The organism is Mesorhizobium sp. B264B1B, assembly GCF_020165765.1.
Lineage (GTDB): Bacteria > Pseudomonadota > Alphaproteobacteria > Rhizobiales > Rhizobiaceae > Mesorhizobium.
The window spans coordinates 1-112,634 of sequence record NZ_JAIUIS010000020.1 but is presented as its reverse complement, the minus strand read 5'-3'; the positions used below and the strand labels follow the sequence as shown (position 1 = coordinate 112,634).

General features: G+C 63.0%; 113 protein-coding genes, 1 tRNA gene and 3 pseudogenes (1 of these 117 running past the window's edge). 54 read left to right on the top strand and 63 right to left on the bottom strand.

The window, feature by feature from the left end; genetic code table 11:
- The 4 genes from LB547_RS29455 to LB547_RS29440 all read left to right on the top strand — a co-directional run.
- On the top strand, positions 1–1,167 hold the 3' portion of the coding sequence (locus LB547_RS29455) for an FAD-dependent monooxygenase (protein WP_140762129.1). The gene continues 390 nt to the left of window position 1, outside the view; the window shows 1,167 of its 1,557 coding nt (coding positions 391–1,557); its start codon lies beyond the left edge, outside the window; the stop codon is at positions 1,165–1,167.
- A gap of 47 nt (positions 1,168–1,214) precedes the next feature.
- Positions 1,215–1,913 carry a DUF2161 domain-containing phosphodiesterase gene (locus tag LB547_RS29450; protein WP_140525192.1) on the top strand — a complete coding sequence of 233 codons (699 nt, stop codon included), beginning with the start codon at positions 1,215–1,217 and terminating at the stop codon, positions 1,911–1,913.
- A gap of 45 nt (positions 1,914–1,958) precedes the next feature.
- A complete protein-coding gene (locus tag LB547_RS29445; RefSeq protein ID WP_140498595.1) occupies positions 1,959–2,366 on the top strand; it encodes a DUF930 domain-containing protein in 408 nt (135 codons plus the stop codon).
- A gap of 197 nt (positions 2,367–2,563) precedes the next feature.
- Positions 2,564–3,250: a TerC family protein gene (locus tag LB547_RS29440; protein ID WP_140498596.1), complete on the top strand. Its 687-nt coding sequence runs from the start codon at positions 2,564–2,566 to the stop codon at positions 3,248–3,250.
- Between the two features lie 29 nt (positions 3,251–3,279).
- Here the strand turns inward: LB547_RS29440 and LB547_RS29435 are convergent, their stop codons facing one another.
- Positions 3,280–3,705: a hypothetical protein gene (locus tag LB547_RS29435; RefSeq protein ID WP_140561200.1), complete on the bottom strand. Its 426-nt coding sequence runs from the start codon at positions 3,703–3,705 to the stop codon at positions 3,280–3,282.
- Between the two features lie 311 nt (positions 3,706–4,016).
- On the opposite strand from LB547_RS29435, the gene rimO reads away from it, so the two are divergent.
- Positions 4,017–5,330 (top strand): 30S ribosomal protein S12 methylthiotransferase RimO, encoded by a 1,314-nt coding sequence (gene rimO / locus LB547_RS29430; RefSeq protein WP_140498598.1) that lies wholly within the window; start codon positions 4,017–4,019, stop codon positions 5,328–5,330.
- 99 nt (positions 5,331–5,429) lie between these two features.
- A complete protein-coding gene (locus tag LB547_RS29425; protein WP_140674687.1) occupies positions 5,430–6,536 on the top strand; it encodes an acyltransferase family protein in 1,107 nt (368 codons plus the stop codon).
- A gap of 46 nt (positions 6,537–6,582) precedes the next feature.
- Here LB547_RS29425 and LB547_RS29420 read toward each other — a convergent pair whose 3' ends face one another.
- From LB547_RS29420 to LB547_RS29385, 8 genes are all read right to left on the bottom strand, one after another.
- Positions 6,583–7,650 (bottom strand): BMP family ABC transporter substrate-binding protein, encoded by a 1,068-nt coding sequence (locus LB547_RS29420; RefSeq protein ID WP_140498600.1) that lies wholly within the window; start codon positions 7,648–7,650, stop codon positions 6,583–6,585.
- A gap of 51 nt (positions 7,651–7,701) precedes the next feature.
- On the bottom strand, positions 7,702–8,622 hold the full coding sequence (locus LB547_RS29415; RefSeq protein WP_140561203.1) for an ABC transporter permease: 921 nt from the start codon (positions 8,620–8,622) through the stop codon (positions 7,702–7,704).
- The gene (locus LB547_RS29410; RefSeq protein ID WP_140498602.1) at positions 8,622–9,752 is read right to left on the bottom strand and encodes an ABC transporter permease; all 1,131 of its coding nucleotides are present in this window, start codon (positions 9,750–9,752) and stop codon (positions 8,622–8,624) included. The genes LB547_RS29415 and LB547_RS29410 overlap by 1 nt, the downstream gene beginning before the upstream one ends.
- Positions 9,749–11,326: an ABC transporter ATP-binding protein gene (locus LB547_RS29405; protein WP_181165345.1), complete on the bottom strand. Its 1,578-nt coding sequence runs from the start codon at positions 11,324–11,326 to the stop codon at positions 9,749–9,751. Before LB547_RS29405 ends, LB547_RS29410 begins: the two co-directional genes overlap by 4 nt.
- Before the next feature lie 215 nt (positions 11,327–11,541).
- Positions 11,542–12,519 (bottom strand): quinone oxidoreductase family protein, encoded by a 978-nt coding sequence (locus tag LB547_RS29400; protein WP_140498604.1) that lies wholly within the window; start codon positions 12,517–12,519, stop codon positions 11,542–11,544.
- A gap of 27 nt (positions 12,520–12,546) precedes the next feature.
- Positions 12,547–13,365, bottom strand: a complete 819-nt coding sequence (gene pcsA / locus LB547_RS29395) for a phosphatidylcholine synthase (protein ID WP_140498605.1) — start codon at positions 13,363–13,365, stop codon at positions 12,547–12,549.
- Positions 13,362–13,976, bottom strand: coding sequence for a DUF1326 domain-containing protein (locus tag LB547_RS29390; protein ID WP_140515399.1), 615 nt, complete (start codon positions 13,974–13,976; stop codon positions 13,362–13,364). The genes pcsA and LB547_RS29390 overlap by 4 nt, the downstream gene beginning before the upstream one ends.
- 14 nt (positions 13,977–13,990) lie before the next feature.
- The gene (locus LB547_RS29385; RefSeq protein ID WP_181178000.1) at positions 13,991–14,887 is read right to left on the bottom strand and encodes a DUF2182 domain-containing protein; all 897 of its coding nucleotides are present in this window, start codon (positions 14,885–14,887) and stop codon (positions 13,991–13,993) included.
- A gap of 112 nt (positions 14,888–14,999) precedes the next feature.
- Here LB547_RS29385 and LB547_RS29380 point away from each other — a divergent pair, with 112 nt between their 5' ends.
- Both LB547_RS29380 and hspQ read left to right on the top strand, forming a co-directional pair.
- Positions 15,000–16,214 (top strand): UbiH/UbiF family hydroxylase, encoded by a 1,215-nt coding sequence (locus tag LB547_RS29380; protein WP_140762006.1) that lies wholly within the window; start codon positions 15,000–15,002, stop codon positions 16,212–16,214.
- Positions 16,215–16,373: 159 nt separating this feature from the next.
- Positions 16,374–16,697 carry a heat shock protein HspQ gene (gene hspQ / locus LB547_RS29375; RefSeq protein WP_181165343.1) on the top strand — a complete coding sequence of 108 codons (324 nt, stop codon included), beginning with the start codon at positions 16,374–16,376 and terminating at the stop codon, positions 16,695–16,697.
- 92 nt (positions 16,698–16,789) lie between these two features.
- Here the strand turns inward: hspQ and LB547_RS29370 are convergent, their stop codons facing one another.
- Positions 16,790–17,419 carry an invasion associated locus B family protein gene (locus LB547_RS29370; protein ID WP_140498608.1) on the bottom strand — a complete coding sequence of 210 codons (630 nt, stop codon included), beginning with the start codon at positions 17,417–17,419 and terminating at the stop codon, positions 16,790–16,792.
- Between the two features lie 225 nt (positions 17,420–17,644).
- On the opposite strand from LB547_RS29370, the gene LB547_RS29365 reads away from it, so the two are divergent.
- From LB547_RS29365 to mgtE, 4 genes are all read left to right on the top strand, one after another.
- Entirely contained in the window at positions 17,645–19,465 is a 1,821-nt protein-coding gene (locus tag LB547_RS29365) for an extracellular solute-binding protein (protein ID WP_140762009.1), read from the top strand.
- A gap of 61 nt (positions 19,466–19,526) precedes the next feature.
- Positions 19,527–20,207 (top strand): DsbA family oxidoreductase, encoded by a 681-nt coding sequence (locus LB547_RS29360; RefSeq protein WP_140498610.1) that lies wholly within the window; start codon positions 19,527–19,529, stop codon positions 20,205–20,207.
- 616 nt (positions 20,208–20,823) lie between these two features.
- Positions 20,824–22,728, top strand: a complete 1,905-nt coding sequence (locus LB547_RS29355; RefSeq protein WP_181178001.1) for an ABC transporter ATP-binding protein/permease — start codon at positions 20,824–20,826, stop codon at positions 22,726–22,728.
- Positions 22,729–23,018: 290 nt separating this feature from the next.
- A complete protein-coding gene (gene mgtE / locus LB547_RS29350) occupies positions 23,019–24,383 on the top strand; it encodes a magnesium transporter (protein ID WP_140762015.1) in 1,365 nt (454 codons plus the stop codon).
- A 53-nt stretch (positions 24,384–24,436) separates the two neighbouring features.
- Here mgtE and gor read toward each other — a convergent pair whose 3' ends face one another.
- From gor to rpiA, 3 genes are all read right to left on the bottom strand, one after another.
- Positions 24,437–25,828 (bottom strand): glutathione-disulfide reductase, encoded by a 1,392-nt coding sequence (gor, locus tag LB547_RS29345; RefSeq protein ID WP_140762018.1) that lies wholly within the window; start codon positions 25,826–25,828, stop codon positions 24,437–24,439.
- A gap of 118 nt (positions 25,829–25,946) precedes the next feature.
- Complete coding sequence (locus LB547_RS29340) at positions 25,947–26,543, bottom strand: DUF2059 domain-containing protein (RefSeq protein ID WP_140498615.1); 597 nt, start codon at positions 26,541–26,543, stop codon at positions 25,947–25,949.
- 21 nt (positions 26,544–26,564) lie between these two features.
- Complete coding sequence (gene rpiA, locus LB547_RS29335) at positions 26,565–27,260, bottom strand: ribose-5-phosphate isomerase RpiA (RefSeq protein WP_140515391.1); 696 nt, start codon at positions 27,258–27,260, stop codon at positions 26,565–26,567.
- Positions 27,261–27,647: 387 nt separating this feature from the next.
- Between rpiA and LB547_RS29330 the strand changes: the two genes are divergently transcribed.
- The 4 genes from LB547_RS29330 to LB547_RS29315 all read left to right on the top strand — a co-directional run bounded on the left by LB547_RS29330 (position 27,648) and on the right by LB547_RS29315 (position 29,605).
- Positions 27,648–28,331: a phosphoglycolate phosphatase gene (locus tag LB547_RS29330; RefSeq protein WP_140648954.1), complete on the top strand. Its 684-nt coding sequence runs from the start codon at positions 27,648–27,650 to the stop codon at positions 28,329–28,331.
- Between the two features lie 125 nt (positions 28,332–28,456).
- A tRNA-Val gene (locus LB547_RS29325) sits at positions 28,457–28,531 on the top strand.
- Between the two features lie 186 nt (positions 28,532–28,717).
- Positions 28,718–28,975: a PepSY domain-containing protein gene (locus LB547_RS29320; RefSeq protein WP_140762021.1), complete on the top strand. Its 258-nt coding sequence runs from the start codon at positions 28,718–28,720 to the stop codon at positions 28,973–28,975.
- A gap of 153 nt (positions 28,976–29,128) precedes the next feature.
- Positions 29,129–29,605: a hypothetical protein gene (locus LB547_RS29315; protein WP_140762024.1), complete on the top strand. Its 477-nt coding sequence runs from the start codon at positions 29,129–29,131 to the stop codon at positions 29,603–29,605.
- A gap of 4 nt (positions 29,606–29,609) precedes the next feature.
- Here the strand turns inward: LB547_RS29315 and LB547_RS29310 are convergent, their stop codons facing one another.
- Entirely contained in the window at positions 29,610–31,505 is a 1,896-nt protein-coding gene (locus LB547_RS29310) for a L,D-transpeptidase family protein (RefSeq protein ID WP_140762027.1), read from the bottom strand.
- A 224-nt stretch (positions 31,506–31,729) separates the two neighbouring features.
- Between LB547_RS29310 and LB547_RS29305 the strand changes: the two are divergent.
- Together LB547_RS29305 and LB547_RS29300 are read left to right on the top strand one after the other, a co-directional pair.
- Positions 31,730–31,909: pseudogene (locus tag LB547_RS29305) on the top strand (TetR/AcrR family transcriptional regulator); the annotation flags it as partial.
- A gap of 72 nt (positions 31,910–31,981) precedes the next feature.
- Positions 31,982–32,383 (top strand): rhodanese-like domain-containing protein, encoded by a 402-nt coding sequence (locus tag LB547_RS29300; RefSeq protein ID WP_140498621.1) that lies wholly within the window; start codon positions 31,982–31,984, stop codon positions 32,381–32,383.
- 7 nt (positions 32,384–32,390) lie between these two features.
- On the opposite strand, the gene LB547_RS29295 is transcribed toward LB547_RS29300, so the two are convergent.
- The gene (locus tag LB547_RS29295; protein WP_140525205.1) at positions 32,391–33,302 is read right to left on the bottom strand and encodes an alpha/beta hydrolase; all 912 of its coding nucleotides are present in this window, start codon (positions 33,300–33,302) and stop codon (positions 32,391–32,393) included.
- A gap of 47 nt (positions 33,303–33,349) precedes the next feature.
- Between LB547_RS29295 and LB547_RS29290 the strand changes: the two genes are divergently transcribed.
- Positions 33,350–33,802, top strand: a complete 453-nt coding sequence (locus LB547_RS29290) for a MarR family winged helix-turn-helix transcriptional regulator (RefSeq protein ID WP_140762030.1) — start codon at positions 33,350–33,352, stop codon at positions 33,800–33,802.
- Positions 33,803–33,823: 21 nt separating this feature from the next.
- Here LB547_RS29290 and LB547_RS29285 read toward each other — a convergent pair whose 3' ends face one another.
- Entirely contained in the window at positions 33,824–34,435 is a 612-nt protein-coding gene (locus LB547_RS29285; protein ID WP_140762034.1) for a pyridoxamine 5'-phosphate oxidase family protein, read from the bottom strand.
- 63 nt (positions 34,436–34,498) lie between these two features.
- The gene (locus LB547_RS29280; protein ID WP_140498625.1) at positions 34,499–34,852 is read right to left on the bottom strand and encodes a gamma-butyrobetaine hydroxylase-like domain-containing protein; all 354 of its coding nucleotides are present in this window, start codon (positions 34,850–34,852) and stop codon (positions 34,499–34,501) included.
- A gap of 197 nt (positions 34,853–35,049) precedes the next feature.
- Here LB547_RS29280 and moaA point away from each other — a divergent pair, with 197 nt between their 5' ends.
- The 13 genes and pseudogenes from moaA (at position 35,050) to LB547_RS29215 (ending at position 44,219) form a co-directional block, all read left to right on the top strand.
- Positions 35,050–36,045: a GTP 3',8-cyclase MoaA gene (moaA, locus tag LB547_RS29275; protein WP_140762039.1), complete on the top strand. Its 996-nt coding sequence runs from the start codon at positions 35,050–35,052 to the stop codon at positions 36,043–36,045.
- A gap of 54 nt (positions 36,046–36,099) precedes the next feature.
- A complete protein-coding gene (locus tag LB547_RS29270; protein ID WP_140762043.1) occupies positions 36,100–36,573 on the top strand; it encodes a hypothetical protein in 474 nt (157 codons plus the stop codon).
- Between the two features lie 118 nt (positions 36,574–36,691).
- Complete coding sequence (locus LB547_RS29265; RefSeq protein WP_140762046.1) at positions 36,692–37,051, top strand: hypothetical protein; 360 nt, start codon at positions 36,692–36,694, stop codon at positions 37,049–37,051.
- 119 nt (positions 37,052–37,170) lie between these two features.
- Positions 37,171–38,091, top strand: a complete 921-nt coding sequence (locus tag LB547_RS29260; protein WP_140762050.1) for a DMT family transporter — start codon at positions 37,171–37,173, stop codon at positions 38,089–38,091.
- Positions 38,092–38,133: 42 nt separating this feature from the next.
- A pseudogene (locus LB547_RS32580) lies at positions 38,134–38,223 on the top strand (molybdenum cofactor guanylyltransferase MobA); the annotation flags it as partial.
- Positions 38,224–38,273: 50 nt separating this feature from the next.
- Positions 38,274–38,783 carry a molybdopterin-guanine dinucleotide biosynthesis protein B gene (gene mobB, locus LB547_RS29250; RefSeq protein ID WP_140498630.1) on the top strand — a complete coding sequence of 170 codons (510 nt, stop codon included), beginning with the start codon at positions 38,274–38,276 and terminating at the stop codon, positions 38,781–38,783.
- Positions 38,784–38,942: 159 nt separating this feature from the next.
- Positions 38,943–39,728: an ABC transporter substrate-binding protein gene (locus tag LB547_RS29245; RefSeq protein ID WP_140498631.1), complete on the top strand. Its 786-nt coding sequence runs from the start codon at positions 38,943–38,945 to the stop codon at positions 39,726–39,728.
- 74 nt (positions 39,729–39,802) lie between these two features.
- A complete protein-coding gene (locus LB547_RS29240; protein ID WP_140498632.1) occupies positions 39,803–40,519 on the top strand; it encodes an ABC transporter permease in 717 nt (238 codons plus the stop codon).
- Positions 40,516–41,340: an ABC transporter permease gene (locus LB547_RS29235; protein ID WP_140498633.1), complete on the top strand. Its 825-nt coding sequence runs from the start codon at positions 40,516–40,518 to the stop codon at positions 41,338–41,340. The genes LB547_RS29240 and LB547_RS29235 overlap by 4 nt, the downstream gene beginning before the upstream one ends.
- 110 nt (positions 41,341–41,450) lie before the next feature.
- Entirely contained in the window at positions 41,451–42,320 is an 870-nt protein-coding gene (locus LB547_RS29230; RefSeq protein ID WP_140498634.1) for an NAD(P)-dependent oxidoreductase, read from the top strand.
- 7 nt (positions 42,321–42,327) lie between these two features.
- Entirely contained in the window at positions 42,328–43,011 is a 684-nt protein-coding gene (locus LB547_RS29225) for a DNA alkylation repair protein (RefSeq protein WP_140557183.1), read from the top strand.
- 12 nt (positions 43,012–43,023) lie between these two features.
- Positions 43,024–43,602, top strand: a complete 579-nt coding sequence (locus LB547_RS29220) for a GNAT family N-acetyltransferase (protein ID WP_140498636.1) — start codon at positions 43,024–43,026, stop codon at positions 43,600–43,602.
- Between the two features lie 47 nt (positions 43,603–43,649).
- Positions 43,650–44,219 (top strand): DUF3299 domain-containing protein, encoded by a 570-nt coding sequence (locus tag LB547_RS29215; protein ID WP_140498637.1) that lies wholly within the window; start codon positions 43,650–43,652, stop codon positions 44,217–44,219.
- Between the two features lie 46 nt (positions 44,220–44,265).
- Here LB547_RS29215 and LB547_RS29210 read toward each other — a convergent pair whose 3' ends face one another.
- The 4 genes from LB547_RS29210 to LB547_RS29195 all read right to left on the bottom strand — a co-directional run bounded on the left by LB547_RS29210 (position 44,266) and on the right by LB547_RS29195 (position 46,770).
- Complete coding sequence (locus tag LB547_RS29210) at positions 44,266–44,757, bottom strand: Lrp/AsnC family transcriptional regulator (RefSeq protein ID WP_006205209.1); 492 nt, start codon at positions 44,755–44,757, stop codon at positions 44,266–44,268.
- Between the two features lie 108 nt (positions 44,758–44,865).
- The gene (locus LB547_RS29205) at positions 44,866–45,546 is read right to left on the bottom strand and encodes a uracil-DNA glycosylase family protein (RefSeq protein ID WP_140498638.1); all 681 of its coding nucleotides are present in this window, start codon (positions 45,544–45,546) and stop codon (positions 44,866–44,868) included.
- Complete coding sequence (locus tag LB547_RS29200; RefSeq protein WP_140498639.1) at positions 45,486–46,097, bottom strand: glutathione S-transferase; 612 nt, start codon at positions 46,095–46,097, stop codon at positions 45,486–45,488. The genes LB547_RS29205 and LB547_RS29200 overlap by 61 nt, the downstream gene beginning before the upstream one ends.
- A 49-nt stretch (positions 46,098–46,146) precedes the next feature.
- Complete coding sequence (locus tag LB547_RS29195) at positions 46,147–46,770, bottom strand: thermonuclease family protein (protein ID WP_140762054.1); 624 nt, start codon at positions 46,768–46,770, stop codon at positions 46,147–46,149.
- Positions 46,771–46,843: 73 nt separating this feature from the next.
- Between LB547_RS29195 and LB547_RS29190 the strand changes: the two genes are divergently transcribed.
- Entirely contained in the window at positions 46,844–48,364 is a 1,521-nt protein-coding gene (locus tag LB547_RS29190) for a sensor histidine kinase (RefSeq protein ID WP_140762059.1), read from the top strand.
- Positions 48,365–48,401: 37 nt separating this feature from the next.
- On the opposite strand, the gene LB547_RS29185 is transcribed toward LB547_RS29190, so the two are convergent.
- On the bottom strand, positions 48,402–49,400 hold the full coding sequence (locus LB547_RS29185) for a nicotinate-nucleotide--dimethylbenzimidazole phosphoribosyltransferase (RefSeq protein WP_140686442.1): 999 nt from the start codon (positions 49,398–49,400) through the stop codon (positions 48,402–48,404).
- Positions 49,401–49,560: 160 nt separating this feature from the next.
- On the opposite strand from LB547_RS29185, the gene LB547_RS29180 reads away from it, so the two are divergent.
- Both LB547_RS29180 and LB547_RS29175 read left to right on the top strand, forming a co-directional pair.
- Entirely contained in the window at positions 49,561–49,794 is a 234-nt protein-coding gene (locus LB547_RS29180; protein ID WP_140515375.1) for a DUF1289 domain-containing protein, read from the top strand.
- A 13-nt stretch (positions 49,795–49,807) separates the two neighbouring features.
- A complete protein-coding gene (locus LB547_RS29175) occupies positions 49,808–50,512 on the top strand; it encodes a TIGR02281 family clan AA aspartic protease (RefSeq protein ID WP_140584433.1) in 705 nt (234 codons plus the stop codon).
- Between the two features lie 17 nt (positions 50,513–50,529).
- On the opposite strand, the gene dusA is transcribed toward LB547_RS29175, so the two are convergent.
- Positions 50,530–51,528 (bottom strand): tRNA dihydrouridine(20/20a) synthase DusA, encoded by a 999-nt coding sequence (gene dusA, locus LB547_RS29170; RefSeq protein ID WP_140557178.1) that lies wholly within the window; start codon positions 51,526–51,528, stop codon positions 50,530–50,532.
- Positions 51,529–51,982: 454 nt separating this feature from the next.
- A complete protein-coding gene (locus LB547_RS29165) occupies positions 51,983–52,285 on the bottom strand; it encodes a DUF982 domain-containing protein (RefSeq protein ID WP_140762062.1) in 303 nt (100 codons plus the stop codon).
- Positions 52,286–52,614: 329 nt separating this feature from the next.
- Between LB547_RS29165 and LB547_RS29160 the strand changes: the two genes are divergently transcribed.
- Entirely contained in the window at positions 52,615–54,072 is a 1,458-nt protein-coding gene (locus LB547_RS29160) for an NCS1 family nucleobase:cation symporter-1 (protein ID WP_140498646.1), read from the top strand.
- Between the two features lie 66 nt (positions 54,073–54,138).
- Here the strand turns inward: LB547_RS29160 and LB547_RS29155 are convergent, their stop codons facing one another.
- The 5 genes from LB547_RS29155 to tpiA all read right to left on the bottom strand — a co-directional run bounded on the left by LB547_RS29155 (position 54,139) and on the right by tpiA (position 59,408).
- Positions 54,139–54,690 (bottom strand): DUF1697 domain-containing protein, encoded by a 552-nt coding sequence (locus LB547_RS29155; protein WP_140729153.1) that lies wholly within the window; start codon positions 54,688–54,690, stop codon positions 54,139–54,141.
- 26 nt (positions 54,691–54,716) lie between these two features.
- On the bottom strand, positions 54,717–56,354 hold the full coding sequence (locus LB547_RS29150; protein WP_140686404.1) for a CTP synthase: 1,638 nt from the start codon (positions 56,352–56,354) through the stop codon (positions 54,717–54,719).
- Positions 56,355–56,564: 210 nt separating this feature from the next.
- Positions 56,565–57,689: a L,D-transpeptidase gene (locus LB547_RS29145; RefSeq protein ID WP_140498649.1), complete on the bottom strand. Its 1,125-nt coding sequence runs from the start codon at positions 57,687–57,689 to the stop codon at positions 56,565–56,567.
- 330 nt (positions 57,690–58,019) lie between these two features.
- Positions 58,020–58,469: a preprotein translocase subunit SecG gene (secG, locus tag LB547_RS29140; RefSeq protein WP_140762065.1), complete on the bottom strand. Its 450-nt coding sequence runs from the start codon at positions 58,467–58,469 to the stop codon at positions 58,020–58,022.
- 171 nt (positions 58,470–58,640) lie between these two features.
- A complete protein-coding gene (gene tpiA / locus LB547_RS29135) occupies positions 58,641–59,408 on the bottom strand; it encodes a triose-phosphate isomerase (RefSeq protein WP_140498652.1) in 768 nt (255 codons plus the stop codon).
- A 143-nt stretch (positions 59,409–59,551) separates the two neighbouring features.
- On the opposite strand from tpiA, the gene LB547_RS29130 reads away from it, so the two are divergent.
- The 5 genes from LB547_RS29130 to glp are packed head-to-tail and all read left to right on the top strand — an operon-like array spanning position 59,552 to position 64,976.
- The gene (locus LB547_RS29130) at positions 59,552–61,444 is read left to right on the top strand and encodes a SurA N-terminal domain-containing protein (protein WP_140498654.1); all 1,893 of its coding nucleotides are present in this window, start codon (positions 59,552–59,554) and stop codon (positions 61,442–61,444) included.
- On the top strand, positions 61,441–62,451 hold the full coding sequence (gene trpD / locus LB547_RS29125) for an anthranilate phosphoribosyltransferase (protein WP_140762068.1): 1,011 nt from the start codon (positions 61,441–61,443) through the stop codon (positions 62,449–62,451). Before LB547_RS29130 ends, trpD begins: the two co-directional genes overlap by 4 nt.
- Positions 62,452–62,455: 4 nt before the next feature.
- Complete coding sequence (gene trpC / locus LB547_RS29120) at positions 62,456–63,268, top strand: indole-3-glycerol phosphate synthase TrpC (RefSeq protein ID WP_140669935.1); 813 nt, start codon at positions 62,456–62,458, stop codon at positions 63,266–63,268.
- Positions 63,269–63,270: 2 nt separating this feature from the next.
- Positions 63,271–63,771, top strand: a complete 501-nt coding sequence (gene moaC / locus LB547_RS29115; protein ID WP_140762071.1) for a cyclic pyranopterin monophosphate synthase MoaC — start codon at positions 63,271–63,273, stop codon at positions 63,769–63,771.
- On the top strand, positions 63,771–64,976 hold the full coding sequence (glp, locus tag LB547_RS29110) for a gephyrin-like molybdotransferase Glp (protein WP_140762074.1): 1,206 nt from the start codon (positions 63,771–63,773) through the stop codon (positions 64,974–64,976). The genes moaC and glp overlap by 1 nt, the downstream gene beginning before the upstream one ends.
- 36 nt (positions 64,977–65,012) lie before the next feature.
- On the opposite strand, the gene LB547_RS29105 is transcribed toward glp, so the two are convergent.
- The gene (locus LB547_RS29105; RefSeq protein WP_140762078.1) at positions 65,013–65,852 is read right to left on the bottom strand and encodes an alpha/beta hydrolase; all 840 of its coding nucleotides are present in this window, start codon (positions 65,850–65,852) and stop codon (positions 65,013–65,015) included.
- Between the two features lie 166 nt (positions 65,853–66,018).
- On the opposite strand from LB547_RS29105, the gene LB547_RS29100 reads away from it, so the two are divergent.
- Complete coding sequence (locus tag LB547_RS29100) at positions 66,019–67,644, top strand: AMP-binding protein (protein WP_140762082.1); 1,626 nt, start codon at positions 66,019–66,021, stop codon at positions 67,642–67,644.
- Positions 67,641–68,477 carry a tryptophan 2,3-dioxygenase gene (gene kynA, locus LB547_RS29095; RefSeq protein ID WP_140498668.1) on the top strand — a complete coding sequence of 279 codons (837 nt, stop codon included), beginning with the start codon at positions 67,641–67,643 and terminating at the stop codon, positions 68,475–68,477. Before LB547_RS29100 ends, kynA begins: the two co-directional genes overlap by 4 nt.
- A gap of 63 nt (positions 68,478–68,540) precedes the next feature.
- Here the strand turns inward: kynA and kynU are convergent, their stop codons facing one another.
- Both kynU and LB547_RS29085 read right to left on the bottom strand, forming a co-directional pair.
- Positions 68,541–69,788 (bottom strand): kynureninase, encoded by a 1,248-nt coding sequence (gene kynU / locus LB547_RS29090; protein ID WP_140762085.1) that lies wholly within the window; start codon positions 69,786–69,788, stop codon positions 68,541–68,543.
- Positions 69,785–70,462, bottom strand: a complete 678-nt coding sequence (locus LB547_RS29085; protein ID WP_140762088.1) for a TetR/AcrR family transcriptional regulator — start codon at positions 70,460–70,462, stop codon at positions 69,785–69,787. The genes kynU and LB547_RS29085 overlap by 4 nt, the downstream gene beginning before the upstream one ends.
- A 467-nt stretch (positions 70,463–70,929) precedes the next feature.
- Here LB547_RS29085 and lexA point away from each other — a divergent pair, with 467 nt between their 5' ends.
- Complete coding sequence (gene lexA / locus LB547_RS29080) at positions 70,930–71,673, top strand: transcriptional repressor LexA (RefSeq protein WP_140498674.1); 744 nt, start codon at positions 70,930–70,932, stop codon at positions 71,671–71,673.
- Here the strand turns inward: lexA and LB547_RS29075 are convergent.
- Positions 71,667–74,117 (bottom strand): ComEC/Rec2 family competence protein, encoded by a 2,451-nt coding sequence (locus LB547_RS29075; protein ID WP_140762091.1) that lies wholly within the window; start codon positions 74,115–74,117, stop codon positions 71,667–71,669. The genes lexA and LB547_RS29075 overlap by 7 nt on opposite strands.
- 103 nt (positions 74,118–74,220) lie before the next feature.
- Here LB547_RS29075 and gltX point away from each other — a divergent pair, with 103 nt between their 5' ends.
- Both gltX and gltA read left to right on the top strand, forming a co-directional pair.
- On the top strand, positions 74,221–75,645 hold the full coding sequence (gene gltX, locus LB547_RS29070) for a glutamate--tRNA ligase (RefSeq protein WP_140762094.1): 1,425 nt from the start codon (positions 74,221–74,223) through the stop codon (positions 75,643–75,645).
- Between the two features lie 182 nt (positions 75,646–75,827).
- Positions 75,828–77,156: a citrate synthase gene (gltA, locus tag LB547_RS29065; protein ID WP_140498678.1), complete on the top strand. Its 1,329-nt coding sequence runs from the start codon at positions 75,828–75,830 to the stop codon at positions 77,154–77,156.
- Between the two features lie 79 nt (positions 77,157–77,235).
- Here the strand turns inward: gltA and lpxB are convergent, their stop codons facing one another.
- The 13 genes from lpxB to LB547_RS29000 all read right to left on the bottom strand — a co-directional run bounded on the left by lpxB (position 77,236) and on the right by LB547_RS29000 (position 90,343).
- Positions 77,236–78,414, bottom strand: a complete 1,179-nt coding sequence (gene lpxB / locus LB547_RS29060; RefSeq protein ID WP_140498680.1) for a lipid-A-disaccharide synthase — start codon at positions 78,412–78,414, stop codon at positions 77,236–77,238.
- On the bottom strand, positions 78,407–79,306 hold the full coding sequence (locus LB547_RS29055) for an LpxI family protein (RefSeq protein WP_181178002.1): 900 nt from the start codon (positions 79,304–79,306) through the stop codon (positions 78,407–78,409). Before LB547_RS29055 ends, lpxB begins: the two co-directional genes overlap by 8 nt.
- Positions 79,293–80,126: an acyl-ACP--UDP-N-acetylglucosamine O-acyltransferase gene (gene lpxA / locus LB547_RS29050; protein WP_140498684.1), complete on the bottom strand. Its 834-nt coding sequence runs from the start codon at positions 80,124–80,126 to the stop codon at positions 79,293–79,295. Before lpxA ends, LB547_RS29055 begins: the two co-directional genes overlap by 14 nt.
- Before the next feature lie 13 nt (positions 80,127–80,139).
- The gene (gene fabZ / locus LB547_RS29045; RefSeq protein ID WP_140498686.1) at positions 80,140–80,604 is read right to left on the bottom strand and encodes a 3-hydroxyacyl-ACP dehydratase FabZ; all 465 of its coding nucleotides are present in this window, start codon (positions 80,602–80,604) and stop codon (positions 80,140–80,142) included.
- Entirely contained in the window at positions 80,597–81,655 is a 1,059-nt protein-coding gene (gene lpxD / locus LB547_RS29040) for a UDP-3-O-(3-hydroxymyristoyl)glucosamine N-acyltransferase (protein ID WP_140525234.1), read from the bottom strand. Before lpxD ends, fabZ begins: the two co-directional genes overlap by 8 nt.
- 76 nt (positions 81,656–81,731) lie before the next feature.
- Positions 81,732–84,101 (bottom strand): outer membrane protein assembly factor BamA, encoded by a 2,370-nt coding sequence (bamA, locus tag LB547_RS29035; protein ID WP_140525235.1) that lies wholly within the window; start codon positions 84,099–84,101, stop codon positions 81,732–81,734.
- A gap of 217 nt (positions 84,102–84,318) precedes the next feature.
- The gene (rseP, locus tag LB547_RS29030; protein ID WP_140525236.1) at positions 84,319–85,461 is read right to left on the bottom strand and encodes an RIP metalloprotease RseP; all 1,143 of its coding nucleotides are present in this window, start codon (positions 85,459–85,461) and stop codon (positions 84,319–84,321) included.
- 100 nt (positions 85,462–85,561) lie between these two features.
- A complete protein-coding gene (locus LB547_RS29025) occupies positions 85,562–86,377 on the bottom strand; it encodes a phosphatidate cytidylyltransferase (protein ID WP_140762101.1) in 816 nt (271 codons plus the stop codon).
- Positions 86,374–87,108, bottom strand: coding sequence for an isoprenyl transferase (locus tag LB547_RS29020; protein WP_140498696.1), 735 nt, complete (start codon positions 87,106–87,108; stop codon positions 86,374–86,376). Before LB547_RS29020 ends, LB547_RS29025 begins: the two co-directional genes overlap by 4 nt.
- Positions 87,109–87,141: 33 nt before the next feature.
- Positions 87,142–87,696, bottom strand: coding sequence for a ribosome recycling factor (gene frr / locus LB547_RS29015; protein WP_140498698.1), 555 nt, complete (start codon positions 87,694–87,696; stop codon positions 87,142–87,144).
- Positions 87,697–87,806: 110 nt separating this feature from the next.
- Positions 87,807–88,529, bottom strand: a complete 723-nt coding sequence (pyrH, locus tag LB547_RS29010; protein ID WP_140498986.1) for a UMP kinase — start codon at positions 88,527–88,529, stop codon at positions 87,807–87,809.
- 147 nt (positions 88,530–88,676) lie between these two features.
- Positions 88,677–89,786, bottom strand: coding sequence for an aldo/keto reductase (locus tag LB547_RS29005; RefSeq protein ID WP_140498700.1), 1,110 nt, complete (start codon positions 89,784–89,786; stop codon positions 88,677–88,679).
- 29 nt (positions 89,787–89,815) lie between these two features.
- On the bottom strand, positions 89,816–90,343 hold the full coding sequence (locus tag LB547_RS29000) for a nuclear transport factor 2 family protein (protein ID WP_140762104.1): 528 nt from the start codon (positions 90,341–90,343) through the stop codon (positions 89,816–89,818).
- Between the two features lie 111 nt (positions 90,344–90,454).
- Here LB547_RS29000 and LB547_RS28995 point away from each other — a divergent pair, with 111 nt between their 5' ends.
- Positions 90,455–91,381, top strand: coding sequence for a LysR family transcriptional regulator (locus LB547_RS28995; RefSeq protein ID WP_140762107.1), 927 nt, complete (start codon positions 90,455–90,457; stop codon positions 91,379–91,381).
- Between the two features lie 27 nt (positions 91,382–91,408).
- On the opposite strand, the gene tsf is transcribed toward LB547_RS28995, so the two are convergent.
- From tsf to LB547_RS28975, 4 genes are all read right to left on the bottom strand, one after another.
- Positions 91,409–92,329: a translation elongation factor Ts gene (gene tsf, locus LB547_RS28990; protein WP_140498706.1), complete on the bottom strand. Its 921-nt coding sequence runs from the start codon at positions 92,327–92,329 to the stop codon at positions 91,409–91,411.
- A gap of 107 nt (positions 92,330–92,436) precedes the next feature.
- The gene (gene rpsB, locus LB547_RS28985; protein WP_140762110.1) at positions 92,437–93,219 is read right to left on the bottom strand and encodes a 30S ribosomal protein S2; all 783 of its coding nucleotides are present in this window, start codon (positions 93,217–93,219) and stop codon (positions 92,437–92,439) included.
- Positions 93,220–93,421: 202 nt separating this feature from the next.
- Positions 93,422–93,700: a DUF4031 domain-containing protein gene (locus LB547_RS28980; protein ID WP_140557707.1), complete on the bottom strand. Its 279-nt coding sequence runs from the start codon at positions 93,698–93,700 to the stop codon at positions 93,422–93,424.
- A 166-nt stretch (positions 93,701–93,866) separates the two neighbouring features.
- Positions 93,867–94,694 (bottom strand): cell envelope integrity EipB family protein, encoded by an 828-nt coding sequence (locus LB547_RS28975; RefSeq protein ID WP_140669947.1) that lies wholly within the window; start codon positions 94,692–94,694, stop codon positions 93,867–93,869.
- 138 nt (positions 94,695–94,832) lie between these two features.
- On the opposite strand from LB547_RS28975, the gene LB547_RS28970 reads away from it, so the two are divergent.
- From LB547_RS28970 to LB547_RS28955, 4 genes are all read left to right on the top strand, one after another.
- Complete coding sequence (locus LB547_RS28970; RefSeq protein WP_140498713.1) at positions 94,833–95,297, top strand: RidA family protein; 465 nt, start codon at positions 94,833–94,835, stop codon at positions 95,295–95,297.
- An 11-nt stretch (positions 95,298–95,308) separates the two neighbouring features.
- Complete coding sequence (locus tag LB547_RS28965; RefSeq protein ID WP_140515351.1) at positions 95,309–96,037, top strand: glycerophosphodiester phosphodiesterase; 729 nt, start codon at positions 95,309–95,311, stop codon at positions 96,035–96,037.
- A gap of 55 nt (positions 96,038–96,092) precedes the next feature.
- Positions 96,093–97,307 (top strand): GNAT family N-acetyltransferase, encoded by a 1,215-nt coding sequence (locus LB547_RS28960; protein ID WP_140762113.1) that lies wholly within the window; start codon positions 96,093–96,095, stop codon positions 97,305–97,307.
- Between the two features lie 158 nt (positions 97,308–97,465).
- Positions 97,466–97,900: an HIT family protein gene (locus LB547_RS28955; protein ID WP_140560942.1), complete on the top strand. Its 435-nt coding sequence runs from the start codon at positions 97,466–97,468 to the stop codon at positions 97,898–97,900.
- Between the two features lie 187 nt (positions 97,901–98,087).
- On the opposite strand, the gene LB547_RS28950 is transcribed toward LB547_RS28955, so the two are convergent.
- On the bottom strand, positions 98,088–98,729 hold the full coding sequence (locus LB547_RS28950; RefSeq protein ID WP_140564518.1) for a chloramphenicol phosphotransferase CPT family protein: 642 nt from the start codon (positions 98,727–98,729) through the stop codon (positions 98,088–98,090).
- A gap of 18 nt (positions 98,730–98,747) precedes the next feature.
- On the opposite strand from LB547_RS28950, the pseudogene LB547_RS28945 reads away from it, so the two are divergent.
- Positions 98,748–99,128 (top strand): annotated as a pseudogene (locus LB547_RS28945) (hypothetical protein); the annotation flags it as partial.
- Between the two features lie 59 nt (positions 99,129–99,187).
- Here LB547_RS28945 and clpA read toward each other — a convergent pair.
- From clpA to LB547_RS28930, 3 genes are all read right to left on the bottom strand, one after another.
- Positions 99,188–101,656 (bottom strand): ATP-dependent Clp protease ATP-binding subunit ClpA, encoded by a 2,469-nt coding sequence (gene clpA / locus LB547_RS28940; RefSeq protein ID WP_140515345.1) that lies wholly within the window; start codon positions 101,654–101,656, stop codon positions 99,188–99,190.
- A gap of 6 nt (positions 101,657–101,662) precedes the next feature.
- Complete coding sequence (gene clpS / locus LB547_RS28935) at positions 101,663–101,992, bottom strand: ATP-dependent Clp protease adapter ClpS (protein ID WP_027051901.1); 330 nt, start codon at positions 101,990–101,992, stop codon at positions 101,663–101,665.
- A gap of 270 nt (positions 101,993–102,262) precedes the next feature.
- Entirely contained in the window at positions 102,263–102,592 is a 330-nt protein-coding gene (locus LB547_RS28930; protein WP_140498728.1) for a phasin family protein, read from the bottom strand.
- Between the two features lie 283 nt (positions 102,593–102,875).
- Here LB547_RS28930 and LB547_RS28925 point away from each other — a divergent pair, with 283 nt between their 5' ends.
- Positions 102,876–104,309 (top strand): D-alanyl-D-alanine carboxypeptidase, encoded by a 1,434-nt coding sequence (locus tag LB547_RS28925; protein ID WP_140762116.1) that lies wholly within the window; start codon positions 102,876–102,878, stop codon positions 104,307–104,309.
- A 47-nt stretch (positions 104,310–104,356) separates the two neighbouring features.
- Here LB547_RS28925 and LB547_RS28920 read toward each other — a convergent pair whose 3' ends face one another.
- From LB547_RS28920 to LB547_RS28900, 5 genes are all read right to left on the bottom strand, one after another.
- Positions 104,357–105,055 carry a DnaJ domain-containing protein gene (locus LB547_RS28920; RefSeq protein WP_140498732.1) on the bottom strand — a complete coding sequence of 233 codons (699 nt, stop codon included), beginning with the start codon at positions 105,053–105,055 and terminating at the stop codon, positions 104,357–104,359.
- Positions 105,056–105,430: 375 nt separating this feature from the next.
- Positions 105,431–105,868, bottom strand: coding sequence for a DUF1489 family protein (locus LB547_RS28915; RefSeq protein ID WP_140498734.1), 438 nt, complete (start codon positions 105,866–105,868; stop codon positions 105,431–105,433).
- A gap of 133 nt (positions 105,869–106,001) precedes the next feature.
- A complete protein-coding gene (locus LB547_RS28910) occupies positions 106,002–106,532 on the bottom strand; it encodes an ImmA/IrrE family metallo-endopeptidase (RefSeq protein WP_140560940.1) in 531 nt (176 codons plus the stop codon).
- On the bottom strand, positions 106,529–106,888 hold the full coding sequence (locus LB547_RS28905) for a hypothetical protein (RefSeq protein WP_140560939.1): 360 nt from the start codon (positions 106,886–106,888) through the stop codon (positions 106,529–106,531). The genes LB547_RS28910 and LB547_RS28905 overlap by 4 nt, the downstream gene beginning before the upstream one ends.
- Before the next feature lie 182 nt (positions 106,889–107,070).
- Positions 107,071–108,474, bottom strand: coding sequence for an L-serine ammonia-lyase (locus LB547_RS28900; RefSeq protein WP_140525249.1), 1,404 nt, complete (start codon positions 108,472–108,474; stop codon positions 107,071–107,073).
- Between the two features lie 174 nt (positions 108,475–108,648).
- Here LB547_RS28900 and LB547_RS28895 point away from each other — a divergent pair, with 174 nt between their 5' ends.
- Positions 108,649–109,392: a DUF599 domain-containing protein gene (locus tag LB547_RS28895; protein ID WP_140525250.1), complete on the top strand. Its 744-nt coding sequence runs from the start codon at positions 108,649–108,651 to the stop codon at positions 109,390–109,392.
- Here the strand turns inward: LB547_RS28895 and LB547_RS28890 are convergent.
- Genes LB547_RS28890 through gatC form a run of 4 tightly spaced genes read right to left on the bottom strand, consistent with a single transcriptional unit; the run spans position 109,341 to position 112,484 of the window.
- Positions 109,341–110,138, bottom strand: coding sequence for a YdcF family protein (locus LB547_RS28890; RefSeq protein ID WP_140525251.1), 798 nt, complete (start codon positions 110,136–110,138; stop codon positions 109,341–109,343). The genes LB547_RS28895 and LB547_RS28890 overlap by 52 nt on opposite strands.
- A gap of 27 nt (positions 110,139–110,165) precedes the next feature.
- Entirely contained in the window at positions 110,166–111,731 is a 1,566-nt protein-coding gene (locus LB547_RS28885) for an amidase (protein ID WP_140525252.1), read from the bottom strand.
- Entirely contained in the window at positions 111,731–112,189 is a 459-nt protein-coding gene (locus LB547_RS28880) for a GNAT family N-acetyltransferase (RefSeq protein ID WP_140525253.1), read from the bottom strand. The genes LB547_RS28885 and LB547_RS28880 overlap by 1 nt, the downstream gene beginning before the upstream one ends.
- Positions 112,190–112,196: 7 nt before the next feature.
- Positions 112,197–112,484: an Asp-tRNA(Asn)/Glu-tRNA(Gln) amidotransferase subunit GatC gene (gene gatC / locus LB547_RS28875; protein WP_140498745.1), complete on the bottom strand. Its 288-nt coding sequence runs from the start codon at positions 112,482–112,484 to the stop codon at positions 112,197–112,199.
- Positions 112,485–112,634 lie beyond the last annotated feature (150 nt).

Genomic DNA, 112,634 nt, shown 5'->3' with positions numbered 1-112,634 from the left:
GCCGCAATCGCGGTCGAAATGGCGCATCTCGAATCAGTCTTGGCCGCGCGCGCAATCGCAATGGGAGTCGAGATCAGGCGCGGCTTCGGTGTCGAGGATTTCGATCAGACGGATGAAGGCGTGACCGTTCGCGCCGGCGGTGAGATTTTTCGGGGATTTTGGCTTGTCGGCTGTGACGGCGGGCGCAGCACGGTGCGCAAGGCCGGCGACTTCGCGTTCGTCGGTACCGATCCGGAATTCACAGGCTATTCCGTTCAGATCGAAATGGCCGAGCCGGACAGGCTCACGCCGGGCCGCCACTACACGCCGACCGGCATGTACACTTATCAAAGACCCGGTACCGTCGCGATGGTCGAGTTCGATGGCGGGGCTTTCCACCGAATCCGGCCAATCACCTGCGACCACGTGCAGGCGGTTTTGCGCCGAGTATCCGGCGCGGACATCACGCTGACGGCCCTCAAACTCGCCGCCACCTGGACGGATCGCGCCTATCAGGCAACGACCTACCGCAAGGGACGAGTGCTGCTTGCCGGCGACGCCGCGCATATCCATTCCCCCTTGGGCGGCCAGGGTCTCAACCTCGGGCTCGGCGACGCGATGAACCTTGGCTGGAAGCTGGCCGCCACCATCCGCGGCGACGCGCCGGACGGTCTGCTCGACAGTTATTTCAGCGAACGCCATCCGGTCGGGGCGCAAATCCTCGACTGGTCGCGCGCCCAGGTCGCGCTCATGCGGCCAAGCCCGGCAACGCGCGCGCTCGAAACCATCATCCGCGACCTGATCGACACGCGCGACGGCGCGACATACTTCGCCGAACGGATATGGGGTATTTCTCTTCGCTACGATCCTGGCGGCGGCCACGGGCTGGTCGGGCGCAGTGTTCCCGATTTCGAGCTGATCGGAGGAAGAAAAATCGGCGAGTTCCTCCGCACGGGCAAGGGCCTGTTCCTTGACTTTGACGCTTGCCCATCGCTTGAAGCGCTTGCAGGCCGCTGGGGCGACCGGATCACCTACGTCGCCGGAAAGGCCAGGGATCAGCTTGGCTTGAGCGCCGTGCTCGTGCGCCCCGACGGCTTCGTGGCCTGGGCTGGCGAGGATGACCCCAACCCGGAGGAAGCCGCTCAAGCCGCATCACGATGGTTCGGCGAACCCCGGAAAGGCATGTAGACCTGCTCCCGAGGCTTTTCGTGCCGAATCGGCTAAGCCTTGGGCCTATGAACGAAACCTCACTCTACGCGCCGGTGAAGCGGTTTCTCGAAAGCCTGGATTTTGCCGTGAAGGGCGAGATCGGCGGCTGCGACATTGTCGCGCTGCGTGAGGGGGAGCCGCCCGTCGTCGTCATTTGCGAGTTGAAGCTGGCGTTCAATCTCGAACTGGTGCTGCAAGGCGTCGACCGCGCGACCGCCTGCGACGAGGTGTGGCTGGCCGCGCGCATGTCGGCCAGGGGCAAGGGACGCGAGAGCGACGCCCGGTTCCGCAATCTTTGCCGCCGGCTTGGCTTCGGCCTGCTCGGCGTGACGGCGAGCGACCGGGTCGAGGTGCTCCTGAGTCCGGTCACCGTCGCGCCGCGCAAGAACCCACGGCGCCGCTCGCGGCTGGTCGACGAGCACCGCCGGCGCCGCGGCGATCCTGTCGCGGGCGGGGGATCGCGCAATCCCATCATGACAGCGTACCGCCAAAGCGCCCTCGCCTGCGCCGCGGCATTGGCCGACGGGCCCAAGCGCCCGCGCGATCTCAAGGCGCTGACGCCGCTTGCGCCGAAAATCCTGCTGCACAATGTCTATGGCTGGTTCGCGCGCGTCGACCGCGGCGTATACGATCTGACCGACGCCGGCCGTGCCTCGCTGATGCGTTGGCCGCAGCCATCGCACGATGAATCCCGACACGGGATTTTGAACGCGCCGAGTGCCTGAGCGCGGGACAACGCCCGGCCCTTTGGTTGATTTTTCAGACAAAATATGCTGCTTGTCCCGCCCATGAAGACACTCTGCACGACGGTCATGGCGTTCTTGACCCTGGCTTTTCCGGCCAACGCCATGGACAGCGCCTTGCGCGCAGGCCTCCTGAAACTCGACCCGCAAACCCGCCTCGAACAGCGCTGTGATGCTGAAGTCCTCGACCGGATCACCCATGACGACCGCAAGTACAAGGCGGATCGGGTGGTCGCTTACGCCTTTGCCACGCCGGTCATGAGCGACGACGCCATTAAGAGCCCAGGAGCCGCCTTCCGCAGCAAGGGGCAATGGTACCGGCTGAAATTCAAGTGCGAGACGGCGCCGGACCATATGGAGGTTTTACAGCTCCGCTACCGCATCGGCGACGAGATTCCAGAGACCGACTGGGCAAAATACAATCTCTACGATTAGGCGCTACGACTAGGTTTTCATTGCCGTTTCGGCTCGCCTGCCCGTGATTGTCGAATCCCCTCAATGGCGCCGCTGCAACGAAAGCGGTTTTGCGGCGTTGCCCGAAGCGATGTCTTGACGGCAAGGAACCATGTCTTTAGGGCGGGCTGGGCGATCGACAACGAACACTCGGCGAACAGGCAAGGGCTTCCAGGTCGATGGAAATATTTACTGCCGCAGGCTTATCGGCTCTTTTTCAGGTTATCGCGATCGATCTTGCGCTGGCTGGGGACAACGCCATCGTCATCGGCCTTGCGGCGGCCGGCTTGCCGGCCAGTCAGCGCAAACGGGCCATTCTGGTCGGCATCATCGCGGCCACCGTCCTTCGCATTTTCTTCGCCCTGATCACGCAATGGCTGCTGACAATTGGCCCCATGCTCCTCATCGCCGGCGGCCTGCTGCTGCTTTGGGTATGCTGGAAGATGTGGCGGGAGCTGGGTGTCAGCCACGAGCAGGAGCGCGACGCGACCGAAGCGCTGTCGAATGGCGATTTCGACAAGGATGGGACCATCGCCGGCAAGTCGCCGCGCAAGACCTTCTCGCAGGCCGCGTGGCAGATCGTCATTGCCGACGTCTCGATGTCGCTCGACAATGTCCTGGCCGTCGCGGGTGCGGCCATGAACCATCCGACGGTGCTGATCATCGGCCTCGCTCTGTCGATTGCGCTGATGGGCTTCGCCGCGTCCTTCGTCGCGCGCCTGCTGCACAAATACCGCTGGATCGCCTATATCGGCCTGCTGATCATCCTTTACGTCGCCGTGAAGATGCTTCTCGACGGCGCCGTGCAGCAGTTTCCCGACCAATTCGCTTTCCTGGCGCCGTGGTTCGGGTCGAGCGGCCACTGAGCTGGAGCCCTTGCGCCCGCCGATGTTGGTCAGTTTGAAATTGCAGCATAGTGGTTCATTCTAATTGGAATTGAACCGGTGCCCATCGGCGCGAAGAAGCATGTCCACCTATATCGCTGGTAAGGATCAAACTTCATATGGGGAATGATCGTTCGATAAAACGTCATTAGACGCTCGCAGATGTGGTATCGATCATCGGGCGCAGCCTGGACACGTTCTCTCGGGATAAACCACTCTGCTTCTTGTGGCTCATTCAAGTAGGTAGGGTGCAGCCTGACAAAATAGCCGTCTTTGGTCATCCTGACATCGTTGGAATCGATGGGGCGGCAATCCTTGTTTCCGCAGCAGTCATAGTGAAGAACGGGATCGGTCTTGCCAGTATACCAACCGTGTGCGTCCGCATCGCCGGGCAGCACAAGCCACGCCAATGCAATGTGTCCTAGCAACTGTCTCATGGGACTAGCCCCTCACCATTCTGCCTATAGCATATTAGTGAGTCCTAATCATAGCGCTGAAAGTCGCGTTGACTGGCTGCCATTACCCGACAATTCGCTTTAAGAGCCGCGAACCAACGGCTTTCGGCTTCTTCGCTTCGATCCGCACAACGAGATCGCCGATGTCGGAGAGCTTGCCTGTTTGCCTGATGGGGCAAGCCGTGCTATTGCGCCGCCCGACTTGAGCTCCTGCCAGAGCCGTGCAAACCGTTATATGTCGAGACTTCGAGCCGGATCAGCGTTTCCGGTTCATGTCCATTGGAACCTTGCCCATGTCCGCCCCGCGCGTCAGCTTCGTCAGTCTCGGATGCCCCAAAGCCCTGGTGGATTCCGAACGCATCATCACGCGCCTGCGCGCCGAGGGTTATGAGATCGCCCGCAAGCATGACGGTGCCGATCTCGTCGTGGTCAACACCTGCGGCTTCCTCGATTCCGCCCGTGATGAATCGCTCAACGCCATTGGTTCGGCGCTTTCGGAGAACGGCAGGGTCATCGTCACCGGCTGCCTGGGCGCCGAGCCCGATGTCATTCGCGAGAAGCATCCCAACGTTCTCGCCATCACCGGTCCGCAGGCCTATGAGAGCGTCATGGCGGCCGTGCACGAGGCTGCGCCGCCGAGCCATGATCCCTATATCGATCTGCTGCCGCCTCAAGGCGTCAAGCTCACGCCGCGCCACTATGCCTATCTCAAGATTTCGGAAGGCTGCAACAATCGCTGCACCTTCTGCATCATCCCGGCGCTGCGCGGCGACCTTGTCTCGCGGCCGGCGGCCGATGTGCTGCGTGAAGCCGAGAAACTGGCCAAGGCCGGCGTTAAGGAACTCCTCGTCATCTCGCAGGACACCAGTGCCTACGGCATCGACATCAAATACCAGGCCAGCATGTTCGGTGATCGTGAAGTGCGGGCGAAGTTCCTCGACCTGTCCGAGGAATTGGGCAAGCTCGGCATCTGGGTGCGCATGCACTATGTCTACCCCTACCCGCACGTGGCCGACGTCATCCCGCTGATGGCCGAGGGAAAAATCCTTCCCTACCTCGACATCCCCTTCCAGCATGCGTCGCCGCAGGTGTTGAAGAACATGCGCCGGCCGGCACATGGCGAAAAGACGCTTGAGCGCATTCGCGGCTGGCGCGATGTGTGTCCCGACCTCGCCATCCGCTCGACCTTCATCGTCGGCTTTCCCGGCGAGACCGACGAGGATTTCGAGATGCTGCTCGACTGGCTGGATGAAGCGAAGATCGATCGCGCCGGATGCTTCAAATATGAACCTGTACGGGGCGCGCGCTCCAACGAACTCGGCCTTGAGCAGGTGCCGCAGGAAATCAAGGAGGCGCGCTGGCACCGCTTCATGCAGCGCCAGCAGAAGATCTCGGCGACGCAATTGGCCAAGAAGGTCGGCAAGCGCCTGCCGGTGCTGATCGACGAAGCACATGGCACGTCGGCCAAGGGCCGCACCAAATACGATGCGCCGGAGATCGATGGTTCCGTCCACATCCAGTCGCGACGCCCGCTGCGCGCCGGCGACATCGTCACCGTCAAGGTCGATCGCGCCGACGCCTATGATCTCTACGGTTCGGCCGTCTGAGGGCTGCGATTTACCACATTTCGCGATAGTTCCGGCCATTTACCCTGTGCGGCCGCCGTCTGCCTTATGGTTTCCGGACCGTAAACGCAGGGACTCAGGATGGACCCCAGACCTGTCCGCCAGGATTATATCGCGACGCTCGACCTGTTGAGGCTGGCGGCGGCGCTGGCCGTTGTGCTGTTTCACTATTTCTTCCGCGGCGCGGCTGCCGACGGCTTTCTCACGACGGGCTATCCTCATGCCGCTCCACTCGCTCTGTACGGCTATCTCGGCGTCAATCTTTTCTTTCTGATCAGCGGTTTCGTCATCGCATGGTCGGCGGAAGGCGGCGGCTGGGAAGAATTCGCCGTCGCGCGTTTCGCGCGTCTATATCCGGGCTTTCTGCTCTGCATGACGATAAGCTTCGCGGTTATCGCCTTTTCCGGCACGCCGCTGCTCCCAGCCTCCTTCAGCCAGTATCTCGCCAATCTCACAATGTTCGCGCCGGCCGTCGGCCAACCTTTCATGGACGGCGTCTACTGGTCGGTCGTGCTTGAAGTGGTTTTCTACGGCTGGGTGACGCTGGCCCTGATTGCCGGCGTTTTCCAGCGATGGAAATTGGGGCTGATCCTCGGCTGGCTGGCGATCTCGGCGGTCAATGAACTCTTGCTCGGCAGCGGCGCGGCGCGGCTTCTGTTTCTCACCGAGTTCGGGCCGTTCTTCGCCGCCGGCATGCTGGTCCATCATCTCCACGCGCATGGTCGCTCAGTGCCGGCCTTGCTGCTGCTGGCCGCCGCCTTCGTGCTCTCCAGCTATACGCTGTCTGTCACGCAACAGTGGATGATCGGGCACTACGGCATTGCGGTCTCGTCCGCCCATCTCGTGGCCGCCAACGTGGTGATGCACGCGGCGCTGATCGGCGCTGTCCTGCTGCGCGACCGGATCAGACCGTCGCCGCTCACGCTGGCTCTCGGCGGGCTGACTTACCCGCTTTACCTCCTTCACCAGAATGCCGGCTATCTCTTCATCAACGCCTTGACGCCGCTGGCCGGAAAATGGATTGCAGCGTGGACCTGCGCGGCGCTCATGGTTTTGGTGTCGTGGACGATCTGGCGCTATTTCGAGCGGCCGGTGCAGCGTTGGCTCAGGATCCGGCTCAGCCTCGTGGTGGACGCCGGCCTGGTGCGGTTTCGCCATGTCCCGGCGGTAGCGCAAGCCGCCGAATGAAAAGGGCGCCTCGCGGCGCCCTTCCCCCTCGGACCTTGCCTAACACCTATTGCGGCAGCTTGTCGTCGACGCCCTTGACGTAGAAATTCATGCCGAGCAGCGTGCCGTCATCGGCGACCTCGCCGTCCTTCAGCCATGGCGAGCCGTCCTGCTTGGCGATCGGTCCGGTGAAGGGATTCCAGCCGCCGGCAATTTTCTTTTCGGTCGCCTCGGCCATTGCCTTCACGTCGTCGGGCATATTGGTGTAAGGCGCGAGCTTCACCGCGCCGTCCTTGATGCCGAGCCAGACATTGTCGGGCTTCCAGGTGCCGTCGATCGCTGCCTGAACCCGGCTGATGTAATAAGGTCCCCATTCGTCGGTCAGCGAGGTCAACTGCGCGTTCGGCGCGAACTTGATCATGTCGGAGGACTGGCCGAAGCCGTGCAGCTTGCGCTCCTCGGCCACTTGCAGTGCCGCGGTCGAATCCGTGTGCTGGACGATGATGTCGGCTCCCTGGTCGAACAGGGCCTTGGCCGCATCGGCTTCCTTGCCCGGATCGAACCAGGAATTCACCCAGACGATCTTGGCCTTGAAATTCGGATTGATCGACTGCGCGCCGAGCATGAAGGAGTTGATGCCCATCACAACTTCCGGGATCGGGAAGGAGACGATGTAGCCGGCGACGCCGGACTTCGATTCCTTGGCCGCGATCTGACCGAGCACATAGCGGCCTTCATAGAAGCGCGCATTGTAGATGCCGAGATTGTCCGCCGTCTTGTAGCCGGTGGCGTGCTCGAACATCACCTTGGGGAACTTCTTGGCGACCTTCACTTCGGCGTCCATGAAGCCGAAGGACGTGCCGAAGATGATCTTGCAGCCTTCGCGCGCCAGCCGCTCGAAAGCACGGTCGGCATCGGGGCCTTCGGAGACGTTTTCAAGATAGGCGGTCTCGACCTTGTCGCCGAGCGCCTTTTCGACTTCGAGGCGGCCCTGGTCGTGCTGGTAGGAATAGCCGAAGTCGCCGATAGGGCCGGTATAGACCCAGCATGCCTTCAGCTTGTCGGCGGCCTCCGCGGACGCGACCAGCGAAAATGCCGCTGTCGTCGTCATCAGGGCAATAAGCAGTTTTTTCATCGTGTTACCTCTCTGAGTTAAGCCTTGGAGCTTCCCGTCTTGTTATTGTTGTCAACGATCCGGAACGAATGGCTGCCCCAAGGAAGCCGGTGTGTTCATCATCGTCAGACGCTTGTTGCGCGAGATTAGAACGAGAACCACGACCGTCGCCAGATAGGGCAACGAAGAAAGCAGTTGCGAAGGCACCGGAATGCCAAAAGCCTGTGCATGAAGCTGGCCGATCCACACCGCGCCGAAGATATAGGCGCCCGCCAGCACCCGCCACGGCCGCCAGGACGCGAACACCACCAACGCAAGCGCGATCCAGCCGCGGCCCGCGCTCATGTTCTCGACCCACTGCGGCGTGTAGACCAGCGACAGATGGCCGCCGGCAAGACCGGCGCAGGCGCCGCCGAAGATTACCGAGAGATAACGGTAGCGGATGACCTTGATGCCGAGCGCATGCGCCGAGGCGTGGCTGTCGCCGATCGAGCGCAGCGTCAGCCCGGTGCGCGTCCGGAACAGGAACCACATCACCGCCGCCGTCAGCGCTATCGAGATGTAGAACAGCGGATCCTGGCCGAACAGCAGTCTGCCCACCACCGGGATGGAGCTGAGCCCGGGAATATCGAGATTGGGCAACCTGACGCCGGGCTGGCCGACGAAACTGGTTCCCATCATGCCGGAGAGGCCGAGGCCGAGCAGTGTCAGCGACAGGCCGGTCGCCACCTGGTTGGTGGCCAGCGACAGCGTCATGACGGCAAACAGCAGCGAGAACAGCGCGCCCATGGCGATGGCCGCCAAGAGCCCGATCCAGGGCGAGCCGGTCAGATAGCCTGCGCCGAAACCGCCGACGGCGCCCATGATCATCATGCCTTCGACGCCAAGGTTGAGCACGCCGGAGCGTTCGACCACCAGTTCCCCGATCGCCGCAATGAGCAGCGGCGTCGCCGCCGTGGCGATGGTCAGGAGGATGTTGACGGTGATGTCCATCAGCGGGCTTCCTTCAACTTTGGCGCGGCCTCGAGCTTCGCGGCACTCTCCGATTTGGTCAGCGCCAGACCGATCAACCGGATGCGGTAATGGATGAGCGTGTCGCAGCCGAGCACGAAGAACAGCAGCATGCCCTGGAACACGCGCGCCACCTTGTCGGAGATGCCGAGCGCGCTTTGCACCGCCTCGCCGCCGAGATAGGTCAGGGCCAGCACCAGGCCCGCCGCGACGATGCCGAGCGGATTGAGCCGGCCAAGGAACGCCACGATGATGGCGGTGAAGCCGTAGCCGGGCGAAATGACGGGCTGAAGCTGCCCGATGGCGCCGGAAACTTCCGATATCCCGGCAAGCCCGGCCAGGGCGCCCGACAACAGGAAGGCGAAGAAGACCATGCGGTTGAGGCCGAAGCCGGCGAAGCGCCCTGCCCTCGGGCTGGAGCCGAGCACGCGAACCTCGAAACCCTTGAGCATGCGGCTCATCATCAGCCACACCAGCACCGCCGCGACCAGCGCGAACACGAAGCCCCAATTGGCGCGGCCGGCATCCGGCATCAGTTCCGGCAGGATGGCGGAATCGCCGAATTGGATGGTCTGCGGGAAGCCATGGCCCTGCGGGTCGCGCCAGGGTCCGCGCACCAGCCAGTCGAGGAAGAGCTGTGCGACGTAAACCAGCATCAGGCTGGTCAGGATCTCGTTGGTGCTGAAGCGGGTTTTCAGAAATGCGGGGATAGCCGCGTAGGCGGCACCGCCGACCATGCCCAGCAGAAGCATCAGCGGCAGCACCAATGGGCCCTCGAACCCAGGAAACAGCACCGGAACGGCCGAGCCGAAGATGGCGCCGAAGATGAACTGGCCTTCGGCGCCGATGTTCCAGATGTTGGCCTTGTAGCAGACCGACAGGCCGACCGCGATCAGGATCAGCGGCGCCGCCTTGATCGCCAGCTCGTGCAACTGCCAGACCTGGCTGACCGGCTCGATGAAATAGATGTTGAACGCGCTGAACGGATTGACCCCGAGCAGCGCGAACATGATGCCGCCCGCGATGATCGTCAGCGCGAAGGCGATGAATGGCGACAGCATGGAAAACAGCGCCGAGCGCTGCGGCCGTTTGACGAGTTCGAGGCGCATCATGCCGTCTCCAGCGTGTGTTCGGCGTGGCCTGGTTCGGCGCCGCCCATCAGCAGGCCGATTTTTTCGAAGGTCGCCTCGGCGATCGCCAGCGGCCTGGACAGTTCGCCATTGTGCATCACCGCGATCGCATCCGATATCTCGAACAGCTCGTCGAGATCCTGGCTGATGACCAACACCGCCGATCCGCTGCGGGACAGTTCGATGAGTGCCTGGCGGATATGGGCGGCTGCGCCTGCATCGACACCCCAGGTCGGCTGGTTGACCACCATGACGTCAGGCCTGCGGTCGAGTTCGCGGCCGACGATGAATTTCTGCAGATTGCCGCCGGACAGCGCTGCCGCCTCCGGATCGGGCGCGCTCTTGCGCACGTCCATCGCCTCGATGATGCGCTGGGCTGCGGCATAGACGGTGCCGCTCTTGACCATTCCGCCCGTCCCGACGAAGGTCTTGCCATCGGTGGCATGGCGCGACAGGAGCAGGTTTTCCGAAAGCCGCATGCGCGGGGCGGCACCATGGCCGAGGCGCTCCTCCGGCACGAAGGCTGCACCCAGCAGCCGGCGCCCGGTGATGCTGAGGCTGCCCGCATCCTTGCCGCGAATGCGCACCGAGGCGGCATCCGGCTGCAGGACTTCACCGGAAACGGATTCGAAGAACTCGCCCTGGCCGTTGCCCGCGACACCGGCGATGCCGATCACCTCGCCGGCGCGGACGGTGAGATTGATATTCTTGAGCGGGATCGAAAACGGCGTCGCCGGCTTGCGGCTGAGGCCGCGGATTTCAAGCAGGGACTGTGCCGTTTCGATGCCCGCGACCGGCGCGCGCACCACGGCCTGCACTTCGTTGCCGACCATCATGCGGGCCAAGGACGCGGCGGTCTCCTCGCGCGGATTGCAGTGGCCGACCACCTTGCCGTGCCGCAGCACGGTGGCGCGGTCGCAGATGCGTTTGACCTCCTCCAGCCGGTGCGAGATGTACAGGATCGATTTGCCTTCCGAGCGCAGACGTTCGAGCGTCTCGAACAGCTTGTCGGCCTCCTGCGGCGTCAGCACCGAAGTCGGCTCGTCGAGGATGATGAGCTGCGGCGTCTGCAGCAGGCAGCGGATGATCTCGATGCGCTGGCGCTCGCCCACCGACAGGTCGCCGACCAGCGATTCCGGATCGAGCGGCAGGCCATAGCTGTAGGAAAGCGCCCTCGCCTTGGCCGCGATGCTGCTGATCGGCGAACCGTCATCCAGGGAAAGCGCGATGTTCTCGGCCGCCGTCAGTGCCTCGAACAGCGAGAAGTGCTGGAATACCATGCCGATGCCGAGCTTTTTCGCGACGCCCGGGCTGGTAATTCGGACGGCCTGGCCATTCCAGAAGATCTCGCCGGAATTGGGTTCCAGCGAGCCGAACAGCATCTTGACCAGCGTCGACTTGCCGGCGCCGTTCTCGCCGAGCAGCGCGTGGATCTCACCCTTGGCGATGTCGAGGTCGACATGATCGCACGCCGTCAGCGTGCCGAAAATCTTGGTAAGGCCGCGAACCTCAAGCAGATTCGCTCCGTTATGATTTGCACTCACAGTGCCTCCCATCCGGGTTCCCGGATATGTTCTGTGTTCCCGCAAGCATCGTATGCGCGGCCAGCTCCCATGCGAAAGCAGCACTCGACTTGAAAGAGCTTCAAGAATTTCAGCGGAAACTCAAGGGCAAAGATCAGTCTTCTTCGCGCAACCACGCGGCGGGCCGGCTTTTCGTGCAAACCTTGCCCGCACCTGTGTGAGAGAGCTGAAAACCAGGGCAGTATCCGTCAGGGAACCAGTATGGTCGTGCCTGTCGTGCGGCGCCCTTCAAGATCCGCGTGCGCCTTGCCCGCATCCTTGAGTGCATAACGCTGGTTGATCTTGATCTCGACGGCGCCGCTGAGCACGACCTCGAACAAGGCCGCGGCCGAGGCGTCCAGATCCTCGCGTTTTGCATTGTAGACGAACAACGTCGGCCTTGTGGCGAACAAGGATCCTTTCTGCGCCAGCAGCGACATCGAGAATGGCGGGATCGGTCCCGACGACTGGCCGAAGCTGACGAACATGCCGAGCGGCTTCAGGCAGTCGAGCGAGGCCGGGAATGTGTCATTGCCGACGGAATCGTAGACGACATCGCATTTTTTGCCGCCGGTGATGGCCGCGACGCCGGCAACGAAATCCTGCTCCTTGTAGTTGATGACATGGTCGAAGCCGTGTGCCTTGGCGAGTTCGATCTTGTCGTTCGAACTTGCCGTGCCGATAACGGTCGCGCCCAGATGCTTCGCCCATTGGCCGAGAATGAGCCCCACGCCGCCGGCTGCCGCATGGAACAGGATGGTGTCGCCTGCCTTGACCTTGAAGGTCCGGCGCAAGAGATATTCGGCGGTCATGCCTTTCAGCATCATTGCTGCCGCCTGCTCGTCGCTGATGCCGTCCGGCACCTTGACGACCTTGCTGGCATCGATGACGCGCTCCTGCGCATAGGCGCCTGTGGTGACGGCATAGGCGATCCGGTCGCCGGGCTTCAGCCAGTCAACGCCCTCGCCCACAGTCAGGACCAAACCGGCGGCCTCGCTGCCGGGAATAAGCGGAAACCCGCCGGGCGGCGGATAGAGACCGGAGCGATGATAGACGTCGATGAAATTGAGGCCGATTGCCGTGTGCCTGACCAGGATCTGCCCTGATCCCGGTTGGCCGGGATCGGTGTCCTCATAGGTCAGGACTTCCGGACCGCCATGGGCGTGGATGCGGACTGCTTTGGGCATGGTGGGCTTCCTTGAGAAATTTGCCGATCAGGCTTTTTTGGCACCGAGATTTGGAAAGAACTGCATGATGCCGCCGATACAGGCGAGATAGAGCCCGGTAACGGTAATGCCAATCTTTATGAAGGTGCTGACCTGCGCGCCCAGCACGCCGATCTGGTCATAGAAGGCGGCGAGTGCCGCTTGCGCAAGCGCAAGCGCGCCGAAAGCGCACCACAAAAGAGTCATTGCGAGATTGATGCGCCGCAGCCGCACCACCCGAACCGGATGGATGAAGTTGATCGGAACGAATGTCAGGATGCCTGCCACCACGACCACCGCGAACGAGACCCATTGTCCCGGCTCGATGACGAACAGCGTGAACACCACCATGTTCCAGACAACGGGGAATCCCTTGAAGAAATTCTCCTTCGTCTTCATGCCGGTGTCTGCATAGTAGATCGCGCTGGACACCACGATGATGGCCGCCGACAGGAACGACAGACCCTCGCCCATGAAGCCGCGCTGATAGAGCGCGAAGGCCGGGATCAGCACATAGGTGACATAGTCGATGATGTTGTCGAGGAGCTCTCCCGACCATGTTGGCAGGATCTCCTTGACCTCGAGCTTGCGCGCGATCGGCCCGTCTATGCCGTCGACGAACAGCGCCAGCCCCAGCCACCAGAACATGGCCGTCCAGCGCTCCTCGCTCGCCGCCACCAGCGACAGGAAGGCCAGGAACGAACCGGAGGCGGTCAGGAGATGCACCGAAAAGGCGCGCGCCTGCGGCCAGGTGACTTTCTTCTTCGGCCGCGGAATCCGGTCGGCGATTTTCTTGGCGGCTTTCCTGGCCGTTGTGTTCTTGCTCACGGGCCCTGCCAGTCCAGCTTGCAGATTTCGGCTGAACGGCCGCCGAAATTCCAGTTGCGACCAAAGGCTCGCATCTTGCTCTTGTCGGACTTGGCCACGATGATCTCCGGCGCGATCCAATATTCGGAATTGCTGATCACCGTGTCCTTGTCGCGGTCCTTGCCGGCAATTGGCGTGACCGCCCCATCGATGATCTTCGGTATCTGGAAGATACGCGTCTTGTCGCGTGTCTCATAGGTAATCGGCACTTGTTCGACACCGAGGAATTTGCCGACGAGGATCGAAAGCAGCGACGTCGTCCCGCCCGCCTTGCCGGTGAAAATCTTCGTCAACGCCTTGACCGCGTAGATCGAGGCTCTGACGTCGATGAACAGGCCGGCGGTCCAGTTGCCGCGGCTCATATAGCCGGGGATTTCCATGATCAGCCCGAGATTAAGCCCTGACAGGTCGACCTCTCCGAAATGACCGGCATCGATACGGAAACCCGCCCAGGTCTGGCAATAGCCTTCGGTCGGAGGATGGCTGCCCAGCGACAGCACGCAAGGGCAAAAAACCGTGCAATTGCAGGAGAGTACGAGCTCCCCTTTCATTGCCCAGCTCGGATCCGTCATCGAGTTTCCCCCACTCATAGCGAGACTACTAGCAGCGCGGCTGCCCAGACAAGCAGTATCGCACCGGCCAGCCGGGTTGGAAGCCTGCTTGCGGCTTGTTTTTCGATCAGGGTGAACAGGCCGATCAGCGCCATCCAGAAGACGTTCATCACGCCCACGGCGAACATCACCAGCATCAGTGCCCAGCAGCAGCCAAGGCACCAGACGCCATGCGCGACGCCGAGCCGAAAAATGGCGGCGGGCCGGACGCTCCAGTTGGAAAACAGGATCGCGAACGGGTTCCTGCATTTCTTCAGACAGGCCTCCTTCAGGCCGCTGAACTGGTAGAGGCCGGCGACCAGCAAGGCGACGGTACCGGCAATGCCCAGGACCGGATCGAGCATCTGGCCGGACGAGGCGAACGCATCGAGGGCGAGCGTCAGCACCGCAAACCCCGCCGACGCGGCCAGCCATGTCGAGAGATAGCCGGCGACCAGCACCAGCGGATGGACGACCGGCTCATGCCTGATCCTGGCCGTATCGGCGATCTCGCAATAGGTTCGGATCATCGGCGCCGCCGAGGGCAGCATCGTCGCGATCGCCATCAGGAACCACATTGCCGTCAACGCACCGGCGCGCGGGCCGATATCTCCGTCCAGGGGCGCGGCCGAGAGGCACAGCGCGAAGAACCGGGCCAGCGAATCGGGCAACGGCAGCTGCGGCAGGGTTTTCAACAAGGCGTCGCCGGGCGCGCCGATACCCGCGGCGCGTCCCTCCGCGGCGCGGACCGCCATTGCGGCCAGGGACAGCCAGGCAAGCAGGATGCCGGCGCCGACAACGAGGTTCACCGTCAAACGCGGGTTGCGTGCGATATCGGCCGTCGCACGGCCTGCGCTGTCGAGATGGCTGAAGTCGTCCTGGCGGCCGGTCATGACCTTCGAATGGGCCGAATCGCCCCGTTGATCAAGCCGTATGACCTGACCTATATGCTCATCGAGTGGCGGGGCGCGTGCGCTGCCCCGCATCGCAAGCCGGAAACCGATCTTGGAGCATCAGAAAACAGCACGGATACTTATCGCCGGCACGGGGCCGGCAGGGCTGATCGCCGCGCTCGGTTTCGCCGATGCCGGCTTTCCGGTGACGCTCGTCGGGCCGGAGGCATCCGCTCCCGATGGCCGCACGACGGCACTGATGAACCCTGCCTTGAAGGTGCTTGAGCGGCTGGGCGTCCTCGCCGACATCAAGCCGCAGGCCGCGCCCCTCAAGGTGATGCGCATCGTCGACGCGACCAACCGATTGATCCGCAGTCCGGTCGTCACCTTCCGCGCCAGCGAGATCGACGAGGATCAGTTCGGGCTCAACCTGCCCAACAGCGTCCTCATTCCCGCGCTCGCCGGCAGGGTTGCCGCGCATTCTGGGATCGCGTGGCTGACATCCATGGTCGATGCCTGGCATCTCGGCGCCGATAAGGCTCGCGCGGCCCTTGCCGACGGCAGCGTGATCGAAGCATCCCTGGCGGTTGCCGCCGACGGACGCCTGTCGCCGGCGCGCCAGGCGGCGGGCATCTCGACCGCCGCCCGGACTTATCCCCAGGCAGCGCTGGTGCTCAACTTCTCCCACGGCCGCGATCATGCCTTCACCTCGACCGAGTTCCATACCGAAACCGGTCCGTTCACGCAGGTTCCGCTGCCCGGCAACCGCTCGAGCCTGGTCTGGGTGGTCAAGCCGGAAACCGCCACGGAACTTGCCGCGCTGGACGATGCGACGTTGTCGCTGCGGGTCGAACAGCGGATGCAGTCCATGCTGGGCCGGGTGACGGTCGAGCCAGGCCGGCAGGTCTATCCGCTTGCAACGGCGACGCCGCTGCGTTTTGCGCGCGACCGGGTGGCGCTTGTCGGCGAAGCCGCCCACGTATTTCCGCCGATCGGCGCGCAAGGGCTCAATCTTGGCATCAGGGATATCGACGATCTTATTGGAATCGCGAATGAAAATTATGAAGACCCAGGGGCCGCGAAAGCCCTCGCCATCTATGACTTCAAGCGCCGGCCCGATATTCTGGCGCGCAGCAGCGCGGTCAATCTACTGAACATGTCGCTGCTTTCCGACCTGCTGCCGGCGCAGATGGCGCGCGGTGCCGGGCTCGGCGTGCTTGGTGGTTTTGCACCGCTTCGCGCTTTCTTCATGCGCGAAGGGCTCCGTCCCGGCAGCGGGTTTGCGGCGCTTGGCGGTGGCTTGGGAAAGCAAGCGCGCCAGCAGTGAGCTTGCGAACACATTTGCTGCCGGCAGGCATCGATGGCCGGCAACTCGCCCACAATCTTTGCTCCGTATCACACGCAGCTTGAGGACGCTCAAAGCTTCGGGATTGAATTGATTCGGAGTCTGCGCCAAATAAAGCTAAGGAATTCAGTGGTGAGTACGATGAGAACAGCCAAATTCGCGATCGGACAGGTGGTTCGCCATCGGCTGTTTCCGTTCCGGGGCATCATTTTCGATGTCGATCCGCAATTCGCCAATACGGAGGAATGGTACGAGGCGATCCCCGTCGACGTGCGCCCGCGCAAGGACCAGCCGTTCTACCATCTGCTCGCCGAGAATTCGGAAACCGAGTACATCGCCTATGTGTCCGAGCAGAATCTGCTCGAGGACCAATCGGGAGAACCGGTCCGCCACCCGCAGATCAAGGAAATGTTCGACAAAAAGCCGGACGGACGCTACGAACCGAAACGGCAGTCCAGGCATTGATCACCTCAGGCACTGATCAGTGAGTCAGGTGCAGAAGCAAAAAAGCGGGGCATGACCCCGCTTTTTTGTGGCTTTGAGAATGCCCGAACCGATCAGTTCGCGGTCTTCGCCTTGTCCTGCTCTTCCTTGAGCTTCTTGGCGAAGTCCTGGTTGTTCTTGGCGACGAAATCCTGGAGCTTCTTCTGCCGGTCCTCGATGTCCGACTGCTGCAGCGGCGGGCCGTCATAGGCGCCGCTGAAGCCCTGCAGCGCGACCTTGATCGGATTGGGCTGGTTCTGGAAATTGATCGAGGTCAAGGTGAGCGCCTGGCCCTTCTTGAAGGAGGCGACGAGCTGGTCGGTCAGCGGCACTTCCGCCACGCAGCGGTCGGGGAAGCAGACCACATATTCAAGCTTCTGCGTTTTGCCGGTATCGATCTGGAGGCCAATGCCGGCACCAACCAGACGACCGGTCGGAACCGTCACCTGGAAGACCTTGCGGTTCACCTTGCCTTTCAGCTCGATCAGGCTCACGCCGGTGACCAACTGGCCGTTGCCGGCGGTGGTGATGTTCTGCACGTTGCAGATGTCGACGTCTTCCTGCTTTGTGCAAGCCTTGAACCAGCCCTGCGGGATCTGTTGTTGCTGCTGTGCGGAAGCAACGGGAATTGCCGCGCCCAGAAAGCCGATCACGCCAGCGGCCATGACCGACAGGCGGTACGCATTGCTGTTCAGGCTCGTCATGTCGTGCACTTCCTCTCAAATGATCCCGGGGACCCGCTTCTTCGCGCCGTGTGGTCCAGCTACCTGTTGCCGAAATGAGGCAACAGAATGACTTCGGACGGCGTGTTACACTGCAAGCGGTGCCGAATCCAGCCCGCAATCTGCGATTCTTGGCAACGAACATTGGCGGTGCCCCATGCTAGTGTGCGCACCGAATCATCAAGCCGACCCGGTAAGGAGACGGTCATGGGCCGCGTTCTCGTTTGGCTGATCACCGCGACATCATTTTTCGCCCTTTCGCCCCTGCCGGCGGCGTCGGAACCCAGATATGCAATTGCCATGCAGGGTGAGCCGGCCCTGCCGCCCGACTATGCGCATTTCGACTACGTCAATCCCGACGCGCCGAAGGGCGGCAGCATTACCTATTGCGTCGTCGGCAGTTTCGACAATCTCAACCCCTTCATCCTGAAGAGCCTGCGCACCACGGCGCGCGGCATGATGGACACGATCTTCGGCAATCTGGTCTTCGAGCCGCTGATGCAGCGCAATGCCGACGAGGCCTTCACGCTCTATGGCTTGCTTGCCGAGTCGGCCGACATGGATTCCGAGCGCAAGAGCATCGAATTCCATCTCAACCGGAATGCCAAATGGTCGGACGGCCAGCCGGTGACGCCGGAGGACGTGCTGTTCACCTACGATGCCTATACGCAGAAAGGCCGTCCGCCCTACAGCGACCGCATGGCCAGGATTGCCAAGCTTGAGAAGACCGGCGACCACAGCGTGCGGTTCACCTTCAACGACAAGGCCGATCGCGAATTTCCGCTGATCATCGCGCTGACGCCGATCATCCCCAAGCACGCCTTCGACATCGAGACTTTCGACAGGACGACGCTGAAGCCGTTGATCGGCAGCGGCCCCTACAGGATCGCACAGGTGACGCCCGGCCAGCGCATCGTTTTCAAGCGCAACCCGGACTATTGGGGCAAGGATATTCCGGCCAAGCGCGGCTTCGACAATTACGACCAGATCACCATCGAATATTTCCTCAACGCCAATGCCAAGCTCGAGGCGTTCAAGAAAGGCCTTTGCGCCATCGACGACGACAGCGATCCGGTGAAGCGCGAACGCGATCTGGATTTTCCCGCTTTCCATAGGGGAGAGGTGGTTGCCGAAACTTTCGACACCGGTATTCCACCCGTCGTGACCGGTTTCCTGTTCAACACGAGGCTGCCGAAATTCTCGAACCCCGTGGTGCGTCAGGCGCTCGGCATGCTCTACGACTTCGAATGGGCCAACAAGAACCTGTTTGGCGGCAAATACGCGCGAACGATGAGCTACTGGCAGAATTCCGAGCTTTCGGCGCTCGGCCATCCGGCCGACGACAGGGAAAAAGCGTTGCTGGCGCCCTACCCCGGCCGCGTGCCGGCCGACGTCATGGACGGAACCTGGCGGCCGCCGGTGACCGATGGCTCGGGCCAGGACCGAAAGGTGCTGAAAGCGGCTTTCGATCTCCTGAAAAGCATCGGCTACCACCTGCAGGGCGGCACGATGCTCGACCCCGAGGGCAAGCCCTTCGGCTTCGAGATCCTGACCGCCTCGCAGGACGAGGAGCGTCTCGCCGGCATCTACCAGCGCACGCTGGAAAAGATCGGCATCGATGTCTCCATCCGCAGCCTCGACGGCGACCAGATACAGTCGCGCAAGCAGCGTTTCGATTTCGAGGTGCTGATCGGCTCGAGCGGCTTCAACAATTCGCTCTCGCCCGGCATCGAGCAGATCGGGCGTTGGTCATCCTCCGCCGCCAAGGCTGAAGGTTCGTTCAACCTCGCCGGCGTCGCCGATCCCGCGGTGGACGCTGCGATCGAGGCCATGTTGCGCGCCCGCACCAAGGAGGATTACGTCGCCGCCGTGCGCGTTCTCGACCGGTTGCTGATCTCCGGCAACTACATGGTGCCGATGCAGCACAACACGCAGCAATGGATCGCTTACTGGAATTATCTGGACCATCCGCAAAAGACGCCCATATTCGGTTACCAGTTGCCGACCTGGTGGCGAAAGCCGAACTGAGCATAGGCCCAGGAGTGGAAGCCCGGTAAGTGCACGGCGCCCGAACGTTCAGGAGATCGAGATGAGCCAAGCGAATACGATCACCATAGACGTGGTGTCCGACGTCGTGTGCCCATGGTGCTTCATCGGCCAGAAGCGGCTGGATAAGGCGGTCGCCGCCGCCGGCGAGGTGGATGTGCATATACGCTGGCGGCCGTTCCAGCTCGATCCGACCATTCCGCCGGAAGGCAAGGATCGCCGCGAGTATATGCTGGCCAAGTTCGGCAGCGACGAACACATTCGCCAGATCCACGCCCGTATCGAGCCGCTCGGTGAAGCCGAAGGCATTTCCTTCGCTTTCGGCGCCATCAAGGTCGCGCCCAACACGCTTGATGCCCATCGCGTCATTCGCTGGGCCGGTGCGGCCGGCGAAGACGTGCAGAACCGGCTGGTGCGCCGCCTGTTCCAGCTGAACTTCGAAGAAGGCGCCAACATCGGCGATCACGCCGTGCTGGTCGAGGCGGCGCGCGAGACCGGAATGGACGCATCCGTTGTCGAGACGCTCTTGCCGACCGATGCCGATGTCGAGGCGGTTCGCACCGAGATCGCCACCGCGTCGCGCATGGGCATATCAGGCGTGCCATGCTTCCTGCTGGAGGGCAAATACGCGGTGATGGGCGCGCAGGACGTCGACACGCTCGCCGACGCCATCCGCCAGGTAGCCGCCGCCAAGGCGCGTGGCGAACTGGAAAAAGTCGACTGAACCCGATCTTCAACGCAGGATTTTCAAGCAGCCCTCCCCGGGCGTGAGGCAACGCCTGGCCCCGGTGGGTTCCGCGATCATCGGCTTTGCCGGCGTCGCGGCCTGCCTTGATGCCGCCGGTCCGGTCGATCGCTGGCTTGCCCAGCGTCTCAGGTCATTTCCGGACTTCCGGCGGGGACATGCCGGCGAGGAATCAGGCGTCCAGGGCGACGTGTTTTCCGGAATTTTGATTAGCCTGCAATGAAAAGCCGGCTTGCCGGGCAGCCCAAGCGGGTCACAAATTCGTGCGAACGCCTTCCCTAGGGGAAGGTAGAAACGTCGCGCTCTGATGCCGCGTAATTACCTGACATCACTAGCTTAAACCGGCTTTTCGTCGGCTTTGGCGCGACGCTCGGGAAGCCCAACCTGTTGCCCTGCAGCCACGGCATCCACCTCAATCCCGCTGCCCCCCTATAAAAATTAATGGAAAATGATCAATTGGTGTTACCATCCGTAACAATACAAAAAAGGTTTGGGCGGGATTGTGATTCGGGTCGACAGACCACCGCAACTGTCAGGAACAGATGGACTACACAGCGATGCCGCAAGGCGGTCGCTTCTGACCCCGGTTTCCTCGATGCGCAGCTTCTGGGGCCTGATGCGGGCCTACTGGGTCTCGGACCGGTGGAAGGAGGCCTGGACGCTGACGCTGGTGATCGCGCTGCTCACCGCTCTGTCCAGCAAGGCCGGCGTCTGGTTCGCAGAAGCATCCGGGGAACTGGTCAACTCGATCGCCTTCTTCCACGACGCCGCCAACACCACCCCTCTCCAGACGCTTTTGGCCAATGCCGGTATTTTGGTGCTGCTGGTCGTGCTCAAGGACGCCGGCTTCACGGGCATCCGCAATCTTGTCTCGGCAACCTTGCACCGCAAATGGCGCGGTTGGCTCGACAGCCGTTTCAACGAGGCGCTGCTGGACGGCAACCACACCCATTTCCACGCCCAGCATGCCTCGACCGGCAATGGCGCGCCGGCCCCCGACAACATCGATCAGCGCGTCCAGGAATCGATCAAGGACATGACGGGCGGCGCCATCGGTCTGGCCATGGGCGTGCTGGGTGTCGCCACCTCGCTTTATTTCGTCGGCCAGAAGCTGCTCGAGACCTCCGTCGAGGTAAAGGGGCTCGAATTCCTCGGCAGCTATGGCAGCGCCATCCTCGCCCTCCTTGCCGTCGCCATCTATGTGCCGCTCAACACTTGGATCGCGGTAAAGCTCGGTGGCATGCTCGAGCGTCTCAATGTCAGGATGCAGCAGGCCGAAGGCAGTTACCGTGGCGAGCTGACGACATTCCTGCGCCGCAGCTTCCATGTCGCGGCCTCGCGGGGCGAAAGCGTTCAGAGGACCATGCATGGCCGCCTCTATGGCGATATTGACGGCACATGGACGCGGCTCAACATCGTCAACACCGTCTACATGTCGTTCGAGCTGATCTACAATTTCATCGGCGCCCGCATTGTCGCCTATGGACCGGGCCTTGTGCCGTTCATCCACAACGGCTTCGACCTGAAGGGCTACATAACCGGCTCCGAACTGGTCAATTCGCTGATCGGCCAATGTTCGTGGTTCATCCATGTCATGCCCGCCATCGCCACCCTGCGCGCCAACAGCCAGCGTGTCACCGAGTTGGCCAATGCGATCGAGAACGTTCAGCACCCCCAGGAATTCTACAGCCAGAGCGGCCGTTCCGACTTCCGCTACGCCAGCCAGAACCCGGTTTTTGGCTTGACCATCCAGAAGCTTGAACTGGCGCATCAGGGTGAGGACGCAACGCCTTTCCTCGTAGCGGCGAACCTGCGCTTCCGGCGCGGCGAATGGACCTTCCTGAAAGGCGAATCCGGCTGCGGCAAGACCTCGCTGATCAAGGCCATCAACGGCCTGTGGCCCTACGGCCGCGGCACCATCGTCTTCCCCGAAGGGGTGAAGAGTTTCTATGCAGCCCAGGAGGTCAAGCTGCAGCAGGTGACCCTGAAGCAGCTGGTCTGCCTGCCGGGCTCCGAGCACGACCATGGCGACGCGCAGGTCGCGTCCGCGCTGCACAAGGCGGGTCTGGGCGACTTCATCGAGAATATGGCCGACGAAAGCCGCGAAGGCAAAAGCTGGGATCAGGTCCTGTCCGGCGGTCAGAAACAGAAGCTGGTGGTGGCCCGCATCGTGCTCCATCAACCCGGGCTGCTATTCCTGGACGAGGCGACCGGCGCACTCGATCCGGAGGGCAAGGTTGCCTTCCACCAGGCGATCAAGGACAACTGCCCGGATGTAACGGTGATCAGCGTCATGCATGAAGCGGTGGCGCCGCGATCGGTCACCGGCGCCGAGTTCTACCACTCGATCGTCGCGATCGCGGACGGCGTCGCCACCAAGAAGCCGCTGGTGCCGAGCCTGCCTCCCGAGCTCACCACCATTCTCGCACAGCCAGGGCCGGTGCCAAGGCCGGTCGACGACAAATGGCTGCGTTTTCCGCGCCGGCTGAAGCAGAAGTAGCCGGACTCGCCGCGGCATAGGCCGTCCAGCCATTTTACCGTTTCGGCGCGATACGCTTCAGCGATCACAGTCTCGCGACTGGGGCATGTTGCCCGCATTTTCCTCGATCACTTCGATTGACAGGGCAAGGCGAGCTCCTATGTTGCGCCCGCTCGCAGACATCAAACTCGAACCCGCGAGCGGAAAGGTCACCGCGCCATGCCTGGCGACAGTCACAGTCGAACGCAACCGCCGTCCGCCCTGACGTGACCTCGACGGTTCACGTCTTGCCGGACGGCAAGGAGTGAACCATGAACGATTTTTCCCCCGTAGCGGACGACGAGGCCGTCGCCATCGCCCGCATCCTTGCAAACGACCATGTCGCAGACGTGGTCGAAGCGCTCAACCGCGAGTCGCGCGAAACGGCGACCGAGCTGCTTTGCGAAGTGCCGTTCGAACGGCTGGTCGATATCTTCGACCAGCCGGAGCTCGAGGGCGCGCCAGAGCTGGCGGAGGCCTTGCCTCGCGCCAAGGCGGGCAAGCTGCTTACCGCCATGTCGGTCGATCGCGCTGCCGACATCCTGCGCGATCTTGACGAACCCGCCCGTTCCGAGCTGCTCGGCGTGCTGGCGCCCCCGCTGCGCGCAACCCTGCTCTCGATTCTCGGTTACCCCGAAGGCAGTGCCGCTTCGATCATGACGACGGAGTTCGTCAGCGTGCCCTCGGACTGGACCGTCGGCCGCACGCTCGACTACATCCGAAAGGTCGAGCGGACGCGCGAAACCGTCTACGCCATCTACATCGTCGATCCCGAGACGTATCTGCTCATGCGCTCGACCGGCCTGCGCCGGCTTATCACCGGCGAGCCTGACGATTCGATCCTGTCGGTGGCGCCGGACCGCGTGCCGGTGACCGTCACGCCTTTGACCGATCGCGAAACCCTGGCGCAGACGATTTCCAAATACGATCTGCTCGCCGTTCCCGTCGTCGATCACGGCAAGATCCTCGGCATCGTCACCATCGACGACATCATCGACACGATGATCGAGGAGACGACGGAGGACGTGCATCGCTTCGGCGGCATGGAGGCTCTCGACGAGCCCTACATGAAGATGAGCTTCCTCGCCATGATCCAGAAGCGCGCCGGCTGGCTGTGCGCGCTGTTCATCAGCGAGATGCTGACGGCCAATGCGATGCAGAGCTATGAGAGCGAGCTGGAAAAAGCGATCGTGCTGACGCTCTTCATTCCGCTGATCATGAGCTCCGGCGGCAACTCCGGCTCGCAGGCGACCTCGCTGGTCATACGCGCGCTGGCGTTGCGCGAGATCGGCCTGGGCGACTGGTGGCGGGTGGCGCTGCGCGAACTGCCCACGGGCCTCCTGCTCGGGGCGATACTCGGCGTCGTCGGCATCTGCCGCATCGCGCTCTGGCAGTATTTCGGCTTCTACGACTACGGACCGCACTGGCCGTTGATCGCCGCGACGGTCGGAGCGGCATTGGTCGGCATCGTCACCTTCGGCTCGCTGTCGGGCTCGATGTTGCCGTTCGCCTTGAAACGCGTCGGCTTCGACCCGGCCAGCGCGTCGGCGCCGTTTGTCGCCACGCTGGTCGATGTCACCGGGCTTGTCATCTATTTCTCGGTGGCGCAGGTGATCCTGCGCGGCACGTTGCTGTAGCAGCTCTCCCTGAGTGCGCCGCGACAAGCACCTTGCCACGGCGCGTTTGTCCGTCAGCCTACGCGCTCGCCATCCTTCACGCGGTAAGTCGGCTTGTACATGGTCACAAGCTCTTCCGCGGCCGTCGGATGCACGGCCATGGTGCGGTCGAAATCATCCTTGACCAGCCCGGCCTTCAGCGGAATGGCGAGAAGCTGCGCCATCTCGCCGGCATCCGGCCCCAATATGTGCGCGCCGAGTACCTTCTTAGACGCGCCATCGACCACCAGCTTCATCAGCATCTTTTCGTCGCGGCCGGACAAGGTGTGCCGCATCGGACGGAATGCCGCGCGATAGATCTCGATGTCGGGGAAGCGCTTGACCGCATCGTCTTCCGACAGGCCGACCGTGCCGATCTCCGGCTGCGAGAACACGGCGGTCGCGATCGTGTCGTGGTCGGGCGCAGTCGGGTTGCCCTTGAAGGCGGTCTCGACGAAGCACATCGCCTCGTGGATCGCCACCGGCGTCAGTTGCACGCGGTTGGTGACGTCGCCGATCGCCCAGATGTTTTCGACGTTGGTGCGGGAGTACGCGTCGACCTGGATCGCGCCGGTCGCGGTCATCTCGATGCCGATGCCTTCCAGCCCCATATTCTCGGTGTTGGGGATGCGGCCGATGGCGAGCATCACCTGGTCGACCGTCAGCGTCTGGCCGCCGGTGAGCAACGCGTCGAGCCGGCCGTCCGGCCGTTTGCGGATCCATTCCGAGACGGCATGGCAAAGAATCTTGATCCCCTTCTTCTCCATCGTTTCGTGCAGCATGCGCCGCAGGTCCATGTCGAAGCGGCTGAGGATCTCCTTGCCGCGATAGACCAGCGTGGTGTCGACGCCCAGGCCATGGAAGATGTTGGCGAATTCGACCGCGATATAGCCGCCGCCTTCGATCATGATCGACTTGGGCAACTGCTCGAGGTCGAAGGCCTCGTTGGAGAAGATGCAGTGTTCGTGGCCGGGCAGTGCCGGGTGCGGCGCCGGACGGCCGCCGGTGGCGATCAGGATCTGGTCGGCGGTGACGGTACGGTCCTGGTCCAGAAGATGCACCACATGCGGGTCGACGATCATGGCGCGCGTGTGAAAGGCCTCGCCGCCGGCGCCCTCGACGTTCCTCTTGTAGATCGCCTCCAGACGGCTGATCTCGCGGTCCTTGTTGGCGACCAGCGTGGGCCAGTCGAAACTGGCTTCCGGCACCGTCCAGCCATAGCCGGCGGCATCGGCGAAATGCTCGGGAAATTGCGATGCATAGACATAGAGCTTCTTCGGAACGCAGCCTCTGATGACGCAGGTGCCGCCGAAGCGGTATTCCTCGGCGATGCCGACGCGCTTGCCGAGCGCTGCGGCGACGCGCGCCGCCCTCACCCCGCCCGAACCGCCGCCGATGACGAAAAGATCGTAGTCGTAACCGGCCATCGCGCGGCTCCTTGAGCTTCGGAAAATGTGAGTGACAGGTAGGCCGCAAACCATCAAAAGAAAAGCCCGGACAAGCCGGGCTTCACAGATGGCCGCAGGGCCGTTTGGAATGGCAGAATCAGTTCTGCGTGTCGTCGGCAGGGGCCGATCCATCGGCAGGCGCGGCGCCATCGGCGGGTGCGGCCGCATTAGCAGGCGCTGCCGGCGCTTTCGCCTTGGCCGCCGCGGCCAGCGTTTCACCGACCTGCTGGGCGAGGTCACGAGCAAGCCCGTTCTGCCAGATATCGGCGGCCTTCACCAGGTCGCGCGTCACGGCCGGGCCGCTCTCGAGGAGCTTCTTGCCGGAGTCCGAATTGTAGAAGGTCGCGATGTCGTTGAGTTCCTGTTCGGAAAACACCTTCGCATAGGCAAGGGCCGCTTCCTTCTCCAGGTCGGCCCGGCGCGAGGCCAGCGCCAGCGCCTTCTCGCTGATCGTCTTGGCGATCAGCTCCTGCATGTCGGGGTTCTTCTGGATGAGCTGCGATTCGAGGGCGGCGGCGGCTTGCGGCAGGATGTTGTCGAACGGGTCGGTCGCATGGATCGCGGTGACCGCGGCACGCGCCGCCTTCAGGTGCGCTTCCGTGACGTCCTGCGAGAACGCCGGCGAAGAGAAGGCCAAAACGGCCGATGCCGCCAGAAGGACGGAAAAGCGGCGAACCCGGTTATGCAACATCATGGTCGATAGAACTCCCTGTTTTCAGGCGGCATGGACGGTTTGGATGCCATCGCCCCCGGCGATGATGGCCGCTGACGCCAGCCCGATGAAAAGACCGTGCTCGACCACGCCGGGAATGGCGTGGAGAGCATTCGATAGCGCTCTTGTATCCGGAATGCGGCCAAAAGATGCATCGAGGATAAAGTGGCCGCCGTCTGTAACAAAAGCCTGACCGCCCGTCATCCTCAATGTAACCGGACCGGAAAGGCCGAGCCTTGCAGCCGCCTTCCCGATCGCGATTTCGGTTGCGCGCAGGCCGAACGGGTTGACCTCGATGGGCAGTGGAAAACGGCCGAGCGTCTCGACCATCTTGGAGCGGTCGGCGATGACGATCATGCGAGCGGAAGCCGCCGCGACGATCTTCTCGCGCAGCAATGCGCCGCCGCCGCCCTTGATCAGCGTCAGCGCGGGGTCGACTTCGTCGGCGCCGTCCACGGTGAGATCGAGTTCCGGCGTGTCCTCCAGTGTCGACAGCGGCACCCCAAGCTCGCGGCACAGCGAGGCGGTGCGCTCGGACGTCGGCACGCCGATGATGGTCAGGCCGGTAGCCACCTTGTCGGCAAGCAGCCGCACGAACTCGTCGGCGGTGGTGCCGGTGCCGATGCCGAGCCGCATGCCGTCGGTGACATGGGCAAGGGCCGCCCGCGCGGCTTCGACCTTCAACTGTCTTGCATCCATGCCGCTTTTACCGCCCCGGAAGCTGGTGTTTGCGGCTCCTACCATTTTTGCCGGTCCGGTCAAAGCCCCTGCAGCGGCGTAGGTTGATGACGTTCGGCCTCCCGTCAATGGTGTGCCCGCGCGGCCAGCGAGCGATGCGCGGGCAACGTTAATAGGAATTTTTTCTTATATGCCATCGACTGGGTGAAGGCAGTTATGCTACATATTTGCCTATGGTGCAGATTTGCGCCGGGACCCGCCGCTCTGGCGGGTTTTTTCATGCCTGGCGGCTCGTCGCGAATGCCCGGTCCGGGGAGCTTGCTTGCCTGAACGAACCTGCCCGGCGCTTGCGTTGACGCGCCGCAGCCTTTATCGCCTGCCCATTGCATAAACTGCCCAGGATGGATCATGACCCGCCCGATCATCGTGTTCGACCTCGACGGTACGCTGATCGACACAGCGCCGGATTTGCTCGACAGCCTCAACCACAGCCTTGCCGCCAGCGCGCTCGCGGCCGTCGACGAAGCCGGCTTCAGGCGCTTCGTCGGCCATGGCGGCCGCGTGATGATCGAACGGGCGCACGCCGCGCAGCAACGGTCGCTCGATGTCGCCGAACACGACCGGCTGCTGAAACTGTTCCTCGACCACTACACCCTCAACATTCCCGGCAAGTCCCGCCCCTACCCCGGCGTCCTCGAGGCGATCGCGCGCTTCGAGAAGGCCGGCTACCTCCTGGCCGTCTGCACCAACAAATACGAGGCCAACTCGCTGGCGCTGATCGAGGCGCTCGGCCTGACCAAACACTTCGCGGCGATTGCCGGACAGGATACCTTCGCCTTCCGCAAACCCGATCCGCGCCACCTCACCGAAACCATCAAGCGCGCCGGCGGCGACCCGCACCGCGCTTTGATGGTTGGCGATTCGCAGACCGACATCGACACCGCGAAAGCCGCCGGCATCCCCGTCGTGGCGGTCGATTTCGGCTACACCGACCGCCACGTGCGCGAATTCGAGCCCTCGGCGGTGATCTCGCATTTCGACGCGCTGACGCTGGACCTGGCCGAGCGGCTTATCGCGGCGGCGGGGCACTGAAGGGAAAACGGCCGGGACAGGCCCGAAAGGGAGAAAACCGATCCTGTGAGAACGCCGGCCACCGCCTTGACTTACCCGGCCGCCCTCCCTTATATCGCGGCTCGCTTGGCCTTCGGGCAACGAGCGGGCGATTAGCTCAGCGGGAGAGCACACCCTTCACACGGGTGGGGTCGCAGGTTCAATCCCTGCATCGCCCACCATCCCCGAGCCGGGATATTCCGCCCACACTACGCGAACGACTTTGGACGACTTTCGACACGCCATGTGCTTTGATGCCTCCGCAATTGGCGCATCCTGGCCGGAAAGCTCCGATCGACCAATGGCTTCCGTTGGAACAAACGATCATCATCGGGAGTTTCCCTCCGTCGAAACTTTGAGGGAAAATCATGTCCAGACTTCTTCTGGCGACTACGGTCGCCATTGTCCTCGGCGCCGGGCCGGCCTTCGCTGCGGACGACAAGCCTTTGCCGCCTCCCAATGCCAAGAAATTGTCCGACATCATCGCCAAGGTCGAGCAGCGCGATGGCTTCCGCTATGTCAAGGAGGTCGACTGGGATGATGGCGCCTATACCGTCACCTACTACACCGCCGACAAGGCGAAGGTCGAAATCACCTATGATCCGGTGACAGCCGAACCCAGATAGCTTCGTCAGGGGAAACCTGCGGGACGGGCAACCCGTCCGGCAATGATCACCGGTCCCATCTGAAAATGCCGAGCCTGCGGCGTGAGATGTGCCCGCCCTTGCGCCAATGCACCTTTGATGGCTGATTACAGCGGAGCTTCACGGGGGGTATGCATGGCGACGGCCAGGCATGTGTTGAAACGCATCTTGATGATGCTTACCGGCTATCTCGTCGCCGTGCTGATCGGCCTCATCGCCGTGGCGGCCATCTATGCCGTGCTCAGTTCCCTGCCCGACGCGCCGGGCTATTTCGACTTCATGGGTGTCACGCCGATCGCGGCACTGGCGGTGCCGCCGCTCGGCATGTTCATCTATTTCCTGACGATCGTGCTGACCGGGGCGCAGACATTGGTGTTCGCGTTGATCGCCGAATGCTTCTCGTTGCGCGGCTTCTGGCTGCACATGCTCTTCGGCGGTGCGGCGGCGGTCGGCGGCTTTGCCCTGATCTGGCCGAGCGCGCTCGAGGACATGGCGTCGGAGCGCTGGGCCGACATCGGCATCATCGCCGCTGCCGGCCTGGTCGCCGGGCTTGTCTACTGGCTGATCGCAGGGCGCGACGCCGGTTTCCGGCGACCGCTCTCGGCCCGCTGAATTCTCAGCTCGACGGCGAGCGCGCCGCTTCGGTGGCGTCCAGGGCCTGCTTCAACCGCGTGTCCCGGTCGTAGACGTCGTTGAAGTATTCGACCTTGCCGGACATGTCTGGCCATGCGGTGAAATAGGCCACATAGACCGGGATCGTGCGCGTCACATTCTCGGTCGCGTGCCCGTGCTTCAGCTTCTCGGCGATGTAGTCGACCGACGTGCCCAGCACCGCAGCCGCCATGCCGCGCGGGTCCTGCAACCGCACGCAGCCGTGGCTGAGCGCACGCATATCGCGCTGGAAGAACGACTTCTGCGGCGTGTCGTGCATGTAGATGGCGTGCTTGTTGGGGAACAGGATCTTCAATTCGCCCAGCGCATTGGCCTCGCTCGGGAGTTGGCGCACGCTGTAGGGGATGTTCGCGCCATAGCCGCCCCAGTTGACCGCCGAGGACGGAATGCGCTTGCCGCGCGAATCGGTCACCTCATAGCCGGCCCGGTCGAGATAACCCGGATCGCTGCGCAATCTCGGCAGCATTTCGTTGACGATGATCGACTGCGGCACCCCCCAATAGGGATGGAAGTCGACCTGCTTGATCTGGTCGTAGAAGAAGGCGGTCTGGTTGGTGGTCCTGCCGATGACCGCACGGGTTTTCAGCTTTTCCTCGCCATTGTCGATGTAGCTCGCCGTGAAGGCCGGCTGGTTGATGAACACACGCGGGCTGCCGAGGTCGGATGGCAGCCAGCGCAGTTCTTCCAGCGCCACCTGTACCTTGAGCAACCGGTCGGCCTTGGACGTTCCGGCCAGCGACGCGACGGTGCGCGGTCCGATGACGCCGTCGCCCTTCATGCCTGCTTTTTGCTGCACCGCCTTGATGACCGGGACCAGCTCAGGGAGGTAGACGTCGCTGGTGGCAAGCCGCGACAGCACTTCGCCGTAGGCGCCGCCCATCTCGTCGTCGAGATCGCGCGCGATCAGGCTCAGCAGCTTGGGAAGCTCGGGACTGGTTTCGCCCGGCTTCAGCAACAGCTTGGGATCGACGACGATCTCGTTTTCGGCGCTCGCTTGCAGCGACTCCAGCTCGACGCGCAGCGCCTGGTACTCCGGGTTCTGCGGATGCCGCGATTCGAGATAGGTGCGCACTTCCTGGGTGTGCGCCAGCGTCTTCAAAACGCCTTCCATGTCGAGCGGCTTGGCGGGGAAATCATAGTAGCCGGTCATGCGGTTGGGTTCGACGCGGCCGCTTTGGGCATCATGGACATAGCGAAGCACGCGGGCCGACAGCGCCATTTCGAAGCGCACGAACTCCTTCAAACGTGCAGCGGCGTCACCAGTCGACGCAGCGGCGGTCGGCACGTCGACCGTGTAGTCGGACGGTGCCAGGCCGTAGCTCGCCGCCTCGCCAAGCACCCGCACCGCGTCCTGCGCGCGGCTGTTGGCGTTGGCTCCGGTCACCCAGATGAAATCCGGATTGGCCGAATAATAGGCGATCAGCGCCTTGGCGATATCGGGCTCCGCATAGAGCTCGTAGTCGCTCAGTCCGGCGATTGCCTCGCGAAAGGCGTTGCCGGTGGCTGAGGGCACGAAGGCGGCGTCCTGCGGCGTCGCCGGCTGCGGCGCTGCCGTAAGCGCCGAGAAGTCGACGCGCACGAGCTTGTCGGCTTTGTAGGTGTAGTAGGAAGGGCTGCTGATCTTCACGCTGCCGCCGCCACCACCGCCGGCGGATACGTTGGGGTTCGGCTTGCGCCTTGATGGCGGAGGAGGAAACTCACCTCGCGGCTCGTGCCTTACGCCGCCGCCGAAAAGCATGTCGAAAAGCCCCTGCGCGCCTGCTTGCGGCGTTCCCAGGGCCAGCGTCGCCACGAGCGCTGCAAGCGGCAACGCGGTAGCTTTGTTTCCCGGCAATTTCATGGTCACCCGCTCCAGCCGCAACCGGCTCCGTTCCGCACGCTCGTGCGTCTTGCCCACCGCATGGCGGATGTAAGACGCGACTATACCGATTCATACCGATTTCGTTAAGCTTTCATAAATTTTGGGGCGGCTGTGGCAGAACGGTTTCACAACATCGTGACGGCCGGAGCGGACACAATCCGCTCCGGCCGTCGAAGCCCAGGGGCGTCGTCAGACCTCGGCGCATGGCCGTGGGCGAATTGCCGAGGAGTTTCGACTGCGAAGCCGCTGCGACCTCTTTCGCGACGGCTCAACACGGCATGTCGATCCAGGCGCGCGACGGTGCTTCGCATGCGGCCCTGCTGGCGACCGCGGAGGGGGCATTGGCGGCCTGGAAGACGATAGCCGGTCCCGACGCGGGATGACAAACGCCGGGCGTTGTGCTCGAAATCCGAACGGACGGAGCGCCAGTCTAAACGGGCCGGGAGGATCGAACGGTGAAAAAGGGTTATCGCGAACTGCTGGACGAGGCGAATGCCGAGATCGAAGTGCTTTCGCCCGAGGAAGCGGCAGCCCTGATCGAGGACGAAGGCACCATCTTTGTCGACCTGCGAGATCCTCGCGAGATTGAACGCGACGGCAGAATTCCCGGCGCGAAACATGTCACCCGTGGCATGCTGGAATTCTGGATCGATCCCGAGAGCCCTTATCACAAGCCGTTCTTCGCTTCGGGAAAGAGCTTCGTGTTCTTCTGCGCCGGCGGCTGGCGTTCGGCGCTCGCCACCAAGACCGCGCAGGACATGGGGCTGTCGCGGGTCAAGCATATCCTTGGCGGCTACACCGCCTGGAAGGCGGCCGGACTGCCGGTGGAACCCGGCGAGAAGAAGAAACAGCCCTGATTGCGGTTCAATGGAGCAGCGACGGCTCCCGTTGCGCGGCCACGAAGCTGACGGCGCGTTCCACCACGCCCTTGTCCGCCAGGATGCGGCGATGGCCGAGCCCTTCGGCCCAGTGGAGCAACACATGGTCACCGGCGCCGGCATAACGCCAGGCATGATCGGCCGAGACTTCGCGATCGTCGGGTGCGTGGATGACCAACGTCGGCACCGGCGCCTGGGCAAGCTGCCGATCGCCGGTGAATTCGTGCAGCGGCCGGCCGGAAAGATATTCGACACGGTCCGCCATGGCGGCCTGCGAGCGCGGACCGACATTGAGCATGCGGCTGAAGTCGGCGAAGATGGCCGGCAATGAACTGGGCGCGGCGATCAGCACCAGGCGCCCGGCCGCCAGCGGCGCAATGTTCCTGATCGATCCGGCAATTGCATTGGCGGCGACGGCGCCGCCGAAGGAATGACCGACCACCGCCGCGAACGGGCCGAACCATTCGCCCGCGATTCGCACCGCATCCACGGCATTGACCATGTTCAACCGCCGGCCATGCGATTGGCCGTGGCCGGGAAGGTCGAGCGAGACGACCCTGTAGCCGGCGGCGCGGTAGCCCTCGATCAGCATGCGCATATATTCGGTGCGCGAGCGCCAGCCATGGACGACGAGAACCGTGCCGGCGGACGCCCTGCCCGGCTCCGGACGGAATTCATGCACCATGACGCAGCCGGATCCGGCTTTCAGCCGGTGATGCCGCGCTTCAGCCATGAAATCTGCCGCGCGGTCGACGGCACGGCGTTCGCCCTCGCTCAGCACCCTGGCGTTCGGCGTACGGCAGAACAGCTCGAATGCGGCGCGCCCAGTGAGGCGGGGGGCGACATGTTCGGCGGCCCCGAATACACCCCGGATGACCTTCAGTCCGAATGATGCCATAGTGGGAATCCATCCATACGTTCAAGCATGAACATAATAGTTCAAAGATGAACAATAAACAAGAGCTGCCCTGGGACAACCCGCGGTTTCGCAACTGGGTCGCGGTTGCGCGCGCCTGCCATGTGCTGGAGCGCACGCTTGCCGTGAAGCTGGCACCGCTCGATCTGAAGCCCGCGCAGCTCGACGTGTTGATGAATCTCTACCGCCATCCCGGCATGTCGCAGCACGATCTCGCCCGCAAGCTGCTCGTCGGCCGCTCCAACATCACCATGCTGTTGCCGCAGCTCGAGGCTCGCGGCCTGCTGCGCCGCGAAGGCGACGAGAGGGACAAGCGCATACTGCGGCTGGCCCTCACCGAAGCCGGCGAGGCGCTGCTGATGCAGGCGCTGAAGGTGCACATGGCGCTGATCGAGAAAGCGATGAGCCAGTCGACGCCGGAGCAGTGCGACATGATCGGCGAGCAGATGCGCAAGATCTACGAGGTGTTGAAGGACGCCTGACCGCCATTGCGGTCCGGCGGATCACCACATCGTCTTTTTTGCCCGCTCCGGCCATTCCTTGTCATAGGTTTCGCCGTCGATGTTCCTGCGGCTGGTGATCTCCAGGATCTTTCCGGGCGTCGGCAGGGACTTCGGATCGACATGCCTTTCCGGGTTCCACAGTTCCGACCGCACGATGGCGCGGGCGCATTGGAAATAGACCGTATCGACATCGATGACGGTCACCGAGCGTGCCGGCCTGCCGTCGACCGTGAACGACGCGCAAAGCGCGGCATCCGTGGTGATGCGCGCGCGGCCGTTGATGCGCAGCGTCGTGCCGGAGCCCGGCACCAGGAACAGCAGCCCGACGCGGGGATCGCGAATGATGTTCTTCAGCGAATCGGCGCGGTTGTTGCCGCGCCGGTCCGGCATCATCAGGGTTTTCGGATCGACGATGCGCACGAAGCCGGCGAGATCGCCGCGCGGCGAGCAATCCAGCCCTTCCGGCCCGCTCGTCGCCAGCGCGACGAAGGGTGAGGCCTCGATGAAGGCGGCGTATTCGGGAAAGACGTGGTCGAGTTCCTTGACCACCGAGGCTTCGCCGGGCAGGCCATAGAGCGCTTCAAGCTGTTCGACGGTGGTTATGATGGACATTGTCTCGTCTCCCGATCCGCCGCCCCTACTCCCGCTCCATGACATCTTGACGACGCCCGCCGGCTAACGGTCGCGGCTGAGACCCTTTTGCGCAAGCTCGGCAAGGTAGGCGTTCCAGCGCGCGTCCTTCTCGTGGCCCAGCGTGTGCAGGTAATTCCAGGTGAAGATGCCGGTGTCATGGAAATCATCGAAGGTTATGCGCACCGCGTAGTTGCCGACCGGTTCAATTTTGAGGATGGCGACATCGCGCTTGCCCGGAACGGTCACCCGCTGGTCCGGCGAATGGCCCTGCACCTCGGCCGACGGCGAGGCGACGCGCAGCAGCTCGGCCGGCAGCTCGAATGGCTGGTGGCCGGGAAAGGTCACGGAGAGCAGTTTGCGGTCTTTGGAGACCCGCAGTTCCTTCGGCGCCGTCATGGTGTTTTTCCGTTTCGAACCACCCTTCCCTACGCCGCTTCGCCGGATTGGAAAAGCCCGTACCAGGCAGCCGACATCCGGTGTCGGTCGGGGAATGTTACCAAAGATCGAGAGCGGCTATCTTGAACGACAGGCCGGATCGTATCACATAGCGATATATAACGCCGTCGTTCACAGCCACGGGAAACGCTTCACGCATGGACATGATCGATCCTTTCGGCCGCACGATCAGCTACCTGCGCGTGTCGGTCACCGACCGCTGCGATTTCCGCTGCACCTATTGCATGGCCGAGGACATGGCTTTCCTGCCCAAGAAGGACCTGCTGTCGCTCGAGGAACTCGACCGGCTGTGCAGCGTCTTCATCGCAAAAGGCGTGCGCAAATTGCGCCTCACCGGCGGCGAGCCGCTGGTGCGCAAGAACATCATGCATCTGGTCCGCCAACTGTCGCGTCATCTCGAAAGCGGCGCGCTGGAAGAACTGACGCTGACCACCAACGGCTCGCAGCTTTCGCGTTTTGCTGCCGAGCTCGCCGATTGCGGCGTCAAGCGCATCAATGTTTCGCTCGACACGCTCGATGCCGACAAGTTCCACGCAATCACCCGCTGGGGCCATCTCGGCAAGGTCATGGCCGGCATCGATGCGGCGCAGGCGGCGGGGCTGAAGATAAAGCTCAACGCCGTGGCGCTGAAGGATTTCAACGACGCCGAATTGCCTGAGATGATGCGCTGGGCGCATGGCCGTGGCATGGACCTGACCGTCATCGAAACCATGCCGATGGGCGAGATCGACGCCGACCGCACCGACCAGTACCTGCCGCTGTCGCTGCTGCGCGCCTCGCTGGAGCGCCAGTTCACGCTGACAGACGTCCCGTTCAAGACCGGCGGTCCGGCCCGCTATGTCCATGTCGCGGAAACCGGTGGCCGGCTCGGCTTCATCACGCCGATGACCCATAATTTCTGCGAAAGCTGCAACCGCGTCCGGCTGACCTGCACCGGCACGCTCTTTATGTGCCTGGGCCAGGAGGATGCCGCCGATCTCAGGGAGCCGTTGCGTGCGTCCGAAGGCAACGATCTGGTCGGCGCGGCGATCGACGAGGCGATCGGGCGCAAGCCGAAAGGGCATGATTTCATCATCGACCGTCGCACCAGCCGCCCCTCCGTGTCGCGGCATATGAGCGTCACCGGCGGCTGATTTTCCCACGGATCTGGTGCAGGATCGCTTCCGGCTGACTGCTGGAGGAATGGAATGAAGTGCGCGCGCTCGGTATTGGCATTCGTTGCGGCGATCGCGGCAATTCCCTCGGCCGCCGCTCCTTTCACCTACACCAACGAGCGATTCGGCACGGTCTGCACCTTTCCCGATGATGTTTTCACCGACCGCCAGCCCGAACCGGACAACGGCGACGGCCAGCAATGGCTCGCGCCCGACGGCGCCAGCCTGATCTGTTCCGGCATCCTCAATATCGACAACGACACGCCGAAGAGCTTCGTTGCGGCCGAGAAGACAAGCACCCAGGCGGGTTACAAGGTCACCTACAGCAGGGCGGGAAAGAATTGGGCCGTGCTTTCGGGGCTGAAGGCCGGGAACATCTTTTATGAGCGCCGCCTGTTCGGCAAGGACGGCGTCATCCGCACCGTCTGGATCGAATATCCGCCGGCCGTGAAGTCGAAATACGACCCGCTGGTCGGCGCCATCGCCGCCAGCCTCGAGAGACCGTGACTATTGCGGCCATGCCGCAATAAATCTCCGCCGGCGGATGCCCGCCTGATTTACCCCAGCCGTTTTCGCACCTAGCCTTCTATCCGGTAGCGGCTTTCGCTCCGTGGGGGAAAACATTATGCGCAAATTCATCTTTTCTGTTGCCTTGCTCGGCCTCGCCGCCATGCCGGCGGCGGCGCAATCCATCGGCGGCACTTACGATGTCGCCGGCACCAATTTCGATGGTTCGGCCTATGGCGGCGAAGCAACCATCACGCTGACAAGCGGCACGACCTGCACGATCCATTGGGAAACCGGCGGCTCGTCCTCGGACGGCATCTGCATGCGCAACGACAACGCCTTCTCGGCCGGCTATGTCATGGGCAAGGAGATCGGCCTTGTTGTCTACAAGATGCAGGAAGACGGCTCGCTGCACGGCCTGTGGACGATCGCCGGCAAGAACGGTAACGGCACCGAGGTGCTGACGCCCAAGAAGTAAAATCGGCCATCCGCGGTTGAAAGTCTGGGCCGCGATCAAGGCCGTGGCCCAGACCTTTGTCATTGCTGTTTCGTTCCCGGCTGCTACAGGCTTTTTTCAAAGCAGAACCGGTAGAGATCTTGCCCCTTTCTCCCAATCTTCGCGGTGCGTTGTTCATGGTGGTGGCGATGGCCGGCTTCACCCTCAATGACGCCATCACCAAATATTCGTCGCAGTCGATGAACATGGCGCAGGTCATGCTGATCAGAGGCGCATTTGCCTCGCTCTTCGTCGGCCTGCTTGCCTGGCAGCGCGGCGCGCTGGTCCGTCCGCGCTCGATGCTGCAGCCGCTGGTGGCACTGCGCGTCCTTGCCGAGGCCGGCGCGACGGTGACCTTCCTGGTCGCGCTTGCCCATTTGCCGATCGCCAGCGTCTCGGCCGTCCTGCAGGCACTGCCGCTGGCCGTGACAATGGGCGCGGCCCTTGTCTTCGGCGAGGCGGTCGGCTGGCGCCGCTGGCTGGCGATCGCCGTTGGATTTGCCGGCGTGCTGGTCGTGGTGCGCCCGGGCTTCGAGGGGTTCAGCATGTTTTCGCTCGTGGCGCTGGCCAGCGTCGCCTGCTGCGCGGTGCGCGATCTCGCCACCAAGCGGATTCCGCCGGCTATCCCGACGCTGCTGATCTCCACCGCAACGGCATTGGCCATGACGGTGGTCGGCGCGCTGCTGCTGTCGCCGATGGGCGGCTGGACACCGATGACGGGAAAAGCCACTGCGCTGCTGGCGCTCGCAGCAGTGCTGGTGCTCATCGGCTACCAATTCATCATCATGGCGATGCGCTCGGGCGAGATTTCCTTCATAGCACCGTTCCGCTATACGGCGCTGCTCTGGTCCATTGTGCTCGGCCTGCTGGTCTTCGGCGATGTCCCCGACATGACGATGATCATCGGCGCCAGCACAATCGTCGGCTCCGGCCTTTACGCGCTTTATCGTGAGCGCGTCGTCGGCCGGCGCAGGATCGTCGCGGAAAGCACTGGTCCTGCCATGGCCCCGGACGGCATATAAGAGGCTCGCGGGGAGTTTTCGCGACGGCGCACGGGCTCGATGATGGTGAGAGATATTGCGGGATTGATGCTGGCCGGCGTTCAATCCAGACGCAGGGGCGGCGGCGACAAGACCTTGCTGCGGCTCGAAAGCGCCCCCCGACGATCTTGCCAAGGCGGCGCGGTTGCTGCAGAGCATCTGAGATGAACAAGCGCCTCTTCGGCATCACCGGCTGGAAGAACTCCGGCAAGACGACCCTGACTGAGAAACTGGTCGCGGAACTCGTTGGGCGCGGCTGGACGGTTTCGACCGTAAAGCACGCCCATCATGATTTCGACATCGACAAGCCGGGCGCGGACAGCTTTCGCCACCGGCAGGCAGGAGCCATGGAAGTCGCCATCGTCTCCGCCAATCGCTGGGCGCTGATGCACGAATTGCGCGGCGAGGATGAGCCGGCGCTGGAAGCGATCCTGTCGCGGCTTGCGCCGTCCGACATCGTGCTGGTCGAAGGCTACAAGCGCGAAGCCCACCGCAAGATCGAAACCCGGCGCCTGGAGGCGAAGGACCGGACGCCGCTTTCGGCGGGTGACCCCGGGATCGTTGCCATTGCGGCCGACTTCGTCATCGAGGACAAAAGCCTGCCGGTGTTCGACCTCGACGACGTGAAATCGATAGCCGACTTCGTCGAGCGCGCGACCGGCCTCGTTGCTTGAGAAGTAACGTAACGGCAGAAGGACATTGCCGATTTTCGTGGTTTTGCAGTTGCTTTTTTCTTGGAAAGAGTGGGAGTATCGGGCCAGCGGGCGGTCAAAAGCACCGCCCCCACAGAGCCGTTTCGGAACGACGGCCGGGACCATAAAGAGAGGATCATTATGCGTATTGCACTGCGTATCGCGCTCGCCGCTTCGGCCGCGCTGCTGACGCTCGGCGTAGCCCAGGCCCAGGAAAAGACCCTGAGGATCGGCACCGAGGGCGCTTATCCGCCCTTCAACAACCTGACTTCCGATGGCAAGCTCGTCGGTTTCGACATCGACATCGCCCAGGCGCTCTGCGATGAGATGAAGGTCAAGTGCACCTTCGTTGCCCAGGATTGGGACGGCATCATCCCGGCGCTGCAGGCGGGCAAGTTCGACGCCATCGTGGCATCGATGTCGATCACGCCGGAGCGTGCCGAGAAGGTAGACTTCACTCACAAATACTACAACACGCCCTCGGCGCTGGCCGTCCCGAAGGATTCGACGCTGAAGGGCGTGACCAAGGAGGACCTCGCCGGCAAGAGTATCGGCGTGGCCACCACGACGACCCATTTCAACTATGCCTCGAAGACCTACACCGACAGCACGATCAAGGGTTATCCGAGCAGCCCCGAGGAACAGGCGGATCTGGCCAACGGCCGCCTCGACGCCATCGAGGATGATATCGTGGTGCTGCAGCAGTGGCTGGATTCGCCTGACGGTGCCTGCTGCAAGATCCTCGGCCAGCCCTCGCCGCAGCCGGTCGAGATTTTCGGACCTGGCGCCGGCATTGCCGTGCGCAAGGGCGAGACCGATCTGGTCAACAAGCTGAATTCCGCCATCGACGCCATCAGGGCCAACGGAAAATACAAGGAAATCAACGACAAGTACTTCAAGTTCGACGTCTACGGCGCCGAGTCCTGATAATCACCTCCAAGGGCGGCAGGGTCTCCCTGCCGCCTTACCCGATCTGGGAGCTCTGGAGATAACACCACTCGATGCCAGCCCAAAGCATATGGACACTTCTCAGTTGGGGACCCAATGGCTGGCTTGACGATATCGCCTATGGCGCGGTGGTCACCATCGCGCTGGCGCTCGCCACGCTTCCGATCGGCCTGACGATCGGCTTTTTCATTGCCTGGGCAAAGCAATCCGAAGAGCCTTCGCTGCGGCTGGCCGCGAACATTTACACCACCATGTTTCGGGGCCTTCCGGAGCTGGTGACGCTCTTCCTGTTCTTCTTCGGCATGCCCATCCTGCTGCAATACATCATCCGCTTCTTCAGGCCCGAGGCGACGATCGATGTCGACAGCTTCATCGCCGGCATGATCGTGCTCTCGCTGATCTTCTCTTCCTATGCCAGCGAGGTATTCCTTTCGGCCTTTCGCGCCATTCCGAAGGGCCAGTATGAGGGCGGCTATGCGATCGGTCTGTCGAAGTGGCTGACCATGCGCAAGGTGATCCTGCCTCAATTGCTGCGCATCGCCTTCCCCGGTCTCGAGAATTGCTGGCTCAGCCTGCTCAAGGACACAGCCCTGGTCTCGGTCGTCAACCTCGCCGAGACCTTGCGCAATGCGGGCGTCGCGGCGCGCGTCACCAAACATTCGTTCCTGTTCTACAGCGTCGCGGCGCTGGTCTTTCTCATCCTGGCAATCCTGTCTTCGATCGCCACCGGCTTCATCTTGCGGTCGCTCGGGCAGAAGGAAGCGCGATGAGCGTCACCGACACCATTGCCGTCGATCGGCCGCCGCCGCCGGCGCGCGGCTGGCCGCGTGCCCGTATCGTGGGATACGCACTCGTCGGCCTCTGGATCCTCTTCGGCTTCGGCATACTGGCCTATCTGGTCTCCGCGTGGAACGGCGAGTTCTTCGCACGATATGCGCCGGCCTATCTGCAGGGACTTGGAACCACCCTGTCGCTGGTGGCTGTGTCGATGGTGGCCGGCGCCATCCTGTCGCTGCCCGTCACCTATGGCCGCATGTCGAACAACCGGTTGCTGTCGTGGCCCGCCTATTGCTACGTCTATTTCTTCCGCGGCACGCCGCTGCTGGTCCAGGTCTATCTGGTCTATTACGGGGTCGGTTCTTTCCGCGTGCAGCTCGAATCGGTTGGGCTATGGTGGTTCTTCCGCGACGCCTTCAACTGCGGCGTGTTCGCCTTTGCGCTCAACACGGCCGCCTATCAGGCCGAAATCTTGCGCGGCGCCATAGAGAGCGTTCCAAGGGGCCAGTGGGAAGGCGCCGCTTCGCTCGGCCTGCACAAGTTGCAGACGCTGCGCAAGGTCATACTGCCCCAGGCGATCATCGTGGCCTTGCGACCCTACGGCAATGAACTCGTTCTGATGATCAAGGCCTCCGCGATCGTCGCCATCATCACCGTCTACGACCTGATGGGCAATGCGAAACTCGCCTACGCCAAGTCCTTCGACTTCCAGGCCTATGTCTGGGTGGCAATCGTCTATCTGGTGATGGTCGAGATCCTGCGCCACGGGGTCGAATGGATCGAGCGCCGGATTACCATTCACCTGAAACGGTAAGCCTACCTGATCTGTGCCAGTCGATGGCGCGGCGCGCGCCTTGACGAATCCGCCGCATGGCCTAGACCTTCCGCAACTGCAATCTTTGCTCCCGTCGGAAGGAACAAGCCATGGCATCGGTGGCATTTCTCGGTCTTGGCGTCATGGGCTACCCCATGGCCGCGCATCTGAAGAACAAGGGCGGCCATGACGTCACCGTCTACAACCGCACCGGGGCAAAGGCGGAGCAATGGGTCGCCCAGCACGGCGGCGCTCTCGCCCTGACGCCGGCGCAGGCTGCCGAAGGCAAGGACTTTGTTTTCTCGTGCGTGGGCAATGACGACGATCTGCGTTCGGTGACGACGGCAAAGGACGGTGCCTTTCAGGCCATGAAAAAGGGCGCCGTCTACATCGACAACACCACGGCATCGGCCGAGGTCGCGCGCGAATTGGCCGAGACCGCACAGGAGCGCGGCTTCTCGTTCCTCGACGCGCCGGTCTCCGGCGGCCAGGCCGGCGCCGAAAACGGCATTCTGACCGTCATGGTCGGCGGCGATCAGGCAGCCTTCGACAAAGCCAGGCCCGTCATCGACGCCTATGCCCGGATGGTCGGGCTTATGGGACCGGCAGGCGCCGGCCAGCTCACCAAGATGATCAACCAAATCTGCATCGCCGGGCTGGTGCAGGGACTGTCCGAAGGCATCCATTTCGGCAGGAAAGCCGGGCTCGACATCGAGAAGGTCATCGATGTGATCTCCAAGGGCGCAGCGGGCTCGTGGCAGATGGAGAACCGGCACAAGACGATGAATGCAGGCAAATACGACTTCGGCTTCGCGGTCGACTGGATGCGCAAGGATCTCGGCATCTGCCTTGATGAAGCCGACCGCAACGGGGCCAGACTGCCCGTGACGGCGCTCGTCGACCAGTTCTATAAGGACGTCCAGGCGATGGGCGGCAGGCGCTGGGACACATCCTCACTGCTGGCGAGGCTGGAAAAGTAGAACGCAGATGTCCCTGCCCTGCCCGAGCTGGAGCGCGGACGACGTCGTCGCTCACCTGCGCTCGATCGGCACGCAGGAAAACCGCGCCGGCATGGCCCGGTTCGGCATCAACACCGCGACGGCGCTTGGTGTAGGCAATTCGGATTTGCGGCCGCTGGCGCGCAAGCTGAAGCGCAATCACGAGCGGGCGCTTGCCCTGTGGGACAGCGGTGTTCGCGAGGCGCGGCTGGTGGCGGCGTTCACCGGGGAGCAGAAAAGGATCACGGCCGAGCAGTGCCGCCGCTGGGCCGGCGATTTCGATTCATGGGAGATCGTAGACAGCGTTTCGGATCTCTTTGCTGAAACGCCGTTCCGGCGTGAGTTGATCGAGGAGTTTGCTGCCGACGAACGCGAGTTCGTGCGCCGCGCCGGCTTTGCCATGGTGGCGTGGAGCGCAGTGCATCTGAAGCAGGAGCCGGACGCGACGTTTCTCGCCTATCTGCCGTTGATCGAGGCGCATGCCGGCGATCCGCGCAATTTCGTCAGGAAGGCGGTCAGCTGGGCGCTGCGGCAGATCGGCAAACGCTCGGCGGCGCTGCATGCCCCTGCCCTTGCGCTCGCGCAAAAGTTGGCCGGATCATCCGACAAGACGGCGCGCTGGATCGGCCGGGACGCCGTGAAGGAGTTAGCTGGATCGGCCGGGACGCCGTGAAGGAGTTAACGGATGCCAAAAGGCTGGAACGGCTCACCTCCAGAAAAAGCTGATCTTGCCGATATCCGGTTCACGGAGGTGACGCCGGCAACACGCGGCGACTTCGAGATATTGTTCGAGCAGCCGGGTGCGCCAAGATATTGCTGGTGCATGGCGTGGCGGCAGTCCGTCCGCGAGCACATCCCGAATGATGAGAAAAAGCGCCAGATGATGGCACTTATCGATGCCGGCAGGCCGGTCGGCATCCTCGCCCAGATCGACGGCAAGACCGTTGCCTGGTGTTCGGTCGCGCCGCGCGAAACCTACCGAAGGCTTTCAAAGCAGCAGGACGACAGCGAGACGGGGGTATGGTCAATCGTCTGCTTTTATGTGCCAAGGGCTTTGCGCGGCCGCGGTTTTGCTTCCGCATTGCTCGATGCGGCCATTGACCACGCGTTCGCCAAGGGGGCGCATATCATTGAGGCCTATCCGGTGGGCGAGGCATCGCCGAGCTACCGTTTCATGGGGTTTCGCGACATGTTTGCGGCGCGCGGCTTTCACGACGCCGGCATGACCGGTTCTCGCCGGCATGTAATGCGGCTCGAGCGTTGACGTCGCCGGTGGCGGTGTCTTTACTCGAACGCAAAGGAAAACGTCCGATGACCAAACGTCTGATAGCCATGGCAGCGTTCGCGGGCGCGATGTCGGCTTTTACAGCCGCCCTCGCTTCGGCCGAGACCACACACATATTCTGGAAGGATTTGCGCCCGGCGACCCAGGCGGTTGCCGAAGAAGCTGGCCTGCCGATGATCGCGGCAAAATTGCCCGATCGCGGCGAGACGTTATCCCTCGGCCTGCAGGACAAGACCATACAAATAGCCGGCTATGCGTTGCCGGTCGATCGCGAAGGCGATCTTGTCTATCAATTCCTACTGGTGCCGTGGACCGGCGCCTGCAGCCACATGCCGACACCACCACCCAACCAGATCGTCCTGGTCACCCCGGCTCAGCCCTACAAAATATCGCGGGCCTACCAGCCGGTTTCCGTAACCGGCGCGCTGAAACCAGGCATGGAGAAGAGCCAGCTTTTCATCCTGGACGGCGTCTCGGTCATCCAGTCGGGCTATACCGTGCGCAAGGCAGACGTGACCGGCGTCGACACCGTGCCGGACACAATAACCCTACCGGTCAACTCGCCTTGGACTTTCCTCAACAAAAAGAAGAACTAAGCAAGGCGAGCTTGCGTGACCTTGCATGCACCAAGGCCACGCGCGCTCAGGCCGCGTTCGCGCCCGATTCCTTGTCCAGCACCATGTAATCGAGCGGGATTTCGGTCGTGTACTTGATCTGCTCCATGGCGAAGGAGGACGAGACGTCGCGAATCTCGATCTTGGCGATCAGCCGCTTATAGAAGGCATCATAGGCTGCAATGTCGGGCACCACGACACGCAGGAGGTAGTCGACATCGCCGCTCATGCGGTAGAACTCGACCACCTCGGGGAATTCCTGGATGACTTCGGAAAAACGCCGCAGCCATTCATGGCTGTGCGAATTGGTGCGGATCGAGACGAAGACGGTGACCCGCACATTGACCTTTTCATGATCGAGAATGGCGACACGCCGCTTGATGACGCCCTCTTCCTCGAGCTTCTGGATGCGCCGCCAGCAAGGGGTCGTCGACAGTCCCACTTTCTTGGCGACATCTGCGACCGCGAGCGTCGCGTCCTCCTGCAGGAGGCGGAGAATTTTTCGGTCAAGGCGGTCCATTGAAAGCTCCTGAAGGAATGGATTGGCCATAATCGGCGTTATTATAGGCTTCCACAAGAAAAAAATTCTGCTGATTGGCGGAAAAGCCGGTGGTTTCTTGCTGAATGTCTAACCGAGGCGATAGCGGATTTCCGACCTGAGGAAAGGCAGCAAATCCATTTCAAACCAGGGATTCCGCTTCAGCCAGCCGGTGTTGCGCCAGGACGGATGCGGCAGCGGCAGCACCTTCTGGCCAGCGGATTTCTCCCAGATGGAGCGCCAGTCCCTCACCGTTTCCGTCAGGGACGGGCGCCGCGCGGCACCCATGTGCCAGGACTGCGCGTAGATGCCGATCGTCAGCACCAAGTCGATCTGCGGCATGAGCCCCATCAACGGCGCGCGCCAGGCCGGCGCGCATTCACGCCTTGGCGGCAAGTCGCTGCCCTTGGCGTCCTGGCCGGGGAAACAGAAGCCCATCGGCACGATAGCGAACTTCTCGGTGTCGTAGAACTCCTCGCTGGTGACGCCGAGCCAGTCTCGCAGCCGGTCGCCCGAAGCATCGGTGAACGGCATGCCCGACAGATGCACCTTGGTTCCCGGCGCCTGGCTGGCAATCAGGATGCGGGCATTCGACGAGGGTCGCAGCACCGGGCGCGGTTCGTGCGGCAGTGGCCGGCCGATCGGATTGTCGACGCAGATGCGGCAGGCGCGAACCGTCGCGGCGAAGCTTTCGAGTTCCGCAGTCATCCTCAGGCCGCGGCACTCGGCCGGCTCGAAACCATCCGATACCAGCGCAACACATTGCTGCACTCGTCCGGCACCTTGATGCGCGCCGGTTTCATAAAATCGATGGCGATCATCCCGGTGATATCGGCGATCGAATAGGCGTCGCCGGCGGCGAATTCGCGGGTTCCCAGCTCGCCGTCGAGAAGTCGCAGGAATTCGATTGCCTTCGGCTTGTTGGCCTCGCCCCACTCGGGAATCTGCGGGATCTCCCATTCCTTCATGGCCGGATGGGTGTGGCGGAAAGCTTGCGCGACGCAGGTCAGCAGGTTGAATTCCATCCGCCTTTGCCACATCTCGACCTGCGCCTTGCCGAGCGCCCCGCGACCGAACAGTGCGGGCTCGGGATTGAGTTCCTCGAAATAGCGGCAGATGGCGACGGACTCGGTGATGACGGTGCCGTCGTCAAGCTCCAGCACCGGCAGTCGCCGCAGTGGATTGCGCGAGCTGACCGCCTGTTGCCTGTGTTCCAGCGCGCCCATGTCGACGGACACCAGCGGAACCGCGATTCCCTTCTCGGCCAGAAAAACGCGAACCCGCCTTGGGTTGGGCGCCCGGCCGCCGTCGAAGAGCTTCATTCGATCCTCCAGTTCTTGCCGGTGACGGCAGGGTTCAGCTTCCGCCGGCTTACCAGAAGCGGAAAATCTCTCGCACGGCATCGGCGATGGAGGCGAGCGTGCCATGTTTTCTCTCGACGGACTCGCCATGGTGGCTGTCGCGCCAATCTTGCGGCTGGTCGAATGTACCTGCCCAGATGCCGGCCCTTGCCGCGCGCGCGATGGCTTCCTCGCTCTCGTAATCGCCGAAAGCGACCGCCCAGCCTGCCTCGACCTGTGCGCGGTTGAGATCGGTATCGCCCGCCTTGCAATCGCCGAGCAGCCGGCCGTAACGATCGCGCTGCCAGCCGCTGCAGATGACGGGCCTGCCGGCGATCAGGCGCACCAGAGATTGGCGCGCAAGCGTGCCACAGGAATAATCGGCGCCGTTCTTGCGGCAGGTCTGGGTGTATTCCGGCGCGTCGATGCCGCGCATGCGGATGCGTTCGGCCCCGAGCGTGATCGAGTCGCCATCATTGATGATGGCGACGCCCTGTGTCTTTCGCGTCTCCACGCGATCGAGGCGCGCCGCAAGCACGATCAGCAGCCCCAGAACGATGATCGTCAGCCCATAGTCCAGCAATTTGCGCCATGGGGTTCGCGGGCGCGGCGCAGCGTACCGCCGGCGCGGTCCTTGCGACCAGGAACGGCTCATATGGCAAACGGTTGGTTAATCATTCGAACGTAGCTTAACACCTTGAAATGCCGCCCGCATAATTGAAGTCTTCATGCCTTTGCAACGCTCGAACACAGCGGACAAATTCATTGTGGACCGCAGGAAACGCCATCGCAACAGCGATGTCGCGCGCGCGGTGCGCAAGACGCGCGACCGTCTTTCGCAACAGGCCGGCAATCCGGATTTCGATCGCGAACTGCTGAGACTCCATGCGCGCGCGATGACCAGCGGGGCCATTGCCATTCCGCTGCTCGTCCTGGCGATCGCCGCGCTTGGCCGGCTGGCCGGCATCGGCAATGAGATCATTCTCTGGGCGCTGTTCACCCTGACCTGCTACACGATGTTGGCTTTCATGGCGCGCCGCGTCGAACGCGTGGAAGCGTCCGAGCTTAACCCGTTGCAAACCCAGAGAGAATTCCTGTTCGCACATTTCCTGTGCGGCCTCGGCTGGGGCTGGTTCGTCTGGCTCGGCTGCGGTGCCTGCGCGGTCGACCAGTTTCAGGTGGTCAAGGCCGTGGTGCTGCTGCTTGCCATGGCCGGAACCGCTATCATGGCCTCATCCCTGCGCGGGGCGCTGCTGGCGACTTTCGCTGTTCCGGTGACGCTTTACGCCTACGCCGAAATAAGGCTGTGGATGCCTGTCGGGGCGATCATGGCCGTACTGCTCGTTCTTTCGCTGCCTTTCTTTGCCTATATCGCGCGGAACCTCAACCGCTCCTCCCTGATGCTTTTGTCGTTCCGCTCCGAAAAGGACGCACTGATCGCCGAAGTCGAGACCGCGAAATCGATGTCGGACGAGGCGCGGCGGCGCGCGGAAGATGCCAATCTGGCGAAATCGCGCTTTCTTGCCTCGATGAGCCATGAATTGCGCACGCCGCTCAACGCAATTCTCGGTTTTTCCGAAGTGATGTCGAACGAAGTGCTGGGGCCGATGAGCAATCCCACGTATCGCGACTATGCCCATGACGTGCACGAATCCGGCCAGCATCTTCTCGACCTCATCAACGAGATCCTCGACCTGTCGCGCATCGAGGCCGGCCGGTACCAGCTCAATGAAGAGCCGGTGATGCTGCTCGGCATTGTCGAGGATTGCTGCCACATGATGGAGTTGAAGGCGCGCAACAAGGATATCCGCGTCATTCAGGATTTCGAACATGCCTTGCCGCGCCTGTTCGCCGACGAGCGCGCGGTGCGCCAGATCACCCTCAACCTCTTGTCCAACGCGATCAAGTTCACCGCCACCGGCGGCGAAATCCGCGTGCGCGTCGGCTGGACGGCCGGCGGCGGACAATACATCTCGGTCAGGGACAACGGCCCCGGCATACCGGAAGACGAGATCCCGGTAGTGCTTTCGGCCTTCGGCCAGGGTTCGATCGCCATCAAGAGCGCCGAACAGGGCACCGGACTTGGTCTGCCGATCGTGCAGGGCCTGCTCGCCATGCATGGCGGCGAATTCCAACTTCATTCCAAGCTGCGCGAAGGCACAGAGGCGATTGCCATCTTCCCGCTGAGCCGGGTGATGGAGGAACTGCCGGCCCTGCCGACCGCGGCGGTCGCGGCGCGTCGGCGTTGACGCGCCTCATGCGTGGAATGAGCGACGAATGCTCGGCCTAGCCGCGAACGGCCGCGGCCATGCCCGAACTGGTCAGTGCCGCTGCCTTGATTAGGCCGGCGGCAAGTGCCGCGCCTACTCCCTCGCCGTGGCCGACGCCGAGGTCAAGCAAGGGGCGAAGGCCAAGGCGCTCGGCGGCCTGCGCATGCGCGGGCTCCGGCGACAGGCCGGCGAGAAGGCAATGATCCAGCGCGGCAGGATTGGCGGCATGCAGGACCGCTGCGGCTGCCGTTGCCGCAACTCCGTCGAGCAGCACGGGGATCTTTTGCATCCGTGCCGCAAGGATGGCGCCGGCTATCGCCGCGAACTCACGGCCACCGAGCCGGCGCAGCACCTCCAACGGTTCATCGAGATGGCCGGCGTGGAAAGCCAGCGCCGCATCGACCACCTCCGCCTTGCGCGCCTGCATCGCCGCATCGGCGCCAGAGCCCGGGCCGACCCAATCGGTGCCCTTGCCGCCCAACACGGCCGCGAACAGGGCCGCGGCGACGGTGGAATTGCCGACGCCCAGATCGCCGAGGCAAAGCAGGTCGGCGCCGCCGGCGATCGCCTCCATGCCAAAGGCCATGGTCGCGGCGCAACCCCGCTCGTCGAGTGCGGCATCCTGCGTGATGTCGGCTGTCGGAATATGCAAGGCGAGATCGAAAACCTTCAGCCCGAGGTCGTTGGCGACGCAGACCTGGTTGATCGCTGCACCGCCGGCCGCACACAGTTCGACGGCGTTTGCGGTCGCCGCCACGGCTCTCGGCGAGACGCCGTGCCTGACAACACCATGGTTGCCGGCAAAGACCGCGACCAGAGGCCGCGTCACTGCCGGCGGCGCACGGCCACTCCATGCTGCCAGCCAGGCAGCGATATCCTCGATGCGACCAAGCGAGTTCCTTGGCTTGTCCGCCTTGGCGAACAGCGTTCGCACACGGGCCTCGGCTGTCGTGTCGGCCGCCGGCAGGTTGGCCAGCAGGTTACGGAAATCGTCGAAGGGCTGTGCTCTGGTCATGTCGTGGAAATCGTCCTTGCAGATGGCAGCGGCATAGCCGCCCTCGTGCGCCGGCACAACCTCCCGCGCCTGATGTAAAAGCGGCCGTGGGCGACGCATTCCCGAGGGCTTGCAAAGGGCATGCCGTTGCACCATGTGGAAGTCAGCCAAGGAAACATTCATGACGGCCATCGAATCCCCATGCATTCTGGTCTGTTCGATCGATATGAAGACCGGTTTCTGTTTCGGGTGCGGCCGCACCCGGGACGAGATCGGCGCCTGGATCGACATGACGGCGCAGGCGCGCCGTGACGTCATGGCCCAACTGCCTGCAAGGCTGGAGACGGTAGAGCGCCGGCCGCGCCGCGAAACCCGCCGCACCCGTATGGCACGGGAACGCGACGCGCTCTCGTGAACGGATTGCCGACATGAACCGCCTGTTCTGGATCCTGATGCTCGTCATCGGCGTCGGCGCGGTGCTGCTGATGTTCAACGATTCCGCCGGCAATACGCTCGGCGTAGAGAACGATGATTTTGGCCGGCTGATCTGGCTTGGCGCCTTCGGTGCGCTCATCGGCGCCGGCCTGCTAAGGTCGGGCCGCCCGCTCGGGGCCATGGCGCGCAATCTCGGCGCGTGGGCGGCGATCGCGCTCGCGCTGATCGCCGGCTATCAATATCGCTACGAATTGCAGGATTTCGCCAACCGGGTAACCGCTGGCCTTGTTCCCGGCAGCCCGCTGGCGCTGGGCATCGAGGACGGCCATGCCACCGTGACGCTCGACAAGGCCGACAATGGCCATTTCGAGGCGCGCATCCTGATCAACGGCGCGCCAGTGCGCACGGTGGTCGACACAGGAGCGACCAGCACCGTGTTGACGTCGCAGGACGCCCAGGCAGCCGGGATCAATCCCGCCGCTCTCGATTTCACCATACCGGTCTCGACCGCCAACGGCACGGCGCGCGCCGCGGCTGTGAAAACTAACGAACTGGCCATCGGCGGCATCGTGCGAAAGAATATGCCGGTGATGGTCGCGGCACCCGGTATGCTTGGCCAGAGCCTGCTCGGCATGAACTTCATCAGTTCGCTGTCCGGCTTCGACGTGCGCGGCGACCGGATGACCCTCCGGGATTGACGTTCGGCAAAAGCGGTTCAGGCGGCCTTGTCGACCGCCCCGCTGAGGTCGACCGCAGCGAACGCCGTCTTCAGCACCTGCGGCCCAGCGCCGGGGCGCGTTGCATCCGTGGAGAGGATCTGGCGGTAGCGGCGCGCACCGGGCAATCCATGGAACAACCCGACCATATGGCGGGTGACGTGGCCGAGCCGCCCGCCCTGTTCGACATGGCGTGCGGCGTAGCCGGCCATGACATCGATCAGCGCGGCGAAATCGAAGGGACCGGTCCGCTCTCCATAAAACATGGCATCGACGCCGGTCAGAATGCCTGGAGTATGGTAGGCGGCGCGGCCGAGCATGGCGCCGTCGAGGTGCTGGAGATGCGTCTGCGCCTCTTCAAGCGATTGAATACCGCCATTGATGCCGATGAATTCGCTCGGTTTTCTCGCCTTCAACCGATAGACGCGGCCATAGTCGAGCGGCGGGATGTCGCGGTTTTCCTTGGGGCTCAGCCCCTCCAGCCATGCCTTGCGCGCATGCACCCAAAGGGCGTCGGCGCCGGCCGCGAAAACACCGTCTGCAAGCGCATCCAGCGCCGGCTCGGGATCCTGCTCGTCGACGCCGATGCGGCATTTGACGGTTACGGGAATGGTCACCGCCGCCTTCATCGCCGCGACACAGTCGGCGACGAGGTCAGGCACCTTCATCAGGCAGGCGCCGAACGTACCGGACTGGACGCGGTCCGACGGGCAGCCGACATTGAGGTTGATTTCCTCATAGCCGAAAGCCTGGCCGATGCGCGCCGCCTCGGCCAGCTTCCCCGGATCGGAGCCGCCGAGCTGCAGCGCGACCGGATGTTCCGCATCGTCGAAACCGAGCAGGCGCTCGCGCGCGCCCTGGATGACCGCGTCCGCCACCACCATCTCGGTGTAGAGCAACGCACGGCGAGTCAGCTGGCGATGGAAGAACCGGCAATGGCGGTCCGTCCAATCCATCATCGGGGCGATTGCCACCTTATGCTCTTGGTATCTCGACATTTTTTGCGTCAATTGGTTGGTTGATGCGGGCAGTATGGCCACCAATCCTCATATCGGCGACATATGCGAAGTAGGCAAGCCCCTCGCTCGAGCAGCAAGTCTGAAGGCGGTCCTTCTGCGCCTGCCAAATCCTATGGCCTGAAGTGCTGTCTTCTCGTTTTTTCGAGTGCTGGGCGAAATCGCTCCAAGAAATCGGAAGCTTGCACCCCTTGCTACACCGCAGGAGAGCGGCACGCCGTTTTGCGACCTGGTCGATAGTCTTTCAACTGCGGCGAACAAGACGGGGGACCGCCTTTCCAGGATTGGCTGCTTTCCGAAGTTGCCGACCACAAGCAGATGGTGGCCATCCTGGGCCGCGCCGCATCAGGCGTTCGCCGACGCCATGGCAAACGGACAAACAGTCGATCGGCGCCGGGGGTCGGCGCCGATTTTCGACTACAGCCGGTTCAGAACGTTACCGCCGCAGCGCGTACACGCGCCCAGCTGGCTCGCTGCCCACCGACAAGGCCATGTCGTCATCCAGAAGCCGCGTGATCCGGGCGAAGCCGGTGAACGCCTTCCTGGCTTCTTCAGCCGACATCTGCCCCGACAGGGCGGCCGCGCAGCAGTTCAGCGCGCATTGATAGACAGGGCCACGTCGCCCGGTCGGCCATTTACGCAAAAACATCATGGCCTCGGCAACACTGTCGATTTCCTCGATAGGGTGTCCCTGCCCGCGTGAGATCCGCACGGGCGAAAAAAAATGCAAATAATTCATCGTATCCTCCCGCTCGGTCGCGACGTATTCGACCGAACCCCATCAAACGCGCCATCATCCACTTGGTTCCATAAAAAACGTGCGCTTGGCAAAAAAAGGGCAGGTTTGCCCGCCGCGGCTCCGATGTCGTCGCGCCGGCGCTTGAAAGCGCCGCGAATCGGACTCGCCGATCAGAGCGGCAAGTATCGTGCCGCGCGATAAGAGCGATCCCCATTGAATATCTTTAAGGCCAAAGCCGGCAAATCAGCCGATTGCCCCTTCCCTCGCGTCAGGCGTAACCTTGACGGTCAACGCGTGAGGGCGCGTGCTGCAAGAAGGGGACAATTGCAATGACGATACAAGGCGCATCGCCGGATCTATATAACGAAGATCTCGCACCGGCCAAGATACGAAACTGGGGACCATTCTCGATCTTCAACGTCTGGACGTCGGACGTGCACAGCCTCTGGGGTTATTATCTCGCCGCCAGCCTTTTCCTGTTCTGCGGCGGTTTCGTCAACTTCATCATCGCCATCGGCATCGGCTCGCTCGTCATCTACGCGCTGATGAACATGGTCGGCTATGCCGGCGTGAAGACCGGCGTGCCTTACCCAGTGCTCGCCCGCGCCTCGTTCGGCATATGGGGCGCCAACATACCGGCGCTGGTGCGCGCCATCGTCGCCTGCTTCTGGTACGGCGCACAGACGGCGGCCGCTTCCGGCGCCATTGTCGCGCTGCTGATCCGCTCGCAATGGTTCGCCGATTTCAACGCCAACACCCATTTCCTCGGCCACTCCGGGCTGGAAGTGATCTGCTTCGTGGTCATCTGGGCGCTGCAGCTGCTGATTATCCAGAACGGCATGGAGACGGTGCGCCGCTTCCAGGATTGGGCCGGGCCAGCCGTGTGGGTGATGATGCTGATCCTGGCCGTCTATCTCTGTGTCAAAGCCGGGACCTTCGCCTTCACCAGTGACATTCCGATGGAGGTGCTGCTCGAAAAGACCAAGGATGCGGGCGTGCCAGGTACGCCGGGATCGTGGACGTCGCTGTTCGCCGTCGCCGCGATCTGGGTGACCTATTTTTCGGCCCTCTATCTCAACTTCTGCGATTTCGCCCGCTATGCACCGGACAAGGCATCGCTGCGCAAGGGCAATATCTGGGGCCTGCCGATCAATCTCATCCTGTTCTCGCTGGTCGCTGGCGTCACCACCATTGCCGCTTACGACGTCTATCACGAGGTGCTGCTGCACCCCGACCAGATATCGGCGAAATTCGGCAGCTGGTTCCTGGCCGCGCTCGCCGCCTTGACCTTCGCGGTGGCGACGCTCGGCATCAATGTCGTGGCCAACTTCGTCTCGCCGGCCTTCGACTTCTCCAACGTCTTCCCGCGCCAGATCGACTTCAAGAAGGGCGGCTACATCGCGGCACTGATCGCGCTCGTGCTCTATCCCTTCGCGCCTTGGGAAGGCAGCGCTGCGTCCTTCGTCAACATCATCGGCGCGACAATGGGGCCGATCTTCGGCGTCATGATGGTCGACTACTACCTGATCCGGAAGGGCGAGGTCGACGTCGAAGCGCTTTATCGCGAGGACGGCGAGTTCCGCTTCCAGGGCGGCTGGCATGTCAATGCCTTCATCGCTGCCGGCATTGGCGCCGTCTTCTCCTCGATCCTGCCGAACTTCACCAACTGGCTGCCATCCTGGTGGGGCGTCTATGGCTGGTTCTTCGGCGTCGGGATTGCCGGCATCATCTACTACGTGCTGCGCACCGCCGCCGTGGGTGCCGGCGCCAAGACGGCGAAGGCCTGAAATGGGCAGTAGGCAGGAAAGGTAGGGAAAGCAGACGGCTTCCCCCTACTGCCTACTGCCTACTGCCTACCGCCTACTGCCTGCTTCTACCATCTCGGCGAGCCGGCGCACCGTGTTCCAGTTGCGCGACGTGCCGACGCCCAGGCGTTTGTGATTGGCGGCCGCGAGCAGCCGTGAACTCGGTCGTTCCCGCGAAAAGACGACCCAGATGTCGCCGCCGCGTGACATCACCTTCTCATCGGCGGCGGCATGGGTCTCGAGCGCCGCCGCCGCATCGTCGGGCACGGGCTTGCGCATTATCCGGACGGCCACCTGGTCACCGGTCTCGGCGGATTCAGCCGGAAACGGATTGCCGGCCGCGAGCCTCAGCCAATCTTCGGCACCGCGCACGATGATATCGACATGGCGGCCGAAAGCTTTTTTGAAGGCGGCTTCCAGACGCTGCTCGAGACCGGCGACGTCCGTCGCCGGCGCCTCGAAGACAAGATTGCCCGTCGCCACGAGCGTACGGACATTCTTCAGCCCGAGGCCTTCCGCCATCGCCTTCAGGTCGGACATCACGACCCGGCGCCCTTCTCCCAGGACGATGCTGTAGAGAAGGGCGACGTAGGTCTGCATCGGATGCCGAACCCCGCCTGGCGCGCCTATACCAGGCGCGATTGTTCGACCGCCGCCTCGATGAAGCTGGCGAACAGCGGATGCGGGTCGAGCGGCCGGCTCTTCAGCTCGGGGTGGTATTGCACGCCGATGAACCAGGGATGGTCGGGGTATTCGATCGTTTCGGGCAGCACGCCGTCGGGCGACATGCCGGCAAACACCAGGCCGCAATCCTCCAGCCGCTGCTTATAGTCGATATTGACCTCGTAGCGGTGGCGGTGACGCTCGGAAATCTGCGTGTCGCCATAGATGTCGGCGATCTTGGAACCCTTGGCGAGCTCGGCCTGATAGGCGCCGAGCCGCATCGTGCCGCCGAGATCGCCGGTTGCCCGGCGCTTCTCCAGCATGTTGCCCTTCAGCCACTCCGTCATCAGGCCGACGACCGGCTCCTGGGTCGGGCCGAATTCGGTCGAGGAGGCCTCATCGACCCCGGCCAGGGACCGCGCCGCCTCGATACAGGCCATCTGCATGCCGAAGCAGATGCCGAAATACGGCACCTTGCGCTCACGCGCGAATTTCGCAGCCAGGATCTTGCCTTCCGAGCCGCGCTCGCCGAAACCGCCGGGCACCAGGATGCCATGCACCTTTTCCAGCCAGGGCGCCGGATCCTCCTTCTCGAAGATTTCCGATTCGATCCAGTCGAGCTTGACCTTGACGTGGTTGGCCAGACCGCCATGCGACAGCGCCTCGATCAGCGATTTGTAGGCGTCCTTGAGGCCGGTATATTTGCCGACGATGGCGATGGTCACCTCGCCTTCCGGATTGTGGATGCGGTTGGACACGGCCTGCCACGGCTCCATGCGCGGCTTCGGCGCAGGGTCGATACCGAACGCGGCCAGCACTTCCGAATCGAGCCCTTCCTTGTGGTAAGCCATCGGCACGTCGTAGATGTGCGGCACGTCGAGCGCCTGGATGACCGCGCTCTCCCTGACATTGCAGAACAGCGACAGTTTTCTACGCTCTTCCTTGGGAATGGCCCGGTCGGCGCGGACGAGCAGGATGTCGGGCGCGATGCCGATACCGCGCAGCTCCTTGACCGAATGCTGGGTCGGCTTGGTCTTCAATTCGCCCGCGGTCGGGATATAGGGCATCAGCGTCAGATGCACATAGACGGCGTTGTTGCGCGGCAGGTCGTTGCCGAGCTGGCGGATCGCCTCCAGGAAAGGCATCGCCTCGATGTCGCCCACGGTGCCGCCGATTTCGCACAGCACGAAATCATAGTCGTCATTGCCGTCGAGGACGAAATTCTTGATCTCGTCGGTGACGTGCGGGATGACCTGCACGGTGGCGCCGAGGTAGTCGCCGCGCCGCTCGCGCTCGATGATGTTCTTGTAGATGCGGCCGGTGGTGATGTTGTCCTGCTGGTTGGCGGAACGGCCAGTGAACCGCTCGTAATGGCCAAGATCGAGATCGGTCTCGGCGCCGTCATCGGTGACGAACACCTCGCCATGCTGATACGGCGACATCGTGCCCGGATCGACATTGAGGTAGGGATCGAGTTTTTTGATGCGTGCGCGATAGCCCCGCGCCTGCAAGAGAGCCCCTAGGGCCGCTGCGGCAATGCCTTTTCCAAGTGAGGAAACCACGCCGCCTGTGATGAATACATATCGCGCCATGGGAGTCATCGCTTAACGCGGCCGGATTGATTCCGCCAGAGAAAAAACCGCCGCTAAGGCTTTTTCCCAACAAGGCGCTCGAACCGTGATCCGAAATGGGATCCGGTTTTCGGATAGGCCCATGTCGAACGGGCTGGCCCGTTCCACTGGAACGCGACCGAGAGCGAGGCAAAACAAAGGGCCGGCTGAACCGGCCCTTTTGGCAAGCTGCTGCAAACGTCAGATGATGACGACCTTGGTGCCGACCTTGACGCGGCTGTAGAGGTCCATGACGTGCTCGTTCATCATGCGGAAACAGCCATTGGAAGCGCTGGTTCCGATCGACTGCGGCGCGATGGTGCCGTGGATGCGCAGATGCGTGTCCTTCTTGCCGTCATAGAGGTAGATGGCGCGGGCGCCGAGCGGATTCTGGCCGCCGCCGGGCATGCCGTCCTTGTACTGGGCATAATGCTTGGGCTCGCGCTTCTGCATGTCCAGCGTCGGGATCCAGCGTGGCCACTCCTGCTTGTCGCCGACCGCCACGGTGCCCTTGAACTGCAATCCTTCGCGGCCGACCGCGATGGCGTAGCGGCGGGCGGTGGACGATGATTCCACCAGATAGAGCCGGCGGGCACTGGTATCGATGACGATCGTGCCGGCCTCGTAACCGGTGAATTCCACGTCCTGTGGCACGAACTCCGGCTTCACCTTGAACGGCTTCTTGGCGTTTTTCCTGGCGAGCGCCGAATCCAGCGCACGGGTCTCAGGCAGATAGTTGATCGAGGACGATGCCATCTGGCCGCCAAACAGTCCGGCGAACAGGCCGCCGCCGGTGCGCTGTTTCTGGCCAGGCAGCTCGCTGCGCAATTCGCCATTGTTGCCGGTCAGCGCAACGTTCATCACCTCGGCCGATTCCGGTTCGGCCGAAGGAATCGGCTCGATCGGCGTCAACGGCTCGATGATCTTCGTGATCTTCTTGGCCGGCTTGGCCGCGGCCACTTCGGTCGCCGGTGCAGTCTTGCCTTTCTTGGCCAGGAACGCCTGCCGTTCCGCCTCGGCCTTCGCTTTCGCCGCCTCGCGCATCGCCATCTTCCTGGCTTCCAGCGCCTTGGCCTTGGCGGCTTCCTTGTCGGCAACGATCTTGGCCTCGATCTTTTTGATCTGGGCGAGATCGTCCGGTGTCGGATTTTTCTTCTTCTTGAGAAGCCTCAACTGCGCCGCATCGCTCTTGGCTGCGACGTTGATGGCATCGGTCTTGCCGACCGACTGATTGGCGGCCAAATTGGCTGGCACGCCGGCGAAAGCCGGGGAGCTCATGCCGAGTGCGGCGCAAAGTCCCAGGAAGATGAAGCTGCGAAGCTGCATGGCGAAGATCCGATCGTTCAATATTTGTTGCCCACGGCGTCGCCCGGCATCCCCCAAGGACACCGAAAATGCCGCGCGCAATCTATAGTCGAATAAGCGCGGGCGCCTCAAGCGCGAGGCCGCTGCACTTCCCGTCGAATCTTCGTGATGCCGCCGCATTTGCCGCGACTGTGGTCAAACGACAACAGATCGGCTGAGTGTAAGAGATCAGAGCGGGCCGAGAGCCCGGCGGCGAGGACCGGAACCGAGCGCAGTTCGGTTGTAACGACGCAGAATGCCGGCGTTCGCACGCCGGCGCTCCCTGTCAGATAGCCCTTGAACGAACCCGGATTATTGGTTCGGAACCTGCGGGGCCGCGGGCGCGGTGCTGGTGCCGTTGGTCGCCGGCGGCGTCGAGCCGGCGGCAGGCGGCGTGGCCGGAGCATTGGCTGGCGGCGTTGTCGCGGCTCCGTTGCCGGAAGGCGGCGTCGGGGTGGTCGTGCCAGGCAATTGGTTGAGTACGCCCTTGCCGGCGCCGTCCGATGTTGCGGGAACGCGGTCGAGAATGTCGATCGGCTTCTCGCCGTAGCGGGCAATGATCGACAAGGTCAGCGACGTCACGAAGAAAGCGGCCGCCAGAATGGCCGTCGCCCGGGTCAGCGCATTGGCGGCGCCGCGCGCCGTCATGAAGCCGGATCCGCCACCAATGCCAAGGCCGCCGCCTTCGGAGCGCTGCAGCAGCACAACGCCGACAAGGGCCAGAACGACCATGAGATGGATGACGATCAGTACGGTTTGCATAGTTTATCCTGGCAATGCCCTGCCCGGCCGCGGACACGACCGGGGAATTGGAGGCGGCTCAATACAATGCTTTCACGGCATTTCCAAGCCCGTGGCCGGAATATGGGAAGCAAGGCGTCCTTTACAACGATTTCCCGTGCGCCGCGCCCGCTTCGGCGCCGCGCGAAGTCATCAGGAGATGCTGCGATAGGCTTCCGCGATGCCCAGGAAGTCGGCCGCTTTCAGGCTGGCCCCGCCAACCAGCGCGCCGTCGACATTCCTGACCCCAAGCAGTTCCACTGCATTGGACGGCTTGACCGAACCGCCATAGAGAATGCGCATCTTGCCCGCGGCGGCGCCGAGCTTCTCCGACAGTTTTTCGCGAATATGCGCATGCGCTTCGGCTACATCGGCGACGGTCGGGGTCAGGCCGGTGCCGATCGCCCACACCGGCTCATAGGCAACGATCGTGTTGGACGCGGTAGCGCTTGCCGGCACCGAACCGGCAACCTGGCGTGACAGCACGTCCAGCGTCGCGCCCGCTTCGCGCTCCTGCCGCGTCTCGCCGATGCAGACAATGGCCACAAGCCCGGCGCGCCAGGCTGCGGAGGCCTTGGCCTGAACTGTCGCATCATCCTCGCCGCGCTGTTCGCGGCATTCGGAATGGCCGACGATGACGTGGGTCGCGCCCGCATCCTTCAGCATCTCCGCGGAGATGCACCCGGTATAGGCGCCGCTCTCCTTGGCGTGGCAATCCTCACCGCCGGCATGAACCGGCGTACGCGACAGAATCTCGGCGGCATGGGCGAGCAAGGTCGCGGGAACGCAGACCAGCGCCTCGGTGTCTGCGTCGAGCCCGCTCATGAAACCGTTGCCGATCATCCTGAGTTCGTTGAGCGAGGCGCTGGTACCGTTCATTTTCCAGTTGCCTGCGACGAGCGGGCGAATTCCTGGCGTCATCGTTTGCTTCTCCGGGTGACATTCGGCTGGCGTTCTCACTACCAAAATCAAGCCACAAAGCAATCGACAGTGGACCGGAAGGGCGCTATTGCGCTTGTTTCAGACTCGGCGCATCCGAAAATGCGCATAAATCGGAAGTAACGATGCTTGGTATATTGAGAAGCGCGGCGGGCACCTGGGTCGCGAAGTTACTGCTTTCGCTGCTGGTGGTCAGTTTTGCGGTCTGGGGCGTATCGGGACGGCTGATGGGTGGCCTTGCCGGCCACGACTCCGTCATCACGGCCGGCGGCACCAAGGTGTCGATCAACGAATACCGCCTCGCCTATGACCGCCAGCTCGCCGTCATGTCGCAGCAGTTCGGTCAGCGCCTCACCCACGAACAGGCAAAGGCGCTCGGCGTCGACAACCAGGTGTTGGCGCAGCTTGTTTCGGGCGCGGTCCTCGACGAACAGGCTCGCAAGCTCGGCCTTGGCCTGTCCAAGGACCGGCTGGCGGAACTCACCCGCGAGGATCCGGCGTTCAAGGGCCCCGGCGGACAGTTCGACCGGAGAGCCTTCGAATACAGGCTGCGTGAGGTCGGCATGCGCCCGGAGGATTATTTGAAGAATCGTGCCCAGGTCGCGGTGCGCCAGCAGATCGTCGAGGCGGTTTCGGACGGCCTCAAGGCGCCTGACACCTTCTTCAAGGCGGTGGCCCTGTACCGTGGCGAGGATCGTACGGTCGACTATCTGACCTTGCCGAAGGCGCTGGTCGAACCCATCGAGGCGCCGAGCGACAGCGCGCTGCAGGCCTATTTCGAGGCCAACAAGAAGACCTATGCCGCGCCCGAATACCGCAAGTTTTCCTATGTCAGGCTCGAGCCGCAGGACATCATGGACACGAGCTCGGTGACCGACGCCCAGGTCAGCGACGACTACAACAAGAACAAGGCGCGCTACACCACTCCCGAGATGCGCACCATAGAGCAGCTTGTGTTCAAGACGCCGGACGAGGCCAAGGCCGCGCTCGATTCGTTGAAGTCCGGCGCAACCTTCGACAAGCTCGTCACTGCGGAAGGCAAGACCCCGGCCGACACGCTGCTCGGAACGCTCGCCAAGGACAAGATCGCCGACAAGGCGGTCGCCGACGCTGCTTTTGCGCTCAACGTCAATGAGGTCAGCCCTGTCGTGCAGGGTGCCTTTGGTCCCGTGCTGCTGCGCGTCACCGAGATCAAGCCCGAAGTCGTGAAGCCGCTGGCCGAAGTGTCGGACCAGATCCGCAAGGACCTGGCGCTGGGCGAGGCAAACCGCATCCTTCTGGACGTGCATGATAATTACGAGGACAGTCGCGCCGCCGGCAGTTCGCTGGCCGACGCCGCCGCCAAGCTGAAGCTGAAGGTCGTCACTGTCGACGCGATCGATCGCAGTGGCCTGCGGCCCGATGGCTCCATCGTCAAGGATCTGCCGGAATCGCCGGCCCTGATCAAGGCTGCCTTCGATGCCGAACCGAATACTGAAAACGAGGCGCTGACCACGGCCGATAACGGCTTCATTTTCTATGAAGTGGCTTCGATCACGCCGGCCCGCGACCGCACGCTGGACGAAGTTCGCCAGAAGGTCGTTGCCGACTGGACCGCGGCCGAGACGGCCAAGCGGCTGACCGCCAAGGCGCAGGAGCTGGAAAAGCGGCTCAAGGCCGGCGCAACGCTCGACGTCATTGCCGGCGAGCTCAAGCTGGAAAAGCAGACCAAGCGTGGTCTGAAGCGCGAAGCCGACGACGCCGATTTCGGCAAGGAAGGTGCAGCGGTGATGTTCGGCGTCGGCGAAGGCGGCACCGGCTTGATCCCCTCTCCCACCAGCGACGCGCAAATCCTGTTCAAGGTCGCCGAGGTGTTCGAACCCGCCGGGGCCGATGCCAGTTCGGTGCCCGAGGACGCGCGCAAGTCCTTCACCTCCGGCATGTCGGACGATCTGCTCGACCAGTTGGTGGCGCAGTTGCAGACGCAGTACGGCGTCCGCGTCGACCAGGCTGCCGTTGCCCAAGCCTCGACAAGATGAGCGCGCTGAAAACCCATATCGCCAAGGTCGCGACCGGCACCGCCCTGTCCTTCGACGAGGCGCGCGAGGCCTTCGACATCATCATGTCGGGCGATGCTACGCCCGGCCAGATCGGCGGCTTCCTGATGGCGTTGCGTGTGCGCGGCGAGACGGTGGACGAGATTTCGGGCGCCGTCGCCACCATGCGCGCCAAGATGCTTCGCGTCGACGCACCTGTCGGCGCCATCGACATCGTTGGCACCGGCGGCGACAATTCGCACTCCGTCAACATCTCGACGGCATCCGCTTTCGTCATCGCCGCCAGCGGGGTTCCGGTCGCCAAGCATGGCAATCGCGGGTTGTCTTCGCTGACCGGTGCGGCCGACGTCCTGACCGCGCTCGGCGTCAAGATCGATCTCACGCCGCAGGCCATCGGCCGCTGCATCCACGAGGCTGGCGTCGGATTCATGTTCGCGCCGGCACATCACCCGGCGATGAAGCATGTCGGCCCGACCCGCGTGGAGCTCGGCACCAGGACCATCTTCAACTTGCTCGGTCCGCTCTCCAACCCGGCCGACGTGCGCCGGCAGATGGTCGGCGTGTTCATGCCGGAATGGATCATACCGGTGGCCGAGACGCTGAAGGCGCTGGGCACCGAGCATGCCTGGGTCGTTCATGGTGATGGCTACGACGAGATCACCACCACGGGCGAAACGCATGTCGCCGAACTGATCGGCGGCGAGATCCGCACCTTCACCTTGACGCCCGAAGCGGTTGGCCTGGCCCGTCACACCAAGGAAGAACTGCGCGGCGGCGACGCTGCCTACAACGCCGAGGCTTTGCGCGCTATGCTGGGTGGCGGCGGGGGCGCTTTTCGCGACACCGTGCTGATGAACGCCGGTGGCGGCTTGGTGGTGGCAGGCAAGGCGACGACGCTCGCCGACGGCATGGCGACGGCGGTGCAAGCCATCGACAGCGGCCGGGCGCTGCAGGTGCTCGACCGGCTGGTTGAGATTTCGAACGGTTAGACAGATGTCGGACATTCTGCGCAAGATCGAGGCCTACAAGCGCGACGAGATCGCGACGGCCAAGGCGCGCGTGCCGCTGGCCGAGATCAAGGCGCGGGCGAAAGACACTGACGCGCCGCGCGGCTTTCTCACGGCGCTTGAGGCGAAGCGCAGATCCGGCGGCTTCGCTCTGATTGCCGAGATCAAGAAGGCAAGCCCGTCCAAGGGCTTGATCCGCGCCGACTTCGATCCGCCAGCGCTCGCGCGGGCCTATGCAAAGGGCGGCGCCGCCTGTCTTTCGGTGCTGACCGACGCACCGTCTTTCCAGGGCGCGCCGGAATTTCTCACCAGGGCAAGAGCCGCCGTCACCCTGCCCGCGCTGCGCAAGGATTTTCTGTTCGATCCTTATCAGGTCCATGAAGCTCGCGCCTGGGGGGCGGACGCCATCCTGATCATCATGGCCAGCGTAGATGATGATTTGGCGAGCGAGCTTGAAGCGACGGCATTCGAACTCGGCATGGATGCGCTGATCGAGGTCCACGACGAGGCCGAGACGGAGCGCGCACTGAAGCTGTCGTCGCAATTAATCGGCATCAACAACCGTAATCTGCGGACATTCGAGACCCGTCTCGAAACCTCGGAACGACTGCGGGCGATGATTCCGGGCGGTTACTTGCTGGTCAGCGAAAGCGGCATCTTCTCTCATGACGACTGCCTCAGATTGCAGAAGAGCGACATCGGCACCTTCCTGGTCGGCGAAAGTTTGATGCGCCAGCAGGATGTGACCGCGGCAACGCGCGCGCTGCTCACCGGCAAGGCAGCGGCCGAGGCCGTCTGACGATGACGGCCGCCCTCACCCATCTCGACCCGCAGGGCCAGGCCAACATGGTCGATGTTGGCGGCAAGGACGAAACGACGCGCACCGCTGTCGCCGAGGGTTTCGTCTCGATGCGGCCCGAGACGCTGAAGATGATCCTGGCCGGCAATGCCAAGAAAGGCGATGTGCTGGGCACCGCGCGCATAGCCGGCATCATGGCAGCGAAGAAGACGCATGAGTTGATCCCGCTCTGCCATCCGCTGCTCTTGACCAAGGTCTCCGTCGACATTGAGCCCGATCCTGCCCTGCCCGGACTGAAGATCATTGCGCTGGCGCGCGTCACCGGCAAGACCGGCGTCGAGATGGAAGCGCTCACCGCGGCTTCGGTTGCCTGCCTGACCATTTACGACATGGCCAAGGCGGTCGACCGTGCCATGATCATCACCGGCATCCGGTTGGTCGAAAAGACCGGCGGCAAGTCGGGCGACTACAAAGCCGCTGGCGAAGATGGGGCGGTCGCCTGATGGCGCTGCTTCCGGTCGCAGCAGCGCTCGAACGCCTGCTGGAGGGTGCTGCGCCGCTTGCGAGCGAAAGCGTTTCGCTCCTCGAGGCCGTGGATCGCGTTCTCGCGGAACCGGTGGTGGCGTTGCGCACCCAACCGCCCTTCAACGCCTCTGCCATGGACGGATACGCGGTCCGCGCTGTCGATGTCGCGTCCGTGCCGTCCCGGCTTTCGGTGATGGGCGTGGCGGCGGCCGGGCGCGGCTTTGACGGCGCCGTCGGCAAGGCGCAGGCCGTGCGCATCTTCACCGGTGCTCCGCTGCCGCAAGGCGCAGACACCATCGTCATCCAGGAAAACGTTCGTGACCTCGGCGGCGGCAGCATCGAGGTGGTCGAACCGACGGCCGAGGGGCGCAACATCCGCCGCTTCGGGCTCGATTTCTCCGAGGGCGACATTCTGCTGGAAAAAGGCCGCGTGCTCGATCCGGCAGCACTGTCGCTTGTCGCCTCGGCCAACCATCCCCGGGTGGGCGTCGTAAAGCGGCCGCTGGTTGCCATCATCGCCACCGGCGACGAGCTGCTGCCGCCCGGCAGCGAACTCGGCCCCGACCAGATCATTTCGTCAAACGCCTATGGCGTCGCCGCCGCCGCGCAATCGGTCGGCGCGCATGCGCTTGATCTCGGCATTGCCGCTGATCGCGAGGAAGCCATCGCGGCGCTGGTCAGGAAAGCGGTCGCGGCCGGCGCTGATGTCATCGTCACGCTTGGCGGCGCCTCGGTCGGCGACCACGATCTGATCCATGACGTGCTGACCGGCGAAGGCATGACGCTCGGTTTCTGGAAGATCGCCATGCGTCCCGGCAAGCCCCTGATGTTCGGCCGCCTCGGTGACATCAGGTGCATCGGCCTGCCCGGCAATCCGGTGGCGAGCCTCGTCTGCTCGCAACTGTTCCTGAAGCCGCTCCTGGCACGCCTCGGCAACCGCAATTTCCGGCAAGATATCCGTCAGGCACGGCTGGGCGCCGCCATGCAAGCCAATGATCTGCGCCAGGACTATGTGCGGGCGGTGGTCAGGCAAGAGGCCGGCATGCTGGTTGCAACCCCTTTCAGCATCCAGGATTCCTCGATGCTGAGGATGCTGGCCGACGCCAACGGACTGATCGTGCGCGAGCCGTTTGCGTCCGCCGCGGCTGTGGGAGACGCTTGCAGCGTTCTCATGTTGAGGTGAATATTCACCGTATAACCAGCTGATTCTAGCGACAAATCAGATTGTTGACTCCGCTAGCAAAACTCGTGTCAGCGGATGCGCCGGATCGGCCAGGCCTTCGACAATGTCGTAATGATGTCGGTCCGGCTCGACCACCGCGCTCGTGATGGCACCAAGCCCTGTCCAGATATTGGCCAGCAAGGCGTTCTGGCGCAAGAACTCGGACCGCTCGCCGCCTCCGGCCCAGCACGTGATGCGCGCGCCATCCATGGGCCGCAGCAGCGCTGGGCTTTCCGTCAGCGCCTCGGCTTCATCGATTTTCAGTGCCGCGTTCATGCCGGTGCGCATAAGCGGACGCAGGTCATGCAGGCCCGAAATCGAAACGACGTGGCGTACGCGCCTTGCCACGCCGGCCGACAGGGGCGTTGATGTCGTCGCCATGCGGCTGGCGAGATGGCCGCCGGCCGAATGCCCGGTCAGCATAAGCGGTCCCCCGACCATCGCCGCCGCCTTGCCGATCGCCGCGCCGATCTCGTGGGAGATGCCGGCGATGCGTATGGCGGGGCAGAGCGTATAGGACGGCATCGCCACGGCAAAGCCGCTGTCAACCGAGCCCTTGGCGAGATGCGACCAGCTATCCTTGTCGGACTCCAGCCAGTAGCCGCCATGGATGAACACGACGAGCCCCTTGGGCGTAGCGGCAGGAAGGAAGAGATCGAGCCGGTTGCGCGGGCTGTCGCCATAGGCGATGTCGAGCTGAGCCCTGCCCTTTGCCGCAAGCGCATCACGAAATGCCTGCGCCGGTTCGACCCATGCGGCCGGCCAGCGATCGCTGCCGGCGATGTTGGCGCCGTTGGCGTAGGCATTGTCCCAATCGGCAATGCGATGTTCGAGCATCGGCACCCTCCCCCGGACGGCATCGTTTCAGCCGCTAGCAATGGCGATCGACAGCGGCAACGTCAATGCTCCAAGGCAAAACATTTTAGGCTTGAAACAAATTTCGACTGGTGCGATCCTGTGCTTTGTTCAGCGATGGGCGTGAGGCAGACAGGGGCAGCCGAAAATGCTTGGGCCATCAGCGCATATCGACACGTTCACGCGCGATAACCTGCCGCCGCCGGATCAATGGCCGGACTTCCTGCTCGACGGCTTCGACTATCCCGAACGGCTCAATGCCGGCGTCGAACTGACCGACAGGCTGGTCGAGAAAGGGTTGGGCGACCACACCGCGCTGATCGGCAACGGCCGCCGCCGCACCTACAAGGAATTATCCGACTGGACGAACAGGCTGGCGCATGCGCTGGTCGAGAATTACGGCGTCAAGCCAGGCAATCGGGTGCTGATCCGCTCGGCCAACAACCCCGCCATGGTGGCCTGCTGGCTGGCCGCCACCAAGGTCGGCGCCGTCGTGGTCAACACGATGCCGATGCTGCGCGCCGGCGAACTCGCCAAGATCGTCGACAAGGCCGAAATCACCACAGCGCTGTGCGACACCAGGCTGATGGACGAGATGACCGCCTGCGCCAAGGACAGCGCGTTCCTCAAGCAGGTCATCGGCTTCGACGGCACCGCCAACCACGACGCCGAACTCGATCGCACCGCCCTCGACAAGCCCGTGACGTTTACCGCGGTGCAGACCGGGCGTGACGACGTCGCCCTGCTCGGCTTCACCTCAGGCACGACAGGCGTGCCGAAGGCGACGATGCATTTTCACCGCGACCTCCTGATCATCGCCGACGCCTACGCCCGCGAGATCCTGCAGGTGACGCCTGACGACATCTTCGTCGGCTCGCCGCCCCTGGCCTTCACCTTTGGCCTTGGCGGGCTCGCCATCTTCCCGCTGCGTTTCGGCGCCGCGGCGACGCTGCTGGAACAGGCAACGCCGCCCAACATGGTCCACATCATCGAAACCTACAAAGCGACGATCTCCTTCACCGCGCCCACCGCCTATCGCGCAATGCTCAAGGCCATGGACGAAGGGGCCGATTTATCGTCGCTGCGCGTCGCCGTTTCGGCCGGCGAAACCTTGCCGGCGCCGGTGTTCGAGGAATGGACTGAGAAAACCGGAAAGCCGATCCTTGACGGCATCGGCGCCACGGAAATGCTGCATATTTTCATCTCCAACCGCTTCGATGACATGAATCCTGCCTCCACCGGCAAGGCCGTTGGCGGCTATCAGGCGCGCGTCGTCGACGACGAAATGCGCGAAGTGCCGCGCGGCACCGCGGGCAGGCTCGCGGTGCGGGGACCGACCGGCTGCCGCTACATGGCCGATGCCAGGCAGAGCGACTATGTCCGCGACGGGTGGAACCTCACCGGCGACACGTTCTGGCAGGACGAGGACGGTTTTTTCCACTTCGCAGCGCGCTCCGACGACATGATCGTCAGTGCCGGCTACAACATCGCCGGCCCAGAGGTCGAAGCGGCGCTGCTGGCGCATGCCGATGTCGCCGAATGCGCGGTGGTCGGCGCCGAGGATGCCGAGCGCGGCCAGATCGTCGAGGCTCATGTGGTGCTCGTGCAAGGCGTGGCGCCAGACGCAATGACCGTCAAGCGTCTGCAGGATCACGTCAAGGCCACGATCGCGCCCTACAAATATCCGCGCTCGGTAAAATTCATCGCCGCTTTGCCCAAGACGCAGACCGGCAAGATCCAGCGCTTCCGGCTGCGCGCGGAGAAGATCAATTGAGCAAGCCCTACGACCCGTCCGCCGAGGGCGCGGAAATGTCGTTCAAGGAGCGCATGTCCTACAGCGACTATCTGCATCTGGAAAAGGTGCTCGAGGCGCAGGAGCCGCTTTCGTCAGCCCATGACGAGATGCTGTTCATCATCCAGCACCAGACATCGGAACTCTGGATGAAGCTCGCGCTGCACGAAATCGGCGCCGCAATCCGCTCCATCCGCGCCGACCGTCTCGAACCGAGCTTCAAGATGCTTTCGCGCGTCGCCCGCATCTTCGAGCAGCTCAACAATGCCTGGGACGTGCTGCGCACGATGACGCCCAGCGAATACACCGAGTTCCGCGACGCGCTTGGCCAGTCCTCGGGCTTCCAGTCGTGGCAGTACCGTGCCATCGAGTTCATGGCCGGCAACCGCAATCTCGCAATGCTCGGACCGCACAAGCACCGGCCGGACCTCAGCGAGAAACTGGAGGCGATCCTGGCGCAACCGTCGCTCTACGACGAGGCGCTGCTGCTGCTCGCCCGTAACGGCTTCGACATCGGTGCCGACGCAAGGCGTACGGACTGGCGCGAAACGCGGACCGAGAACGAAGAGGTCCTTGTCGCCTGGCAGATCATCTACCGCGACCCGCAGCGCTACTGGATGTTCTACGAACTCGCCGAGAAGCTGGTCGATTTCGAGGATTATTTCCGCCGTTGGCGCTTCAACCACGTCACCACGGTCGAGCGCATCATCGGTATGAAGCGCGGCACCGGCGGCACATCGGGCGCGTCCTACCTGAAGAAGATGCTGGAGGTGGAGTTGTTCCCGGAGCTGTGGAAGGTCCGCACCCGGCTCTGACGTAGCTTTGCCGACTGCATATCGTTATCCCGAACCCGCTGCGCTTTTCTGAGCGACAGGCTCTTAAGTCACCGCCGCCGTGACGGCGAAACGCGCCTCCTGCCACGCGTCCGTGCGCAAAATGTCTTCCAGCACCTCGACAGCCTGCCAGACATCGACATAGCCGACATAAAGCGGCGTAAAGCCGAAGCGAATCGTGGATGGCGCGCGGAAATCGCCGATCACGCCGCGCTCGATCAAGGCCCGCATCACCTGATAGCCATGCGGGTGGAGGAACGAAACCTGGCTGCCGCGCTCATTGCCATCGCGCGGGCTTTCGAGTTCGAGGCCGTAGGCGCCGCATTTTGCCTCGACCAGTTGGATGAACAGATCGGTCAACGCCATGCTCTTCCTGCGCACCTCTGCCATGTCGACGTCGTTCCAGACATCGAGCGCCCCTTTGAGCGCGCGCATCGACAGCACAGGCTGCGTGCCGCAGAGAAACCGGCGGATGCCTGTGCCGGCAGCAAAACCCTGTTCGAAGGCGAATGGCCGCGCATGGCCCCACCAGCCGCTGAGCGGCTGGCGGACATCGCCATGGTGGCGCTCGGCCGCGTAGATGAAGGCCGGGGCACCCGGGCCGCCATTGAGATATTTGTAGGTGCAGCCAACGGCGAAATCGGCATTCGAACGGTCGAGCTCGACGGGCAAGGCGCCGGCGGTATGGCAGAGATCCCAGACAATCAGCGCGCCGGCATCATGTGCCGTCCGCGTCAGCGCGGCCGTGTCGCGTAACTGCCCGGATTTGTAGTTGACGTGGTTGACCAGGATGACCGCGACCCGCTCGTCGATCAGTTCTTCTATGGTCGGCGCATCGACACCCTCGAGCCGCAGCACCGTGCCCGGCCGCGTCGAGGCAACGCCTTCGGCCATATAGAGATCGGTCGGAAAGCTGTCCCCCTCGGCGATGATGACTGACCTGTCCGGCCGCATCCCGAGTGCCGCATGCAGCACCTTGTAGATGTTGATCGAGGTGGTATCGCAGACCACCGTCTGGCCGGCGGCGGCCCCGATCAGGCGCCCGAGTTGGTCGCCGAGTTCGACCGGCATGTCGAACCAGCCGGCGGTGTTCCAGGCGCGGATGAGATCCTGCGCCCACTCCTGCGTGGCGGCCTTCTGCAGCTCGCCGAACACGGCGGGCGAAGCGGCGCCCAGCGAATTGCCGTCGAGATAGATCACCCCCTGGGGCAAGGTGAAGCGGTCACGCATGGCACGCAGCGGATCCGCGGTGTCCATTGCCTCGATCGCTGCGAGATCGGGAATTTTGCTCATGGTCGCGATGTTCCTCGGTGAGAAGAGCGCCCTGGAAACGGGCCGGCTGTTTTGCCGCCCGGGCAAGGGCTGGCCGCATAGAGGCGCAAGAACAGGGTGAACGCCCGGTTCGATCTTTGCTCGATTTCCGCCCGAGGCAGTTCCTCGAGCACCCCAACGATCCGGCGAACCTGGAGATCGCCGATCAAAAGACTGATGTAGATGTCGGCGGCTTCGGCAGGATCGTCACAGGCGATCAGGCCGGCCCGACTTGCGGTTCGAAGCAGGTCGCCAACAAGCGGCATTATGGTATTGCGGCCGAATTGCGCGATCGATTGGCCAAGCGTGCCTGTATCGTTGACGTCGCCGGCCGCGGCGCGATTGAGCGCCACCGCCTTGTCGCCCGTCACGAGGGTCAGCAGGACTGGCCCGAGCAAGTTCAGGGTTTCGAGCGGATCGCGCGCCTGGTGAAGGGCGTCCTCCAGCAGCTTCCTTGCCTCTCCCGCATTGGCTTCGATCAAGGATCGAAACAGGGTCTGCTTGTTGCCGTACCAGTTGTAGAGGGTTTCGTTCGAGGCCGATGCCCGCTTGGCGATAGCAAGCAGGGAGGCGCTCTTGTAGCCGGTTTCCCGGAGCACCGCATAGGCGGCCTCCTCTATCCGTTCGCGTCGCGCGGCCTGCTTCGGCGTGGTCATTGGTGTTCCTCTTCAAAAACCGTACATTATTATACGGTTTCGTCAAGCGAACGGGAAGCAAGGAGCGAGCGAACGCAGCCCATCGCGACCAGTGGTGGTGCCTCGTCGTTTTCCGGCAGGAAGTTGGCATTTTGGTTTCGTTTCGTTCACGAGCCGCAGGGGTTTCTAATCCGCCCAAACGCACCCCGCACCTGCCGGTCACCCAGCTTGCAGGCTTGTGCCAAGAGTGGAGACCGGTCGGGCCACAGGCCATTAACCAAAATAGTTTCAAAGGGCCCGGGAGCGCATTGACGACGGACCGCGCTGGCAGGATGCTGGCTGCGGGAGGGCATTTCGTTTCCGTCGCCTTAACAAATTCATTAAACTTTAAATGGTTGCGGAACACAACTGGAACAGATAGTGTTTGTTCTGGGTTTGTTTTCTGATTCTGGTTCCAGACCCTTCGTGCAATGCCTTTGGGGGCCGCCATGCTCACGCGCAAGCAACATGAACTCTTGATGTTCATCCATGAACGGCTGAAGGAAAGCGGCATTCCGCCGTCCTTCGACGAGATGAAGGAAGCGCTGGACCTCGCCTCCAAGTCGGGAATTCATCGGCTGATCACGGCGTTGGAGGAGCGCGGCTTCATTCGCCGCCTGCCCAACCGGGCGCGCGCGCTGGAGGTGCTGCGCCTGCCGGACTCGATCGCGCCGGGTCTTAACGCGGCAAAGAAGTTCTCCCCGAGCGTCATCCAGGGCAGCCTCGGACAGGGCAGCAGCCCTAGCCGGCAGATCAAGCCGGCGACGTCTTCGCGTCTGCCCGCTGCCGGCAATGACGACGATGCGGTTTCAGCGGTGTCGATCCCGGTCATGGGTCGCATCGCAGCGGGTGTGCCGATCGACGCCATCCAGCATCAGACGCATTCCATTTCAGTGCCGCCTGACATGATCATGGGCGGCGAACACTATGCGCTGGAGGTCAAGGGCGATTCGATGATCGAGGCCGGCATTTTCGACGGCGACACGGTCATCATCCGCAATGCCGACACCGCAAGTCCCGGCGAGATCATCGTGGCCCTGGTGGACGAGGAGGAAGCAACGCTTAAGCGCTTCCGCCGAAAGGGTGCTTCGATTGCGCTCGAGGCTGCCAATCCGGCCTATGAAACACGTATTTTCGGACCGGACAGGGTCAAGGTGCAGGGCAAGCTGGTCGGCCTGATCAGGCGCTACTGAGCGGGGTCGGCGGTGGGCTTTTCGGGTTTACGGTAAGGCGGCAGTCCCCTTGCCTCGCGTGAGAATTTTCGCTGTTCGTGCCAAGGCCGATATGGCCTGTCGACGGCAAAGCTGACCCGTGCCGGTGCCGTCGCCGATTGCCGGTCGAAGAAGACGGCGGCACTTCCCTTACGAGCGAGCTGCCGCTTGGTGATGACGAGAACCAGCGGATTGTGGCAGGGATCGTAGCCCGCGGGGTCGTTGATGACGATCAGATCCGCATAGGAGCAGGCCCTCCAGGCGTCCTTGCGATCCTCCACCTGCGCGATGATCGCCCCCGAGGTATGCCGGGCCATGCACAGGCCCGTGAAGCAATAGAAAGGCGCTCCCGCGGGAAGTTGCGCGGGATCGAAGATGTCGAACTGTCGGTCTCCGCTGTCGAACAGTTCCGGCGCAACGATGGTTTCGGACTTCAGCGCGCGTTTCCAATTACCGACGGTGAATTCGTTCGGGCGCGCCCGGTTGATCGCGAGCTCGCCGCCGCCGATCGGCAACGCCACCAGGCGGGCATCCTCCGAAATCAGCACGTCCGGCGTGCGCGTGTCCGAGACGGTCAACAGGCCGGCGAGCGCGAAGGGAAGTGCCGCCAGCCGCAGCCATGTCGTGGCCATCGTCGCGATGACCAGGGCGATCGCCACCAGAAGGACGGATTGCTGCGAAATCAACCCGACCGCGTCGACCGGCGAGCGTTGCGAGATCCATCCTGATATGGCGATCATCGCGGTCAGTCCCTTGCCCATCAGATAAAGGGATGGTCCATCGAACCCGAACGGCATCAGCAGCGCGCTGGCAACCGCAAGGAACATCACGACCGAAACGATCGGCATGACGGCAAGATTGGCGAACAGGCTGAGCGGCGACACGCGCTGGAAATGCCAGATGGCGAAAAGCGCCGTGGCGCTTCCCGCGATAATCGAGGTCATCGCCAGCCCACCTGTCGCCAGCAGCAATTTTCGCGTCAGCAGGCCAGGCAAGGTCCGTTGCGGCGGCGGGGTCCGCGCTTTGTCGGCTTTGTGATCCGACCAGCCGGCATAGGCGCCGACCAGGGCCGCGGTGGCGGCGAACGACATCTGGAAGCTCGGCCCTACTACCTCGTGCGGCGACACCACGATGACGGCGATCGCCGAAATAGCCAGATTGCGCATGGTGAGTGCCGCCCGATCGAACAGAACGGCGATCAGCATCACCGCCAGCATGATGAAGCTGCGTTCGGCGGCGACAACGACGCCCGAAATGACGAGATAGGCTGCGATCGAGAAAAGTGCCGCCGCGGCCGCGTATTTCTTGACCGGCCGGCGGGAGGAAAAATTCGGGAACAGCGCGAAGCCGCCACGCAGCAGACCCATGACCGTGCCGGCGACCAGCGCCATGTGCAGCCCGGAAATTGAGATGATGTGGTAGATGCCGGTGCGTCGCATCGCTTCATTGATCTCGTCGGGAATCCCGGCGCGCACACCCACGATCAGCGCCGCGGCGATCTCGCCCTCGGCACCGCCGATGCTGCCCCTGATATGGTCGGCAATGCTTTCGCGAGCACTCTCGATGGCGGCTGAAAGGGCGGCCCACACCGGCCTGTCATCGGCTGAGACGATTTTGGGGTTGCCGAGAAAGAAGCCGCTGGCGCCTATGCCGGCGAAGTAGCTGTCGAAGGAAAAGTCGTAGCTGTCCGGCCGCACCGGTCCGGTCGGCGGCAACAGCCTGGCATAGCCGGTCACGAGCGAACCGGCCGTCACTTCAGCCGGCACCTTGCGTGCCGAAAGGCGAACGCGCTCCGGCGCGTAGAGTAGTTTCGGCCGCGCGGTCGATGTCACATCGATGGTCAGCCGGATGCGCCCGGTCTCCATCTGGTCGACCGAAACGACGCGGCCGGTGATTTGCGTGGAGATTTCCGAGCCCAGCATCCGCGTTCCCGCTCGCCACGTCTCGACTTTGCCGGCGAGCATGCCGAGCGCGCACAACAGCGCCGCCATGAAGCACAGATGCGTTTTCGGCCATGAGCGTGAAACGAGCGCGCACAGCGACATCAGGATCGCGACCGCGACAGGCTTGGCAAAGCCCGGCTCCGCCGCCAGCGAAAAATAGGCGATCGATCCGCATGCCAGGAACACCGGCACGAGCAGGAAGGCTATGCCCCGATCGAGTTCGAGCTCGGACGCTCTGGCCACGCCGTTGCGCAGACGAGGCCATGAAGCACGGCCGAACTCACGGCGCAGACGCACGGCCGCGCCGGCTGCGGGAATGCCGGGCGGCGTGGAAACATCCGCCGGCGGCGACTTGCCCGGCTGCTGTAGGGGCGGCAACGCCAGCGGCAATGAGGCGGGCGCGGGCATGGCAAAAAGAGCGCGTTCGCTGACGCCGGCAACGACGTCCTCGCCTTCCTCCGCGCCCCGGCCCGCTCCAGCCATCGGGTCTGCCCCTTGCGCCCTCGACACCCTATGCTACATGAACGCGCGACGCGCGAAAGTGCGTGTGATCCGCACCCCGCTCCAGACGTTTCCCGAGAGTTGTATGTCCGACAAGGTTGTCACCCGTTTTGCCCCCTCGCCCACCGGCTACCTGCACATCGGCGGCGCGCGTACGGCGCTCTTCAACTGGCTCTACGCCAAGCACACCGGCGGTACGATGCTGCTGCGCATCGAGGACACCGACCGCGAGCGCTCCACCGATGCGGCGACAGCAGCCATTCTCGAAGGACTGACTTGGCTCGGCCTCACCTGGGACGGCGACGCCGTCTCGCAGTTCGAGCGCGCGCCGCGCCATCGCGAGGTGGCCGAGGAGCTGGTGCGCATGGGCAAGGCTTACTACAGCTACGAGACCCCTGCCGAGCTTGAGGCAATGCGCGACGCGGCGCGGGCCAAGGGCCTGCCGCCGCGCTATGACGGAAGCTGGCGTGACCGCGACCCTTCGCAGGCGCCTCCTGGCGTCAAGGGCGCGATCCGCATCAAGGCGCCGACCAAAGGCGAGACGGTGGTGCATGACCGTGTCCAGGGCGACGTGCGCTTTCCCAACAAGGATCTGGACGACTTCATCATCCTGCGCTCGGACGGCAATCCGACCTACATGCATGCCGTCGTCGTTGACGACCACGACATGGGCGTCACCCACATCATCCGTGGCGACGACCACCTGACCAATGCCGCCCGCCAGACCGTGATCTACAACGCCATGGGCTGGGATGTGCCTTCAATGTCGCACATACCGCTGATCCACGGCGCCGACGGCGCCAAGCTGTCGAAGCGGCACGGCGCGCTGGGCGTGGAGGCCTACCGCGCCATGGGCTACCTGCCCGAAGCGCTGCTGAACTATCTGGCTCGGCTCGGCTGGAGCCACGGCGACGATGAGATCATGTCGATCCAGGACATGATCGCATGGTTCGACATCGGCGATGTGAACAAGGGCGCCGCCCGCTTCGATTTCGCCAAGCTGGAGGCGCTGAACGGCGTCCATATGCGCCGCATGGGCGATGCCGAGCTGTTCGATATCTTCATTGCCACCTTGCCCTATCTCGAGGGCGGCCCGGCGATGGCCGCACGCCTCGACGACAAGAACAGGGCGCAGTTGCTGGCAGCGCTGCCGGGCCTGAAGGAGCGCGCCAAGACGATGGTCGAACTCGTCGATGGCGCTGCCTTCCTGTTTGCCGCGCGGCCGTTGCCGATCGATGAGAAGGCAGCCCTGCTGCTCAATGACGATGCGCGCAAGGTCCTGCGTGGCGCTCACGACGCGCTCGAGGCGGTTTCAGGCGACTGGACGGCGGCCTCGGCTGAAGCCGCGATCCGCGACTATGCGACGGCCGGCGGCTACAAGCTCGGCGCCGTCGCCCAGCCCTTGCGCGCCGCCTTGACAGGCAAGAGCACCTCGCCCGGCGTGTTCGACGTTCTCGCCGTGCTTGGTCGCGAGGAGAGCCTGGCGCGCATCGCCGATCAAATCGATTAGGAGCAATCTGGCCCAAGAAGATTGGCATTGAAAGGCGCGTTTCGCAGTGCAACATTGAGCCTTGGCCCAATCTGGCACGCACTTCCTAAAATGCGGTCGCGAATACGCGCATTCGGTGACTTCGACGTGTCGCTTTGCAGAATTTGCCTTTGCCGGCATGAGGAAACAAGAAGGAGTTTGCAATGACCGAAGCTGCGACAAGACGGGAACTGGGCGGCAAGACCCAGGAAGCCACGGCAAAGCTGGAATTCGCCGGCAAGACGCACGAATTCAAGGTGCGAAGTGGTTCAGTCGGGCCTGACGTCATCGACATCGCCACGCTGTACAGCACCACCGGCGCCTTCACCTACGATCCCGGCTTCACCTCGACGGCAAGCTGCGAGTCCGAGATCACGTTCATCGATGGCGACGCCGGCATTCTCCTGCATCGCGGCTATCCGATCGACCAGTTGGCCGAACATGGCGACTTCCTGGAAGTCTGCTATCTCCTGCTCTACGGCGAACTGCCGACCAAGGCGCAGAAGGACGATTTCGATTACCGCGTGACGCGCCACACCATGGTGCATGAGCAGATGTCGCGCTTCTTCACCGGCTTCCGCCGCGACGCGCATCCGATGGCGGTGATGTGCGGCGTGGTCGGCGCGCTGTCGGCCTTCTATCACGACTCCACCGACATCTCGGATCCTTACCAGCGCATGGTGGCGTCGATGCGGCTGATCGCCAAGATGCCGACGATCGCGGCCATGGCCTACAAATACCATATCGGCCAGCCCTTCATTTACCCGAAGAACGAACTGAATTTCGCCGCCAACTTCCTGCACATGTGCTTTGCCGTGCCGTGCGAGGAATACAAGATCAACCCGGTCCTGGCGCGCGCCATGGAGCGCATCTTCATCCTGCACGCCGACCACGAGCAGAACGCTTCGACCTCTACCGTTCGGCTCGCCGGCTCGTCTGGCGCCAATCCGTTCGCCTGCATCGCCGCCGGCATCGCCTGCCTGTGGGGCCCGGCGCATGGCGGCGCCAACGAAGCGGCGCTGAACATGCTCGGCGAGATCGGCCATGTCGATCATATTCCGGAATTCATCGCCCGCGCCAAGGACAAGGACGATCCGTTCCGGCTGATGGGCTTTGGCCACCGCGTCTACAAGAACTACGATCCGCGCGCCAAGATCATGCAGAAGACCGCGCATGAGGTGCTGGGCGAACTCGGCATCAAGGACGATCCGCTGCTCGACATCGCCATGGAACTGGAGAAGATCGCACTCACCGATCCCTATTTCATCGAGAAGAAGCTCTACCCCAATGTCGACTTCTATTCCGGCATCACGCTGAAGGCGCTGGGCTTCCCCACCACCATGTTCACCGTGCTGTTCGCCGTCGCCCGCACCGTCGGCTGGATCGCGCAGTGGAAGGAGATGATTGAGGATCCGCGCCAGAAGATCGGCCGCCCCCGCCAGCTCTACACCGGCGCGCCGGAGCGAGACTACGTGCCGATCGCGAAGCGGTAAAAAGGAAGAAGTGAATAAAAGTGAGTAGTCAGTAGGGAAAGAGCGGTAATCCTACTCACTACTCACTACTCACTACTCACTACTCACTACTCACTCTCTTGATATACCCCATCACCACCTGCGCGGCGATGTCGCCTGACGGCTTGGCGGTTGTCATGCGCCGCGCGATCTCGGCGAACCCGTCCTTCTGCCATCTGCGCATGCCTGTGTCGGCGAACAGCGCTTCGAGTTGGCGGGCCAGATTGTTCGGCTTGACATACTCGTTGTAGAATTCCGGGATCAGCGCCCGATCCGATATCAAATTGGGCAGCAGCGCCGACCAGACCGAAACGAGATATGGCGCCACGATGCGCGCAACAGGGTCAAGCCGGTAGCAGGAGATCATCGGCACATCGGACAGCGCCAGTTCAAGCGAAACCGTGCCGGACGCGATCAGCGCCGCGTCAGCCTTGCCGAAGGCCTGCCACTTTCGCTCAGCGTCGAGGATGATCTCGGGCTTCTCGTCCCAGCGAGCGACCGCCGAGCGCACGACATCGGCGACATGCGGCACGGTCGGCAACATCAGCCGCAGGCGATGCCCGCGTGCCCGCAGCATCGAAACGGTCTCCCCAAACGGCTCGAGCAGCCGCCGCACTTCGCTGCGCCGCGAGCCGGGCAGGACGAGCAGCGTCTTCAGGCGATCCGGCGAAAGATCCCGCGGTTGGGCCTGCGTCCTGGCTGCCGAGAGCACGCCCGCGTCATGGGTGAGGCGATGTCCGACATAGGTCCCTGGCGGTCCGCCGAGCCTGCCTAGCTCCTTCACCTCGAACGGCAGGATGCAGAGGATGTGGTCGACATAGGGCTTCATCGCCACCGCCCTGCCCGGCCGCCATGCCCAGACGCTGGGACAGACATAGTGGATGATCGGGATGGTGGGGTTGGCCGCGCGCACTTTCCTGGCCACGCGCAGGGAAAAATCGGGACTGTCGATGGTTATGAGGCAGTCGGGCTTCGCATCCGCGACCGTCCTGGCCAGCTGACTGATCCGCCGCATCAGCCGCGGCAGGTCACTCAGGATGGCGCTGAAGCCCATGAGCGCGATCTCGCCGGCGTCGAACGGCGAGACCAGCCCGAGCGCCTGCAGATGGCGGCCGCCGAGACCGACGAGCTGCACCTCGCGCCCCGTCGACTGCTTGATCGAACGCACGATGTCGGCGCCAAGCAGGTCGCCGGATTCCTCGCCGGCCACGATTGCGATCTTCAGCGCCTTGTCAGCCATGCGCCGGCTCCGCCGCTGGCAGGCCGACGATGAACAGACCGAGCGCATTCGCCCGCGACAGCGTCGCCGGCCCCTCCAGGATGAGAGAGCGCCCCGCTTCGACGGCAATGCCGGCAAGCCCCGCCGCATGGGCTGCTTCCACCGTCTGCGGCCCGATCGACGGCAGGTCGGCCCGCAGCTCCTGGCCGGGTTTGGCGCATTTGACCAGCACTCCGCGGGTCTTTCCGGCAAGCCTGCCATGGCCGCGCAGCGCGCGCGCTCTTTCGAGCAGGCCGCTCGTGCCTTCGATGCCTTCCAGCGCGATGGCCCGGCCTCCGATCGCAATCGCCGCCTGCCCGATATCAAGCGCGCCGATGGCCTTGGCGGCCAGCCTGGCCGCCTCGATGTCGCGCCAGTCCGATTGCTTTGGTTTCGCCGTGGTCAGTGTGCCTTCGCCGGCGGCCAGTTCGGGAACGACCTCATGCGCGCCGACCACTTTGATGCCCCGCTTCTCCAGGCCGCGTGTCACCACCTTCAAAAGTCCATCATCGCCGCGCGCCAGCGCCATGATCACCGATGGTACGATCGCCAGCAAGCCAAGGCTCGGACGGATGTCGGCCAGCCGGGGCCTGCGTCTGATTTCGCCGGCAAGGACCACATGAGTGATGCCGTGGCGCTTCAGCGTCGCCACCAGTGAACCGATCTGCTCAAGGGCGAGGCTGTCGTGTTCGTATCGGAGCAACTCCTGCCGGCGGTCGGCCTCACCTTCCATCAAGAGGATGAAGGGCGGGTAGCCATGCGCGGCCAGGCCTTGCGCGACTTCCACCGGCAGGCTGCCACCGCCGGCGACGATGCCGACCCTGGCCCCCGGCGAGAGAACGAAATCCGCTGCCGCCGACTCAGTCTTCGTCATCGCCGTCATCGCCATCGCTCCCCTTGAGCGATGGCACAGCATAGTGCCGCTTGCCGCGACTGGAGATGAAATCGATGATCTTCATGGCGGTCGGTGACGTGGCGAATTCCGCCTTGGCGAATTCGATGTTCTCGCCAACGGTGCGCGAGCGGTCGAATATTGTCTTATAGACCCTGCGCAGCAGATAGATCTCGGATCTTGGCAGACCGGAGCGCTTGAGCCCGATGATGTTGAGGCCGCGCAGGCTGGCCCGATTTCCCGCCGCCATGGCATAGGGAATGACATCACCCACAAAAGCCGAGCACCCGCCAAGAAAAGCGTTGTCGCCTACCCGCACGAATTGATGAACGGCGCTGAGACCGCCGATATAGACGTTGTCGCCGATTTCGCAGTGTCCGCCCAGCGTCGCGCCGTTGGCGAAGGTGGCGTTCTTGCCGACGACGCAGTCATGGGCGATGTGGGCGTAGGCGAGAAAATTCCCATTGTCGCCGACCGTCGTTTCGCCGCGGCTGGTATCGGTGCCGACATGCATGGTGACGCCTTCGCGGATCGTGCAGTTCTCGCCGATGACGAGCGTGGTGCGGCCGCCCTTGTGCTTGGTGTTCTGCGGCGGCCCGCCCAGTATCGCCATCGGATAGACCTTGGTCGACGCGCCGATCGTCGTCGCGCCTATCACCGAGACATGGCTGACCAGTTCAACGCCGTCGCCAATCACGGCATCTGCGCCGACATAACAGAGCGGTCCTATGCGGACGCCTTGGCCGATTTGAGCGCCTTCCTCCACGACGGAGGAAGGATGGATGGATGTCTTGATTTTCATAAGCATTCGATTGTCAGTCGCCGGTGACCATCATGGCTGAGATCTCAGCCTCGGCGGCCTTGTTGCCGTCGACCAGGGCTTCACAGGCGAATTTGAGCAGGTTGCCGCGTTTCTTGATTTTCTTGACATGGATCTTCAACTGATCGCCGGGAACGACCGGTTTGCGGAACTTGGCGTTGTCGATGGTCAGGAAATAGACCAGCGACGGCTTTTCAGTGCGAAGACTGCGGATGCAGATGGCCCCGGCAGTCTGTGCCATCGCCTCGACGATGAGCACGCCCGGCATGACCGGCTGCTCGGGGAAGTGACCCTGAAAATGCGGCTCGTTTATGGTCACGTTCTTGATGCCGGTGGCGGATTCGTCGCCATCAATGTCGACGATGCGGTCGATCATCAGGAACGGATAGCGATGCGGCAGGAGCTTCATCAGCCCCAATATGTCGACTGCTTCCAGCGTCGTCCCGGTGATGTCAGCCATTGCTCCCCTCGCCCTGTTTGCGGGTCCTGGCGAGCTTGCGCAGCATGGCTATCTCGCGCATGGCTTCCGCCATCGGCTGTGCCGGATAGCCGCCCCAGATCTCGCCCGCGGGCACATTGCTCATGAATCCGCTTCTCGCGGCAAGCTTCGCGCCCGACCCTATGGTCAGGTGATCCGCAAGCCCGACGCCGCCGCCCATGGTGACATTGTCGCCCACGACGACGGAACCGGAGATACCCGAAAGTCCGGCCACGATGCAGTTGCGGCCGATGCGGACGTTATGCGCGATCTGCACGAGATTGTCGATCTTGGTGCCCTGGCCGATGATCGTATCGGACATGGCGCCGCGGTCGACCGTGGAATTGGAACCGATCTCGACGTCGTCCTGGATGATGACGCGGCCGATCTGCGGAACACGTTCCGGCCCCTTGGCGCCGGCAACGAAGCCAAAGCCGTCCTGGCCGATCCGGGCGCCGCCATGGATGATGACGCGGTTGCCGATCAAGGCATACTGGACGCTGGCGCCCGGGCCGATATAGCCGTCACGCCCGATCTGGCAGGAACGGCCGACGACGGCGTGAGGCGCGATGACGGTGCCGGCGCCTATGGACACCGCAGGACCGATCACCGCGCCGGCTTCGACGACAGCACCTTCCTCGACATGTGCGCTCGGATCGATATGGGCATGCGGCGAGATACCGGTTTCACCGGTCATCGGCCCCGGGGTCGCCGCTGTCGGAAACAGCAGTCGTCCGACCAGCGCGAATGCCTGTTGCGGACGGGGATGCACAAGGACGGCGATGGCGGCAGGCGCCTTGCCGGCGAACTCCGCAGGACACAGCACCGCAGCCGCCCGCAGCGACGGCATCAGCGAGGAATTGCGTTTGCCATCGACGAAAACGAGTGCATTCTCGCCGCCTTCGTTGGCCGGCGCCAGCGCGTCGATGAAAACGCCGGACTGGCCGGAATCGACAAGCACCGAGCCGGTCAGATTCGCGACTTCGCCCGCCGTATACCGGCGTGATGGCGCGAAGAACACCGGATCGGTCATTCCAGAAGCTATATCCAGCTAGATCGGAACATTTTCTCCCGGACCTCAACGACCTGGGAGCATCGTTATCCGCCGGTCAGAAGCGGGTCGATATGCCGAAGTTGAATTCCTGCACGTCGTCCCTCGCTTCTTTCTTGACCGGGATCGCATAGTCGATACGGATCGGGCCGAACGGCGAAGCCCACATCAGGCCGACACCGACCGAGGCGCGCCAATTCATATCGACCGAGGCTTGGTTGACCGTGGTGTCGATCTTGCTGCCGTAGAGTGTGGCGGCATCCGCAAAGACAGCGCCGCGCAAGCCGAAGCTCTCCGGAACGACCGGCAGCGGAAACTGCGCTTCCGCCGAGGCATTGAAATAAGTCGTACCACCCAAATGGTCGCCTGTATTAGGATCCACAGGTCCAATGCCACCGTACGCAAAACCGCGGATCATGCGGTCTGTGCTCTGAAATTGATCGAAAATGCGCAGACCGCCATCATTTCCGTAGCCTTCGACATGGCCGGCGCCGCCCGAAAGGAGGCCTACCAAGTCGAACTGCTCGGACAGCGTCTGATAGATGCTGCCGCGTCCCGTGACCTTCACGAACTTTGCGTCGCCACCGAGGCCGGCCACTTCCACCGTCGTGGTGGCATAGATACCCTCGTGCGGGTTCTTCATGTCATCGATGGTGTTGTAGACCAGCCCCAGGCTGACCGACGACTTGATCCACGGACTCTGTGCGATACCATCTAGGATAGCCGGTGAAATGTCGCAGGTGCCATCGGGGTCCGCACTACTCGTGGGACCGCAACCGTCGTCTACCTCATACTTCTCCCGGGAGATATTATACGCCAACTGGGTCGAGATGCTGTCGGTGATCGGCAGGCCGAAGCGCACCGTCGCACCCAACGTATCGCTGTCGTAGTCGTCGTACTCCCTGGTCCGCTTGTAGATATCGAAGCCGGCGGCGATACGGCGCCCGAGGAAATAGGGCTCGGTGAACGAAAGGCTGTAATCGCGCGAGTTCTTGCCGCCACCCGCCGACACCTTGATGAACTGGCCGCGGCCGAGGAAGTTGCGCTCGGTGATCGATCCTTCGACGGACGGACCGGCGGTATCGCCACCGGTCGAATAGCCGGCGCCGACCGAGAACTCACCGGTCGACTTTTCGACCACGTCGACCACCAGCACGACCTGGTCCGGCGCCGACCCGGGGACCGTCGAAACCTCGACTTTGTCAAAGTAATTGAGATCTTCCAGCCGCTTCTTCGCGCGTTGGATCAGCACCTGGTTGAACGCGTCGCCTTCGCTGACGTCGAACTCGCGGCGGATGACATAGTCGCGCGTGCGGTCATTGCCGCGGATCTCGATGCGCTCGACATAGGCCTTGGTGCCCTGGTCGATGGTGTAGACCACCGAAATCGTATGATTCTCGAAATTGCGGTCGCCACGCGGCGTGACCTGCGCGAAGGCGTAGCCGGAGCCGGCCACCTTCTCGGTCAGGGCAATGATGGTGTCCTCGACGTTCTTGGCGTTGTAGACGTCGCCCTTGTGGGTCTCGACCACCGATTCCAGCGCCTTCGAGTCGACTTCCGGAATCGTGCTTTCGACGCTGATGTCGCCGAACGTATAACGCTCGCCTTCCTGGACGGTTATGGTGACCGTGTACTTGTTGGTCGCGTTGTCGAGTTCGCCGACAGCGGACACGACCTGGAAGTCGGCATAGCCGTGATTGTAGTAGAAGCGCCGCAGCAGCTCCTGGTCGGCGCGCAGCTTGTCGTCGTCATAGACGTCGTCGCGCAGGATGAACGAAACCCAGGACGAGCGCTTGGTCGTGATCACATCTGACAGGCGGCGGCTCGAATAAGCGCTGTTGCCGACGAAATTGATCGCCGCGATCTGCGTGCGATCACCTTCATTGACATGGAAGACCACGTTCACGCGGTTGTCGCCGAGCTGCATGACCTCGGTGGTCACGGCGGCATCGTCACGGCCGATACGTCTGTAGGCGGCCTTGACCGACTCTACATCGGCGTCGAGCGCCGCCTGCGAGAACGTGCCGCGCGGCTTCAACTGCACGGCAGCCGCAAGCGCGTTGTCCTTGAGCTTCTTGTTGCCCTGGAACAGCACCTGGTTGACGACCTGGTACTCGGAAACCTTGACCACCAACGTCGAACCGACCTGATTGATCTGCACATCCGAGAACAACCCGGTTCCGAACAGCGCCTTGACCGCGCTGTCGATGTCGGAGCTTGAGAAGGATTTGCCCGGCTTGATGGTGATGTAGTTGCGGATGGTATCGGCGTCGACACGTTGGTTGCCGCTCACCTCCACCCTGCTGACGACAGCGGCTTCGGCCGCCGATGTGGCAACGAACTGCACTGCGAGCGCACCTGGCACGACTAAAGCCGCGGACAGGGCTGCCGCGGAAGCGGCGCTCAAAAACTTGGATGCTGCCTTCATCGGGCTTAATAACCTTTTCTCGTAGTCCCCACGGCGAGAAAACCGGACGTGCGGTAATTTCTCGTACCGTATTAACCGGATTTTCCCTACACGCAAGGCTTCTGGTTAATTTGTATTTACTTAACCCTGGTGCGTGGCTTTCGCGTCACTCATATCCCCGTGCATGGTAAACGGCGTCTCAACATCGACCATGCCGAAGCCAAATTTCTTCATGATTTCAGCATCCAAACAGATCGTTCCAGAATACGAAACCCATGAAGCCCAAAACCAGAAGCAGACCGGCCCGATAGGCCATTTCCATCATCCGTTCCGACACCGGCCGGCGGATGACGGCCTCCACGCCGTAGAACAGGAGATGGCCGCCGTCGAGGGGGGGAATCGGCAAAAGATTGAGGATGCCGATGCCCACGGACAGCAGCGCAACGAGCTGCACGAGCCATTCGAAGCCGAGCTTCGCCGCCTTGCCGGCCATGTCCGCGATCTTCACCGGGCCGCCGAGCTGGCACTTGTCCTCGCGCCCGACGACGAAACGCTGCAGGAACTGGCCGGTGCGCTGGATGACGTGCCCGGTTTCCTCCACCGCCGCGGTCAACGCGCCGGCGGGGCTGTAGGTGATCAGCCTGGGCTGGCCGAGTTCCTGGTTGTTGACGACGCCGATCACGGCCACCTTGACCTTGTTGCCAAGCGCGTCCTGCTGCTCCATCAGCTGCGGCGTGGCGGTCACGGTCACTTCCTTGCCGTCGCGCAGCATGACGAAGGTGATGCTGTCGCCGGCCCGGCCCGAAACCAGGCGTTGGACGTCACCGAAGGTTTCGATCTTGCTGCCGTCGACGCTGACGAATCGGTCGCCGGGCAGGATGCCGGCTTTCGCCGCCGGGCTGCCGGCGGTCACCTCGGCCACCATGGGTTCCGCGACATAGCGGCCATAGGCTGAAAACAGCACCGAAAAGACGACGATCGTCAGCAGGAAATTGAACAGCGGCCCGGCCACCACCGTCGCCGCCCGCTTCCAGATCGGCTGGGTGTGAAAGGCGACCTTGCGTTCCTCATCGGTCAGCGTTTCGATCTCTTCCGTCGACGGCTGGCTGGAGGTGGCGTTCATGTCGCCGACGAATTTGACATAGCCGCCAAGCGGTATGGCGCAGAGCTTCCAGCGCGTGCCGTGCCTGTCGTTGAAGCCGAAGAGTTCCGGGCCGAAACCGATCGAAAAGGCCCTGACGCCGATGCCGCACCAGCGGCCAACGAGATAGTGGCCCATCTCGTGGACGAACACGACCACGGTCAGCACGAACAGGAAGGGCACGAGCGTGCCGAGAAGGAAGCCTTCCATGCCGAAGATCGCGTGAAGAATCTCGTTCAACTCAAATCCTCAGTTCTTCCGCGACACCGTTGCGCCGCGACTGTGACATCAATCCAGGCGAATCCAAGGCGCGCCCGCATCGATCGTGGAACGATGCCGTTCAAATGGGAAACAGCCCCTGTGCCGGCTGATCGGCGCCCGCCGAAATCCAGCCGATGACGTATAGGGCGAAAGCCGCCGCGACAAGCCCGTCGACACGGTCCATGACGCCGCCATGGCCCGGAATGAGCGTGCCCGAATCCTTGCGGCCGTGGCGGCGCTTGACCCAGGATTCCAGGAGGTCGCCAGCCTGGGAGACGATTGAAAGCGCGAGCGCGACGAGACCGAGCATTGGCAGGTTGCCCGCACCGGCGGCGACGGCCAGGATGAGCCCCGCAACGACCCCGCCCACGGCGCCGCCGAGCGCGCCACTTCGCGTCTTGCCGGGAGAGATGGACGGCGCCAGCCTCGGGCCACCGACGGCCCGGCCGACGAAATAGGCAAAGATGTCGGTCGCCCAGACCACCGCGAACAGGAACAGGATGGCGACGAGGCCGGAATGGTCGCCGTCACGCAGAAGCGCAAGGGAAAGACCCGAGACGGCTGCATAGGCAAGGCCGGAGGCATCCCACTGCCCGGCCCCGCGCAGTTGGGCGGCGATGGCCGTGACGGCGACCAGTGCAGCCACCAGAAGCAGCAGCCACAAGGCAGGCAGGCCGGCGATCAGGGCGCCGAGAAACACCAGCAGCAGCGCTTCCGGCAAAAAACCGAGCCCGGTCGTCCCGGAAGGGCGAGACATGCGCGTCCATTCGTAGAAGATCACCGCCGAAATCGCGGCTGAAAGCAGCCGGAACGGCAGGCCGCCGAACCAGGTCAGGCCAAGCGTCGCGATGGCAAGCACGACCGCCGAAAGAACGCGAAGCTGGAGATTGCTCATCCCGCGGCCGGCCGCGAAGCGACATCTTGCGGATCCAGCCCGCCAAAACGGCGTTCGCGCCCGGCGAACTCGCGCAAGGCCTCGGCTAGATGCTCTCGGCTGAAATCGGGCCAATAGCAGGGCAGGAACACAAGCTCGCTATAGGCAGCCTGCCACAGAAGAAAATTGGAAAGGCGAAGCTCACCGCTGGTGCGTATGACCAGTTCGGGATCGGGAACGCCTTGCGTGTCGAGGCAGCCGGCAAAGGATTCGGCGGTGATCGCCTCGCTGTCGAGCTCGCCGCGCGCGACGGCCGAGGCAAGCTTGCGCGCCGTGCGCACGATCTCGTCGCGTCCGCCGTAGTTGAAGGCGATGATCAGCGTCAGCGCCTCGTTGGCCGAGGTCAGCGCTTCGGCTTCTTCCAGCAGGAGCCTGATATCCGGCTGCAGCCCAGCCCTGTCACCGATGATCCTCACGCGCACGCCGCTGCGGTGCAGTTCGGCGAGATCGCGGCGGATGAACAGCTTCAACAGACCCATCAGGTCGCTGACTTCGGATTTCGGCCGCGACCAGTTTTCCGAAGAGAAGGCATAGACAGTCAGGTAGGAAATGCCGAGATCGGGCGCGGCGCGCACCGTCTTGCGCAGTGCTTCTACGCCCGCGCGATGGCCGGCGAGCCGCGGCATGCCGCGCGCCTTGGCCCAGCGTCCGTTTCCATCCATGATGATCGCGACATGCGCGGGCGTTGCCATGATCTCGCTTTCGGGCCAGCCGCCGGCCAGACCCTAAACCTGCATGATTTCAGCTTCCTTGTCGGAAAGCAGGTGGTCGATGGTGCTGATCGTTTCGTCGGTAAGCTTCTGGACCTGGTCGGAGCGCTTGCGCTGATCGTCCTCGCTGATGACGCCGTCCTTCTCCGCCTTCTTCAGGAAGTCCATGCCGTCGCGGCGCACATGGCGCGCTGCGACACGGGCGTTCTCGGCGTAGCCATGCGAGATCTTGACGAGTTCCTTACGGCGCTGCTCGTTGAGTTCCGGAAGCGGAATCCTGAGATTGGTGCCGTCCACGATAGGATTGAAGCCCAGATTGGATTCGCGAATGGCGCGATCGACCGCGCCCACCATCGACTTGTCCCAGACCGACACCGAAATCATGCGCGGCTCAGGCACCGTGACATTGGCCACCTGGTTGATCGGCATGCTGGTGCCATAGGCCTGCACCTGGATAGCGTCGAGCAGGTTGCTGGAAGCGCGACCGGTCCGCAGCGAAGCCAGGTCATGCTTGAACGCGGCGATTGCCCCATCCATGCGCCGCTTGAGATCGTCGTACTCACCACTCATCTTAGTCTCCTCGACCCGTCTGACGCGGGTTCACTGCTTTCGGGGCAAGGCCCCGTGTTCGAGCCTGATTTCGAAACCGGTTTTCGCCTTTTCCGCGATCAGGCCCCGGATCAATCGTCCGCGACGACCGTGCAGCGGCCGCCGCCCCTTAGAATATCGCCGAAACCACCTTTTTCGTGGATCGAATAGACGATTATCGGAATGTTGTTTTCGCGCGCAAGTGCAATCGCTGCCGTATCCATGATGGAAAGGCCGCGATTTATCACTTCGGCATGGCTGATGCGCTCGAAACGCGTCGCGTTCGGGTCCTTCTTCGGGTCGGCAGAATAGACGCCGTCGACCTGTGTGCCCTTGAACAGCGCGTCGGCGCCGATTTCAGCGGCGCGAAGTGCCGCGGCCGAATCAGTGGTGAAGAACGGATTGCCGGTGCCGCCGGCAAAGATCACCACCTTGCCCTGGTTCATGTAGGCGGTTGCCTGGCGCTGCGAAAAGCTCTCGCAAAGCTCAGGCATGGCGATCGCGGAAAGAACCACCGCATCGACGCCGATCTTGTTCAGCGAGGTGCGCAGCGCCAGCGAATTGATGACGGTGGCGAGCATACCCATATGGTCGCCGGTGACGCGGTCGCCACCCTTGGAGGCAACCGCCACACCGCGAAAGATATTGCCGCCGCCGATGACGACGCCAACCTCGATGCCGAGCGCGCGGGCTTCGGCGATGTCGCCGGCGATGCGGTCGACGACCGAGACGTCGATGCCGAAATGCTGTTCGCCCATCAACGCTTCACCAGACGCTTTCAGCAAGACACGTCGGTAGAGGGGCTTCACCGTCATCTGGTCCTCGAAAATCTCGGCGCGGCAAATCAGGAGGCGAAACTGCCCCGCTTCGCCTGGCGGCGCTGGCATGATGGTTCGACCCGATACACGAAGGGCGCGGCGATGTCACGCCGCGCCCTTGCGCAAAATCCCAGGCTTTTTCGATCAGTTGCTGCTGATGCTGACCGCCTCGCCTTCCACCAGAACCTGCGGCGAATAGCCGGAGGGCTTGTCGCCGGTCACGACACCGCCGGCCACCCTGACCTGGATCTCGGGCCCGAAATAGGAATGCGGGAACGGCGCCGGCATGCTGCTCACCGAATCCAGCCGCTTGCGGAGTTCGGGGGCAATCGAAAAATCCAGCGCCGCGAGGTTGTCCTGCAGTTGCGCGAGCTTGGTCGCGCCCAGGATGACGGTTGCGACGCCGGGCTGCGTCGCCACCCAGTTGAGTGCCACCTGGGCCATGCTGCGGCCGAGTTCGGCGGCCACCTTTTCGAGCTCGGCCACGATCGCCCAATTGCGGTCGCTGAATTTCCGGAAGCTCGGATGCGTGGTGTTGCGGAAACCGTCGAGCCGGCCGGCATTGCCGGCTTGCGTCGGGCGATATTTGCCGCTGAGCAAGCCGCTGGCCAGCGGGCTCCAAACCATGACGCCGGCGCCATGATGCGTGGCGAAAGGCACGAACTCATGCTCGATCGAGCGTTCGGCCAGCGAATATTCGAGCTGCAGGGCCGAGATCGGCTCATAGCAGCGCAATTCTGCGATCGCCTGCGCCCGCCCCGCATACCAGGCCGGCACATCGGAAAGGCCGACGTGGCGCACCTTGCCCGCGCGCACCAGGTCGTCCAGCGTGCGCAGCACCTCCTCGGCCGGCGTCAGCCTGTCCCACACATGCATGAGATAGAGGTCGATATAGTCGGTTCCGAGCCGCTTCAGAGAGGCGTCCACGGCGCGCATGATGTTCTTGCGGCCATTGCCGCCGGCGTTCGGATTGCCGGGTTCTGAATTGAAGGTGAATTTAGTGGCGATCACCGCCTTGTCGCGCAATCCGCGCTCGGCGACGAATTCGCCGAGCCAGGTCTCGGCGGTGCCGCCGGTATAGAGATCGGCCGTGTCGAAGAAATTGCCGCCCGCCTCGACATATTCGTCGAAGATTGCGCGGGCTGTATCCCTGTCAGTGCCCCAGCCCAATTCGGTGCCGAAGGTCATGGTGCCCAGCGCCAACCGGCTGACGCGCAAGCCGCTGTTGCCAAGCGTGTAGTAGTTCATGGTCATGATATTCTCCGATCGAGTTTGATGTTGGGTTATTGGCCGGGTGTCGTCTTGACCCAGGGATTGCCGCGCTCATGGGTCACGCGGAAGGTGAAGCCGTCGACCTTCCAACCCGCGCCGGAGCGGGTCAGGTGGTGCTCATATGTGCCCCTGACTTCCCAAAGCGGCTCGCCATTGCCTTCCATCCGGTTCCAGGCATAGCCGTTCGACAGGACGGTCGCCGTGTCCGCTTCGAGAACGACCTGGTGATTGGTGCGCAGATGCAGGCTGGTCTTGCCGCCCTTGAGGTTGCCGGCCCAGGCGCCGATCAGGTCGTCGGAGGCAATATTGGCCGCCGGCTGTCCGGACAGGCTGCTGAAATCAGCGGTAACCCGATCCGCGAAATAGCTGCGGACAAGCTTCCAGTCCTGCGCGTCGACGGCGCGGTCGATGGCATCGGCGATGCGGATGACCGCGCGCTCGTCGGCAAGCGCCTGCCACTCCGCCGGTTCGGCTCCCCCGGCATCGATCGGCGCCAGCGCCAGTCCCGCAGCGAAGGTCACATGTTTCAAAGCGTTCATGTCTCTTCTCCTGGAAATCAGCCCGCCCGCTGTACCGGGGACAATGTGGATCAATGCGCCGCCGTCGATAAGATTGCATTGTTCGCAAAGACTATGCGATATCATTCATGAATGGACCGGGACCTGCTTACCCACCTGCCCGTCATCGTTGCCGTGGCGCGACGCGGCGGCTTCGCGCTTGCCGCGGCCGAGCTCGGCATGAGCCCGTCGGCGGTCAGCCATGCTGTGCGGCTGGTGGAAGAGCGCATCGGCCAGCCGCTGTTTGCGCGCACGACACGTAGCGTCTCGCTGACCGAAGCCGGCAAGGCACTGGTGGAGACAACGGGCCCTGCCCTCCAGGACATCGCGGAGCGGATGGACCGCATCCGCGGCGTCAAGGGGCGGCCCTCTGGCCTGCTCAGGATCAATGCCTCCAACATCGCGATCCCTTTGGCGGTGACGCCTGTGATCGCAGCCATGGCCGATCGCTATCCGGATGTGACGGTCGAGGTTTTCGCCGATCAAGCCCTGGTCGATATTGTCGGGGAAGGTTTTGACGCCGGCATTAGGCTGGGCGAGATGATCGCGCAGGACATGACCGCCGTACGGCTGACGCAGCCCTTCAAGGCCGTGCTCGTCGCCTCGCCGGACTATATCGGAAGGCACGGCCGTCCCTGCGACGTGGCCGACCTCGCGAACCATAATTGCATAGGCTACAGGCTTCTCCGCTCCGGCGCGTTCTATCGCTGGGATCTGAACGACAATGGCAAGGAGGTCGTCGTCGAGACGCGTGGCACGGCCGTCGTGACCGATTCGCTGGCGGCGATCGATCTTGCGCTTGCAGGGGTCGGGCTCGCCTATGTGTTCGAGCCGCTTGTACGCGCCGATCTTGCCGCAGGACGCCTCGTCCAGGTCCTGCCAAAGACGGCAATCGAGGAGCCCGGCCTTTTCCTTTACTTTCCGCGCCGGGCTTCGATGGCGCCGAAGCTGAGGGCCTTCATCGACGCCGCACAAGAAATCGGCCGGGCATCCATGCGGACACCCGGCCGAGTTGCCTGAGCCGTTTAGCCTTACTTGTTCTTCGGGCTATTTCTTGACCGCCGCCGCGACTTCCGCCGCGAAATCGGTCGCTTCCTTCTCGATGCCTTCGCCGAGCGCGAAACGCAGATAGGCCGAGATCTTGGCCGGAGCGCCGATCTCCTTCTCGGCATCCTTCAGCGCCTTCTCGACGGTAATGTCGGGATTGAGCACGAAGGCCTGCTTCAGAAGCACGACTTCCTCGTAGAACTTGCGCAGCCGACCCTCGACCATCTTCTCGATGATCGCCTCCGGCTTGCCGGACTGGCGCGCCTGGTCGGCGAAGATCGCCTTCTCGCGCTCGACTGCCGCGGGATCGAGTTCCTCGGTGGTCAGCGCCATCGGGTTGGTGGCGGCGACATGCATGGCGACCTGGCGGGCGAATGCATTGGCCGCGTGCTCGTTGCCCGTGGTCTCGATAGCGACCAGGACGCCCAGCTTGCCAAGGCCGTCGGCAACCGCGTTGTGAACATAGGTCGCGACGGCGCCGTGCGGAACGGTGAGCTTGGCCGAACGGCGGAAGCCCATGTTCTCGCCGATGGTACCGACGGCGTCCTTGATGGTGTCGGTGACCGACTTGTCCGAACCCGGGTACTTCGCGGCAGCCACGGCCTCGCTCGTGCCATAGGCCAGCGCCACCTTGGCGACGTTGGCGACGATCTCCTGGAAGGCGGCGTTGCGGGCTACGAAGTCGGTCTCGGAATTGACCTCGACGACCGCGGCCTCGCGCACGCCGGAATCGACGCCGATCAGGCCCTCGGCCGCGGTGCGGCCTGCCTTCTTGTCGGCCTTGGAGATACCCTTCTTGCGCAGCCAGTCGACGGCTTCTTCCATGTTGCCGTTGGTCTCGTTCAACGCCGCCTTGCAGTCCATCATGCCCGCGCCGGTCAAGTCGCGGAGTTCTTTGACCTGTGCAGCCGAAATGCTCATTGTCGCCTCTTTGTTCAAATGCGCCGACGCACCATCGAATCTCGACGGTGCGTCCGTTTAACGCGTCAAAATATTAGAAAGATGAAGGCCGTGACCGGCCCTCGCTATCACGCTTCCGGAGTTTCCGCCGCCGGAGTTTCGCCGAGCACCGGCTCGGCCGGAGCTTCCACCGAAGCGCCGATGTCGACACCCAGCGCGCCCTGCTGGCGGGCGATGCCGTCGATGGCAGCCTTCGCGATGAGGTCGCAATAGAGCTGGATGGCGCGCGCGGCGTCGTCATTGCCGGGGATCGGGAAGTCGATCTTGTCCGGATCGCAGTTCGAGTCGATGATGGCGACGACCGGAATGCCAAGGCGCTTGGCCTCGAGGATGGCGATCGCTTCCTTGTTGGTGTCGATCACGAACATCAGGTCGGGCGTCGAGCCCATGTCCTTGATGCCGCCGAGAGCCTTGTCGAGCTTCTCGCGCTCGCGGTCGAGATTGAGACGCTCCTTCTTGGTCAACCCTTGCGCCTCGCCGGCCAGCATCTCGTCGAGCTTGCGCAGGCGCTGGATCGAGTTCGAGATCGTCTTCCAGTTGGTCAGCATGCCGCCCAGCCAACGCGAGTTGACATAGTACTGGGCCGAACGCTGCGCGGCATCGGCGACGATGTCGGACGCCTGGCGCTTGGTGCCGACGAACAGCACGCGGCCGCCCTTGGCGACGGTGTCGGAAACCTGCTTCAGCGCCTGGTGCAGCAACGGCACCGTTTGGCTGAGGTCGATGATGTGGATGTTGTTGCGGGCGCCGTAGATATAGGGCGCCATCTTCGGGTTCCAGCGGTGGGTCTGGTGGCCGAAGTGAATGCCAGCTTCCAAAAGCTGGCGCATGCTGAAATCAGGCAGAGCCATTCTCATTTTCCTTTCCGGTTAGCCTCCACGGACACAGGCATTTTCGGACGAAGTCCTCGATGCCACCGGAGGTTTCAGCCGGATTTCTCCCGGGCAGACACCAAAGTCCGTGTGTGGAATGAGCGCGCATATAGAGGGGAAGTGCTCCAAACGCAAGCGCAACGACGCATTGCGGCGCGCCTGCGGCGATCCGCGCGTGCCCTCAACGCTTTATCTTACCCTTTGGCACCCTCACCCGCCGGAAGATCGCGACGATCTCTTCACGATTGCACTCGATGGCACCGAGCCGCACCGCGCGGTCGCGCTCGAAACCGGTTATGTCATAATGCGGCGCCGATGTCTTCGGCGGCCCCTGGTAGGATGAGCGCTTGATGCCGAGTTGCGCGGCGAAACGATGCAGTTCATCGGTGTCGTCGGCCATCAGATGGCACCAGCGATGGCCAACCCATTTCCAGATCGCCGCGTCGACATAGACCGCCATGAGGCTCGCCGCATTCCTTCTTTCGCCGACCGGTGCCCGCGACGAGCGATGATAGAAGGGATTCGCACAGAAGATGAAGCGGCCGGCGGCCTCGAGAAGATGAGAAGCCGCCGCGACGCGTTCAAGCCGTGGACCGCGACGGCGCTGCGTCGAGGCAAATCGAAGTTTATTTCGTCGGGCAGGCCTTCGTCTGGTCGAAAAGCGACAGATTGACCAGCTTGCCGGTCATGGAGAAATCGCCATAGTCCATGGTTAGATCGCGGGTGATGCCGTTCTCGTGCAGCTTGAAGCTGATCCGGTATTCCGGCGTCTCTTCTCCGTTCTTGGCACTGTCGTCGAAATAGGCGATGTCGACCGGCCAGTATTTATCGGTGGCAAGCTTGGCCAGCGCCGGCGCTTCCGGATCGGCCTTGTCGGCATCGGTCCTCTTGCCGACGACGACGGTGGTGGACATCACCTTGTTGGCGTCCTCGGAACCGTCGAACAGATTGGTTTGATAGAAGTTTTCACCCTTCTCGGCCTTGTCTATCAATTCGACCAGATGCTGGGTCGGAAACTGGGTGGCGGCAAGTTCCAGGCTGCTCTTCTCGGGCTTGTCGATGTCGACCTTCAGCCCTTGCGTTTCCTTCGTGGCGACACCCTTGACCTCCTTGTCGAGGTTCTGGTCGACAAAGGATTTGGTGACGAACGAGAAGGTCTTGCCTTCGGCGTCTTCGAAGGTCGTCGTCTGCTGATCGGTCAGCTTGGTGTTGTCGCTGGTGGCAATCTGAGTGACAAAGCGGAATTTCACCGTGTAGCCTTCGCAGGCCGAGCCGTTGAATTCATAGACCATGCGACCGGTAATGCCGGTGATGCCGGAGCGGTCGTCCGCCTTCTTGAGGGTAAGGTCGTAGACGGCGCGATGCGCCTGCAGCGCCGGCACGGCGAAAGCGGGACCTATCGAAAAGACCGCCGGCAACAGGACGGCATGGAATGCAAGGCGCGTTGCGCGCATGAGAGGCTCCGATCGTCGCGGCTGATGGCAGGCCGCAGGGAAAGATGGTCCAGCTTAAAAAAAGTCGTGGCGGAAGCGAGGCAAAAATAGCAATTTCGGCCCGGCTGACGCGGCGCCTTCCAGCAATAGGGAAAAGCAATGAGTGAAACAATCGAAAAGCGGCTAAACGACCTCGGGGTCACCATTCCCGCGGCCGCGGCGCCTGCCGCCAACTACGTGCCGCATTGCAGGACCGGAAACCTGCTTTTCACCGCCGGACAATTGCCGCTCAAGGACGGTAAGCTGCAGGCGAGCGGACTGCTTGGCCGCGACGTCGACACAGCAACCGGCAAGGAAGCGGCAAAATACTGCGCGATCAACATTCTGGCACAGGCCAAGGCGGCACTTGGCGATCTCGAGAAGATACGCCGGCTGGTCAAGATCACCGTCTTCGTCGCCTCGGCGCCGGATTTCGTCGAGCAGCATCTGGTCGCAAACGGCGCCTCCGATTTCCTGGTGGCGGCGCTCGGCGAGCGCGGCAAGCATGCCCGTTCCGCCGTCGGCACGGCTTCGCTGCCGCTTAATGCCGCGGTGGAAATCGAAGCGATCTTCGAAGTCGAGTGAGCGAGCCTGACATGACCGACCTTTCCTGGCTGATTGCCCGGCCTGTCGCCCATCGCGGCTTTCACGACATGAACAAGACGCGCTGGGAAAACACCCTCTCCGCCTTTGCCGCCGCGGCCGAACGCGGCTATGCCATCGAATGCGACGTGCACCTGTCGTCGGACGGAGTTCCCGTCATTATCCATGATGGCGACTTGCAGCGGCTGACTGGGCACGACGGTTTCGTCTGGCAGCGCACGGCGGCCGAACTGGCAGCGCTCAAGGTCGGCGGCACGTCTGATCATGTGCCGACGCTGCGCGAGGCGCTCGATCTGATCGACGGGCGGGTGCCGCTGGTGGTCGAACTGAAAGGCGTGGCTGGATACGACAATGGCCTGGTGGCGAGCGTCGGTAGGCTGCTCAAGCGCTACAAGGGCAAGGTGGCGATCATGTCGTTCGACCACTGGCTGATCCGCGATTTCGCCAGGGATGCGCCGGGCATCCCGGCTGGATTGACCGCCTATGGCAAGGACGACAGGCTGATCGAAGCGCATTTCGCCATGCTGGCGCATCAGATCGCCTTCACCTCCTACGCAGCGGGCGACCTGCCGAATCCATTCGTCAGCTTTGTCCGTGAACGGCTCAAAATGCCGGTCATCACCTGGACGGTGCATGACCAGCCGGCGGTCGACCTTACATTCAAATATGCGGACCAGATGACGTTCGAAGGGTTCGAGCCCGATCTGGTCAAGGTCGCTTGATATGGGTGCCTAGAACGTGACTTGTAGCGGTCCGGATGGAGCTTAAATAAGCCTCATGGATCAGGGCGACGACGGCGACGGGCAAACGGTTGATGCGGAGTATGCGATCCGCATTGCGGCGGGCATCGGCGCCTTCACCTGCGAAGAGTGGGACGGTTTCGCCGGGACCACGCGCAGTGATGCCGAAAACGGTTATAACCCCCTCGTTTCATATGCTTTCCTGAGCGCACTCGAGGATTCCGGCTGCGCCGTGCGGCGCACTGGCTGGCAAGGTCATCATCTCAGGCTGGAGAATGGTCAAGGCACGCTGCTCGGCGCGGTCCCTTGCTATCTCAAGTCACACAGCCAGGGCGAATATGTGTTCGATCACGGCTGGTCGGATGCCTTCGAGCGCGCCGGCGGCCGTTATTATCCCAAGCTGCAATGCTCGGTACCGTTCACGCCGGTCACCGGCCCTCGCCTGCTGGTGAGCAGGGGCCAGCATTCCGGCACCGTCAAGGCCGGGCTCGCCGCGGGATTGAAGGCAGTGGCGGAAAAGCTCGGCGTCTCTTCCGCGCATGTCACCTTCGCGCAGGAGAGCGACGTGGACGTGCTGGAGGCGGCGGGCTTCCTGCATCGCACCGACCAGCAGTTCCACTTCGTCAACGAGGGCTTCTCGACCTATGACGATTTCCTCGCCACGCTCGCCTCCCGCAAGCGCAAGGCCATGAAGAAGGAGCGCCGCGAGGCGCTTGCCGACGGCATCTCCATCGACTGGCTTACCGGCAAGGACCTTACAGAACGGGCCTGGGACGATTTCTTCGCCTTCTACATGGACACCGGCAGCCGCAAATGGGGCCGGCCCTATCTGAACCGCGAATTCTTCTCGCTGATCGGCGAGCGCATGGCCGAGGACATCCTGCTGGTGATGGCCAGGCGCAACGGCCGCTACATTGCCGGCGCTATCAACTTCATCGGCTCGGATGCGCTCTACGGCCGCAACTGGGGCTGCATCGAGGATCATCCCTTCCTGCATTTCGAGGTCTGCTATCACCAGGCCATCGACTTCGCCATCGAGCGCAAGCTCAAGGTGGTCGAAGCGGGCGCACAGGGCGAACACAAGCTGGCGCGCGGCTACCGGCCGGTGACCATGCATTCCGCGCATTACATCGCCCATCCCGGCCTGCGCAACGCCGTCGCCGACTATCTCAGGCGCGAACGGCGCGAGGTGGAACGCATGAGCGAATATCTCGAAGAGCACACACCATTCCGCAAGGATCTGGAGGAGTAGGCCATCCCGCGGGGCAGGAGCATATGTCAGGTTCGGCATCCCTTGGGTTGGCAGTGCACGCCTGTCGAGATCGGCTTCATCGATCTCGCCTGATCGTCTTGCCGCTCACGAGAGGCTTCGCTACACCAATCAGCGAGGCACAATCCGGAGCGTTCGCCATGGCCGAAACCGCCTATGACACCGACAACATCTTTGCCAAGATCCTGCGCGGTGAAATTCCCTCGCACCGCGTCTACGAGGACGAAGCGGTCGTTGCCTTCATGGATGTGATGCCACAGGGGCCAGGCCATACGCTGGTGGTGCCGAAGACGCCTTCGCGCAATCTGCTCGACGCCGATCCGGCAACGTTCGGCCCGCTTTTCACAGTCGTGCAGAAGGTGGCGCTCGCCGTCCGCGAGGCATTCAAGGCCGATGGCGTCACCGTGATGCAGTTCAACGAGCCGGCTTCCGGGCAGACCGTCTATCACCTTCACGTCCACGTCATTCCGCGCTTCGAAGGCATCGCGCTGAAGCCGCATACGGGCCAGATGGAGAAACCCGAGGTGCTGGCCGAGAATGCCGGCCGGATAAAGGCGGCCATGCCGCTATCCTGACGCCTGGCTTTCAGCTGCCCCCATTGCGGCCGTCTGGGGAAGTTGCGCATCGAAAACGATGAACCCGAGCCGCCAGCATATCAGCGTGATCGCCATTCCGCCGAGCACATCAATCAGATTATGCCCGCCGTAGATGAGGAGCGGGCCGCGCGGCTGAGATTCATTCTCATCGCCGCTGAGCGCGCGATCAGGACAGCTTGTTTGCGGAGAACGCCAAAAGCCTCTCAAACGCCGTCGGAGGCTCTACATTTTGCCTGAGCCGCCCGCGGATCGCATCCGCACATTGTGCCGGCGTCAGAAGCGATGTGTCCACTTCCAGATCATACACGCCAGGCCGGTGTACCTCCTCCTGCCACAGACGCACCGCCAACGGTACAGGGTCGTCAGGCGATCCCGTCACATATCCCCTCCCCGCCGGACTGTCGGCGCGCCTCTGCATGATGATTTCGATCGGGCAGCGGACACCGACAAACAGAACCGGCAGGCCTGCGAGGCGCTGGGCGCAATCGACAAGGCAATCAAGGGGTCGCGAATAGCTGTCGTGATGACCGAGATCGGCCACGACATTCAACCCCACTCGGCTGTGGGCGGCGATCGATTCGTAGAGCGCGGCGTAGAACCTCGGCACGAGACCCTCGATATCCGGGCGCTCGCCGCCGGGCCGCAAACCTATCCCCGGGCGACAGCGCAGCGGCGTGACCTGCTCATAGGTGTCGACCCCCAGGTTCATCCATGGGCCCTCGAAGCTCTCCTGAACTGCCTGGACGATGCTCGATTTCCCCGATCGCGGTGCGCCGTTGAGGATGATGATCTGGCCTGGTTCAGACATAAAATTCCCCATCTCATGGAGGCACTTGACCGGAACGGCATCCAACGCGCCGCCATGGTCTGGTCCCGCGGAGCGAACTCCTTCACCAACGAGGCCATGGTCTCCGAGATCGGCGATGCGTACAGTCTGGGCGCTACTTTCGGAAACGACTTTTCGCGCATGCTCGTTACCGGCAAGGCGCCGTCGGGATTGCATATCTCGATACCGTTGGGCCAACATATAAAATCGTTCCTCGGCGGTAAGCCGAAATACGCGGCCTGCGAGGCCTTCGGCCGGGCACCCGGCCTGTCCGGCATGGTCGGCGCCAAGGTGGGAGCACCGCCGTCCTGGACGGACAAATCAGCCAAAATCCGCCCGACGCCGCTTGCTGTCCAGGGGCCGCCGGCAACGCTTCAGTGATCGTCCCTTTGTGCCAACAAAAAAGCCCCGTTTCCGGGGCTTTTTCGAGGGAGTGACTATCAGCTCTTGCGCGGCAGTTGCGGCACCAGGCTGCGCTTGCCGCCGTCCTTGCCCTTGGGCTCGGGCTTCTGCGCGACGGCCTTCTTGACCGCCGGCTTCTTGGCCACTGCCTTGCGCTGCTTGGGGGTGTCTTCCGGTTCTTCCTTCTTGGGCTTCACCGGTGCCTCGTCGGCGAGCGATTCGAGCTTCAGGCCGGTCTCGCCGGTTTCCTTCTTCTCGACGCTGACGCGCACCGTGCCGCCCTTCTTGAGCTTGCCGAACAGCACTTCGTCTGCCAGCGGCTTCTTGATGTGCTCCTGGATGACGCGGCCGAGCGGACGCGCACCCATGCGCTCGTCATAGCCCTTGTCGGCGAGCCAGGCGATCGCATCCGGCGACAGGTCGAAGGTGACGCCACGCTCGGAGAGCTGGGCCTCCAGCTGCATGACGAACTTCTGCACCACCTGATGGATAACCGGCACCGGCAGCGAGCCGAACGGGATGATCGCATCGAGACGGTTGCGGAACTCCGGCGTGAACAGCCGGTTGATCGCCTCGACGTCGTCGCCTTCGCGCTTGGTCGACCCGAAACCGATCGCCGCGCGCTGCGCATCCGACGCGCCCGCATTGGTGGTCATGATCAGGATCACATTGCGGAAGTCGATCTGCTTGCCGTTGTGGTCGGTCAGCTTGCCATGGTCCATCACCTGCAACAGGATGTTGAACAGGTCCGGATGCGCCTTCTCGACTTCGTCCAGCAGCAGCACGCAATGCGGATGCTGGTCGACGCCGTCGGTCAAAAGGCCGCCTTGATCGAAGCCGACATAGCCGGGAGGCGCGCCGATCAACCGAGAGACCGTGTGGCGTTCCATGTATTCCGACATGTCGAAACGGATCAGCTCGACGCCGAGCGACGCAGCCAATTGCTTGGCGACTTCGGTCTTGCCGACGCCGGTCGGACCCGAGAACAGATAGGAGCCGATCGGCTTCTCCGGTTCCCGCAGGCCGGCACGCGCCAGCTTGATCGCCGAGGTCAGCGCGGTGATCGCAGTGTCCTGGCCGTAGACGACGCGCTTCAGCTCGATGTCGAGACCCTGCAGCACCTTCTCGTCATCGGCCGAAACAGTCTTCGGCGGGATGCGCGCCATGGTGGCGATCGTCGCTTCGATCTCCTTGATGCCGATGGTCTTCTTGCGCTTGGCCTCCGGCACCAGCATCTGCGAGGCGCCGGTCTCGTCGATCACGTCGATCGCCTTGTCCGGCAGCTTGCGGTCGTTGATGTAGCGCGCCGACAGCTCAACCGAAGCCTTGATGGCTTCCGTCGTGTAGCGGACCTTGTGGAACTCCTCGAAATAGGGCTTCAGGCCCTTCATGATCTCGATGGCGTCCTCGATGGTCGGCTCGTTGACGTCGATCTTCTGGAAGCGACGTACGAGCGCGCGGTCCTTCTCAAAGAACTGGCGAAACTCCTTGTAGGTTGTCGAACCGATGCAGCGGATCGCACCCGAAGACAGTGCCGGCTTCAACAGGTTGGACGCATCCATGGCGCCGCCGGACGTCGCGCCGGCGCCAATGACGGTGTGGATCTCGTCGATGAACAGCACAGCGCCCGGATAATCCTCGAGCTCCTTGACGACCTGCTTCAGCCGCTCTTCGAAATCGCCGCGATAGCGCGTGCCGGCCAAAAGCGTGCCCATGTCGAGCGCGAAGATGGTGGCGTTGTGCAACACCTCCGGAACATCACCCTCGACGATGCGCTTGGCGAGGCCCTCGGCGATCGCCGTCTTGCCGACGCCGGGATCGCCGACATAGAGCGGATTGTTCTTGGAACGGCGGCACAGTACCTGGATGGTGCGGTTGATCTCGGACTCGCGCCCGATCAGCGGATCGATCTTGCCGGCCTTGGCCTTGTTGTTGAGATTGACGCAATAAGCGGTCAGCGCGTCCTGTTGCTGCTTTTTCTTGCCGCCTTCCTCTTGCGGCTCGGCGCCGTTCGCGCCGCCCTGCTCGTCATCGGCGCCACGCGGCGAACGCGTCTCCGACGCGCCGGGACGCTTGGCGATGCCGTGCGAGATGTAGTTGACCGCGTCGTAACGGGTCATCTGCTGTTCCTGCAGGAAATAGGCGGCATGGCTCTCGCGCTCGGCGAAGATGGCGACGAGCACGTTGGCGCCGGAGACCTCTTCGCGGCCGGACGACTGCACATGGATCACCGCGCGCTGAATGACGCGCTGGAAGCCGGCGGTCGGCTTGGAATCCTCGTCATAGCCGGTGACCAGATTGTCGAGTTCGGTGTCGATATAGGTGAGAACAGTGTGCTTCAACTCGTCGAGGTCGACATTGCAGGCGCGCATGACGGCGGCGGCCTCGGTGTCGTCGATCAGGGCGAGCAGCAGATGTTCAAGGGTTGCATATTCATGGTGCCGCTCGTTGGCGAGCGTCAGCGCTTGGTGAAGCGCCTTTTCCAGGCCTTGGGAGAAAGCCGGCATGTTACCTCACTTCTTCTCCATCACGCATTGCAGCGGATGCTGATTCTGTCGGGCGAAATCCATGACCTGGGACACTTTGGTCTCGGCCACCTCGAATGTATAGACCCCGCACTCGCCCACTCCATGATTGTGAACATGAAGCATGATGCGTGTGGCGGCTTCGCGGTCCTTCTGGAAAAAACGCTCCAGCACGTGAACCACGAACTCCATCGGTGTGTAGTCGTCGTTCAGGATGAGGACCCGATAGAGGCTGGGTTTCTTGGTCTTGGTCTTTGTGCGCGTGATGACCGCCGTGCCGCGGCCGGCCTCATTGCCGTCGCCGCTGCCGTTCTGCATCCGTGCCTTGGTGGCAGTCAAACCGATCGTCACGTAATCCTGCCTCTTTCGAATCCTCATGCGAGTTCGACATGTAGGTGTTCGATGGACGATTTTAAGCCCTTCTGGTTAGCTGACAATATGGCTAGGTGCCCAACTTGGCCGATTTTCGCAATCGTGAAGGGGTGCCAGGCCGCTGAACGGAAATAGACATGAAAAAACCCGGCCACGCTGGCGCGGCCGGGCTCTGTCTTGGCCCAATGGGCCCAGATCTCGGTACTGCCGGACGAATTACTTAGCCTTGGCAACGATCGATTCGAACGGCTTGTAGGCTTCCTTGGCGAGTTCGGCATAGAGGTCGCCGATCTTGGTGGCCTCGGCGACGAACGCCTCATAAGACTGCTTGGCATAGTCGGACTGGACCTCGATCGCCTTGTCGAGCGACTTGGCCGAGACAATCTTCTCGAAAGCGGCGCTGCCGGCTTCGAAGCTCTTCTTGGTGTATTCGCCGGCCTCGGCCGCAATTGCCTGCGCGCCCTTGGACAAAGAGGCGAAGCTCTTCAAGCCGGTGTCGGCGAACTCTTTGCCGTATTTGCTGAAGTCCTCATAGGTCTGCGTCATTTCAATTCTCCCTGGACGGTTGATGCGCCCTGCCCCGAGCGCCTTGTGCAATGCACTCGAATATATTGTGCGACGCACAAAAGTCAAGAAATCGCCAGCTTCCGTCCTAGCCGGTGTGGGCAATGGCTAAAATTCGAATAAACAGAGGCTCAAACCACCAGAAAATGGTGAACGCGGCGGTTACCATAAACGGATTGGTAACGCTGCCCCGATAGCTTGCCCGGAAGTGAGGCAGGATCCCTTTGCCGCCTCCAGCGCAACAAGAAATTCAAAGGAACTATCAGTGCGTCAGGCGTTGTCGGGCATCGTTTCCAAATCCGCGTCCCCTTTCAAAACGGTCATGATCATCGCCGTGGCGATGACCATCGTCGTTGCAGGTGCCGCCTCGTCGCTCGCCGCGAAGTCCGCAGCCATCGTGGTCGACGCCAAGACCGGCAAGGTGCTCTACTCCTCGGATGCCAACGCCCGGCGTTACCCCGCCTCGCTCACCAAGATGATGACGCTTTATTTGACTTTCGAGGCTCTGGCCAAGGGCAAGATCAGCCGGAACTCGCCGGTCGTCTTCTCGGCTCATGCCGCGGCAGAGCCGCCGACGAAGCTCGGTGTGAAGCCGGGCGGTTCGGTCGCGGTCGAGATCGCCATCCTGTCGATGGTGACCAAATCGGCCAATGATTCGGCGACCGCGCTCGGCGAAATGCTCGGCGGCAACGAGACCAATTTCGCCCGCATGATGACTGCCAAGGCGCGGCAGCTCGGTATGAACGGCACCGTCTTCCGCAACGCCAACGGCCTGCCCGATCCCGGCCAGTTCACCACTGCGCGCGACATGGCAACGCTCGGCATCGCGCTGCGCGAACATTTCCCGCAATATTACGGCTATTTCTCGCAGCGCTCCTTTCTCTATGGCCGCCAGCGCATCAACGGCCACAACCGCCTGCTTGGACGCATCAAGGGCGTCGACGGCATCAAGACCGGTTACACCCGCGCTTCGGGCTTCAACCTGGTTTCATCGGTTTCGGACGGCAACCGTCGCATTGTCGGCGTAGTCATGGGCGGCACCTCGGGCAGCAGCCGCGACAATCAGATGGCGGCCCTGATCAACACCTATCTGCCGCGGGCATCGACCCGAGGCGGCGGCGATCTGGTCGCCAAGGCCGATAGCGGCAACCCGGTGACGGCATTGGCCAAGGTGCTGTTGCCCAAGCACGACGCACCGACTCCGGATGAGAAGCCGATGGCGGTGGCCAGCGCCGATGACGCGGACGAGGCCGTTGCCGACGACGCGACGGTAGCCCAGGGCGACAGCGAGGACGCCGACGATAACGCAGCAGAAGAAACCAAAGTGGTTGTTCCGGCAAAGAAGGTGAAGACGGTTATCGTCTCCGCCCCCAAGGTCGCCACGGCACAGGTGGTGTCCGCTTATGCCGAGCCCGCGCCGGCCGTCGACCCGGTCAATACCGCGTCGGTGCCGTCGGGTTGGGCCATTCAGGTCGCCTCGTCGCCGAAACAGTCCGAAGCCCAGGCCTTCCTCGACAAGACCACCAAGCAGGCGCCCAAGGCGCTGGCAGATGCCTCCGGCTTCACCGTCGCCTTCGACAAGGACGGCGTCACGTACTACCGCGCCCGCTTCGGCGGCTTCGGTTCCAAGACCGCGGCCTGGAAGGCCTGCACCGCCCTCAAGAAGAAGAAAATCGAGTGCTACGCCGTCCAGCAGTAGGGACGGCGTAGAAGATATCTCCCGGAAAATTTCTGCGTCGAAGGAGACTAGTTGTGATTGGAGAGCAAGACGTCCTTGGCTTCGTTGATCCGCGCCGCCAGGAAAGACGTGCCGCCGATATCGGGGTGCAGGCGTTGCATCAGGCGGCGGTGCGCCTTGCGGACATCCGCCGCGGCGGCCCCCGCTTCAAGACCAAGGACCTTGTAGGCCTCCTCCTTAGTCATGGCGCCCGGACCTGGCGCAATACCCAGCCCTTCGCCACTGTGCGCCTCAGCGTTTTTGCGCCAGACGGGAAATCTGCCGTCAAGATACGTCTCTAGCAGTTGCCGGCTCTCCGGGTCACCGGAGAGTTCGCGAAACAGCTGCAGCAATTCGGCTTTGCCCATCGCACCAAGCATCTTGCCTTCATGGCGGCCTGCCAGGACAAGGCCTTCAAGGCCTCCTGTATCGTGATCGAGGTCCATTTCCAGCGCCGCTGTGCGTACGGTCGAGCGTCTCCGCGCCGGCATCACGGCTCGCCGGTTCAGCCGCATCGAGCCGTACCAGGCGATCGCTGCGAGCAGGATGATGCCGCCGAGACCGCCGCGCCCGACCAGCAGCACGGCGCCCCCGACCAACGCCAGCAAAACCGGCCCAACCTTCCTCATGTCGCCTGCAAGCCTGCTCGGGTCGGCCCGCACGAAAGCCGTTGCCAGGCCCATCAGCACCAGCAGCAATGCGACGACAGCGATGATCGCGCCTACCATATTCCACTGCCCCGTGAATGCCTGGCGATCGGCCGGTTTTCCAGACTATTCCTGAACACGAGCATGCCGCCACCGGGTGTTATTTCTGCGCCGCAATCATGACCTTGCGCGACACATGGTCCGCATCCCACCACGCCGCGGCGCGATGTGGTCGGCGCGAGTGCGTCAGATATCGAAACCGGATGGTTCCTATCGCTCATGATTTTCAAGATGTGGCGTTGTCGCGACGCTTGCAAGTCCAACGGACAGCAACATTGAGGGCCAGCAACCGCAGTCCGCCTATACGGGCCGACCATGCCGCCAGATTGCCCCGGAGCAAGCCAACTGGCTGCTCGGAGCAAGCCAATGGGCTGCTCGGAGCAAGCCGATAGTGATTTAGAGCAGGCCGAGATCGGCGAGCTCGCGCCGGAGTTTCGGCGGCATTTCGACCTGCCCCGGCTTGCCCTTGCCGAGATCGGCGGGTGCATCCGATGGCTTTAGATAGCGCCAGCCCTGAAAGGCGCGGCGCGGCTGCCAGTCGGTGCGCACCACTTGCGGATCCAGCATCAGATGGCAGCGGCCGATGCCCTCGTCATCGGTGAATGGCCGGATCTCGGTGATCAACTGCCGGCATTGCACACTTCCCTTGATCACCCAGTAGAGCGAGCCACCGTCGGTAACCTCATCGGCGCGCGTCGGCACCATGCGGGTGGTGTGCCAATGCTCGGCCGGTTCGCCGGCACGGCGCCGCTCGTCGAGGCGGAACGCGATCCATTCTTCGAGATCCTCGACGCTGTCGCAGCCGACGCAGAGCTTTAGGAGGTTGAGAGCCATTGCCCAAGATTTAATCCGTCGCACGGATGCGTCAACGGCCTGAGCAAGTTCTCCACAGTGCCAGCGGGCTGAAGCTGTGCCTGACGCTCCTGCCTATGGCCAGGATGGGAGTGAGTGTCATAGGCGCGCGGAGCTATTCAGCAGGGACGGATTGGGTCGCGTCTGTCACCAGTCGGATGAGGCCAAGCGTTTTCAGCCGATACTCCATCGCTAGCCGGGAAACATCAAAACGCAATGCTAAGTCGTGGATTGTCGTCACGCCTTCATTCAAAAGCCGTTCGATCGTAACCTTCGGCATGAGAAGGCTGGACGCAAACTGGTTGGCCTGAACCTCATGCTTGTAGTCGAGGGGGCGCTCTGGATTGCGGTTGGCCGCTTCGTCAAAAAGACGGTCCAGGTGCTTGTGCTTCTTGAGGAGATCTCGGTGCATCATGAAATGGCCGAGTTCGTGAGCGGCAGTGAAGCGCTTACGTTGTGGTCCGTCGTTGATGTTGACAGCAATCGTGCAATGCCACCCGTCATACTCGATGTAACCGGACTCGCCTGGCGGCATGTCGCGTTCAACGTAAGTAAGCCCGATCTCGCCGATTATGGCCTTTACATTCACCGGCGCCACTAGCGCGTATTTTTGAACGATCGCGTTAACATTTCCGTAATTGATCATGGCTCGTCTCCGTCGAGACTGTTCACAATAGCTTGAGCATCGTCAGTGACCCTACTTGTAGTTCCAAGAGAGTTTTTCAACGCCAACTGGTCTGCCATCTCGCGGCTTACCATTGCGGGCAGTTCCGATCTTACCAGATTCTCCGCGGTTTTGCGTGCAATTTCGCCGGACAACGAGTGGAGTGACTGATAGCCCCAAACGGCCAGCATAGCGATGAAAATGCCAAGCGCCGTCAGAAGCACACCCAAGGCGGCAAGGACGATCGTTACGACCTCAACCGACGTAAACCCCGACACTACATAATAGCCGCGCCCGATGAACAGGTACGCCAGACAAAAGAACATCGCGATGTTCATAACGAACATGATACCAAATATGAATCGGCGAGCGCCTCGCATACTTACCCCTCCCAGGCCATAAATCGGTGATGACACAGCGCGCTCTACCGAAAACATGCACCGCGAGGTGGTATATCATCAAAAGCAGATGCTGATGCCGAAGTTTGATCTAAGTTGCGGCGCCCAATGTGCGCCAGCCCTCAACACTCCACCACATTTACCGCCAGTCCGCCGAGGCTGGTCTCCTTGTACTTCTCGTTCATGTCGAGGCCGGTCTGGCGCATCGTCTCGATCGCCGCATCCAGCGGCACGAAATGGGTGCCGTCACCTTTGATGGCAAGCGAGGCGGCCGTCACCGCCTTGACCGCGCCCAGCGCGTTGCGCTCGATGCAAGGCACCTGCACCAGCCCGCCGACCGGATCGCAGGTCATGCCCAGATGGTGCTCCAGCGCGATCTCGGCGGCGTTCTCGACCTGTTCGGGCGTGCCGCCCATGACGGCGCACAGGCCGGCCGCTGCCATGGCCGAAGCCGAGCCGACTTCGCCCTGGCAGCCGACCTCGGCGCCGGAGATGGACGCATTGGACTTGATGATGCCGCCGACGGCGGCTGCCGTGAGCAGGAAATCGCGAATGCTGGGCTGGTCGGCCTCGGGATGGAAATGCAGCCAGTAGCGCAGCACCGCCGGCAAGGTGCCGGCCGCGCCGTTGGTCGGCGCGGTGACGACGCGCCCGCCGGCCGCATTCTCCTCGTTGACGGCCATGGCATAGATCGACAGCCAGTCATTGGCGAGCAGCGGATTGGGCCGGTTCTGCTGCCACTGCTCCTGCAGCTTGTCGTGCAATTGCCTGGCCCGGCGGCGCACCTTCAGCCCGCCCGGCATGATGCCGTCCTGCGACAGGCCGCGCTCGATGCAACTCTTCATGGCACCCCAGATGGCGTCGAGGCCGGCGTCGAGCTCATCGCGCGACATTTGTGTTTCCTCGTTGACCCGCTTCATCTCGGCAATGGAAAGGCCGCTCTTGCCAGCCATCTTCAGCATCTCGAGGGCGTTCTTGAAGGGATAAGGGACTTTTTTGCCTTCGGTCGTCACCGAACCCTTGGCTTTCATGCGCTGCAGCTCTTCTTCCGAAACCACGAAGCCGCCGCCGATCGAATAATAGATGCGCTTGAGCAGCAGGCGGTCGCCGGCATCATAGGCATAAAACGCCATGCCGTTGGCGTGGCCGGTGAGCGGCGTCTTGCGGTCGAGCACCAGGTCGCCGGCCGTATCGAAACGGTAGGAGGGGTGGCCGGGCGGTGAAACCAGCTTGTCGGCGGTGATGCGAGCGACAATGCCGTCCGCCTGGTCAGGGTCGACCGTCTGCGGCGTCTGCCCGGCAAGGCCGAGAATGACGGCACGGTCACTGCCATGGCCGATGCCGGTATAGGCGAGCGAGCCGTGCAGGCTGGCGCCGATGCGAGCAACCTTGGCGCCGGCCGGACGCGGCCAGTCGTCTCCGGCGATCTCGTCGAGGAAACGGCGGGCGGCCGTCATCGGTCCCATCGTGTGCGAACTCGATGGTCCGATGCCGATCTTGAACAGGTCGAAAACCGAAAGGAACACGCGCCACAATCTCCCGAAGCCGCTCTGGGACTACATATAGGAACTCCTGCGATGTTTCCGCTGTTTTGAACGGCGCGGCGCAGCGCCTGCCGACCTTGTTTGCTCCGGCAGCGACATATCCGTCGCTGCCGCGGACGATCGAAGCAATCGCACTGGATGTGATAGGATTCGCCAATGGGCGATTCCCTCGATCTTTCGACAGCCGATCTCGCGGCGTTGGCGTTCTTCCTCATTGCGTGGGTTTTGCATACGCTCGCCTCGGACGGTGTGCTGGTCAGCCGCATGTCCCTGACAACGGCGATGAATGCGCAGCGGCAAGCCTGGATGCACCGGATGGCCGAGCGTGAGATCCGCATCGTCGACACAGCCATCATGGGTGGCCTGCAGCAAGGCACCGCCTTCTTCGCCTCCAGCTCCCTGATCGCGCTTGGCGGCTGCTTTGCCTTGCTCGGTGCCTCCGACCGCGTCCTCGAGGTGTTGAGCACCCTGCCTCTGGGCGGCGCCCCGTCGCGCCCGGCTTTTCAGATCAAGGTGCTGGGACTGGTGCTGATCCTGGCGTTTTCGTTCTTCAAGTTCGGCTGGGCCTACCGTCTGTTCAACTATTGCTCGATCCTGATCGGTGCTGTGCCGATCCCACATGGCGAAGCCTCGCGCAACCCGGTCACCGAAACGGCGGTGTGGAGGGCGGCGCAGATGAACATGCTGGCAGGCAAGCATTTCAACTCCGGCCTGCGCGGCGTGTTCTTTTCGATCGGCTATCTCGGCTGGTTCGTCGATCCGGTGGTGTTCGTGCTGTCGACGCTTCTGCTCCTGGCCGTTCTGGTGCGGCGCCAGTTCTTCTCGGCGGCGCGCCGCGCCGTGATCGGTCAGCCGCCAGGTGCGGAAAAAGGCCGATCGATGCGGCCGGACAGCCAATAGGCGAACAGCCCTATCCATTCGCGGATCGCCATGGTGGCCGCCTGCAGCGCATCGGCCGGATTGTCGCGGAACAGGCCGATGCCTTCGTCTCCCGACGTTCGATAGTCGACCGGCCAGGGGACGGTCGCGAAGCCGGCCTTGTCGAACAGCGCCTTGGCGCGCGGCATATGGTAGGCAGAGGTGACCAGCAGCCAGGTTTCGCCCGGCTTCGGCGCTATCAAGGCCTTGGTGAAGACGGCATTCTCATAGGTGTTGCGCGATTTGCCCTCGAGGATCAGGCGCTCCGGCGTCACGCCAAGCGCGCCAAGCAGGCGCGGCGCGGTGGCGGCATCGCCCTCGCCGTCGAGGAACAATTCGCCATTGCCGCCGGAGACGACCACCTTGGCGTCGGGAAAGCGCCGCGCCAGCACGGCCGTCTCGACCATCCGGTCGCCGCCGCTGTTCAGCTCATAACCGCCGCGCACCAGATTGATGCCGCCCTCGAAGCCGCCGCCGAGCACGACGATGCCATCGACTTTTTGCGGCAGCGGCGGGCGCGGAAAGCGTTCCTCCAGCGGGTTGAGCAGCAATGCGCCGAGCGAGGTCCAGGCCGAAAGCGCCAGAACCAAAAACGCCAGCACGCCGCCGGTGGCTGCCAGCCGCGGGCGGCCGAAAAATGCCGAGACCAGCCCCGCCAGCAGCAGGAAGATCGTCAGGTTGAGCGGCTGGATAAAGAACCAGAAGATTTTCGAAAGATAAAAGAACATCCCTCACCCCTTAGATGAGAAACGATCCTACCACCACTTCTCCGGCTGGAACGTTCCGGCCGCCTGCTCGATGACGGCAGCGGTCTGGAACAGCGTCTCTTCTTCGAACGGCCTGCCGATCAGTTGCAGGCCGAGCGGCAAGCCCTTGGGGTCTAGGCCGGCGGGCACCGCAATGCCCGGCAGGCCCGCCATGTTCACGGTGACGGTGAAGATGTCGTTCAGGTACATCTTCACCGGATCGGAAGCCATGTCCTCGTCTGCAATGCCGAAGGCGGCAGATGGCGTCGCCGGTGTCAGGATGACATCAACGCCGGCGGCAAAGACGTTCTCGAAGTCCCGCTTGATCAGATTGCGCACCTTCTGCGCCTGCAGATAGTAGGCGTCGTAATAGCCCGCCGACAGCACATAGGTGCCGATCATGATCCGGCGCTTGACCTCGCGGCCAAAGCCGGCGGCGCGGGTCTTCTCATACATCTCGACGATGTCCTTGCCCGGCACGCGAAGGCCGTAGCGGACGCCGTCATAGCGCGCAAGGTTGGACGAGGCTTCGGCGGGCGCCACGATGTAATAGGCCGGTAGCGCGTATTTGGTGTGCGGCAAGGAGATGTCGACGATCTCGGCGCCAGCATCCCTGAGCCAGGCAATGCCCTTCTGCCAAAGGGCCTCGATCTCCTCCGGCATGCCGTCGACGCGGTATTCCCGGGGAATCCCAACCTTCATGCCCTTGATCGGCTTGCCGATCGCCGCCTCGTAGTCCGGCACCGGCCGGTCCACCGAGGTCGTATCCTTCGGATCGACGGAGGCCATCGATCTGAGCAGGATCGCGGCATCGCGCACGTCGCGCGCGATCGGCCCGGCCTGGTCGAGCGACGAGGCGAAGGCGACGATACCCCAGCGCGAGCAGCGGCCATAGGTCGGCTTGATGCCGACCGTGCCGGTGAACGCGGCCGGCTGGCGGATCGAGCCGCCAGTGTCGGTGGCCGTGGCGCCCGCGCACAGGAAAGCCGAGACGGCGGAGGCCGAGCCGCCCGACGAGCCACCCGGCACCAGCTGCGCATTGTCCAGGGTGCGCGCGGTCCTGGTGCCGCCGGCCGAAACGAAGCCGCCATCGCCCTGATGCGTGGTCGGCATCACCATCGTATCGACGCGCGAACGCCGCCACGGGTTGACCACCGGCCCGTAATAGGACGTCTCGTTGGACGAGCCCATGGCGAACTCGTCCATGTTGAGCTTGCCCAGCATGACCGCCCCGTCAGCCCACAGATTGGAGGTGACGGTCGATTCGTAATGCGGCTTGAAACCGTCGAGCACATGGCTGCAGGCCTGGGTGTGCACGCCCTCGGTGCCGAACAGGTCCTTAATGCCGAGCGGAATGCCTTCCAGCGCACCGCCCTCGCCTTTGACCAGCCTGGCGTCGGAGGCCTTGGCCATGTCGCGCGCCTTGTCGCCGGTCACCACGACGTAGGCGTTGAGCGCCGGATTGGCGCGCTCGATCGCAGCAAGATAGGCGTCGGCGATCTCGGTCGCGGTGATTTCCTTGGCGCGCAGCTTGGCGCGGGCCTGCGAAATCGTCAGTCGGGTCAGGTCGCTCATCAGGCAAGGCTCTTTTCGTAAAACACCGACCACTCGGAATCGGGATAATCCAGCACCGGACCGCAACGCGAGAAGCCGGAACGTTCATAGACAGCCCAGGCGGCAGGATGGCGATCGCCCGTCTCCAGCACCAGACGCTTCAATCCTTCCTCGCGCGCCAGCGCTTCGACACGCTCCACGATCCTGGCGCCGATTTTCTGGCCGCGATGCGTGGGCCGCGTGTACATGCGCTTGACCTCGCCGACGGCGCCGTCATGGCGCTTCAGCGCCCCGCAACCGATTGCAAAACCGTCGTCGCGGACGACGAAGACCGTGGTGTCCGGGCCGGCCATCTGCTCGACGGTCAGGTGATAGCAGTGTTCCGGCGGCGTCAGTTCGAGCAGCGTCTCGTTGAGCTCCGCGACCAAGCCGCGCACATCGTCCTGCAGCGGCGTCTCGATGGCGATTTCGATGGCCATCGGCCTGTTACTCCACGACCTTCGGCACGAGGAAGAAGTTCTCTTCCGTGGCAGGCGCGTTGGCGACGATGTCGGCAGCCTTGTTGCCGTCGGTGACGACGTCCTGGCGCTTCTTCATCCCCATCGGAGTTACCGAAGTCATCGGCTCGACCCCGGAAACATCGACCTCGTTCAGCTGTTCGACGAAGCCCAGTATGGCATTCAGCTCGCCGGTCATGCGTTCGGCATCTTCCTCGCTCACCGCAATGCGGGCGAGACGCGCGACGCGCTTCACTGTCTTGACGTCAACGGACATGTTTGTGCCTCGGGAAAACCAGCCCCGGCCTATAGCGGCGCCGCGCGCGGCGCGCAACATGTGCATGCCCACAATGTCGTAAGCACATGAGTTGTCCGGATTAGGTAGCACGTGAGTTGTCCGGTTTTATCGCCAGCGGATGGAGGCTGG

Coding starts and splice junctions, on each gene's coding strand:
- LB547_RS29450 (WP_140525192.1), top strand. CDS start 1,215: ATGAACGAAACCTCACTCTACGCGCCGGTGAAGCGGTTTCTCGAAAGC.
- LB547_RS29445 (WP_140498595.1), top strand. CDS start 1,959: ATGCTGCTTGTCCCGCCCATGAAGACACTCTGCACGACGGTCATGGCG.
- LB547_RS29440 (WP_140498596.1), top strand. CDS start 2,564: ATGGAAATATTTACTGCCGCAGGCTTATCGGCTCTTTTTCAGGTTATC.
- LB547_RS29435 (WP_140561200.1), bottom strand. CDS start 3,705: ATGAGACAGTTGCTAGGACACATTGCATTGGCGTGGCTTGTGCTGCCC.
- rimO (WP_140498598.1), top strand. CDS start 4,017: ATGTCCGCCCCGCGCGTCAGCTTCGTCAGTCTCGGATGCCCCAAAGCC.
- LB547_RS29425 (WP_140674687.1), top strand. CDS start 5,430: ATGGACCCCAGACCTGTCCGCCAGGATTATATCGCGACGCTCGACCTG.
- LB547_RS29420 (WP_140498600.1), bottom strand. CDS start 7,650: ATGAAAAAACTGCTTATTGCCCTGATGACGACGACAGCGGCATTTTCG.
- LB547_RS29415 (WP_140561203.1), bottom strand. CDS start 8,622: ATGGACATCACCGTCAACATCCTCCTGACCATCGCCACGGCGGCGACG.
- LB547_RS29410 (WP_140498602.1), bottom strand. CDS start 9,752: ATGATGCGCCTCGAACTCGTCAAACGGCCGCAGCGCTCGGCGCTGTTT.
- LB547_RS29405 (WP_181165345.1), bottom strand. CDS start 11,326: ATGGGAGGCACTGTGAGTGCAAATCATAACGGAGCGAATCTGCTTGAG.
- LB547_RS29400 (WP_140498604.1), bottom strand. CDS start 12,519: ATGCCCAAAGCAGTCCGCATCCACGCCCATGGCGGTCCGGAAGTCCTG.
- LB547_RS29390 (WP_140515399.1), bottom strand. CDS start 13,976: ATGACGGATCCGAGCTGGGCAATGAAAGGGGAGCTCGTACTCTCCTGC.
- LB547_RS29385 (WP_181178000.1), bottom strand. CDS start 14,887: ATGACCGGCCGCCAGGACGACTTCAGCCATCTCGACAGCGCAGGCCGT.
- hspQ (WP_181165343.1), top strand. CDS start 16,374: ATGAGAACAGCCAAATTCGCGATCGGACAGGTGGTTCGCCATCGGCTG.
- LB547_RS29370 (WP_140498608.1), bottom strand. CDS start 17,419: ATGACGAGCCTGAACAGCAATGCGTACCGCCTGTCGGTCATGGCCGCT.
- LB547_RS29365 (WP_140762009.1), top strand. CDS start 17,645: ATGGGCCGCGTTCTCGTTTGGCTGATCACCGCGACATCATTTTTCGCC.
- LB547_RS29360 (WP_140498610.1), top strand. CDS start 19,527: ATGAGCCAAGCGAATACGATCACCATAGACGTGGTGTCCGACGTCGTG.
- LB547_RS29355 (WP_181178001.1), top strand. CDS start 20,824: ATGCGCAGCTTCTGGGGCCTGATGCGGGCCTACTGGGTCTCGGACCGG.
- mgtE (WP_140762015.1), top strand. CDS start 23,019: ATGAACGATTTTTCCCCCGTAGCGGACGACGAGGCCGTCGCCATCGCC.
- gor (WP_140762018.1), bottom strand. CDS start 25,828: ATGGCCGGTTACGACTACGATCTTTTCGTCATCGGCGGCGGTTCGGGC.
- LB547_RS29340 (WP_140498615.1), bottom strand. CDS start 26,543: ATGATGTTGCATAACCGGGTTCGCCGCTTTTCCGTCCTTCTGGCGGCA.
- rpiA (WP_140515391.1), bottom strand. CDS start 27,260: ATGGATGCAAGACAGTTGAAGGTCGAAGCCGCGCGGGCGGCCCTTGCC.
- LB547_RS29330 (WP_140648954.1), top strand. CDS start 27,648: ATGACCCGCCCGATCATCGTGTTCGACCTCGACGGTACGCTGATCGAC.
- LB547_RS29320 (WP_140762021.1), top strand. CDS start 28,718: ATGTCCAGACTTCTTCTGGCGACTACGGTCGCCATTGTCCTCGGCGCC.
- LB547_RS29315 (WP_140762024.1), top strand. CDS start 29,129: ATGGCGACGGCCAGGCATGTGTTGAAACGCATCTTGATGATGCTTACC.
- LB547_RS29310 (WP_140762027.1), bottom strand. CDS start 31,505: ATGAAATTGCCGGGAAACAAAGCTACCGCGTTGCCGCTTGCAGCGCTC.
- LB547_RS29295 (WP_140525205.1), bottom strand. CDS start 33,302: ATGGCATCATTCGGACTGAAGGTCATCCGGGGTGTATTCGGGGCCGCC.
- LB547_RS29290 (WP_140762030.1), top strand. CDS start 33,350: ATGAACAATAAACAAGAGCTGCCCTGGGACAACCCGCGGTTTCGCAAC.
- LB547_RS29285 (WP_140762034.1), bottom strand. CDS start 34,435: ATGTCCATCATAACCACCGTCGAACAGCTTGAAGCGCTCTATGGCCTG.
- LB547_RS29280 (WP_140498625.1), bottom strand. CDS start 34,852: ATGACGGCGCCGAAGGAACTGCGGGTCTCCAAAGACCGCAAACTGCTC.
- moaA (WP_140762039.1), top strand. CDS start 35,050: ATGGACATGATCGATCCTTTCGGCCGCACGATCAGCTACCTGCGCGTG.
- LB547_RS29270 (WP_140762043.1), top strand. CDS start 36,100: ATGAAGTGCGCGCGCTCGGTATTGGCATTCGTTGCGGCGATCGCGGCA.
- LB547_RS29265 (WP_140762046.1), top strand. CDS start 36,692: ATGCGCAAATTCATCTTTTCTGTTGCCTTGCTCGGCCTCGCCGCCATG.
- mobB (WP_140498630.1), top strand. CDS start 38,274: ATGAACAAGCGCCTCTTCGGCATCACCGGCTGGAAGAACTCCGGCAAG.
- LB547_RS29245 (WP_140498631.1), top strand. CDS start 38,943: ATGCGTATTGCACTGCGTATCGCGCTCGCCGCTTCGGCCGCGCTGCTG.
- LB547_RS29240 (WP_140498632.1), top strand. CDS start 39,803: ATGCCAGCCCAAAGCATATGGACACTTCTCAGTTGGGGACCCAATGGC.
- LB547_RS29235 (WP_140498633.1), top strand. CDS start 40,516: ATGAGCGTCACCGACACCATTGCCGTCGATCGGCCGCCGCCGCCGGCG.
- LB547_RS29230 (WP_140498634.1), top strand. CDS start 41,451: ATGGCATCGGTGGCATTTCTCGGTCTTGGCGTCATGGGCTACCCCATG.
- LB547_RS29225 (WP_140557183.1), top strand. CDS start 42,328: ATGTCCCTGCCCTGCCCGAGCTGGAGCGCGGACGACGTCGTCGCTCAC.
- LB547_RS29220 (WP_140498636.1), top strand. CDS start 43,024: ATGCCAAAAGGCTGGAACGGCTCACCTCCAGAAAAAGCTGATCTTGCC.
- LB547_RS29215 (WP_140498637.1), top strand. CDS start 43,650: ATGACCAAACGTCTGATAGCCATGGCAGCGTTCGCGGGCGCGATGTCG.
- LB547_RS29210 (WP_006205209.1), bottom strand. CDS start 44,757: ATGGACCGCCTTGACCGAAAAATTCTCCGCCTCCTGCAGGAGGACGCG.
- LB547_RS29200 (WP_140498639.1), bottom strand. CDS start 46,097: ATGAAGCTCTTCGACGGCGGCCGGGCGCCCAACCCAAGGCGGGTTCGC.
- LB547_RS29195 (WP_140762054.1), bottom strand. CDS start 46,770: ATGAGCCGTTCCTGGTCGCAAGGACCGCGCCGGCGGTACGCTGCGCCG.
- LB547_RS29190 (WP_140762059.1), top strand. CDS start 46,844: ATGCCTTTGCAACGCTCGAACACAGCGGACAAATTCATTGTGGACCGC.
- LB547_RS29185 (WP_140686442.1), bottom strand. CDS start 49,400: ATGACCAGAGCACAGCCCTTCGACGATTTCCGTAACCTGCTGGCCAAC.
- LB547_RS29180 (WP_140515375.1), top strand. CDS start 49,561: ATGACGGCCATCGAATCCCCATGCATTCTGGTCTGTTCGATCGATATG.
- LB547_RS29175 (WP_140584433.1), top strand. CDS start 49,808: ATGAACCGCCTGTTCTGGATCCTGATGCTCGTCATCGGCGTCGGCGCG.
- dusA (WP_140557178.1), bottom strand. CDS start 51,528: ATGTCGAGATACCAAGAGCATAAGGTGGCAATCGCCCCGATGATGGAT.
- LB547_RS29165 (WP_140762062.1), bottom strand. CDS start 52,285: ATGAATTATTTGCATTTTTTTTCGCCCGTGCGGATCTCACGCGGGCAG.
- LB547_RS29160 (WP_140498646.1), top strand. CDS start 52,615: ATGACGATACAAGGCGCATCGCCGGATCTATATAACGAAGATCTCGCA.
- LB547_RS29155 (WP_140729153.1), bottom strand. CDS start 54,690: ATGCAGACCTACGTCGCCCTTCTCTACAGCATCGTCCTGGGAGAAGGG.
- LB547_RS29150 (WP_140686404.1), bottom strand. CDS start 56,354: ATGACTCCCATGGCGCGATATGTATTCATCACAGGCGGCGTGGTTTCC.
- LB547_RS29145 (WP_140498649.1), bottom strand. CDS start 57,689: ATGCAGCTTCGCAGCTTCATCTTCCTGGGACTTTGCGCCGCACTCGGC.
- secG (WP_140762065.1), bottom strand. CDS start 58,469: ATGCAAACCGTACTGATCGTCATCCATCTCATGGTCGTTCTGGCCCTT.
- tpiA (WP_140498652.1), bottom strand. CDS start 59,408: ATGACGCCAGGAATTCGCCCGCTCGTCGCAGGCAACTGGAAAATGAAC.
- LB547_RS29130 (WP_140498654.1), top strand. CDS start 59,552: ATGCTTGGTATATTGAGAAGCGCGGCGGGCACCTGGGTCGCGAAGTTA.
- trpD (WP_140762068.1), top strand. CDS start 61,441: ATGAGCGCGCTGAAAACCCATATCGCCAAGGTCGCGACCGGCACCGCC.
- trpC (WP_140669935.1), top strand. CDS start 62,456: ATGTCGGACATTCTGCGCAAGATCGAGGCCTACAAGCGCGACGAGATC.
- moaC (WP_140762071.1), top strand. CDS start 63,271: ATGACGGCCGCCCTCACCCATCTCGACCCGCAGGGCCAGGCCAACATG.
- glp (WP_140762074.1), top strand. CDS start 63,771: ATGGCGCTGCTTCCGGTCGCAGCAGCGCTCGAACGCCTGCTGGAGGGT.
- LB547_RS29105 (WP_140762078.1), bottom strand. CDS start 65,852: ATGCTCGAACATCGCATTGCCGATTGGGACAATGCCTACGCCAACGGC.
- LB547_RS29100 (WP_140762082.1), top strand. CDS start 66,019: ATGCTTGGGCCATCAGCGCATATCGACACGTTCACGCGCGATAACCTG.
- kynU (WP_140762085.1), bottom strand. CDS start 69,788: ATGAGCAAAATTCCCGATCTCGCAGCGATCGAGGCAATGGACACCGCG.
- LB547_RS29085 (WP_140762088.1), bottom strand. CDS start 70,462: ATGACCACGCCGAAGCAGGCCGCGCGACGCGAACGGATAGAGGAGGCC.
- lexA (WP_140498674.1), top strand. CDS start 70,930: ATGCTCACGCGCAAGCAACATGAACTCTTGATGTTCATCCATGAACGG.
- LB547_RS29075 (WP_140762091.1), bottom strand. CDS start 74,117: ATGGCTGGAGCGGGCCGGGGCGCGGAGGAAGGCGAGGACGTCGTTGCC.
- gltX (WP_140762094.1), top strand. CDS start 74,221: ATGTCCGACAAGGTTGTCACCCGTTTTGCCCCCTCGCCCACCGGCTAC.
- gltA (WP_140498678.1), top strand. CDS start 75,828: ATGACCGAAGCTGCGACAAGACGGGAACTGGGCGGCAAGACCCAGGAA.
- lpxB (WP_140498680.1), bottom strand. CDS start 78,414: ATGGCTGACAAGGCGCTGAAGATCGCAATCGTGGCCGGCGAGGAATCC.
- LB547_RS29055 (WP_181178002.1), bottom strand. CDS start 79,306: ATGACGAAGACTGAGTCGGCGGCAGCGGATTTCGTTCTCTCGCCGGGG.
- lpxA (WP_140498684.1), bottom strand. CDS start 80,126: ATGAAAATCAAGACATCCATCCATCCTTCCTCCGTCGTGGAGGAAGGC.
- fabZ (WP_140498686.1), bottom strand. CDS start 80,604: ATGGCTGACATCACCGGGACGACGCTGGAAGCAGTCGACATATTGGGG.
- lpxD (WP_140525234.1), bottom strand. CDS start 81,655: ATGACCGATCCGGTGTTCTTCGCGCCATCACGCCGGTATACGGCGGGC.
- bamA (WP_140525235.1), bottom strand. CDS start 84,101: ATGAAGGCAGCATCCAAGTTTTTGAGCGCCGCTTCCGCGGCAGCCCTG.
- LB547_RS29025 (WP_140762101.1), bottom strand. CDS start 86,377: ATGAGCAATCTCCAGCTTCGCGTTCTTTCGGCGGTCGTGCTTGCCATC.
- LB547_RS29020 (WP_140498696.1), bottom strand. CDS start 87,108: ATGGCAACGCCCGCGCATGTCGCGATCATCATGGATGGAAACGGACGC.
- frr (WP_140498698.1), bottom strand. CDS start 87,696: ATGAGTGGTGAGTACGACGATCTCAAGCGGCGCATGGATGGGGCAATC.
- pyrH (WP_140498986.1), bottom strand. CDS start 88,529: ATGACGGTGAAGCCCCTCTACCGACGTGTCTTGCTGAAAGCGTCTGGT.
- LB547_RS29005 (WP_140498700.1), bottom strand. CDS start 89,786: ATGACCATGAACTACTACACGCTTGGCAACAGCGGCTTGCGCGTCAGC.
- LB547_RS29000 (WP_140762104.1), bottom strand. CDS start 90,343: ATGAACGCTTTGAAACATGTGACCTTCGCTGCGGGACTGGCGCTGGCG.
- LB547_RS28995 (WP_140762107.1), top strand. CDS start 90,455: ATGGACCGGGACCTGCTTACCCACCTGCCCGTCATCGTTGCCGTGGCG.
- tsf (WP_140498706.1), bottom strand. CDS start 92,329: ATGAGCATTTCGGCTGCACAGGTCAAAGAACTCCGCGACTTGACCGGC.
- rpsB (WP_140762110.1), bottom strand. CDS start 93,219: ATGGCTCTGCCTGATTTCAGCATGCGCCAGCTTTTGGAAGCTGGCATT.
- LB547_RS28980 (WP_140557707.1), bottom strand. CDS start 93,700: ATGGCGGTCTATGTCGACGCGGCGATCTGGAAATGGGTTGGCCATCGC.
- LB547_RS28975 (WP_140669947.1), bottom strand. CDS start 94,694: ATGCGCGCAACGCGCCTTGCATTCCATGCCGTCCTGTTGCCGGCGGTC.
- LB547_RS28970 (WP_140498713.1), top strand. CDS start 94,833: ATGAGTGAAACAATCGAAAAGCGGCTAAACGACCTCGGGGTCACCATT.
- LB547_RS28965 (WP_140515351.1), top strand. CDS start 95,309: ATGACCGACCTTTCCTGGCTGATTGCCCGGCCTGTCGCCCATCGCGGC.
- LB547_RS28960 (WP_140762113.1), top strand. CDS start 96,093: ATGGATCAGGGCGACGACGGCGACGGGCAAACGGTTGATGCGGAGTAT.
- LB547_RS28955 (WP_140560942.1), top strand. CDS start 97,466: ATGGCCGAAACCGCCTATGACACCGACAACATCTTTGCCAAGATCCTG.
- LB547_RS28950 (WP_140564518.1), bottom strand. CDS start 98,729: ATGTCTGAACCAGGCCAGATCATCATCCTCAACGGCGCACCGCGATCG.
- clpA (WP_140515345.1), bottom strand. CDS start 101,656: ATGCCGGCTTTCTCCCAAGGCCTGGAAAAGGCGCTTCACCAAGCGCTG.
- clpS (WP_027051901.1), bottom strand. CDS start 101,992: ATGCAGAACGGCAGCGGCGACGGCAATGAGGCCGGCCGCGGCACGGCG.
- LB547_RS28930 (WP_140498728.1), bottom strand. CDS start 102,592: ATGACGCAGACCTATGAGGACTTCAGCAAATACGGCAAAGAGTTCGCC.
- LB547_RS28920 (WP_140498732.1), bottom strand. CDS start 105,055: ATGGTAGGCGCGATCATCGCTGTCGTCGCATTGCTGCTGGTGCTGATG.
- LB547_RS28915 (WP_140498734.1), bottom strand. CDS start 105,868: ATGGCTCTCAACCTCCTAAAGCTCTGCGTCGGCTGCGACAGCGTCGAG.
- LB547_RS28910 (WP_140560940.1), bottom strand. CDS start 106,532: ATGATCAATTACGGAAATGTTAACGCGATCGTTCAAAAATACGCGCTA.
- LB547_RS28905 (WP_140560939.1), bottom strand. CDS start 106,888: ATGAACATCGCGATGTTCTTTTGTCTGGCGTACCTGTTCATCGGGCGC.
- LB547_RS28895 (WP_140525250.1), top strand. CDS start 108,649: ATGGGCGATTCCCTCGATCTTTCGACAGCCGATCTCGCGGCGTTGGCG.
- LB547_RS28890 (WP_140525251.1), bottom strand. CDS start 110,138: ATGTTCTTTTATCTTTCGAAAATCTTCTGGTTCTTTATCCAGCCGCTC.
- LB547_RS28885 (WP_140525252.1), bottom strand. CDS start 111,731: ATGAGCGACCTGACCCGACTGACGATTTCGCAGGCCCGCGCCAAGCTG.
- LB547_RS28880 (WP_140525253.1), bottom strand. CDS start 112,189: ATGGCCATCGAAATCGCCATCGAGACGCCGCTGCAGGACGATGTGCGC.
- gatC (WP_140498745.1), bottom strand. CDS start 112,484: ATGTCCGTTGACGTCAAGACAGTGAAGCGCGTCGCGCGTCTCGCCCGC.